Origin of the sequence: Propionispora sp. 2/2-37 (genome assembly GCF_001298735.1) — a bacterium.
Taxonomy (GTDB): Bacteria; Bacillota; Negativicutes; order Propionisporales; family Propionisporaceae; genus Propionispora.
Map to the genome: position 1 here is coordinate 1 of NZ_CYSP01000018.1, position 81,295 is coordinate 81,295.

Below are 81,295 nucleotides of genomic sequence, written 5' to 3' on the forward strand. Positions count from 1 at the left end.
GGAGGCATTACCTTGTCCAGAAAAAAAGTGCTGTTGCTGAGTGACTTTAACTGTGCCACCGGCCTGGCAACGTTAGCCCACAATATAGTGGATTTGCTGCTCCAAACGGACAATTATGATTTTGATGTCATTGGCATTAATCACACCGGCGAACCATATGATTTTAAAAAATGGCCCTTTCCCATCTATCCGGCCAGGGATTTTGCCAAGGCAGGCAAAAACCTATGGTACGATGACCCTTATGGACGCCCTCGTTTTCTAAACCTGCTGAGTTCCAAGGACTATGATATTGTATTCACTTTACCGGATCTGTTTATTATGGAATCCATAGCCAACCGAATTGTCCAAATAAGACAGACAAAGAAATTCAACTGGATCTATTATTACGCCGTTGACGGCACACTCAGGGAAAGTTGGATTAACAATAGCGTTGCCCTTGCTGATTATCCTATCGCCTATACTCAATTCGCGAAAAGGGAAACGCTTCATATAAATGGAGCGGTTAATCCCCAGGTGATCTACCTTGGCATAAATACAAAAGACTTTTTTCCCATCCCAGATATCGGCTCCTTCCGCAGGATGTATTTTCGGGAACACGCTGACAAATTCATCGTAACCAATATTAATCGTAATCAACCTCGTAAAGATATTCCGCATACCATTGCCGCTTTTGCAAAATTTAAACAGCAAAGGCCGCATTCACTGCTATATCTTCACATGAATCCCGCCGACGTAGGAGGGAATATTATTGAAATGGCTGAATTTTGGGGACTTAAACAGCATGTGGATTTTCTTGTTCCTGAAAAATATGATGATTACCACGGTTACCCTATAGACACATTGAATAAACTTTACAATGCTTCCGATGTGCTTATCTCCACGACGCTGGGCGAAGGCTGGGGATTAACCGTAACCGAAGCTATGGCAACAAAGACACCGGTCATTATCCCCGACCATACTTCCCTTAGTGAAATCGGCGCAGACGGAAGGGCCCGTCTGGTAAAATGCGGTGCCGATTATACCTGCCTCGGTGCGATAGACTTTAACCGCTACCGCCCGTTAACCGATACCACCGATCTGATATCTGCGCTGGTCGAATGCCACGACAACCGGGAATGCTATCGTGCTATGGCAGAACGGGCATACCACTGGGTCTTAAACCTTTCCTGGGATATAATCGGCAAACAGTGGCTCGACATTTTTGAAGCCGCATCACAAAAAAACTTATGTTAGTTTCTTTTCTTGATAAAGGTCCGGTTAGCCAGAGGCTGCCGGACCTTTTCAATATATCAGGATAAGTAACCAATACATTATGATAGGCATACTATGAAGTAGGAAACCAATAAAAAGAAAAAAGGAGAGATAGAAACTATGGGACTTCCTAAAGGCTTAGATTTTGCCGGTGGAGCAATCGTCACACTGGTTCTGGAAGATTTCCAGCAACTCACCGGACGATTTATCGGAGTCTTCGATGATAACCGTAAGCAGTACAAAGACCCTGGTTGTTATAAGTCCGATGATTCAAAATACGATCCGGACCATAAGTATGATGATTACGACAAACACAAACACGAACATGAACATGAAGACAAATGCAAACCAGAACCGCATGATAAATGCTGCAAACCGCCTCATGTCGATGTTGACGTTGACGTCGAAGATGAACGTGAATTTCTGCTGCTGCAGTTAAGCGAAGCAGCCGGTGCAGTAACTCTTACTTCTGCCACTCCCATAATCGTCGGCGGCGTAGTAACCGGTGTAACCCTCGGAGTGACCTCCACTTCATTCCCTGCAGGTTCCTTTGTTGCTGTCAATGTCGATCAAATTATCTATGCCGCAACAGGCGGTGTAACCACCACCTTCACCATACCTATTACTCTATAATAAATGATCATTAACAAGGGTTTCGGATAACTCCGCTATGGTAACAGCGGAGTTATTCTATGCATAACTGCGAAGGAACGCTTACATCTCTTACTGCATAGTATGTATTAGTCAAATCCGGTAAAAAAGGAGGATAAAAAATGAGAAAACTTCCGAAGGGTTTAGATTTTGCCGGCGGTACAATAGTCACTCTTGTTTTAGAAGATTGGCAGCAACTTACCGGAACCTTTATTGGAGTATTCGACAAGGATAAACCCTACTCAGGTCCTAAATCTGAATATTATAAGCCAAGGCTGACAATTGATGTAGATGTGGAAGACCCCCTGGAATTTTTAGTACTGCAATTAACCGAACCGGCCGGAATCGTATCCCTTACTTCAGCAGCACCGTTAGTCAGTGGCTTGATTACCACTGGAGTTGATCTTGGTATTACTTCAACAACCTTCGCTGCCGGTACATTTGTTTCCATAAATCTGGATCATGTTTTATTTGTATCAACAGGCGGCATCACTACAAGCTTCAGTTTTTCTGTTTAACGCGCGCTGTTAAAAAGAACGAAACCCTGATGTTATCAGGGTTTCGTTCTTTTTAACGACATATTATTTACCGCTTACCTCTTTCCGCACCCGTTCCAGATCAGCCTCGACCATCATTTGAATGAGGTCCTGCAACGAAGTTCGGGCTTGCCAGCCCAGTTTCCGTTTTGCTTTGTCCGGATTTCCCAAAAGCACTTCCACTTCCGCCGGCCGGTATAAGTTTGGATCAACGACTATAAAATCCTCATAATCCAGACCGACATGGGAAAATGCAATTTTGCACATGTCTCTTACTGTAGTTGTCCTGCCGGTAGCAATTACATAGTCATCCGGCTTCTCCTGCTGCAGCATAAGCCACATGGCTTCAACATAATCGCCGGCAAATCCCCAATCCCGTTTTGCTTCGATATTGCCTAATCTTAATTCTTTCTGAATCCCCAATTTGATTCTGGCTACCGCATCCGTGACTTTACGAGTGACAAACTCCATCCCGCGCAGCGGTGATTCATGGTTAAAAAGAATACCGCAGCAGGCAAACATATCGTAGCTTTCGCGGTAATTAACCGTCATCCAGTGCCCAAAAAGCTTGGCAACACCATACGGACTTCGCGGATAAAATAAAGTGCTTTCCGATTGAACAGGATCCTCGGTTAAACCGAACAACTCGCTGGTGGATGCCTGGTAAAACTTACTATTGCTATTTTCCAGACGAATGGCTTCCAATACATGCAGTACACCAAGACCGGTTGTTTGAGCGGTAAGTACGGGTTGCTGCCAGGAAGTACCGACATAGCTTTGGGCGCCAAGATTATATACTTCGTCAGGTTTGGCTAAAGCTACCGCCCGGCTGAGAGATGAAAAATCCGTCAAATCCCCGGCAATTAACCGCACTTCCTCCTGAATACCTAAAAACTGCAGCCGCCAAATACTGGGTGTTGATCTGCGGGGAAGCAAACCATAGACCTCATAATTCTTCTGCAGAAGAAGCTTAGCCAGATAGGCACCATCCTGACCCGTTATTCCCGTGATGAGAGCTGACTTCATTATTTTCCCTCCTGACATAGTAATGCTCCATACTATGCCGGAAGCCAGCAAGCTGCGCCTCTAAAGAAATAAAAAGCCGGCAACCTTTATATGTTTCAGTCCTACCTGCCGCTTTCTATCCCCTTTGGTCTTCCTAAAAGGGGATAAATTCTAAATAAATGGAAAATACTAAAAAGAATTTCGTTACCTGGTGAGCACGCGAGGTGAATGACAATTTACAAGAAACTGATAGGGCGGCTGCGTTTTTTGCAGTACCTCCAGGCGAAACAACATAGTGTCCGCCTGAGCCAAAGTAAAGAACCGGCCAATACTCATATACTCAGCACCAACATAAAAGATAATGAAACCTTTCTTAAAACCAGCTTGGGGAAAAGCAATGATGTTGTCTTCAGGGAGATTACCCTTGGCCTCAAAAGTAAAACCAAAGCCCTGATTTGCTTTATTGACGGTCTGGCCGATAAAGACAAAATTAATGAACATATTATAAAATCACTGACCATTGATGCCCATCTTGCAATAGAGGAAAACAATGTAGCACAGGATATTTTCCATGCCGTAAAAAACAGTTTATTGACCGCCTCCGAAATTAAGGAAACCCGGTCGTTAAACGAAGTTCTCCGAGGCATTTTAGCCGGTGATGTCCTCCTTATTATTAACGGCTATGATTCAGCGTTCATCATCGGTATGAAAGGCTGGGCAACAAGAGCCATTGCCGAACCTTATACCGAATCGACCATTCGCGGCCCCCGTGAAGGCTTTACCGAAACACTGCGTACCAATACTTCCATGCTGCGAAGAAAAATTAAAAATCCAAATTTGATATTTGAATCCTTAACCATTGGCCAGCAGACCCATACCGAAATCAATATCGTATATATCAAGGGAGTCGCCAGTGAAAGCATGGTAGCTGAAGTAAAGAAACGGTTAAGACACATTGATACAGATGCCATTTTGGAATCAGGCTATATCGAACAATATATTGAAGACAATCCTTTTTCTTTTTTTTCCACCATAGGAAATTCCGAGAAGCCGGATATTGTGGCAGCGAAACTGCTGGAAGGCAGAGTGGCTATTTTCTGCGACGGAACCCCCTTTGTCCTCACCGTTCCGCTTTTGTTTATCGAAACCCTCCAATCGGCTGAAGATTATTATTCCCGTCCCTATCTCGCTACCATTGTCCGCTGGATTCGCTTCTTCGCTTTTGTGATCACATTGACAGCCCCGGCTCTCTATGTGGCTTTGGAGACCTTCCATCAGGAATTGCTGCCCACCGTTCTCCTGATTACAGCTGCCGCGGCAAGAGAGGGTATTCCCTTTCCGGCTTTTTTAGAAGGGATGATCATCGGTGTTATTTTCGAAATCCTGCGGGAGTCGGGCATCAGAATGCCACAACCGGTTGGACAGGCAGTCAGTATTGTAGGTGCCCTGGTAGTGGGAGAAGCTGCCGTACGGGCAGGAATTATCAGCGCTCCCATGGTTATCATCGCTGCCCTAACGGCCATTACGGGATTCATCGTTACACCCCTAATGGATGCGGTCGTCCCCTTCCGTTTTTTCCTCTTAGGCCTGGCTGCCATGTTCGGTCTATATGGAATTACGATTGGGTTAATCCTAATGCTGGGGCACATGTGTTCCTTGCGTTCCTTCGGTACTCCTTACCTTTCTCCCTTCGCGCCTACGAATAAAGCAGGCCTGAAAGATGCTTTATTTCGCGCTCCGCTCTGGCTGATGCATACCCGTCCCCAAGTCATCACCTGGAAAACTTCCGCCAGGCAGTCCTCCTCCCTGCAGCCTGATCAGGATACCAAGGAAGGTGAGCACCAATGATCCGGGCAATAAGTATCGTCATAACCGCCATGTTTTGCACCACCCTTTTATCCGGCTGCTGGAGCCGGATAGAATTAAACGAACTTGGCATTGTGTTGGCTGTTGCGCTGGATAAGGATGCCGCTACCGGAGAAATCATCATGACTTCACAATTTGTAAGACCGGAAGCCTTAAAGGCGGAAGGCGGCGCTACACAAAAGGACCCGGTTGAGTTTATTACAACCAGGGGGGCAACCGTATCCGAAGCCGTACGGAATATTTCCAAAGAATTTGACCGAAAACCCTTCTATTCTCATAATAAAATACTGGTAATTGACGAACAGCTTGCCCGCGAGGGAGTACTGCCCATTTTAGATTTCTGGAAACGGTTTGCCGAAATCCGCCCGGTGCTTTCAGTGGTTATAGCCAAAGGTGTACCAGCACGGGAAATTATCGGCGAACGGAATGGAGTAGAAGGCATTCAAGCCATTTATCTGGACTCTATGATCAAACGGCAGGATATCCACTCCGAATCCAATACGTCAAACCTGCTGGATTTTTTAAAAGCATTGGGAAGTAACGAAATTAATCCTGTCACCGGAGCCATGGAAATCGTGGATACACCGCCTGTATCCAGTGAAGAAAAAAAGGTTGCAACTTATAAAGGCATCAAGCTTGCCGGTACGGCAGTATTTAAAAAAGACAAATTAGTGGGATTTCTGGATGGCCGCGAAACACGGGGCTTAAATTGGATAACCGGAAAAGTTAAAAACGGCATTATCCAGGTTCCTTCGCCCGGCGAAACAGACAAGCTGGCTGCTATTGAAATAAAAAGCGCCAATAGTACGGTAAAAGCAAAACTGCTGAATGGAAAATATGTCTTTGCGATTCAGGTAAAGGAAGTGGGCGACCTCATTGAACAGCAATCGCTTACCAACGTATCCAAACTGCCCAATTTGGAAGAACTTAATCTGGCGCAAAAAAAGGTTATTGAGTCGGAAATCGCAGACGTGATAGCCAAAGCGCAACAAGAATATGCTTCCGATATTCTGGGATTCGGTAATGCCCTGCACATTGCTTATCCCGACGAGTGGGAAAAAGTAAAAGATGACTGGGCCTATCTGTTTCCTTCTGCCGAATATACGGTCACCGTGAAAACCGAAATCAGAAGAACCGGGTTGCTGCAAAAAGCCGTCATCGAAAAAGAAAGGCCAGAACCTGAAATGAAAAACAGAAGCAGACCTTATGATATGCTAAAACCAGAAGAATAACGGGTGACTCCCGGATTTAAAAATAAGGAGAATTCCTTCCATATGAGAAAAAATATCCAAATAAGCAATTACCAATTATTTTGCCTGCTAGTCATGCACTCTTTGGGAAGCTCTACATTGTTTGCTCTCGGGATACGCGCGAAACAAGACGCCTGGCTGGTTGTTTTAAGCGGCCTTGTCCTCGGCTTTGGCATTTTGTGGCTTCATACGGAAATTCAAAAAAATTACCCACACAACAATTTAACGGAAATAAACACTATACTATTCGGCAAACTATTAGGGGGGTTCATAACAATCGCTTTTGCCGGATATTTCACTTGGGTCTCCATTTTGAATTTCAGTGAATTCGCCGAATTAATTGCCATTACCACGCTGCACGACACGCCCATCCTCGCCATCCAGATTACCTTTATGCTGGTCATCATCTATCTCACCTTGCAGGGCATCGAAGTCTTGGCACGCATGAGCGAATTGCTTATGCCTCTCGTTATGTTCTCGCTAATACTGATCTTTATATTAATCATTGTGTCGGGAAATGTGAATCTTAAGGAAATGCTGCCTATGCTGGCCAAAGGAATTATGCCTGTTTTCAAAGAAGTTTTTCCTACCTTTTCCACCTTTCCCTATGGGGAAGACGTCGTGTTTCTCATGTTTTACTGTTACGCCAACGAACCCCGTCTTATCCGCAAATACGCTTTTGCCGCCATTTTCATGCTGGGTACATCACTGGTCATTTCAACTATCCTCATTGTCTGTGTATTAGGCGTCAATCTAACTGCCGCTTCCACCATTCCCCTGATTGAAGTTGTCAAAATGATTAACATCGGCAGCATTATTACCAACATTGACGCCATCGCCGTCATTGTAATTTTTATTGGCGGACTTTATAAAGCCATGTTGTTTTTCTATGGAGCGGTGCTTGCCTTATCCACCTTATTCAAAGTCAAAAAAGAACTCTTAGTTATCGCAATGGGCATTTTTCTGGTGTGGCTTAATCTTACCATTATTCCTAACTTTGTATTTCACCGCTTCATCGGAATATCTTTTGGCAATAGTTATATTCATGAGATTTATACCATTTATCTTCCTGCTCTCATACTCATAACCACATGGTTAAGAAAGCTGAAGCAAAAACTAGAGCACTCTCCCTGTGTAAATAAGCAATAAATTTCCCATAAAAATATGTAACGCAAGGTGATTCCATGCCCATCACTGATTTACTGCAAGCTGTCGGAGTGTTTCCTGCAACCGTTTTTTTAAGCGGCTGGCTCTGTATTGCACTGGTAATTCTCTTTATCCTTCATAACCTGTTGGTGTGCCTCATCAGACTATTGCGCCGATAAATAAAACTCCTGCGGCAGCCCGTGGTATTAGCTGCGCAAGAGTTTTTATACTTTCTGCCTTATAAGGGAAAAGACCTGTTGATTTTTTTATGGGTAAATTGTTTGGTCCGTTTGGCATAATCTTCAACAATATGGCCGTTCCCTACTACCTTGTACTTATAGATAATCATACCGTCCAGGCCCACCGGTCCCCGGGCGTGAATCTTACTGGTACTAATGCCGACTTCAGCACCGAAACCATAGCGGAAACCATCACTGAAACGGGTCGAACAGTTCCACATTACATTACCGGAATCGGCATATTCCATAAACCGTGCCGCTTTTTCCCGATCCGTGGTGATGATACTGTCCGTATGGCCCGAACCATAGGTATTGATATGTTCGATCGCTTCATTAAGCCCGGATACTATTTTAATCGAAAGTTTATAATCCAGATATTCCGTTTTCCAGTCTTCTTCCGTAGCCGGATGTACCGGAATCAGTTTACAGGTATTGGAACACCCTACCAGCTCCACCTGTTTTTTATCCAGCTCCTGCTTGAGTTTTGGCAAAAATTCCGGGGCAATCCGCTCATCTACCAATAGGGTTTCCAGGGCATTACATACCGAAACATATTGAGTCTTTGAATCGTTGACAAGCTTAACCGCCATATCCAGGTCGGCATCTTCCGCCACGTAAGCATGACAAATACCGTCCGCATGTCCCATGACCGGGATCCGGGAATGGTCCATGATGTAGCGGACAAATTCATTCGATCCCCGGGGGATAATTAAATCAATATACTTATCCATTTTCAGCATGGCAGTAACATCTTCGCGGGTTTCCAAAAGAGCCAGCCAGCTTTCCGGAATGCCGGTCTGCCCGGTTGCCTCCGCAATAATATCGGCCAGGATACGATTGGTTTTTCTGGCCTCCGATCCGCCCTTTAGCAGGACACTGTTGCCACTTTTTAAACAAAGGGTGGAAATTTGCACCAACGCATCGGGCCGTGATTCAAAAATCATACCAATGACACCAATCGGGCAGGTCACCCGGTACAGTTCCAGTCCCTCGTCCAGTTCGGTAGCCAGCATGGTTTTGCCCACCGGATCTTCCAGTCCGATCAGACTCTGTATCCCGTCAACAACATCCTGTATTTTGCCTTCATCAAATTTTAAACGTTTCAATAAAGGCTCAGCCAGCTGTTCCTGCTCGCTGCGCAGTAAATCTTCCTTATTGGCGGCTATAATTTCGGCCTGATGCTTGATCAGCGCATCGGCAATCCGGGCCAAGGTCTCATTCTTCCGTTCCGTACCGGTTCCGGCAAGCTGTATCGAAGCCTCTTTTACACGGCGCGCCAAATCGTTCATATTCATACCACTACCCTCCAGTAAACATAGTACGGTTTATTCTCTTATTATATCCTCATATACCCGGTAAGGTACAGCAAAATCGCCGCTGCCAATCCCTAACTGCACCTCTTTGCGGTTTAATCCGTGAAAATCGGTTCCACCGGAAGGCAAAAGCTGATACTTTTCAATCAAATAATCGGCATACTCTGTTTCGTTACGGCTAAAAGAAGGATAATACCGTTCAATTCCGTCCAGTCCCATACTTTTCAAATAGCGGACATGTGCTTCCATTTCCGGCAGGGTATAACCGGCCAGACCAATGCGTTTCGTGTAATGCGCTAAAAAAGAGCGGCCGCCTGCTGCCCTGATAATTGCCAGGGCTTCCTCAACCGTCCACAATTCGTTCTCGCCATAAGGGACAGGGTCCATATACCGGTCCCAAACCTGCTGAATTTCCGGACACAGCTTATGATGCATAAAATACCGCAAAATAGCAAACCGGTCTAAATATTGACCGGCAATAAAAGGCATCAGCATATCGCGCTCAATATAAATATGTTGACTGGCTATGTATTTCAGTATCCCGGCTATGCTTGCATCCCGGTGTTTCCGCATTTTCCGATAAGCAGCCAAAAAGACAGGATGATGAATATCAATGCCCAACCCGAGTATATGTAACATTTTGCCGTCTTGATATCTGGCACTGACCTCAATACCCGGCAAAAACTCGACACCATAATCCCCGGCAGCCTGCCGGGCCTCGGCAATTCCCTCGATAATATCATGATCAGTCAAAGCCACTGCCCGGATATTGCTCTGGGCAGCCAGCTTGATTAACGTTCTTGGACTCAGCGTACCATCGGAAAAATGCGAATGCGTGTGTAAATCAATTAGTTCCATCATTCTGCATTCCTCCTATTGAATAGCACGATTATACTATATCAACAAAAAAAGAGTCAAGGAACTTTCCCTTGACTCTGCTGCCCGGATGTCTTTAATGGTAGTTATGCTTGTCACGTTTCCAGAAACACATGCTTAAAAATAAGGCTACAAAGGTTACATTTAACCCCAGGAAAAATATTTTCTGGGAAACTCCCAATATAGGCTGGATATATTGTCCGATAAATACATAAAAAATAAAAGAAGGGAGATAAGCCATACAGTAGAGAAGTCCCAGTCCAAATAAAATGACAAACAGGTTTTTCATTTTACCGACCTCCTTTACTACTCTCCTTACTATAAGTGTATGACTGTTTAGACAATTCTGTCAATAATACATAAGCATATTTTTATCAATATTTTCAAAAACATCCCCCTAATGCTATAGTAATCTTAACTTTTTCTAGGGAACGGCCGATACTGTATATAGGAGAACCTGTACAGTAAGTATGCCAAAACCAAGGAGGGAATCAGCATGAGCATTGACCAGGCCGGATTACATACTCTGTTATCCACACTGCAGCCCAAAACAAATCTAGCTGCTTTAAAGGAACGCCGGGATAATTTGTGGCAAAAGCTTAATCAACAGGCTACGAATCCCTCAGCGTCCCAATCCGATACCAAACAAATCGTAGCCGAATTATCTGCGGCAGACCAGCAGTTACAGCAGGCCACCTATAATGAAGTAAACCGGAAGCTTGAGATCGAAAGATGCAAACGGGAGGCGGAAGCTGCAAAAAAACTAAGGGAAAAAGAAAAAAAGCTGGCCAAACATGAACGGGTTCTTTATAATGCCAGCATGAATAAACTGTTTTCCGCTATCGGAAATTTATCGCAATACCAGGCACTGTCCGGTACGGGCGCCGTCGCCCCCGGAGCGCCGGGCAGCGGCTTGCCGGATAAAGCCAGTGAGATTGACCGGGATTTAAAAGAGTCTGTTCAATTTGGCATTGCCGCCGCCGAAGTAGCCCGGCGGCGCAAACACACGCAGCAGAAATTGGCCATAGAAGAAGCCCGCCAGAACCAGACTGCAGAAACACCACTTTATACAAAAACAAAAAAGAAGAAAAAAAGCCTGAATATAATAATATAATGATATCATTCACCAACTGCTCTTGGCCGTGCCAAACGAAAGAGGAAGTCTTCCATTGCCCGGAGCTTCTGCATTAAGCTGAAATACTCCTTCGGATTAAGCGACTGCGGTCCGTCACACAAAGCTTCCTCCGGATTCGGATGAACCTCTACCAGGATTCCGTCAGCACCGGCGGCCAGTCCGGCCAGCGCCATAGACTCCACCAGATCGCGCCGGCCGGTGCCGTGGCTGGGGTCTATGATAACCGGCAAATGACTGACCTGCTTGATGACCGGCACCACACTCATATCCAGCGTATTCCGGGTATGTGTCGTAAAGGTGCGTATTCCTCTCTCACAAAAAATCACTTGCTGATTGCCTTCGTATAAAATGTATTCCGCGGCCTGCAGCCATTCTTCCAGAGTCGCTGACAGGCCTCTTTTCAATAGAACCGGCTTATCCAGCCGCCCCACTGTCTTAAGCAGGGCAAAGTTCTGCATATTCCGGGCACCAATTTGCAAAATATCGGCATACTGCGCCACCACCGGCACAGCAGAGATATCCATAACTTCGGTAACGATCTTAAGCCCGGTAGCTTCCCGCGCTTCGGCCATATATTCCAGCCCTTTTTCCGCCAGTCCCTGAAAATCGTAAGGTGAAGTCCTTGGTTTAAAAGCCCCGCCACGCAGCATCTGTGCACCGCCCTGACGTACCAGTTTTGCCGTAGTCAACAGTTGCTCCCTGGACTCCACGGCACAGGGACCGGCCATATAAACCTTTGCCGAACCGCCGATCACAACTTCCCCCAAACGAATTATAGTATCTTCCTGCTTATGTTCCCGTGCTACCAATGTATATCCAGCCATTTTTTTGCCTCCATTCTGTCAAATTGTTCTGTTTCTTCATAAAAAAATGCCATTTCGCTCCGGTTAAGAGGCAAAATGACATTTGCGGTACCACTCTTATGCGGAAACTAAATTTTCAAAAAGGGAACAAAAAAACTATTTCCCCCATTAAGGGGCGAAACAGTTCGCGATACCACCCTTTTTTAGAAAACACAAGTTTCCCTCAATTCAGGTACGGGATAAAGGATCCGATACCCTAGCCGGATAACGCTGGCGCACGGCCCAGCCTACTGGCAAAAGTTTTCGGTGGGCAGCTCACGGGGCCATTCCATAACCTCTTTAGACCGGTCATCACACCTCCGGATAAACCCGGTCACCGGTTCGCTGGACTAAAGGCCAAGTCATGTACTCTTCCCGCTCAAGGCTGTTGTTTATTCATTTACTACTAATAATCCTATCGTGAAAGCCAAAAAATGTCAAGGATAAATCTTAAGATACCTTTTCCTAATTATAAGAATTGAAACAATTGCACCGTACATCCTAGCAGAGTAATGTTTATAAATGTGCTATGGATATCAGGGACCGGCCAACGGTATAAATTACTAAAAAAGCTGTAAACAACACAACCGGATGTTTACGCCATGGTGTATGATCCATTCCAACCACCTCTCTATTTCTATACTAAGGAGAGAATATGACAAACCAATGACAATGACTCAAGGTTTATGTTTATATTTCCCTTTTATTCCGCTTTCTAAACAAAAAGAAAAAAGACTCAGCGATGAAAATCCCTGAATCTTTCTTAAATGGCCTATCACCACTCCTGTACCCGGATCACCTTATCAGCCCGGTCACGGGTTCTTAAAATAAGCTTGGCATTGGGCATATCGGTTGAACTTACTTTTTTAGCTGCCTCTTCCTGTGTACGGCCGGAACGGAGATGCCGCTTCACAAGGCGCTGCTGTATAACCGGCAGCCGGGCATCAATAAACCAGGTTTCGTCAAAGAGACCCTCAAGCTGATTCCAGGGTTCTCTATCCAGCAGCAGGTAATTTCCCTCCACAATTACAATCCGGTGTTTTTTTTCCACCAAAATAGCATTAGCAACCGGATTATGAATTCTCCGGTCATAAGCCGGACAACCAATTTCACTTTCCCCGTCCAGCACAATACGTTGCAGCAGGCCAATAAAACCTAACGCATCAAAGGTCTCGGGAATACCCTTCCGGGCCAACAGATTCCGTTCTATCAACGAATCGTTGGTCAGGTGAAACCCATCCATCGGTACAACAATAGCAAGGTCCTGAGAACAAGCCCGGTTTACGCTGTTCATTAACTTTCCGGCAATGGTGCTTTTTCCGGCGCCGGGAATTCCTGTAAGGCCCAGTAAAAATCGTTTACCCGGATTTCTATGATAGGTCTTCAACAGCATCCCTGTTAAAAACCTCAAATTCACATTGTGAAACCTGTCCATGATTATTAACTCCCGTGTTTTCAAATTACAATAAGCAGGATTTATTTTTCCGGGTGATACACGGTTGTAACGCCGTATATCGTATCATAATGCCGTCCTCCCTGTATGCCTTCAGCCCGTACGGCAATCGTCCCATTCCCGTAGACAACCGGCATGGCAAACTGATATACCCAGACACTGTGTGGATTGCCAAGACCTTTTCGGCCAAACGGTTCCGTCACTTCTGCCCTGGGAATCAAATTCCCGTTTTGATAGAAAAAAATGCGTCCGGGGTTAGGATAGCCGGTAAAGCGTACAGCAATATAAAATTTCTGCCCATATAATGTTGGTTTCGGACTTAGGCCGGCCATGATCCAGCCGGTATCATCGGCTCCAATATGGGTAATTTCCACCCTGGTTAAGTTTGGTGCCGGCTTAGCGGCCGCAAACGGTGCTATTGACAGTAATAAACAAAGAATCAATAAAAACAGCCCTGATTTTTTCACAGATGATTGTCCACTCCTTATCCAAATGCTTTGACAGTACAGATTACTCATGGAGAACGATTCGCCCCGCACAAAAAAAACTCCTGCCGTATTCCCCAAGGAACTGGCAGAAGTACCAAGAATAATTACACATAAATTTTCACTTCACTGCATACATACATATTAGGAATAGTTGTACCTATTCCTAATACCTTGGAGGTGAGTCTTATGAAAATCAGCTTTGACTTAACCATCCAAGAAATTCTCTTTTTAATTTCTCTTATTGCAGTGTTTCTTGCTCGTCAGTCTAGCTGATTACTTGATTTACTTGCCTCAACCCGGCCGTTGAGGCATTTCTTTTGTATTTATATACAGTTATGAAGCTATATATGACTAGTCACTTAGAAAAATTGGGGCCTCCCGTATAATTTTTATCAGAGCTGCCATATTATATCCTGCATACCCTTCTATTCAGGATAACTTTGTCCCCAGCTTCAAACAAGGCGGCTTAAACAGCCGTCTTTGTCTTTGCCTCTCATGTCAAACAGTTTCAATGATGATACTAAATTGAACTGAAATCAGAATACTCTTTCATGAATGGAACGGCTTAAAAAAATTATACCACCGCTTTCGCTTTCCAGGCACCGCTTTTCCAGCGCCACAGCATACATAAACCGCGCAACCATTCATCCATAAGCATGACCGCCCAAATAGCGGGCAATCCAAGCCCCAGAATCACGCCCAAATAATATCCTAATCCGATCGTAACCGACCACATGGACAGCACTGCTATAATGACGGGGAAATTAACATCACCTGCTCCGCGCAGGCCATAGATAAAAACAATATTAAAAGTCCTGCCCGGCTCCAGAAAAGCATCAATCGTAAAAATCAAAGCACCAAGGCCAATGATCCAGGCATCCATCGTGAATATTTCCATGAAATAATACCGGAATAAAAACAATATACCGCCAATTAACCAGGCCGCCTTAAAGGCAATCCAAAAATTTTTCATCCCGGCTTTTTCCGCTTCGACAAATTTCCCGGCCCCCACTAATTGCCCAATCATAATAATATTGGCCTGCCCAATTGCCAGGGAAAACAAAAACGCCATCTTAATAACCGACCAGGCATAGGTCCTGGTAATATAGGCATCTGCTCCCAAATGCACGATAATGATCATCATCAGTACAGTCTGGCTTAAGTTGTAGGACATATTTTCCATTGCTGCCGGAAAACCAATTTTTAGCAGCTGTTTTAATTCGGTTACAGGAAATGAAAGCAACTGGCGCCAAATGTCAACTTTTATCATGTTAGTAAACAAGTATGTCCAGGCGGAACACACGGCAACCCCTTTACTGACAACCGCCGCAATGGCAACTCCCTGAACCCCCAAAGCCGGAACCATTCCGGCAAAACCCAGTCCCAGCACCGCCGAGCCGATCAGATTGAGTACATTCATAAACGCTGTAATCGCCAGGCATTGTTTCGTGCGCCCAAAGCCCTTTAAAACGGCATCGGCTGAAGATAATAAGGCATCAAAAAAAATAAAACCGCCAGCCAGCAGCAGATAGGTATGGGCATATCCTAACAAATCGTCGGCAATGCCCATGAACATTAAAAGTTCCTGACCGCCAAGCAGCAAAGTCATGCTGGCGGCCAGGCCTAAAATGGTATTAAAAAACAAAGAAACCGCTACCACCTTATTAATAGTCTCCGGCCTGGCGGCACCAACATTCTGTGCCACCAGGACTGAAGTTCCTAACGATATAATGGCAAAAACCAGCAAAAAGTTCCATAATATTTGATTTGTCGCCTCCACCGCGGCCGCCGCGACACTGTCATATTTACTTAATATAAAAACATTAACAAACCCCACCAGGGTAATAAGAAACAATTCTAAAAATATAGGCCAGGCAAGCCTAAATAACGAAAGCCTTTCCACTGTCATCCTCCATACTCCGCAGCGTCTCTCGCTGTGATCTTTTTGCCCATTCATCGTATCAAAGAAGCAGTCAGTTGTCAAAGAAATCCTCCGGCTTCTGTCTATTTCTCACCATCCCCCCCCCCCTATAAAATAACAGATACAGCCATCATGAAAATGACAGCTGTATCTGTTTGGTATTGCCCCTATCAAATAACACGCGGAACCGGCTGCATACTGTCTTCCTGCCGCATATCACCGGAAAGCGCTTCACCAAATAACGCTCCGATCAAATTGACGGTGGAACCGGCCGTAATCTGTCCCCTGTCCAATAACGGATTGACTTCCACAAACTCAGCCGATGTGATTTTGCCTGACTGAAACAGCCTTTGTACACCCAGCAGGCTGTCATGATAGCTGATTCCCCCGGCAACGGGAGTACCCACTCCGGGGATTTCCCTCGGGTCAATGCCATCCAAATCGAAACTGAGATGAATGCCGTCGCAGCGTTCCGACAAATATGCGATGGCTTCCTGCATGACAGTAACGATACCCCATTGTTTTACATCTTCCGGTGAATAGGTTTTCATATTGGTATTGGCAATCAGTGCCTTCTCACCCGGATCGATGTCTCTAACCCCGATAAGCACAATATTTTCCGCCTTAACCTTGGGGCAGTAGCCACCAATATTTTTTAGCAGAGCAGGCCCCAGTCCCATGCAGGCAGCCAGCGGCATACCATGAATATTGCCGCTGGGCGAGGTCTGCGGTGTATTCATATCGGCATGCGCATCATACCAGATAACCCCCAGATTCTGATAATGCCTGGCAATACCGGCAATTGTACCCATGGCAATACTGTGATCACCGCCGAGCACTAAGGGGAAGCTCCCGCTTTTTACTATATTTGAAACCTTTGCCGCCAATCGTTCGTTAGCGTTAACAACGGTTTTTGCATTTTTCATATTTTCGCCGGTTCGCTTACCCGGACCGGCAATACCAACGGAAATATTCCCCATATCCGCTACATCCAGCTTCAGTTTTTCCAACCGCTTAATCAAACCGGCGGATCGCAGCGCGTCCGGTCCCATGTTGGTGCCATAGCGTGTTTGCCCCAACCACATGGGCGCACCTAAAATAGAAATTTTCTGTTTCATCTCTACCAATATCACCGCCTCACTAAAATTCAACAGCGAAGTTTATTGTACATCTTTTGCAGACAAAGTACAATATCTGTTTTGATGTCGAGGACATTTTTTTTGATTTTTTCCTTCATCCGCCCATAGAAAAAAATAACCGCTGTTTCCCATAGTTTTCGCTTCGGAGAAACAGCGGTAAATAACACACCTGCATTCTGTTGTTTTGCTGTCCGGAACTGAAACAATTCCGCCTGACAAAGAGTCTCTTTTAAAAAGTAACCGTTCTGCTGCCCTTCATGTTGAAAAAACTAGCCTCGGCATTCTCAATATAAAACAGCTCAAAAACATTATCATCAACGCTGTACATATTTTTAAGAAACGGCGCTGCCTCCAAAGCAGCCTGCTTGGTCTGCGGATTTGTATCGAAGACGGCCTTGCCGTTCAGCCGCAGCCATTCTCCGTTTTTATCCGATGTTGAAACCTCAAAGTAGGGATTTTCCTGAAGTTGACGATACACCTTTTTTTGGTTATTCGTGCAAAAATACAATCTTTCCTTGTATTTCATAACAAAGCCGAAAGGACGTACTCTGGGAAACTTCCCTTCAACCGTGGCCAAATAAAACGTTGAGTTATCCGTAAGAAACCGAAGTACTTCGTCCATCATACCAATCTCCTTCACCTGTATTTTATATAGCTTACTTCTCTGCCAACCTGCCTATTCCTACTTTTATTAAAATAAAAATATCTAAGAATACATTACTGACTTTTCTAGGAGTAAAATACGCTCCGGCAGAATGTTTACTAAACCGTTATTTTCCTTAATCACCTCAACAAAAAAACCGCTTCACGCGGAAGCGGTGGAGGGAAACAACAGCTATTTCCCCCTAAAAAATTTTGCATACTGCATGTCTTTTTCTCTTATATGATGAATAAGCCACTGATAGGCGAAAAAAAACACATTAAAAGATAAAGCCTCTTCACCGGCCGCATAGCTTTCCCGCAAGCGAACCAATTCCTGGACAAAACGGGTATGTTCCTCCTGATGCGGCAAAAGGTCGGGATACTTCTTTTGCGTCAGTATTTCCTCTTCTTCCACAAAATGCTGTCTGGCATAATCTTGAAGCTCTTTGAGGAGTTCACCGGTAAGAATGCGCTCCTCATGGATCGACTCACAGGACTGGACCTTTTCATACATATCACGAAGAACATTAATCAGATGCTGGTGCTGCTCATCCACTTCCGTAATACCGATAAGCAAATCATCATCCCATTCTAAAAAATCCACGATCCGATCACCTCAATATAGTTATGGGTTATATAACAGAGACACGCGGCTAATAATTGAATCAGAAAATGTAATGCCTGACAGGCAACAGGTATTTATTTAATCATGACTTAAGGCTCAGTGAGGTTTCAGGAAAAAAGCAAAATAGCTGTCACGCTGTTACTGCAAATACGCATTCAAATTATATGCAATTATATGCTATGGGTTAATTCGCTAGCGGAACGTAGAAATCCTCCATTACAAACTTGTTTGTGCCTGTACCGCTGTAATTGCAACCACCCCAACGATATCCTCCGCTTTACAACCCCTGGACAAGTCATTGATCGGTTTGGCCAAGCCCTGAGTAACCGGTCCGTACGCCTGCGCTTTGGCCAAACGTTCCGTAAGCTTATAACCGATATTCCCGGCATTCAGATCAGGAAATATCAGTACATTGGCAGCCCCGGCCACACTGCTTTGCGGAGCCTTCAGCCTGGCGACACGCTCAACCAGGGCGGCATCCACCTGCAGTTCTCCGTCAAGTCGCAAACCGGGTGCCTTTTGTTTAGCCAGCGACGTTGCCTGGACCACTTTTTCGGTAAGAGCGCTTCTGGCACTGCCAAAGGTAGAATAAGACAGCATAGCCACAACCGGTGTAATCCCCAGTAACTGCTGCATCGTCTGTGCGGAAGCAATAGCAATTTCGGAAAGCTGCTCCGCATCGGGATTCTCATTTAAAGCACAATCGGAAAATAATAAAATCCCGTCTTGCCCATATTCGCAGTCGGGAATAACCATAACAAAAAAAGTGGAGACCAGCTTAGATGCCGGAGCAGTTTTAATAATCTGAAGAGCCGGGCGCAGGGTATCTGCGGTAGAATGAATCGCCCCCGAAACCAACCCGTCGGCATCGTTTTGCTTCATCATCATCATGCCATAATAAACCGGATCTTTGATCAATTGCCGGGCTTTTTCCAATGTCATTCCCTTGGATTTCCGCAATTCATAAAAGGCCATGCTGTATTCTTCATGCTTTTCTGCCGTTTCACTATCAATGATCGTAACTCCCGACAGATCAATATTGCCTGCTGCCCGCAGAATTTCAGACTTAGAGCCCACCAGAATCACATCGGCAATATCCTTTGCCGCCACTTCAGAGGCAGCTTTAAGTACACGCAGATCACCAGCCTCCGGTAAAACAATCTTCTGTTTATTCACTTTGGCCCTTTGCATCATCTGCTCCATGAAACTCATAATCGAATCACTCCTTTGCCTTCAAAATTGATAAGAAACAACACTTCTCATGCTTAAAGCAGTTCAAGTAAGTATATTTACCATAAAAATACAAAATCCTGCAGAAAATCTCTATTCTTTAATCCTCCACGAAAGCATCAATTCCGGGAATTAACTTGCTATTTTTATCCATAAGCCAACACCAGCAGTGTACTGACGCCAACCTGGGAAATAATTAACGGATTTAAATGAAATGCAGTGGAAACCGCTATTCCCAGGAAAATAGCTATAACTCATAGTCGGATTTCACTAACCTTTCTTTTTGCCTGCGGCTCATTTTTTTAATGGCCGCTTCCCGTTTGCGGGCAGCATTCTGTTCAGGAAACTCCTCATAATATACCAGCTCTACCGGCAACCGGCAACGCGTATAACGGGCCGCTTTTCCGGCGTTATGTGCGGCAAGCCGCATGTTTATATCCACTGTCCATCCGGTATAGAACGTGCCATCAGCACATCTGAGCATATAAGTAAATGCCATAAAATTCCTCCACCTGAGTCGTAGTACCAACGTATCAAACATCCCCCTGTCTGTCAAGGATTCCCTGTTTTTCATCAAATAAAATGTTTTGTCATTTAATTTAAGATAATTCAAATTTGTGGATTATCCTTATTTTTTAAATACTTATACCACTTTATCATACAATATATTGAGTTTTAATCGTTTGACAAGCACAATATATGGTAATATGATAAATAAAGAATACAGACAAAGGAGGCAAAGGGCGAAACAGACCGATACCGCGCCCTGTTGATTATGATCACAACAATAGTTAAAAGAGATGGACGGGAAGTCCCTTTCAATCTCGAAAAAATCAGCAATGCCATTAATAAATCGCTCTATGCGACAGGTACCAGGGACGAAAAACTGGCGCTGGATCTTGCCGCTAAAGTTGTAGCAGAAGTAGATCATGAAAACTTCGGTAAAAACGTGTCTCCCACGGTAGAAGAAATACAGGATATTGTTGAAAAGGTTTTAATTGATGCCGATCTTTCGAAAGCCGCCAAAGCATACATCCTCTATCGTGCCGAACGTACCAGGGCGCGTGAAATGAACACGCGGTTAATGAAAACCTATGAAGAAATTACCCACAGGGACTCGAAAGAAAGCAATTTGAAGCGTGACAATGCCAATATTGACGGCGATACGGCGATGGGCGCCATGCTTAAGTATGGCGCGGAAGGCGCAAAGATCTATAATGAAATGTATATCCTTAAAAGCGAACATGCCAAAGCTCATCGCGACGGTGATATACACATTCATGATTTTGACTTTTATACATTAACAACAACCTGCTGTCAGATTGATATCAAGAAATTATTTAAAAACGGATTTTCCACCGGCCACGGCTATCTGCGGGAGCCTAATGATATTGTCAGTTACTCCGCTCTTGCCTGTATTGCCATACAGTCCAATCAGAATGACCAGCATGGCGGCCAAAGCATCCCGAATTTTGATTATGGCCTCGCCGACGGGGTAAGAAAAACCTTTGCCCGGAAATACAGGGAAAACCTGATCCGCATCCTTGCCTTCTCCAGCAATAATTGGGACGAAGTTGCCGAAATAGTAAAAAGAACGGGCAAGGATATTGAAGAACGCCTGCACCTGACTCCAACGCTCGCCGACAGCAGTCCGTATCTTGCTGAAGAATGCCGGGTGTTATCCGACAGCTTTGCTGTGGATTTGGTAAAAAGGGCCCAAGCCTTTTCCCGTGAACAGGCACTGGAAGAAACCGACCGGGCAACGTATCAGGCCATGGAGGCATTAATCCACAACTTAAATACTATGCACAGCCGGGCTGGCGCGCAGGTTCCGTTCAGTTCCATCAATTACGGCACCGATACCTCACCGGAGGGGCGTATGGTAATGAAAAATATCATGCTCGCCACCGAAGCCGGCCTTGGTTACGGCGAAACGCCTATTTTTCCAATTCAAATTTTTAAAATTAAAGAAGGTATAAACTACAATCCCGGCGATCCTAACTACGATCTATTCAAGCTGGCCTGCCGGGTCAGTGCGAAACGTCTCTTCCCTAACTTTTCCTTTATCGACGCTCCTTTTAATTTGCAATACTATAAAGAGGGACAACCTGAAACGGAAATCGCCTATATGGGCTGCCGTACACGTGTTATCGGCAATATCCACGATCCGGAACGCCAAATTGTCTACAGTCGAGGCAATCTCAGCTTCACCTCCATCAATCTGCCCCGGCTGGGAATCCTGAGCAATGACATACCTGAGTTTTACAACAGGCTTGATAGTATGATCGATCTTTGCATTGACCAATTGCTGGACCGTTTTGAAATCCAATGCCGCAAAAAAGTCCGTAATTTCCCGTTCCTGATGGGAGACGGCGTATGGCTGGATTCCGAAAAGCTGGGTCCGGATGATGAAATCCGCGAAGTATTAAAACACGGAACACTGACAGTCGGCTTTATCGGCCTGGCCGAATGTCTGAAAGCCCTGACCGGCAAACACCATGGCGAATCGGAGGAAATGCAAAAACTGGGCCTGGAAATCGTCCGTCATATGCGTCGGCGCATGGATGAGGCGGCCGCTAAATATAAACTGAACTTTTCACTGCTCGCAACACCGGCGGAGGGTCTTTCCGGAAGATTCATTGAGATTGACCGCAAACGTTTTGGCAGCCTGACAGGTATAACAGACCGCGAATATTATACGAATTCATTCCATATACCGGTTTACTACCCTATCAGCGCCTATGATAAAATCCGTCTGGAAGCGCCTTATCATAATCTTACCAACGGCGGGCATATCACCTATATCGAACTCGACGGTGCCCCTACAGGAAATCTGGAAGCGTTTGAACGGGTCATACGCTGCATGAAGGAACAGGGAGTCGGCTATGGTTCCATCAATCATCCGGTTGACCGTGACCCGGTATGCGGCTATAACGGCATTATCGGCGATACGTGCCCGAAATGCGGCCGTAAAGAAACCGGTTCCGTCTCCTTTGAACGGATCCGCCGTATAACCGGCTACCTTGTCGGCACCCTCGACCGTTTCAACAACGCCAAACGGGCTGAAGTCCGTGACCGTTTTAAACATTTTAATGTGAAGTCCAATTAACACTACTGTAAATAAATCCGCGCCGGCATAAGCCGGCGCGGATTTATTTATAAACCCAAAACCGTTTTTTACAGCTGTTAAACCCGAACCGCGGTATCACTATTCTCAGGCGTTGCCTTGCCAGGATCCGCTCCTTTACCGGCACAGCCGCTTAGCAAAAAAAGCAGGCTAATAACAAAAAACAGGTCAACTATGACCCAAACGTTTCTTTTTCCGCATACACTCTCCTCCCAACAGTTAAATATCTCTACATGGAATAGTATTTCCCGAATTATACACACAAAACATCGCTTTGAATATATCGCAAAATGATAAGTAATTACAATAAGCAACAAAAAAACCAATAAAAGGTTTTTTGATGATTTTTGTAGAATACTCGTTTCATTAACGAACTTATCAGGAGATCTTATGGACATTATTCAATTATCAGTTGTTGGCTCCTCCATTGGAACCATTTCTATTATTTTAATATATATGTATTTATATGTGGTATATCACGAGCGTTACATGGGCATTTGGGCGGCAAGCTGGCTTATTCTCCTTTCACGATACCTTATTTTCGACACTGGTCTACTTCCCTGGAGACAATCAGATCTAGGCCTAGCCATCTATCAACTGATGATTTTTATCAGCGTTCTAATGTTTGTATGGGGTACTCATATATTTATTAACAAACCCTTCAGTAAATGGTGGATATATGGAACTATCGGCGTGATTGCTATAAGTACCGTATTAAATACATTTTTAATGTCTTTGACCTTTAAACTTTTGCTTCCAATTTATATATGCTGTTTTGTTGGTATATGGCTAGGCTTTATATTTTTACACCAAACTAACTTGCAGGGACTAGGAAGACATATTACCGGCTATTCATACATATCATGGAGCCTTCTTAATCTGACCGCCCCTTTTACCATAGGTGGGTTCTCCTTTCTTCCCCTTGCCTATTCATTGGGCGGAATACTGCGCCTGACAATTGCTGTTGGTACTTTATTACTTTATTTTGAAAAAACAAGAATAGATTTACTTAACAAAGAGATGCAATATCGGTTATTAGCAGAAAATGCCATTGATATAATTTACCACTATCAACTGCTCCCTAAACAACAATTGGAATATATAAGCCCTTCCGTATCATTAGTGACCGGATACACTCCAGAAGAATTCTACAGTAATAAATCACTAATTTCTAGTATTATACATCCCGATGACCGATCTCTCACGGATAGTTTTACCGCTAAATTACCAGATTCTACTACTTTACCATTAACATTTCGCTTACTCTGTAAAGATAGTTCCGTTCTTTGGGTTGAACAAAAGTGTGTCCCTATTTATGATGCCAAAGGTAATTTTGTAGCTTTGGAGGGCATCGTTCGTGATATCACCACACGCAAAAAACTGGAACAAATGTCTTCCTTGTTTGACCGGATGAATATGGTGGGCAGCATGGCAGCAGCCGTCGCCCATGAGATTAGAAACCCATTAACCACCGTTCGCGGTTATTTACAGATCCTAGCAAGAAAAGAAAAATATCGACCTGAGAAAGAAAAATTTGATTTAATGACAGAGGAAATTGATCGGGCCAACTCTATAATCCGAGAATACTTGTCTTTGTCCCGTGAAAAAATAATTGATTTAAAAACCAGCTCGCTAAATCATATTATTAACGCATTATATCCTTTAATCCAGGCTGATGCTACCTCCTTCAAAGTTAACGTTCTACTTGAACTAAATGAAATTCCCGACTTACTGCTGGATGAAAATGAAATTCGTCAGTTATTGCTGAATCTGGTTCGTAACGGAATCGAAGCCATGCCTTCCGGCGGCGACTTGGTACTTCGCACTTTTCGGGAGGACAACTACATTGTATTATCAATCAGAGATCATGGATCGGGAATTCCTTCCCATGTGCTCGACAACCTGGGAACGCCTTTTCTCACAACCAAGGACACCGGGACAGGCTTAGGCCTCCCTATTTGTTATCAAATAGCCCACAGACATCATGCTAGTATCCGAGTCTCTACCAATGACCAAGGAACAACTATGTCTGTATATTTTCCTTATACATTATAAAATTATAAAAAAACATTAAAACCCTTTTTCAAGGAAAACTCATTCCTTGAAAAAGGGTTTTTTATGTTTTTATAAGCTTTTATCAAATCTACATTTCTTTTCATTTTTCTACATTATTTTCGAGGATTTTCGTTATTCTCTCCGTATCCCCTAAAAAAAGGAGGTGCTAAAGATGAATTTATAGTTTCAAATTCTTTATTGTAAAAAACTACCTAAAGGAGAGACTATTATGACAAACTATGATGTAAAAACAAGCAGTGAAAAAGATGCAACACAGGTATTTATTGCCACTTCTCTGGCAGAAAAAAAAGCAATCTATCATTTTCGTTATCAAATCTATATCGAAGAAATGTCAAAAAATATCATGGATGCAGATTATGGTAGAAAGTTACTACAGGATGAACTGGATGAATGGGCTGTTCTGCTATACGCCCAAACTGGAACGGAAATTATAGGAACAGCACGGATCAATATTGGAACTTTACATACCTTCCCTAAAATCGTAACAGATTATTTATTTCTGTCTGCGTTTCAAAATTGCCCTAACGAGACCGACCAGCAATTTGCTTTCCTAACAAAATTAATGGTTGCTCCTGCCTACAGAAGTTCCCCTGTCTTATATCTTTTGGTTAGCAAATGCTATGAGTATTGCTGCGCCAATCAAGTACAGTTTGGATTTGGCATTTGCAATTTACACCTAGCCCGTCTTTATGAGCAAATGGGATTCCATCGTTACACAAAAAATTATTTTTTCCCAGGCTATGGCTTACAACTGCCACTTGTTATGCTTGCTGATGACATCCAACACTTCCGCAACGTACGTTCCCCGCTTTACCGTATAGCACGAAAAAGAAGCAATTTGAACAACCAGGCAATTGAATGGTTTCACAACAAATTCACCAGACAATCCGGCGTAATTAACAGTCAATTGATCACGGAAGAAGACCTATGGTCCATACTTTGCGAACGTCTACGCCGTTCTCCCAAAGAAGCAATTGCTTTATTAGGCGCTCTCTCGGATGCAGAGGCAAAAAAATTTCTGCACTCTTGCAGCAGCTATATCCATTGCGCTGCCGGTGATCTGATCACCACACAGGGAGAAATCAGCTACACCTATAATCTTCTGATTTCCGGCACCTTAAAATCGCAGACCTTTCAAAACCCGGCCAAAGAATATACTTTGCCCGGACAACATTTCGGCGCCAACGGTCTGACGGCACAAAACAAGCATACGGAAGACATCGTTGCCACCAAGCCCTCCGACATACTGGTATTATCGGGAATGGCTTTTCAACGCTTCTTCCATGCTTATCCGGAAATCGCCCACAAAATTGTCTATCATCTGACACAGTTAGCCCGTAACCGGTTGAGACAAAAAAAATAACCTTATGAAAACAGCCCCGTTTTTAAGCGATTAAGCTAAAAACGGGGCTGTTCCCTGGAAACCACTACGGCTTAACCGTAGCCTTATACATCTGTTTACCGTCTTTCATTTCAATGATAACAGCGCTTTTTACCGCATCATGAGTGCTGTTGAAGGTGGTCGACCCGGTAATTGCCGGGTAATCCTTCGTTGCTGCCAAGGCCTCGCGTATTTTAGCCGGCTCGGTGCTATTGGCCCGTTTGATGGCGTCAATCAGAATGTTGGCTGCATCATAACCAAGGACTGCGATAGCATCCGGTACCTGGCCATATTCCTTCTTATAGGCTTCCACAAAGGCCTGTGAAGCCGGGCTGGTATCTTCTACAGAGTAATGATTGGTAAAATACGTATTGTTTAACGCGGCAGGAGTTGCTACTTCCACCAGTTTGGGCGAATCCCAGCCGTCACCGCCGACAATGGGTACCGTAATGCCCAGTTCACGGGCTTGTTTCACGATCTTGCCGACTTCCTCATAATAACCGGGAACATAAATCACTTCCGGGTTCAATGCTTTGATCTTTGTTAAAATGGTTTTAAAATCCTGGTCTTTCTGCAGATAAGCTTCTTCCGCCAAAATACTGCCGCCACCTTTAGTGAACGCCTCCTTAAAGAACGCCGACAGTCCTTTGCTGTAATCACTGCTGCTGTCAACCAAAATGGCCGCCTGATGCAGCTTTAAGGTATTTAAAACAAAGTTGGCACCGACAGTCCCTTGAAAAGGATCAATAAAACAAACACGGAAAGTGTACTCCTTCACCTTTCCCGATTCTTCGTCAACAGTAACTTTGGGATTGGTCGCACCGACAGCCAGAAAAGGAATCTGGCTGGATTCAGCCACGCTGGAAGCGGCAATTGCATTTGAGCTGGCAAATATGCCGGTAACCGCAACCACCTGATCCTGGGTCGTCAACTTCGTCATGGCATTGGCCGACTCGGACGGCTCGCTCTTATTGTCGGCAATCACCGCCTGTATTTGTTTTCCAAGCACACCGCCTTTGGCATTGGCTTCTTTAATTGCCATGGCAGCTCCATTTGCCGCCGAAGTGCCCAGTGTCGCGTTGCCACCGGTCAGTTCATTTAATACCCCGATTTTGATATCATCGGATTTGGCACCGCCGCAGCCGGCAAAAGCACCTGCCAGAATAACTAATGCCAGCATTACAGCCAACAACCGCCAACCTTTGAAATTCATGTTAAACTCTCCCCTTTGTTCTTAAAAATTCTTTTATGATTCCCTGCTATGAATCATAAAATAAAAGAGTCAAATCATAGATTTGACTCTGAAGAACACCACAAGGCATCGAACCGGCGATAAAACCAAAATGCCTGCTCTGTCCTTTTGCCTGAGAGTTTCACCGGCTGACAACCGGTTTGCCCCTTCGGCGCCCTGTATCTGTTACAGGGGCTCTCCAGAGTTCCATCACTTTGCGATAATTACCGGAAAAATACAAACTGCATCTGGCAATGTTTCGCAAACTTCATATGGATACATATTAAATTACAATACAGTTATATATAATAATACCGATTCCAGGGTATTGTCAATACTTAATTCATATATTTTTTTATTCATCCGTTTTTAAATCATACTACCTTCAGTACATACCTGACACCATCCGCGCCAATAGCCAACACACATGCCTATGACCGGTTACTAAATAAAAAGCCTTCTTTAAAAATAATGGATAAAAATTGAAATTAATGTTTTTTCGTGATACGATACACTCAAAGGATAAAATCTTTACATACAAACGGCTAGTCTTAACTGGCAGCCAATCGTATATACCAGTGTCTTGACCATGTTGGACTTTAATTTTAAGACGAGGCAAAATAGTAAGGATAAGGAAGCGACGACGACGCATACGGAAAGGGTCTGCTAGGAGGCGCTGACGCAGTAATTTACCATTTTGACCGTCATCAAGCTTACATTATAATGTGGTTAAGGTACTAGGCAAAGGAGTTGATAGCATGGGCAGAGAGCGAAATGTAGACCCGGTCATCATTGTTATTTTTGGCGCATCCGGCGACTTAACCGCCCGTAAGGTTCTTCCGGCGCTGTATAACTTGTTTCTGGATGATTTTCTTCCATCCCAGTACGCCATTCTTGGTGTTTCCCGCACCGGCTTCAGCGACGAGGCCTTTCGTGACCATCTGCGTTCAGGAGTGGAAAAATACTCCCGCCGCGGCATGCCGAATGACGAACAGTGGAATGAATTTGCCGGTAACATACGCTATATGCAGGCCGAGTATGATGATCCGGCCCTCTACCATAAACTCATCGGTCTGCCGGATGAAACCTGGAGTACCCCGCCTAATATTATATTTTACCTGGCCACCCCGCCCAATCTGTTCCCCCTAATCATTAACCAGCTAGGCCAATTCTCCAATCTGCGCGGTGATGTCCGCTACCGGATTGTAATTGAAAAACCCTTTGGCCGCGACCTGCTGTCGGCCCGTAAACTCAACAACCAGTTGACACAGGCTTTTGAAGAACGGCAAATCTACCGCATCGACCATTACCTTGGCAAAGAAACGGTGCAGAACATTTTAGCCTTCCGGTTCGGCAACGCAGTATGGGAACCGATCTGGAACCGCAACTTCATCGACCATATTCAGATCACCGTAGCCGAACAAATCGGTATTGGCCGTCGCGGCGGCTACTACGAAACCGCCGGAGCCCTCCGGGATATGATGCAGAACCATCTTATGCAGCTATTGTGTTTTATGGCCATGGAACCGCCTACCTCTTTCCATGCAGACGAAATCCGCAACAAAAAAGTTGATGTCATGCATGCCATTCGCTTGATATCCCAGGAAGAAGTCCCACGCTACGCTGTCCGCGGACAATACGGCGAAGGGGTTCTGGACGGCAAAAGGGTTCCCTCTTACCGGATGGAAGTCGGCGTACGCGCCGCTTCCAACACCGAAACATTCGCCGCCTTGAAGCTGTTTATCGACAACTGGCGCTGGCAGGGCGTACCTTTTTACTTGCGTACAGGCAAACGGATGCCGGCCCGCGTCTCCGAAATATCGCTGCAATTCCGGCCGGTGCCGCACCATCCCTTTTCTCATCTCAATACACAGTTATTTCAGCCCAACCGTCTGGTTATCCAAATCGAGCCTAATGAGGGCATAGTACTGCGCACCCAGGCCAAAGAACCGGGCTTGGGCATGAAACTTAAACAGGTCGACATGCATTATTCCTATCGGGAAGTCTTCCATACCGAATCACCTGATGCCTACGAAACCCTGCTTGTTGATATTATGCGCAACGATCCTGCGCTGTTTATGCGCGCCGATCAGGTGGAAGCGGCCTGGGCGGTTCTCACACCCATACTGGAAGTCTGGCAAAACAATCAGGAGTTGAACTTTCCTAACTATCAACCCGGACAATGGGGACCGCCGGAAGCGGAACATTTGATCGCCCAGGACCGTCGCACCTGGCTGTCACCGGTCTGCCTGGAGCCCAAGAGAGGATGATGGACGATGATTAACGTTTACGCCGATCCCAGAGAGTTATGTTTAGCTGCTGCCGAGCTATTTACCAGTCAGGCCTTAACTGCCATCAGTAAAAGGGGGGATTTCCGGGTTGCGCTCTCCGGTGGTTCGACCCCGCGTCAATTATATGAAGAGCTGGCCAAACCGTTTTGGCGGGACCGGATCAACTGGGAGAAAGTTCTCATTTTCTGGGGGGATGAACGCCATGTCCCAGCCGGTGATGCGCTCAGCAATCAAAATATGACCCGGAAAGCCTTGCTCGATCATATCCCTATTCCGGCCGGCAATATTTTTCCCATTCCTTTTGCCGAGTCGGCTGATGCCGCCGCCAGACAATATGAAACTACCCTGCACAAACTTTTTCCTGACCTGCCCGTTTTTGATCTGGTGCTGCTGGGACTGGGTGAAGATGGGCATACAGCCTCCCTTTTCCCGGGAAATAAAGTCTTAAAGGAGCAAACCCGCTGGGTTTGCTCCGCCCGCCCACTAAGCGGCGGACCGGAACGGGTTACATTAACATACCCGGTTATCAACCAGGCAGCCAGCATCTGTTTTTTAGTAACAGGAAGCAACAAAGCCGGCATCGTCCGGCAAATTATGGAAGGAAACGGCTCGGCTGTCTCTTATCCGGCGCAAAAAATCTCCCCGGTTAACGGGCAGCTCACCTGGCTGCTTGATCAGGCGGCTGCCGCCTGTCTGGAATCACCAAAATAGTCCAAAACGATATTGTTCGGTAAGGAGGATTCATCATGTCAAAACACTATGCTATCGGTGTCATCGGCTTGGCTGTAATGGGGCAAAATCTGGTCCTGAACATGGCAGGTAAGGGATTTTCAGTTGCTGTTTATAACCGAACCATCAGCAAAGTAGATGATTTTCTCTCCAGCCAGCCGCCGGGAATCCCTGTCGGCGGAGCTCACTCAGCTGAACAATTGGTTGCCATGCTGTCAAAACCCCGGAAGATTATGTTGATGGTCAAGGCTGGAGAAGCGGTTGATGCCATGATTGACGAACTGCTGCCCTATCTGGAGCCAGGCGATATTTTGATTGACGGGGGCAACTCGTTCTTCGCCGACAGCCAGCGGCGTTTTACACAGTTGGCCAAAAAAGGTGTCCGTTTCGTCGGCATGGGTGTATCCGGCGGCGAAGAAGGCGCACTGCATGGCCCCAGTCTCATGCCCGGTGGCGACAGGTCCGCCTACCGTGAAATTGAACCCATTTTCACCACCATCGCCGCCCAGGTGGCGGATGGCCCCTGCTGCGCTTACGTGGGGCCGGACGGAGCCGGGCATTATGTAAAAATGGTGCATAACGGCATCGAATACGGTGATATGCAATTAATCAGCGAAGCCTACTATATCCTTAAAAAAGTGCTGAATCTAAAGGCTGAAAAATTGCATGAAGTATTTTCCATTTGGAATGAGGGGGACTTGAATTCCTATTTAATCGAAATCACCAGAGACATCTTTTTGCAAAAAGATGAACTCACCGGGAAACCGCTGATTGATCTGATACTCGATAAAGCCGGCCAAAAAGGAACCGGTAAATGGACTTCACAAAGCGCTCTGGAATTGGGGGTTGCCGTCCCCACCATCACCGAAGCCGTGTTTGCCCGCTGCATGTCGGCCTATAAAGAAGAGAGACAGGAAGCCGCTAAATTACTGCCAGGTCCGGAAATTCATTACCTTGGCGACCGACACGCCTTGCTTGATGCCATCCATGACGCCCTCTATGCATCCAAAATTTGTTCTTACGCCCAGGGTTTTGCCCTGCTGAAAGCAGCCAGTGAAACTTACGGCTGGAAGTTAAATTATGGGGATATAGCCCTGCTCTGGCGCGGCGGCTGCATTATCCGGGCACAATTTTTAGACCGGATCAAGGAAGCTTTTACTGCCAACCCCGCATTGCCAAATCTTCTCCTGTCACCGTACTTCCGTAACATCTTAGCCCGCGTTCAGGACAACTGGCGGCTGGTGATCAGCACCTGCAAAGAACTAGGCATCCCCACACCGGCTTTTAGCGCTTCATTAGACTATTATGACAGCTACCGCCAGACCGTATTGCCGGCCAATCTGCTGCAGGCGCAACGCGACTATTTCGGCGCCCATACCTACGAACGCATTGACCGGCCCGGCAGTTTTCACACCGAATGGCTGAAAACGGATAAAAACAAATAACATTCGGCACCAAAAAAGCTGACAGGCGGATTCATCCCCTGCCAGCTTTTTTTCGTGTCTATTGACCCACCTGAACAAGATTCAGAAACAGTTCTTCTTCCGACCGGATCTTTTGCTCACTGCCCAGTACGCAAAGGTAATTGGCCTGCATAGCCTTATCAATGACCTCTGCCAGATTGCAGATATCCTGAGCGGACACAGCAAGGATTTCGTCCCGTTCTTTTTGAATATCCGTCTGTGAAATCTTCCGCAGATAGTAAATAGTCGCCTGTTCGCCCTTTTGCGATACATGCAGCGGCGTATCCACCCGGCTGATGGTACCGATGATATATTTGGTCATTTCCCGGTCATCGGCACAAAAAGACTGCAAATACTGAGCTGTTTCGTCATACACCTTGACGGTTTCTCTCAGGTTGGGATCGCGGTAGGAACCAAAAACCATATTGCCGTTTCGCTCGAAACTGGCAAAACCACCATAAGCGCCCCCCTGAACACGCACCCGTGTCCACAGATAATCATACCGCAGGATGGTTTCCAGCACCTTAAAACTGCCCTTGTAATCATAACCCAGCTGACGGAAATTAGCTGCCTTGGCCACATATTGTACTTTACCGGCAGTCATAATTCCCTCATTCTGTTTATTAAGGGTAAATGTAAAAGCCTCACGTCTTGGCTTTTCAGCCGCCAGACAAGAATAGAATTCACCAAAAGCCTGCTGGAAAGCCGGATAGTCCTTTTCCTGGGCGGTTACGCTTACTAACAAATTATGCTTGTTGCATAACTGTTTGATAACAAACTCCAGATTTTCAGCGATTTCAGCCGCTTTATGAGAAAAGTTCCTTTCCAGATCGGTAATGAAATTATAAAAGCTTAACATACCGGCTTCGTTAAACTGAGCACTGGAGGAAAAATACGCTAATACCCGGCTGGCCACAATTTCCTGCCCGCGGCGAAACAGGTTATTATCCCATTTGGCTTTAATTTCTTTAATGAGTTCCTCCATCCGTTTTTGATCATCAAACTTGCTGGCCGTTGCAATTTGCGCCAGGAGGGAGAACATCTGCGGCAATTTCTTCACCAGCGACTTGCCCTTAATAATCAGTTTGGGCGAAAAGGCAGCCTCGTTATGCTGGTCGGAATAAGCAGCCGCCCGGTAGGTAATTCCCCCTGTCTGCAGATTGATTTCACTGGCCAGATCGGTGTAATCATACTGTGCAGTGGAGACCTTACCCAACAGTTCGGTCAACAGGTATACGTAGGGCAAGTGAGTTTGCGGCACACTGTGCACATCAAAGTACAAATTTACATAGCTGATGCCGTTAGTCGGCAGCGGATGAAATAATACCGGAACGCCCTGTTCACTCTTTTGAACCAGCGGCAGTTCTTCACTTTTCGCTTCAATATCCTTAATGGCCAACAGCGGGATAGTAGCCAGCGCTTCTGCCGAGTCCGTCGCTTGCTGAAGCTGTTTCAACTTCCCGGTCTGCTTAATCAGCACATCAATTTCATCCGGCGATAAGGAAGCTTTATATTGGGCCAATTCTTCACGCAATAGCCGGTCACGTTCAGCCGCCAGCCCCGGTTCCGGCCGCAGAACGATCAGGGCCTGATGTTTGTTTTGCAGAAGATAGGTTTGTATCATCTGCTCAAAATATTTACTGTGTAAAGCATCTTTTATTTTATTTAAAAGATCCGTATATTGAAAATGGATCAGCGGGTTTTTATCATACAGCCAGCTTTCCATGCATTTGATATTGTAGATCAGGCCTTTCGGACGCGAACCGAAATTGGCTTCCCGGTAAGTAAACTCAAAAATGCTGATTGCCGACTCGATCAGCTTTTTATCAATGCCTTCTGCGACCAGCCGCTTCAACTCCTGTTCCACGATCTGACGAAACCGTTCTTTTTCGCTTTCATTCGTGCCGCTTACAGTAATCCCCATTGTGGGCTGCAGCAGACTTCGTTCAAAGCTGCCGCTGACATCTTTGCCGATTCCGGCCGCTACCAAGACCTTTTTTAAGGGGGCGGCCGATGTTTCAAGAAGGATATAGGTAAGGATTTCAAAGGCCAGCGCCAGCTCGGCATCGGTCGTTTTGCCGACGACAAAATTCATACTCAGATAAGTTTTATCTTCTGTGCTTTCATCCGGCCCCACCGGATAAGGGAATACCTTTTCCACCTCGCTGGCAAACGGTTTCTGTAACGCAATATCCGAAGCTACCGTAATTTTATCAAAATGGCTTAAATATTCCTCGTGCAAAAATTGCAGCTGATCCAGAATATCCATATCGCCATATAAGAATATGTACGCATTGGACGGATGGTAGTATTGCCGGTGAAAGGCCAGGAATTTCTCCTGCGTCAGCTCCGGAATCACGTCCGGGTCACCGCCCGACTCAAAGCCATAGGCAGTATCCGGAAACAGCGTTGCCATCACTTTTCCATCCAAAATGGCATCCGGCGAGGAGAAAACCCCCTTCATTTCATTATAAACGACGCCTTTATAGATAATTTCACCGTCTTTATCCTCCAGTTCATAATGCCATCCCTCCTGCATCAGGGTTTCCGGCGACTTATAGATATTCGGGTAGAAAACGGCATCCAGATAAACATTCATCAGATTGCGAAAATCCTTCTGATTGCGGCTGGCCACCGGATACATCGTTTTATCGGGAAAGGTCATGGCATTCAAGTAAGTATTCAGGGAACCTTTCACCAATTCGACAAACGGCTCTTTCAGCGGAAACTGGCGCGATCCGCATAGGACGGAGTGTTCCACAATGTGGGCAACCCCGGTACTATCCGCCGGCGGAGTGCGAAAAGTAACCGAAAACACCTTATTGTCATCCTCATTTTCCAAATATAACAACCGGGCACCACTTTTTTCATGATAAAAAATCTTTGCAGCAGACTGTATATCAGGTACTTCTGTTTGTTCTTCCAAACGAAACCCATTATAAACTTTACCTATTTTCCATTGCATAGCTCTACCTCTTTTCCAGTTGATTTATTGCCAATATATGATATGGTAAATTATTTGGCTACGGACAAAGCGTTTATATTGTTTCCAAGAAAAGCGAAAAATTATTTCACTTTTTAACGCAGATATCCGCCGCCCCCTTTCCTCCCCAACGCCCTTAATGCTTTTAGCCGGATATTTGGTCATTAATACTAATTTATATTTTATCGCCGAAAATCCTTCTCCCAGCTTATATATTCCCTTTTCTGCAGCAAATAGCAGTACTGGCCCCTAAACTGTCCCCTGGCAAATTCATACATCGAAAATTATATCTCTTGTATCACCAAAACAGGCACCTTTGTCAGAAGCGAAAGAACCGTCCCCGCATTTTTAATTTTTGTTTAACTGCCTTACTTTAACTGTTTCTTCCCCAGGCAGCGCTGCAGGGTGCTGGGAGAAAAACCGGTGCGTTTCTTAAACAGCTTGCTAAAATAGTAGGGATCGGAATAGCCGACGCAGGCTGAAATTTCCGCAACAGAGCACTCTGTGCTGCACAGCAGTTCCCTGGCACGGCGAACCCGGCAGGTAATCAAATACTCATTGGGTCCCATGGCCGTGTACTTTTGAAACAGATAGGCAAACTGCTTGCTGGTCAAACCGTATTGAGCGGCAATTTGGGGTACAGTCAGCGGTTCCATGTAGTAGCTATTGATGTAAGCGACCGCCTGCTCTACAATTTTTTGGCCGCTGTCATTGCGACGGTTGCCGGCGCTCATCAGGATTTCATTCAGAATGGTAAAGAACAGGGATTTAGCCTTTAATTCCGGTATGCTCCCCGGCTTTGTGCAGCAATTGTGCAGCCGCTGCAACAGATCGTTAATATGCGTATTATAACCGGTCTCCAGTTGAAAATGAGCCAGGCCGTACGGCAAAACTCCCTTGTCCTCGCCGACAGCCCGGTAATGGATGACCATAAACTCCCACTCCGACTCCCCCATCACTTCTTTCTCCAGCGACATATTCGGACCGGCATAAAAAATTTTCCCGTATTCCATTTCATAGGAAACACCGTCAAAAACCATCCGGGCCCGTCCCCGCAAGGGAAAAATCAGTCCTGAAACCGGGGGAGTATGTGCGCCGAAATTTCTTCTTCCTGGAGGCATAACTACTCTGACAATATCAATAAAGGTAACATGTATGTTAGCGTAATAGCTAGCCAGTTCGTTGATATCCACATTGACATTCATCAGGAACCCTCCTCTTTCCTGTACTTTACTCGCACCTAAGTGTTGACTATAATATTTATATTGATAATCAGTATCAATATAAATATTATAGTTTTTGCAATCAATTCCTGTCAATCATCTTCCTTAAGTAAAGTTCGTAATATTTTCCACCAAAAAACCCCTTACAATTAAACCATTTGAAAAAAGTCTAGGCTTCTTCAGAAATATGTCCATTTACTCCGCTGCCTGCTCTTTGTTATTCTAATAAATAATAATTGATATTAATTCTCATTTACAATGATTAGCAATTATAACTATCCTGCCATGAGAGTTATTATCCATGATAAGACATGTAAAGGAGCCCAAACAGAATGAAGAGGAAAAAAATGTCCCCTACTAAAAAAAGACTGTTATATGCCCTGATTGGCAGCAGTCTTTTCTGGCATGCGCCTATACTCGGCTACGCCGAGGAAGCCAAGGAGCCTGCCGCTGCAGCCGGACAAACTGCCGAAGAGCAGGCCGCTGCCGCTGAAACAGCAACCGGCCAATACGACTTTACCCTGGAAGGGATCGAAGTGACCGCAAACCGTAACCGGGCAAGTTCTCTGCCCCCGGCCTACACCGGCGGCCAGGTGGCCCGCGGGGCTAATATTGGTGTCCTGGGCAATAAGGACTTTATGGATACACCGTTTAATGTGACCAGCTATACCGCCCAGACTATGGAAGACAAGCAGGCCGATACACTGTACGATGTGCTCATCAGCGACCCTTCCGTCCGGTATGCCACCTCTGCCGGTCACAGCAATGAAAACTATACGATCCGCGGTTTAGAGGTAAATTATCAGTATCTCTATTTCAACGGCATGCAGGGTTTGGCGCCGTACTACCATGTTCCGGTTGAATTTCTGGAACGGGTGGAGGTGCTTAAAGGTCCCACCTCCTTCCTTTACGGCGGTGTGAACACTTCGGTGGGTGGCGCCATCAACCTGGTGCCTAAACGCGCCGGCGAGGAGGACATCACTACTTTCTCCACTGACTACACTTCCTCCTCTCACTTGGGCGGCCATATTGATATCGGCCGCAGGTTTGGTGAAAATAAAGAATGGGGTGTCCGTTTCAACGGCGTCTATGCGGACGGTGACACCGAAGTCGACGGCTCGTCCAAAAAAAGGCTGCTGGGCGCCCTGGGTGTGGACTACAACAAGGACAAGTGGCGCCTATCCCTGGATGCCTATGGCTCACAAGAAAGTTATGACAACGGGTCGATTTCCAATTATTACCTCAAATCCGGTTACGTAAAAGCTCCAGACGGCTCAATCAATGCGTATAAAGGCACGTCAGGCACGATACGGAATAACGGTGTCCTGTTTAAGGGCGAATATGATATTCAGGATAATTTAACCGCCTATGCCGGCATCGGTACGTTGTCAGCCAGGGCCACCGGCTTCATCAACGGCAATCATGTTCAGCTCAACACCGATGGAACAGCCTATATCCGGAATCTCTTCAAGCAATACTTCTGGACCGACACCACGTCCTCCGATTTCGGGCTGCGCGGTACCTACCAGACCGGTACGGTAAAACATCAGCTTGTTTTAGGCGCAAGCTTCCAGGATACGGATTATTCCAATGCCTTTAATTCCTACCACCCCACCGCCAACTGGTACGGTCTTGCGACCGACCTTGATGACCCGATCTCACTTGCCAGCTACTATAATAGCGTATCGTCGCCGGCTAAGGGGAATAAAACACTCGTTACAAAGCTTTCCAGTTATCTTTTGGCCGATACGCTTTCCTTTGATGAAGATAAAGTACAGTTAACGTTAGGGGTAAGGCAGCAAAATGTGAAGCAGACAAGCTATAAATACGCTGCTAGCAACGCCACTGGAACACCGACTTCAACCACCACCTACGATTCCGATGCCACTACACCAATGGTCGGTCTTGTAGTCAAACCGTGGGGAGATTCAATTGCATTCTACGCCAATTATATTGAAGCACTTTCACCGGGAACTGTGGTTGACACAAAGTATGCCAACGCCAATGATGTATTAGCGCCCTATAAAACCAAACAGCAGGAAATCGGCGTTAAGTGGGATAAGGGAAATTTCTCCAATACACTGGCCCTCTTCCAAATCAAAATGCCAAGCGCTACGACTTCGGATGATAATTATTATTCCTATGACGGCGAACAGAAAAACCGCGGCGTTGAATGGAACACCTTCGGCAGCGTAGCGAAAAACCTCCGTCTGTTAGGCGGCATTGCCTATACACATGGCGAGCTGGTCCGTTCCGCTACAAGCGCCAATAATGGAAATACCCCGTTTGGCGTCCCCCGATGGACAATGAATGCCGGTGTAGAGTGGGACACGCCGTGGAATAAGGATTTAACCCTGTCTCTGCTGGCAGTATATACCGGTTCCCAGTATATTAATAATGCAAACACTGTAAAAATCCCAAGCTGGGTACGCTATGATATCGGCGCCCGCTACAAAACCGTCATTAATAAGACTCCGGTCACCTACCGGTTTAGTGTGGAAAATGTATTTGACAAGCATTACTGGGCAGGTAGCTTCAATGAGAATTATGTCACGCTGGGCGGGCCCCGCACCTTTAAATTATCGGCAACCATGCAGTTATAAGAGGTACTGCTCATGAATACTGCGCTGGATGCTGCCCGCCGTCTCAAGGAACTGTTAGCCGGAACCGATAAAACGACTCAAACGATCTTGCGCATAGCAGCCGCCGTCTTCGGCGGCTATGTGCTGACCTCCAGCTTTCTGGCGGCTTTGGCCCTGCTGCTGACCTGGCCGAAAGCCGAGGTCTTTTTTTTCAGTATGTTATTTCCTGCCCTCGTCTACCCGGCAGCAGTCCTCTGGGCTTTTGCCGCGCCTTCCGCCCAGCGCGCCTGGCGTGATCTGCTGGCCGCCTCGCTGCTCTTCAGCATGCTGGCACTGCTTGCTGCCTGGGTAAACTAAAGGAACTTCAAGGAGCATGATATGAAGCAATTGAAATTAAGCCATAACGTTAGCCGGACGATGAGTGAACTGCATACCTGGGGCGGACTGGTATTCGGCTGGCTGTTGTTTGTCATCTTCCTTACCGGGACATTATCCGTATTTGAACCGGAACTGACCCACTGGATGCAGCCTGCTGTCAGAAACAGCCCGGCAGAGCCGGTTCAGTCCGTAGACTCAGCCGACCGGAAATTACGCCAGATTGCAGCCCGGGCAGACCTCTGGATGATTGAGTTACCACTAAACCGGCATCAAGATCTGGAGATCATGTGGAAAAAAGGCCGAACTATGCTGGAAAGACATTTGGAACCGCAAACCGGAAATATCCTGAAAGTGCCTGCTACCGAAGGCGGTCACTTCTTTACCGAATTCCATTATGAATTGCATAGCGGCAAGGCCGGCTTATGGCTGGTCAGTTTAGCCTCCATAGTCATGCTCGTTACCTTGATAACCGGAATCGCCATCCGCAAACAGGTCTTTACTGAATTTTTCCGGCTGCGCTGGCGTAAAAGCTGGTTTTCTGCCCATATCATGACCGGAGTTCTCACGCTGCCGTTTGTCCTTTTGATTACCTATACCGGTCTGACCATTGTTTTCCTCATGCTGCTGCCAATCGTACCGCAGGTATTATACGGCAGTTCCTGGAAAGGGCCGGCCACAGTGGCTGCCGAAAATTTTGAACGTCCCCGGGCCAATCTGGCGGGAGAATTGGTGCCGCTGTCCCGTCTTTTACCGCTGGCCGAAGCCGAACTGGGCAAAGGCAGCATCTCCTTTATCCGGGTCAGCAATCCCGGCGACCTAAACTCGGTGGTTACTTTTTTCCGGACGGTTGACGATACCGTTGTCGCCATGAGTGCCCGGGCCTCGTTTGACGGAGTTACCGGCGAACAACTGGGCAGCCAGGCCTCCTGGAATCCCTACGTCACAATCTACCGTTCACTGGTTGGCCTGCACATTGCCAGATTTGGCGGCTATCCGCTATCCTGGCTGTATTTCACTGCCGGTCTGATCAGTTCCATCATGATTGCCGCCGGATTGATCTTTTTCACCGTCAAGCGGCGCCGCCGCTACGCCACCTGCAGCCAGCCGTTGCAAGCGCTGTACCGTGCTATCGAAGCCCTGAATGTTACGGCGGTTATGGGGGTTACTGTTGCCTGCATCGCTTATTTATGGGGCAACCGGCTGCTGCCGTTGTCTATTAAAGACCGGGCCGACGTCGAAATCGCTGTATTTTTCAGCGTCTGGCTGCTCATGCTGCTGCATGCTTTCCGGCGTACACCGCTGCGGGCCTGGGCGGAGCAAACAGGCCTGGCCGCCGTACTTTGTCTTGGCCTGCCGCTGCTTAACGCACTCACAACCACTGTCGGCCTGCTGCCGGCTATGGCCCGCAGCGACTGGATGACAGCCGGAGTCGATTTGACCGCGGCCCTGCTGGGCGTCGGACTGGCTATAACCTCCTGGCGCATTTATAAAAAAGCTATTGACACTAAGACTATCTATATTGCTATAAGGCAAAAATAAGGTAAGGCTGTCTCTACACCATGGAGACAGCCTTACCTTATATAGCTATATGCTTCCGGCTGCTTACTGAATGCGCAGCATTTGTAACTCGCCACTGAGTTCGACCGTCTCCAGACAGGCGGGCAGCAGGAGGGTATCTCCCGGTAGTACAGGCATAACCACACCACCGCCCGCCAGCCGGCCTTCCCCCGCTAAGATGCAATAGACCAGGAATCGCCCCTGGGGATGGTCCAGTGCCTTTTGCGTCACCTTCCATTTCCGGACAGTAAAATAAGGACAGCTAATGCTTTCTTTTGCAAACTGTAAAGCAGGCTGTTTACCGAAGTCAATCACCTCGAGTGCCTTCTCAATATGCAGCTCACGCGGTTTGCCGTCAGGTCCCGGACGGTTAAAATCGTGAATGCGGTAGGTTGCATCCGAACTTTGCTGAACTTCACAGACAACGACTCCTTTTAGTAACGAATGAACCGTACCGGCAGGAACCAAAATCAAATCTCCCTGCCGGACAGCAACGTATCTTACAACCTGTTCGATTCCACCCTCGGCAATGGCACGGGAAAATTGCTCTTTCGAAACGGTATCACGAAGCCCATATATGATTTGCGCCCCCTGCTCCGCATGTAAAACATACCAGGCTTCTGTTTTCCCCTGCTCATGTTCCGTATTCCAGGCATACCCGTCATCGGGATGCACTTGAATGGACAGATGATCATTAGCATCCAGATATTTAATCAGGAGTGGAAACTCTGCCAATTCCTTATACCCTGTTCCTAAAATTACCTGCGGCTGCCGTGCTATCACTTCGGCCAGTGTTTTTCCCTGCCAAACTCCGTTTACAATACTGCTCATACCATGCCGATGCGTGCAAATCTCCCAGCTCTCCCCCACCTTGGAAAAGGGCAGCTTTCGATTAAACAAACTCCCCAGCCTCTGTCCGCCCCAGATCATTTCTTTATAAACCGGTGCGAATTTCAACGGATACACCTTCTATCACCTCCTGCAACGGCAAATAGGTTCATCTTATCCTGGTTGCAACAAAAACGTATAACCTTTTCTTACGGTTCAGGATACGGATGCCCCGCATAAAGCAACGAAAGAACAGTCACATCGCATGGCTGTTCTTTCGGTTGTTTTACTCAGGCTCCTTGGAAACTACCTGTCAGACAGAAAGTATACCCAATCCGTAGCCTACAATGCCAATGGCGAACAAACCAAAGATAATCCAGATCGCATTAACCTTCTTTTTCAATAAATCCATGCAAATAAAAGTCATGATCAACGGAATTAAGCCCGGCATAAGCTGATTGAGAATATCCTGCACCGTAGTCGTTACCACCTTGCCGTCCTGCATGGTGATCGTGGAAACCACCAGCGGGATATTGACCGATGTCCATTTGCACACCAGCGCTCCCAATACAAACAATCCCAGGATGGCCGCAGCTTCCGTCAGTTTCTGCAAGCGGTTGCCCGCCACGTCCTTTACCACATCGGTTCCTTTTTTATAGCCATATTCAATCCCATACCAGCGAATGACCAGCCGGACTACATTAAACAGCAAGAAAAAGAGGATGGGCCCGGCGATGCTGCCGCCAAGCGCGAGCGAAGCTCCCAAAGCCGCCACCAATGGCCGTAAGGTTCCCCAGAAAATCGGATCACCGACGCCGGCCAGCGGCCCCATGAGTCCGACTTTTATTCCGTTAATGGCTCCATCGTCAATATCGGCGCCATTCGCTCTTTCTTCCTCCATAGCTGCCGTAATCCCCAAAATGGGTGCGGTAACAAAAGGCTGAGTATTAAAAAATTCAAGATGCCGTTTTAACGCTTTTACCCTGTCTTCCCCCTGATATAGCCGTTTAATGATCGGTACCATGCTGAAGCAGTATCCTAAAGCCTGCATACGTTCAAAATTCCAGGAACCCTGGTGAAAATTGGAACGGATAAACATATTGAAAAGATCACTCTTGGTTAGGCTTTTTTCCTGTTTGGCTGTATTCATCTTCCGATTCCTCCTCTTTCTTTAATCCAATTCGTCGTCTAAATCATTGGCCTTCGCTGATGCCGATTGTTGTGCCGCCAATCCGCCGGCCGTATATTTCGGATGCAGTTGAATATACAAAATAGCCAATACAATACCAATGACACCATAAGCCACCAAATTGAAAGTGGTAAATGCCGCTAAAACGAAGCCTAGAAAGAAAAAGGGCATTAAATATTTCGCTTCCATCATGTTAATGACCATGGCATAACCGACAACAACGATAAATCCGCCTGCGACCTGCAGACCGCCGGTTACAACCGGCGGGATGGCCGACAGCATGGCCTGGACGGCATGAGTACCAATAAACATAGCCACCAGTACTGACGGGATAGCCACCCGCAAAGCCTGTACAAATAAAGCTAAAATGTGGCAGACATCAATTCCCCTGAAGCTGCCTTTTTGTGCATACTGGTCAGCCTGGTGCTGAAAGAAAACGGTAATCGTTCTGGCAAAAATCGTCAATACCTGACCTGCTGCCGCCAAAGGCATAGCGACTGCAATCCCGGCACCGATGCTCTGTTTTCCGGCAATAACCAGAATCGTGGAGATGACCGACGCCAATGCCGCGTCCGGTGCCATGGCAGCGCCGATGTTCATCCAGCCCAGTGCAATCATTTCCAGAGTACCGCCAATGATAATTCCGGTTGTCACATCCCCCAGAATCAAGCCAATCAAAGTACAGGCAATAAGCGGCCTATGGGTCTGAAACTCATCCAGTACACTCCCCATGCCGCAAATGCAAGAAACGATAAAAATGAGAACAATTTGGATACCACTAAGTTCCATACAAACTCCTCCTTATTGTATTGGTCTTGCTCTATTTAATGTCCGCCGTTTAAAACAGACATTAAATCCACTTTGGAATCGGAAGTCACCTTTCTGATTTCCAGTTCCACCCCTCTGTTGTGCAGTTCCTGAAACGCTTTGACATCCTGTTCGTTAACCGAAACAACCTTGGTTATCTGCCTTTTCCCTTCCTTGAAGCTCATGCCGCCGATATTGACGCTTTTGATGCCAACACCTCCCTCGACCAGCCGCAATACATCAGTGGGATTTGTGAATAACAACAAAGCGCGTGTTTCGGCATATTTCGGATTATTATAAACCCGGATCGTCTTGTCGATATCCACTACACTGGCCGTAATCCCGGGCGGGGCTACCTGGGTAAGCAGTGTTTTACGAATGGTGTCCCGCGATATTTCATCATTGCAAACGATAATTCTTTCACACTTTGTTTCCTTAGCCCAGGTAGTCACCACCTGTCCATGAATTAATCTGTCGTCAATTCTCGCCAATACAATGTTCATATTATAATTCCTCCTTATCGCTATCATCTGTACTGATGGGCTCAAAAGCACGGATTCCCTCTTTACCGACTCTCTGCGCAACCTGTTTCGCGTCCTCCAGGGTAAGAGCCGGTGAACTTAAAATTTCCAAAAGCATCGGCATATTCAGTCCGGCCACGATACCGGCATTCTCCATTTCCAGGGAAAGCCGGCAGGCTGCATTATACGGACTTCCTGCAAACAAATCGGTAATAAAGATGACGCCATCCTTCAAATCCAGTCTCTTTAAAACTGCTCTATATTTATCCACTAAAGCATCCGCACTTTCACCGGCATCAAATGTTACGGCCGCAACATTTTCCCTGCCTCCGCAAACCATCTCACACGATTTTAGTATTTCCTGCGAAAAATGACCATGAGAACCTATCACAACAGCTATCATATCTACCCTCCTAAAACAAATGCATTTCTTCTTTCCGCCAATACTTTGTGCAAGCGGCATGCCAATAGCCTGTATTGAGAGCCGGCTTTCCAGTAATATCACGGTAAAATGCGCTAAAATCGTACATTTTGATACACTATTTATTTTTTTAATACACTTATTCAGAAAAAATGCAAAAAAGAATATCAGTTTTTTCAAAACTGTATCTAAAAGAGGTAAAAGAAAAATCCTGCATATTGAACAAAAAAGCGATTCTTCCTGCACCGGGCACGAAGAATCGCCAAAGTCCGTCATTTGATTTTTAATAACATTTATAACATTTCAGCAATAAACAGTATCTCATCTTCCGTCAATTCAATACCGATCGTATCTTTGAAGACTTGTACCGACCGCTTTACGCTTTGCACATAAGCAGGGTTTATACTGCCTTTATCGCCTTTATAAACCAGCCCGTCCTGAATGACCATCCGTTCCAGGGCACAGCCGCAATGGATCATCAGTTTGATTTCCATGGTGTTGGTAAATTCCCGCTTTAAGGATTTTTTTAATACACTTAAAAACTCTTCTAATACACTGATAATTTTAGCCGGATTTAAATAGGTTAAAAATTGTTTCAAACTGTCTTCACTAAGATTTTTTACAACAATATTCTGCTTTTTTTCCACTACGGAAAAGTGATTCCGGATAATATTTTTGAGTATTTTTTCCCCGCGGCTGTTGATCAAGGTCTCCAACGGCACAAACGGAGCATTGATCCCGGGATTGGCAATTCCCACCGATGCCAGGATTTTATGTTTCTGCTGAATTTTTTCCGCATTCTCCCTTACGTTTTTACTGCTTAATGGAATGACTTCAATATGTTCATCTACCATATTGTCCAGAATATCTTCTACCAATTCCTTCAATTTGATCGCCGTACCCTCGCCGGAGGCACAAATGGTTAAAATCACTCCTTCATTTTCATGCGGACGTTTCTTCTTCCGGCTGCCGTACCCCTGAAAATTCTGCAGTGAAGTATAAATATCATCCAAATCCTGGCCAAACTCATTCACCTTCCGGGCCGCTTCCAGCAACAGCGGCGTTGATACCATATCCAGAGTACGCACTTTAACATGGCACTTTTCTGCAATCACATCTTCAAAGTTGGTCAGGGAGCCCATATCCACAAGCAGCAATATCCCCTTGAGATCATGATTAATTTCCTGGACGGACTGGATGATCTTGTCCAATATATCCTTAGGGCTAACCTCCAGCGGCATATCCACCGCTACAATATTGTCATACCCAAGCAATTTTTGTACTACATTCACCATGGAGCTTGCCGTACTATTGCCATGGGCGGCCACAATGATGGAAATTTGTCCGCTTTGATCAATTTCATGGACCGAACTTAACAGCAGCGTGAAATACTCCAGTTCCTCCTTTGGTATCTCTACACTATAGTTGTCTTCAATGATGTCCTTTATTTCCAAAGCCACTTGATACTCATCGGGATACTCCCGGACAGCGCTTTCGATATTGGCATACTGCAGGGCCTGATTGCTTTCCAGCCTGCGCAGCAAAGCGCTCAAATGCAAACTTAACGCGTAGAGAAACCGGTCCTGATAATCCCGTTTTAGCCGCTGTTTGGCCAACAGTTGGATTTCCTCCGCCAGTTCCAGCAGCTTGCGGTCCACTATTTTTAATATTCTTTGCCGGGTACTCAAATGGGTATTGAACTTATTGTAGAATGATTTGATATGCAGATTGATATCGGCCATGATAAAATTTTTAATCAGTTCGTCCTGCACGCCCTCCGCTTTGAGCATGGCGGCCTTGCCTTCAATAATCTTATACAGATTAAACGGCGGTTCATATTGATCGTCCTCGACCAGCACCTTATATTCCTGATGGCTTATAATGATTTGCTCATCAATATACTTATCCAGTTCGATCATTTCCTGCCGCCTGGCTCCCAGTGTCAGCAGTCCGCTCTTAAAATGCTCCGGCAGCGATTTAAAATCAATCTCGATATAATTTTTATTGATCCCGTTTACAAACGCTTTGGCGCAAACCAGTTGAATGTTTGATTTTAACTGCCCGATATTACCGTAGGATACACTGGCAATTAACGCTTTAACCGCTTCGGACATGATCCTGATGGGTTTATTCACCCGGTGTGCTTCATTGGTAAGCAGGAATTTAAGGATGTCCACCTGCTCCTGTATAGGACGCTGCTGCAGGGGAGGAATGGTAATCACAATCGGTATGCGCCGGATAAAGGTCTTAATCAAGGACGAGGTATGCTCCTCCGTGGTTGCCCCGATGATGAGCACCCTGGCCCGGCGTTTGCGGTCCGTTTCCCCCAGTTTATTGAAAGTCCCGGTATCCATAAAGTAAAAGATCATTTCCTGGCCTTCCGGCGGCAGGCGATGGATTTCATCTAAAAATAAAATCCCGCCGTTTGCCTCTTCCACCAATCCCTGCTTGTCGGTGTCCGCTCCGGTAAAGGCTCCCTTGACGTGGCCAAAAATATGGGATACAAGTAGTTGCGGGTTATTATAATAATCGGCACAATTGAATACCTTGAAGGGGGCATTCTCCTTGAGTCTTTCACAAAATTTTCCGTAGTTGTACATCATATTGACGAACAGGGTTTTGCCTACGCCGGTCTGCCCGACAATTAAAGTATGCAGCCCGTTGGGAGGATATAAGATTGCCGCTTTGGCCTGCTCCACCTGGCCTTTCAAACTGCCATTTACTCCGATCAAATGCTTGAAAGGATTCTTATCGAAAAATACATCTTCATTATCACCAAAAATTTCTCTCAGACTGCCAACTTCCAGCGGCTCCGGCCCCAGCTTTTTTCCGCACAGCCTTTCCAGGGTTTCTTTATCAAAGTACAAAACCGGCCTGCCTTTAATTTTAATAATCTTACCCATCTTAAATAACACATTTAGTTCCATACTGACATTATTTCGCAAAATGCCCAGCCGTTCAGAAATACCGGAAGCATCCACTCCTGCCTCTCCTACCAGTTGTTCCAGGGTATACTCGTTCGACCGTTCGCAAATATAGTTATAAATTTTCTCAATTCGCTTCATACGGATTCACTTCCCTTCAAAAACAGACGGCCAATATTCTTTGAAAAACCCGATAGTATCGGTTATTAGCAGACTAAAGGCTGGTAAACAAAAACAGCGCTTACAAGTATTACAATATTTTCTATATTGTAATACTTGTAAGCAACCCCCCGCAAGATAAAACAAATAAAATCTATTTCCGCCTAAAAGCAGAGCGGCAAATTAACCCTCCGTTCCGCTTGGCTCCCAGGCATTATTCCGGCACCGCAACGAAGGGGTTCGGCAGGAAGCCGAAGAGCCGTTCATAATTTTTATGGAATTTAAAACCCATTTATGGTATATTAATGTTAATATCAGTCCGTTAATAAACAGCCAAATAATTGCATGTTCTTAGGAGGAGTCTGTCACCGCAGATTCCTCCTGTATTTTTGTAGGCACACTTTTGCCCAACAGGTGTCGGAAGGAGAAATTATGAAGACCGGCAATTCGTTTTTTAAACTCCATACGATGATTGCCATTTTTGTGTGTACTGTGGTGGCCATGTCCCTCCTGGTAACCGATATGCTGATTAGCAATAATGTCGGTAAACAAACACAGGATTCACTATCCGATCATGCCATGGAAATTGCCCGCATTACGGCGTACTCGCCAACCGTCGTTGATGCCCTAACCGGGAAAAGGCCGGCACAGGAAATTCAGGATTACGCGCAAAAGCTTTGCCAGATAAGTAATACCCGGTTTATTGTGGTTATGGATATGAACCGCCTGCGTAAATCCCATCCTACACTGGCCAAAATAGGAACTGTATATGAAGAACATGATGCCGATAAAGCATTCGCCGGTCAGGAAACGACTTCCATTGAAAAGGGCTCACTGGGAAAATCCCTACGGGCCTTTGTCCCTGTCTATAATGACAGCGGCCGGCAAATCGGTGTTGTTTTAGTCGGTATTATGCTGGATAGCGTGTATCAGGCTATCGCCAACAGCCGTTCCAGCATTTATGCCGGAATCGGTATCGGGTTGCTGGTGGGTCTGACCGGGGCGGTATTACTGGCCCGTCACATCAAAAAAATTATGTTTGGCCTGGAGCCATTTTCGATTGCCCGTCTGGTGGAAGAACGCAGCGCCATGCTGCAATCTACCCGTGAGGGGATGATAGCGGTTGACCAGGACGGCCGGATCACTCTTGTCAATGATGCCGCACTGCAAATCTTTGCTAAAGCGGGAATAACCGGTCCGTTTCTCGGACAGCTTGTCGACGAGTGCGTGCCAAATACCCGGCTGCAGAGCGTCTTTAAAACAGGAAAGCCGGAACTGGATCAGGAACAGGATATGAACGGCATTACCGTAATGACTAACCGTACGCCGGTAAGTATTGATGGAAAGATTATTGGAGCCATTGCCACTTTCCGGGATAAAACCGAACTTAGAAACTTAGCGGAACAGCTGACGGGCGTCAGAAATTATGCCGAATCCCTGCGGGCCCAGACCCACGAATTTATGAACAAACTGCACGTGATTCTGGGAATGATCCGCATGGGCGTCTATGACCAGTTGACGGATTACGTCAATCAGATTGCCCATCAGTACCAAGCCAAGGTCGGCAGTATTGTTAAAAAGATCAAAGATCCTGTTTTGGCCGGCTTTCTCCTGGGGAAACAAAGTCAGGCCAAAGAAGCCGGCGCCATCCTGGTATTGACGGAAGACTCCTTCCTTCCCGAATCAGCAAATCCGGAAACGGTACATGAAATGATTACGATTATCGGCAATCTGATTGATAATGCTTTGGATGCGGTGGAAAATACGCCGGACAAACTGATTCAAACCGGATTATATTATGAAAACGGCCAGCTTGTCATCGTCGTGAATGACAGCGGGTCAGGCTTAAGCGAACAAGACAAAGATCATATATTTCTCAAGGGCTATTCTACTAAAGGAGACTATCGCGGCCTGGGCTTGTATTTGGTTACCTGCAGCCTGGAACGGATTGGCGGCCGGATTACCGTAGCTTCCCAGCCGGGGCAGGGAACTCAGTTTACCGTTAGATCACCGTATACTGCTAAGGAGGATGTGGCATGGTAAAAGTTATGATCGTAGATGATGATCCAATGGTGGTAAAGTTTAACGGCCATTATTTAAACATGGTGGAGGGTTTTGAACTGGCAGCAACCGCCCATTCTGCCGCAGAATCGCTGAGGCTGCTGGAAGAATATGAGATTGATCTGGTATTATTGGATATTTTCATGCCCGGAATGGGCGGCCTGGATTTGCTGACACAGCTCCGCAGAATTGGCAAGGGTGTTGACGTAATGATTGTAAGCGCTGCCTGTGACAGCCAAAGCATAAAAACCGCCTTGCGTTTTGGTGCGGTGGATTATATCATTAAACCATTTGAATTCGAACGGCTAAATGCCGCTTTGTCAGCTTACCGGGAACTGACGGCTGTTATGGAGGAACAGGCGCAACTGAACCAGAATGAGCTGGATAGTTTTTTATTGTCCACGAAAAACCGCCCGGTAAGGGAGCCTTTGCCGAAAGGGATTGATCCCCACACGCTAACTACCGTCTGGGAAACCATACAAAGCTTGGACGGCAACGCCTTCTCCACGGAAGAATTAGCCCAACTGGTTGGAATTTCCCGGATTTCCATGCGTAAATACCTGGACTTTTTAAAACAGCGGGATTTGCTGATACTGCGGCTTATTTACGGAACCGTAGGACGTCCGGTGTATAAATACCGCTGCCTGCAGTCTTCCCCGGCACTAAAACGTTTTTTATTTTAAATAAAATATGCCTGGCAAATAACCCGCAGTCCGGGTTATTTTTTATGTAAAGATTTCCCTTACTTTAATTACAAAAAATAAAGAAAATTACAAAATATATGATTCCGGGCAAATTTTTTATACATTTAATATGGATAGAAAATCTATTAATGGGTTCGTTGGAGGTGATAGCTTGGGAGAAATAAAGGAAAAACTAACCGATTGGCAAAAACGCACAGCTAACATCATGAACGGAGGTGGAGAAAAATACATCAAAAAGCAACATGCCGCCGGAAAGTTAACGGCCCGTGAACGGTTGGACAGATTACTGGATTCCGGTACCTTTGTCGAGTTGGACCAGTTTGTAGCTCACCGCTGCACAGAGTTCGGCATGGATCAAAAAGATATTCCCGGCGAAGGCGTAGTCACTGGTTACGGTCTGATCGACGGACGGCTGGTATATGTATTCGCGCAGGACTTTACAGTAATCGGCGGTTCCCTGGGGGAAATGCATGCCCGAAAAATTGTAAAGGTGCAGGATCTTGCGCTCAAAATGGGCGCACCTTTGATCGGCCTGAACGATTCCGGCGGGGCCCGTATTCAGGAGGCGGTTGACGCATTGTCCGGTTATGGCCAGATCTTTTACCGCAATACGCTGTGCTCCGGTGTTATCCCGCAAATTTCGGCCATTATGGGTCCCTGTGCCGGCGGAGCGGTATATTCACCGGCTTTAACGGACTTTGTCTATATGGTAGAAAATACCGGCCAGATGTTTATTACCGGGCCGCAGGTCATTGCAGCAGTAACCGGCGAAACGGTGACAGCCGAACAGTTGGGAGGAGCGATGACCCACAACCAACTCTCCGGAGTTGCCCATTTTATCGCAGCGAACGATGAAGATTGCCTGGCACAAATTCGCCGTTTACTTAGTTTTCTGCCCAGCAACAATTTGGATGATCCGGCCCGTCCGGCGGAAGAACTGAATACTTTCATCCCCGATAATTCCAATCAGCCTTACGATATGAAAGATATTATCACCAACATTGTAGATGACGCCGATTTCTATGAAGTACAGCCTTATTACGCGACCAACCTGATCACAGCCTTTGCCCGGCTGAACGGAAAAACGGTTGGAATTATTGCCAACCAGCCAAAGGTAATGGCCGGTTGTTTGGACACAAACGCTTCGGATAAAGCGGCCCGTTTTATCCGTTTTTGTGATGCCTTTCACATTCCCCTGTTAAACCTGGTAGATGTTCCCGGTTTTCTGCCGGGCACCGACCAGGAATACAGCGGCATTATCCGGCACGGAGCCAAAATGCTGTTTGCCTACTCCGAAGCTACGGTGCCAAAAGTCACCCTGGTTATCCGCAAAGCCTATGGCGGCTCTTATCTGGCCATGTGTTCGCGCGATTTGGGAGCCGATCAGGTTATTGCCTGGCCTAGTGCCGAAATAGCCGTTATGGGGCCGGCAGGTGCAGCCAATATCATTTTTAAAGGGGATCCGGATTTGGCGAATAAAACGGCTGCCTATATCAAAAATTTTTCCACTCCTTACCAGGCGGCAAAACGGGGATTTGTCGATATGGTAATCCAGCCAAGCCAAACCCGCATAACCCTGATTAATGCCTTTGCCATGCTTGCCTCAAAACGGGAAAGCCGTCCGGCCAAACGGCACGGAAACATTCCGTTATAAATTCAGACAGGAGGTTTATCGTCAATGGGACAGCCTGTTACTTCCAATCCGTTATTAATAGCATTAATCAACATGACAGTAGTCTTTGGCGTTTTATACGGTCTTAGCTGGGTAATCCGGTTTATCAACATGATCGATCCGACCCGCAGCCGCAGGCAACCGGCTGCTGCCGCGGAATTGCCGGACTTATCCGCTGCCCTGGAACCGGAGATCCCGCAAGATAGCACCGACGAAGAAATGCTGGTGCTTTTCACAGCGGCAATTGCGGCCGCCGGTTATCCAAACTCACGAATTGTGGCCATCCGCCCCGCTGCCAAGAGCAATTGGACGGAAGCAGCCCGGTTAGAAATGATCACCAAATATCACAGATTTTATTGAATCAAGGAGGATTCCGGATATGAAAAAATTCCGTATAACCTTTAAAGGACAGGTCTACGAGCTGGATGTAGAAGAAATCGGCAGCGCCACTGCGGTCTCTCCTCAGCCGGCAGTGGCTGCTGCCGTGCCACCTGCAGCCACTAAAACTGCGGCTCCGGTAAAAAATACCCCGTCGGCAGCTTCCGCCGGCGGCAAAGTTCTGACTGCACCGATGCCCGGAAAAATTTTAGAAATCAAGGTCAAACCCGGTGCTGCTGTCAAACGCGGCGAGGTTGTGGGATTATTGGAAGCAATGAAAATGCAGAACGAACTGGTGGCGCCTCAGGATGCCCAGGTAGCGGAGATCCGGGTTTCAGCCGGTCAGACCGTATCGACCGGCGATGTTTTGTTCGTCTTTAAATAGACCGGATCTACCAAAACAGAAAGGAGCCTGTCATGGAAGCGTTTATTATTTCTCTGCAAGCGGTATGGGCGGAGAGCGGTTTTGCGGCCTTCACCTCCGGCCATGCCATTATGATTCTGGTCGGCATTGTTCTGTTATATTTAGCTTTTGCCAAAGGATTTGAACCATTGCTACTGGCCCCCATTGCCTTCGGCTGTATTTTGGCCAATTTCCCCAAAACCGGCTTCGAGGAAGATCCGGGCTTAATGCAGGTTATCGCCTGGGGAATCAAAAACGAAGTCTTCCCGCCGCTTATCTTTCTGGGCGTAGGCGCTATGACCGACTTCGGCCCGCTTATCGCCAATCCCTCCACCCTGCTGCTGGGAGCGGCAGCCCAGGTTGGTGTATTTATTTCTCTAATGGGAGCGATGGCTCTGGGCTTTAGTATCCAGGAAGCCGCTTCGATCGGAATCATCGGCGGCGCCGACGGTCCGACCGCCATTTACTTAGCGATTAAGATGGCGCCCCATTTACTGGGTGCCATTGCCGTAGCCGCCTATTCCTATATGTCACTGGTGCCGTTGATTCAGCCGCCGATTATGAAGCTCCTGACAACGCAAAAAGAACGGGAAATTGTCATGGATCAGTTGCGGCCGGTCTCCAAGTTTGAAAAACTGGCTTTCCCGGTTGTTACCACCATTGTAATCAGCCTGCTGCTCCCGCCGATCGCCTCGCTGATGGGCATGCTGATGCTGGGCAACCTGTTCCGGGAATCCGGCGTAACCGACCGCTTATCCGACACGGCCCAAAATGCCCTGATCAATATTGTCACCATCCTGCTGGCAACCGGCACCGGCCTCACCATGAAAGCGGAAAACTTTTTGACCTACCAGACGATTTTAATCATTGTTCTGGGGCTGATTGCTTTTGCCGGCGGAACAGTCGGCGGTGTGCTGTTTGGAAAAATTATGAATTACCTCAGCGGCGGCAAGGTAAATCCTTTAATCGGTTCGGCCGGGGTATCCGCCGTACCTATGGCCGCCCGTGTAAGCCAGATCGTCGGGCAAAAAGCCAATCCGGAGAACTTCCTGCTGATGCATGCCATGGGGCCGAATGTTGCCGGAGTCATCGGCACCGCAGTGGCCGCCGGCACCATGCTGGCCATGCTAAAATAATCGTATCGGATTCTAAACGGCTAAAGGAGGAAAAAAGATGACTCCATCGGTAATAACACTGTTAGTTTTGGGCGTAGTCGCTTTATTATTTGTTACCGAAATAGTCCCGCTGGCGATCACCGCCATGAGCGGGGCCATAGTCCTCGGCATTCTGGGGATTATTCCGATGTCCACGGTATTTTCCGGTTTGTCTAATTCCACGGTAGTCTTGTTTGCCGGGATGTTTGTTATCGGAGCAGCCATGTTTCATACCGGCCTGGCGCAAAAACTGGGAACAGCGGTTGTGCGCTTTGCCGGTACAGGAGAAAATAGTCTGATGTTCGGCACTATGCTGGTAGCTGCCGCAATTTCATCCGTATCGTCCAATACCGGCGCTACCGCCGCGTTAATGCCGGTGGTCATCGGCATCTGTTCCGTCGCCGGCATACCGGCTTCCCGCCAGTTGATGCCGCTCGCTTACGGTGCCGGACTGGGCGGCATGATTACTATGGTCGGGACACCGCCTAATATCATTACTGCCGGCGCACTAAAGGCCGCCGGTTTCGAACCCTTCGGTTTTTTTGAATTTGCCTGGATTGGAATCCCGCTTACCATTGCGGGCATTGCTTATATGATGTTTGTCGGAAAATATTTTCTGCCCAGAGAGCAGCTAATTCCGTCCGAGGTGATTATGGATACCGCCGCCAGCCAGGAAGCCGCAGCCGTCAGCCATGACCCGAAAAAAATGTGGATTACCGCAGCCACTCTGATCGGCGTTGTCATTGTGATGGCACTGGACTTGCCGCAATTGCCGCTGGAAGTAGCTGCCGTAATTGGCGCGATTATCCTGGTACTTACCAAATGCCTGACTGAAAAGCAGGCCTATTCCGGCATCGACTGGGTTACCATTTTTTTATTCGCAGGCATGATGCCGATCGCAACCGCCATGGATAAAAGCGGGGCCGGACAACTGATTGCCGATCATGTTGTTGGACTCTTAGGCGGTCACCCCCATCCTTTGATGGTTACTGCCGTGCTCTTTTTATTATCGGGCGGCTTGACCCAATTTATGTCCAACACTGCTTCTGCTGCCTTGCTGGCTCCTATCGGCATATCCATTGCCAAAATTCTGAACGCCAGCCCCTATGCCGTACTGATGGCCATAGCGATTGCCGCTTCCTGCGCTTTTATAACGCCGGTGGGAACACCGCCCAATACCTTGGTTCTGGGGCCCGGCCGCTACCGGTTTATGGATTACGTTAAGGCGGGCAGCGGGCTAACTCTGGTCTGTTTCATCCTCTCCATTATTATCATCCCCTTGGTTTGGCCGTTTTTCCCTAAATAACAGAGAAGTGTCCAACCCCGGTAAGCATAATAAATAAAAGGCTGCGATATAATGTCCGATCAAATACATGTTTTCAATATACTAATGGCTTTTGCCAGCGCCCTGTTGATTATTTATTTGACCGCTAAATGTATTGGCGAAGAAAAGAAGGCACGGTGGTTTAAAAAGAGGGAAAAAGCAGCGAATTCCCTTACCAGGCGCGGCTATCTTGGTGCAACCTGGCAATTCGGCGTCCCCCGCAGCTGGCAGGGCTTGCTGGTTGCCGTTTGCATGTATGTTCTTATTTTTAGCGTCGGTTATCTTCTCATATTCATTCTCTAGCAAATACTGGCTTAAGGGCCTGCTGTCCCTGATAAGAAAACCAACAGCTGAAGGCACTTCCCTTGGATAATCAAAACCAACGGAAGTGCCTTCTTGATATGCCCACCAATCTGAAATGAGTGTTTACTCCAATCGGTCACAAACAATGACCTTCTTAACAACCTAGGAAAACTATCAATCAATGGCCGGCAATTCTGTCGCAGGGAAAACCGTCATTTATGTGGAATTAATATAAGATTAATCCGAAAGTCAACAGGGGATAATATGGCGCTAAAAATAAAACTGCAGACAAAAATTATCAGCCTGGTTTGTATTGTGGTAGCCATCGTACTGCTAGTGACCAGCTTGCTGGTGTCCCGCAGCATCGCTACCCAGGTAAAGGACAGTCTGGGGCGCCAGGCCATGAGCGTCGCCCGGATGATCGCCCGTTCTCCGGTAATTATTGAAGGGTTAACCGGCTCTCGCCCGGCCGGTGATATACAAAAGTATGCCAATGAGAATAAGGATTTAACTAATGTTGCCTTTATTGTCGTACTCAATCCGGATAGCACCCGCCTGTCGCATCCCAATCCGTCCTTGCTGGGCAAACACTTGATGGGCGGTGATGAAAAGGCCGCCATGTCGGGAAAAGAATATCTATCGGAAGCCCGAGGTACCCTTGGTTACTCGCTGCGGGCCTTTACCCCCGTCTACGGGCCGGACGGCCGGCAGGTAGGGGCCGTGCTTGTCGGTATTTTGATGAACTATGTGCAGGATGCGGTACAACAGGCCCAAATGATCGTCATCGTTACCATGGGTATCGGCATGCTGCTGGGGGTTCTGGGGGCTATTTTGCTGGCAAGGGATATCAAGCGGACCTTATTCGGCTTAGAACCGGAAGTTATTGCCAAGCAAATGGAAGAACGCAGCGTCATGCTGCAATCGGTACGGGAAGCCATCATTGCCGTGGATGCAGCCGGCATCATCACCTTAGTTAATGAAGAGGGCCGGCGTTTGCTTAAGTTGAGCGGGTTAAGTTCCGACCCTGTCGGTAAGCCGGTCAATACCTTTGTGCCCAATACCCGGCTAAAGGAGGTTTTATATACCGGCAAAATGGAATTGGATCAGGAACAGGATTTATTCGGGGTGTCCGTGCTGGCCAACCGTGTGCCGCTGTTGGTAAACGGCAACATCGTCGGTGCTATTGCCACCTTCCGCGACAAAACCGAAGTCAAGCGCCTGGCGGAAGAACTGACCGGCGTGCAGGATTATGTCGATGCACTGCGTTCACAGGCCCATGAGTTTATGAACCAGCTGCACGTTATTTTAGGCATGGTCCAGCTGGAAAACTATGATTTGCTCTCCTCCTATATCTGCCGCATAGCATCCGAATCCCAGGCAGAAGTCACCTTTGTGGGACGGCGCATCCGCAATCCGGTGCTGGCCGGATTTATCCTGAGCAAGTTAAGTCTGGCCCGGGAAAAGCAAATCGGTATGTCCCTGTCGGAAACAAGCTTTCTGCCGGCTACACAAAGTGAGGACGTTACCCACGAAGCAGTCACCATTATCGGTAACCTGGTGGAAAATGCTTTCGATGCCGTGGAGGGGAAACCAAAACGCGAAGTGACGCTGGATATTAGCTACAAGAATGGTTGGGCAACCGTTAAAGTCCGGGATACCGGCAGCGGAATTGCCCCCGAACTGGGAGATCGTATTTTTGAAAAGGAAGTATCCACCAAGCCGGGAACACGCGGCTATGGTTTGTATCTCGTAAAGCTAAGTGTGGACAAGCTTGGCGGCTGGATTAAAACCATGCGCCAGGACGAACAAACGGTATTTTTAGTTTCTTTTCCTTATGAAAGTGCAGGTGAAACCGGATGATCAAAGTACTGATTGTCGAAGACGATCCGATGGTGGCCGAATTAAACCGCCGCTATCTGGAAAAACTGGAGGGCTTCGCACCGGCGGCAATTGTCCATACAGCCGACGAAGCCTTGCAATACCTCAAAAATCAGGTAGTTGATCTGGTTCTTCTCGATATCTTTATGCCCGGTATGAACGGTCTGGAGTTATTGTCGGCCATCCGCCGGCAGCAATACGGAGTGGACATCATTCTGGTAACGGCCGCTAAAGACACCCGTTCGGTGCAAACCGCACTCCGTCAGGGAGCCGTGGATTACCTGATTAAACCTTTTGAATTTAAACGGTTTCAAACTGCTTTACATGCTTTCAGGCAGCGAATGAACCTGATTAGAAACCAGGAACAATTTTGCCAGACACAGCTGGATGAACAGGTCTTCAGCCAGCATACCCGTCTAAACAAGACGGAACTGCCCAAAGGGCTGGATCAAAACACCCTTAAGCATGTCTGGTCTTGTATCGCCGCCGCGAAAGACAGTTTTACTGCTAAAGAAATGGCTCAACAGGTGGGTATTTCACAGGTATCTATCCGTAAATATTTAAAATACCTGGAGAGCCAGGAATTGCTGCAGGTTCACATTAACTACCAGGCGGTGGGACGCCCCATAACCATTTACCGGTGTACTGATCCAAACACCATACCCGATTTCATAGAGTAAGAGCCGGAGTTGCTTTTAAAAGCGCTTCCGGCTCTTACTTATTTTAATTAAAAAACCCCTGAATTAACTTATATAATCTATCACAAAAAATTATCTGAATTTATAATAAGCAATGGAATTTTTACTTAAGTTCCTCAAAAACTAACGTAAAAGGAGACAGATTTTATGCTTTTATTGCAAACTATCGTTGTACTTGGCTGTCTGCTGTTAGGTACCCGCTTTGGCGGCATGGGTCTTGGGCTCATCAGTGGTATTGGTCTTTTTATCCTTACTTTTGTCTTCGGAGTAGAACCGGGTAAGCCTCCGATTGATGTTATGCTCACCATCCTGGCGGTTATCGGCTGTGCCTCGGTACTGCAAACTGCAGGCGGTTTAAACGTTATGATGCGTTTTGCCGAACGGCTGCTGCGCCGTCATCCCGACTATATTACCATATTAGCTCCCATCACCACCTGGGGGCTGACCTTCCTCTGCGGTACCGGGCACGTGGTGTATACCATGTTCCCAATCATTTATGATATTGCGATTAAGAAGGGCATTCGTCCGGAGCGTCCGATGGCCGTGGCTTCCGTAGCTTCACAAATGGGCATCGGAGCCTCGCCTGTGTCCGTATCGGTGGTTTCCATGGTCTCTATTTTAGGTCAGGCCCATGGCGTGGGACAAGCTATCGGTATTCTACAGCTGCTGTCCATATCCATTCCTGCAACCTTTCTCGGGGTTGTAGCCGCCGCCCTTTGGAGTATGCACCGTGGCAAGGATTTGGACAAAGACGAAGAATTCCAGGCTAAGTTAAAAGACCCGTCACAACGAGAATTTATTTACGGAGACTCCGAATCTCTGCTCAACAAAGCCTTCCCGAAAGAAGCCTACTGGGCAACCTGGATTTTTTTTGCTGCCATCCTGGGCGTGGTTATATTCGGCGCATTTCCCAATCTAGTACCGTCTTTCGGTCCCCCGGACAAGTTAAAACCGATCTCTATGAATCTGATTATTCAGATGCTTATGCTAATCGCCGGAGCCGTTATTTTAATGACCTGCAAAGTAAACCAGCGGGAAATTGCCAACGGCCCGGTCTTTAAAGCCGGTATGGTGGCTATATTCTCCGTATTCGGCGTAGCCTGGATGGCCGACTCCTTCTTTCACGCTCACTTTACACTGCTGAAGAACTCTCTTGCCGGTGTTGTGGCCACATACCCCTGGATGTATGCTGTGGTATTATTGTTTGTTTCCAAGCTGGTAAACAGCCAGGCAGCAGCCGTCGTAGCCATCGCTCCGATCGGAGTCAGCCTGGGAGTCGATCCGAAAACGATTGTGGCTTTCTTCTCCGCCTCTTACGGCTACTTTATTTTGCCTACCTACCCAAGTGACTTGGCCTGTATTGGCTTTGACCGTTCCGGCACCACCGGTATCGGCAAATTTATTATCAACCACAGCTTTATCGTACCAGGCTTCATTGGTGTTATTACCGGCTGTATAGTCGGCTCCATCCTGGTACGAATTATACTATAGGCTTTACCATTCTTAAACCCTTCATCTTAAAAACCAAGGAGTCCGGATGCCTGAAAGGGCATTCCGGACTCCTTGGTTTTTAAGCCGTCTCCCCTGCCAAATATCTTCTGTTTGCAAGGACAGGCATTCTGCCATATAATGTAACTAGTTATCCTTATCGTTTTTAGGTTGACACTGTATTTGAGATCAAGGGGGAAACTTTCATGCTTTCACAAAATATTCATGATAAAATAAGCAAATCCTCGTGGATACGGGCCATGTTTGAACAGGGCGAGAAACTTCGCAAAATCCATGGACCGGAAAAGGTGTACGATTTCAGCCTGGGCAACCCTGACTACGAACCGCCGCAGGAAGTACAGGCATCGCTTGAGAAATACATAAACGGCCAAACGGCAGGGCTTCACAAATATATGAATAATGCCGGTTATCCTGATATCAGAGAAAAAATAGCGAAAAAAACAAGCGCAGAAACCGGACTGCCGGTAACGCTTAACCATATTATTATGACCTGCGGTGCAGCCGGAGGGCTCAATGTAGTGCTGAAAAGCATTTTAAATCCGGGAGATGAAGTCATCGTCCTGGCTCCGTACTTTGTAGAATACGGTTTTTATGCGGAAAACCATGGCGGTAAATTGGTGGTTGTCCCTACCGATCCTTCTACTTTCGAACCATCGCTCGTCGCGCTGGAAAAAGCCGTCACCCCGAAAACCAAAGCCTTGATTATCAATTCACCGAATAATCCCACCGGGGTTATCTACAGTGAAGAAATATTAAAACAGGTTGCCCGGCTGCTTTCCAACAAGGAAAGGGAGTTTCATACTCAAATTCTGGTTATTTCGGATGAGCCCTACAGCAAAATTATCTATGACGATGCCAAAGTGCCCAGCATTCTCGCTCTTTTCCCAAACTCGGCCATCGTCAACTCCTACAGTAAATCGCTGGCTTTACCCGGTGAACGCATTGGCTATATCGCGGTAAATCCCGGTATCGAAGACGTGGAGTTGTTAATTAGCGGCATGGTCTTCGCCAACCGTACCCTTGGCTTCGTAAACGCCCCTTCTCTCTTCCAAAGAGTTATCGGCGATTCCTTGGATGCCGCAGTCAATACCGATGAATATAAACGCAGGCGCGACTACTTATACAATCATCTGATCGAATTGGGCTTTACCTGCGTCAAGCCGGAAGGAGCCTTTTACCTCTTCCCTAAAGCCCTTATACCTGACGATGTGGAATTTGCGCAGCGGGCGCTGAAATACAATCTGTTAATCGTCCCCGGCAGCGGCTTTGGCTGCCCCGGCTATTTCCGCCTCGCTTACTGCGTCAGCATGGAAACCATCAAAAATTCCATTGGCGCCTTTAAAGCATTGGCGGAAGAGTTTAAAGGCTAAACAAAAAATATAGGGCGCATTCCATTTATTTTATCAACATAATGGAATGCGCCCTTAAACATACTAGGGGAAATCCTGTTATTTTCCTTCAGCCCCGCTGCATGACCTCGGTCACCTTCCACTTCTCATGGGGAATAGTGACATATGCCATCATTTCATTTGGAGCAATACTCCTTTCATCTTTAACCACCAAACAACCGACGATAGCCTCCCCCTCGGGCAGATAATTTGTCATCTCCTCAGTATACCCGACAAATCTGGCCACCTTTCCAGCAAGCACTTTTTCTAACCAATCACGTATCTCATGGGACGTAACATGTACATTATGCTCATGCAATACAACGATACCGTATTTTTGCCACATAATACTCACTCTCCCTTATAAAAGATTACGACCAACAAGCGTAAAACCCTGCCAGACAGTCAAATCCCGGCATCAAGTTTGCCGGGATTTTCATATTCTTTGCAGTAGAACACCGCCTAGACCTATTTTTAAGGGATATAAATATAACCTGCCAGTGAAGTATTGCCCTCTTTTAATAGATAAGCCTTAAGATTTTGCAATGCATTAACGATTTGTGTAAATTGAAGCCTCAGCCAGAAGCGAAAAAAGGTATGTTCCACCCCGCCAAAAACCGGAATCCGGTTTAAGGTATATAAGGTCGAGTTTTCTTTATCCCGTCCAAAATTAACGGTAAAGGCCGCCCGGTATCCTGCTTTTTTCGTCAATTCCACAATTCTCTGATCATAGTCTCCCCCTGGATACGCCAGATACTTCACTTCGCTGCCCAGCCGCCATTCCAAGGCCCGTTTTGACTGGACCAATTGTTTGATCACTTTTTCATCAGAAGCTTTGGACAGAGAGATATGACTCAACGTGTGACTTTCAAAATCGAATCCGTTATCTTTCATTTCTTTAATCTGCGCCCAAGTCAAATACCGGTCATACTTGTCTACAAAATCCGTAATGATAAAGATGGTTGCGCCAAAATGATATTTTTGCATAATCGGGTAAGCAACCTGGTAATTATCTTCATACCCGTCGTCAAACGTAATCAGCACCGGTTTATGGGGAAGTTCTTTCCCTTCTTGTATATAGTCGGTCAACTGATCCGGTGAAATGGCCGTGTAGCCGGCATCATGCAAATACTTCATTTGCGCTTCGAACTCCAAACTACTCAGAGTCAAAGCTGTATGAAACTTATCGTTAACTTGATGATAGTTCAAAACCGGGACTCCCTGAAAATAAGTCAAAGCAATATAGCTTACGCCTGCCGCCACTATAACCGCAATGACAATGCCCCACATAAACTTTTTCGGGGTAACCGCTTTCAAGAAATACAACTCCATTCTCTTCTCTATTGCGCGTAAATAACACTTCGTTTATGTACTGACACCCTACATTATGTGATGCTGAACTTTGCTTTGTCAAGACCTTACATATAAAAAATGGCATTAGCAGCTGGGACCACGCCAATCGTCTGCCAATATAAAAAAGGCTGCACTGATTTCAGTACAGCCTGTAAATCCATAGTCATTTTAAACCAGTCGAAGGTTATTTGCCCAACACTTGTATATAGATATTTCTGTTACGAACCCTGTTTTGATCCCAGTCCACAAAATAGATATATCCGACAGTGCCGGTCATGAGCTTGCCTTCCCTAATGACAAAGGTCGCGCTGGAACCAATGAGCGAAGCGCGAAGATGCGCATCCGTGTTAAGCAATGTACCGGGGTCAGGCGGATAATTCGGATCGTTAAGCCCCATGGCGAATTTCGTGTGCTCCGGTCCCGGACTGCGGTACTGGCCTTCGGTTACGCAGCGGGGGATAATTTTATCCATCACGTTATTCAAATCCACCTGAATAACTTCATCGCCGTTGTAATTTTTATCATGCATATACTCTTCGAAAAATATGGAACAGGTGGTATGGGGAGTGGCTACTACGACAATTCCGTCCTGAACCTTGCTTTCAGCAATCACCCGGCGAACCTCACTGGTAATTTCATGATAGGAAGGCCGGTTTCCATTCGATGTAACAACTAAGCTGTCTCCATAAACAATCATTTCTCTCATCCTTTCTTGGCTTTTTTTAATGCTTGCAGCATTTCAACTATTTTTCCTTTCCGGCTCGGCGCATTCAGTATGCCACTGGTTCCGCCACTGCCATGGGCGCCTTGTGTAATTACCCGGTATACATCATCCCCGGTACTGACTCCGGCCGCCTGAATAATCAAAATAGAAGGATCAATTGATTTCACGGCATCATTGGTTATACGGATATATTCATCATCACTGGTATTGCCTGTACCAATCAGACTGGTAGGTTCACAAATCATCACATCCGGTTTTAAATGAGCGATGGCTTTGCACTGCTGCACGGTATCCGCGCAAACCACCGTAATAATCCCTACCTCGTCAGCCCTTCGCATGGTCCTGTCTAAATCGCACAACGCCAAAGGTTTCTCCGCATGATTTAATATGACGGCCTCAACCCCCGCATGTTTTAATGCTTCCGGCAGGATGCGGCCCATCCCTCGCCCGGGAACAATGCCATCCATATGCTGAGCCGTGACAATAAGCTGCGAAGTGTTTTTTACGATAGCCGGAATATCCACCAATTGCGCCGTAAACATGATGTCCAGATCATATTCCTGGGCTAATTTATCCGTAGCCATTGCTAACTCCAGACTTTCTTCACCATAAATATAAGCTTTCGGATTGACAATAAGAAACGGTGTCTTTATCTGCTTCTTATTCATATTCTCCCTCCTCACTTGTATTAATTAATGGAAACTGTTCTGGTTTCAAAAACGGAATAATAGTGTTTAAGGCAATTCTGGGTACCGGTTTTGGCACTGCTTTTCACTTCCAGGTAATTGCCCGGTTTTTTCCGGTTGATTTCATCCATGGCTGCATTTAAAAAATCAGAAAAAATATTAATTTTTGCAATACCGTTTTGCGCGCATTTTTTTAAATTATTATCTCCGGAGGAAGATCCTCCATGCAAAACTAACGGAATGTCAATGGCTGCAGCAATTTCTTTCAGACGGTCAAAGCTGATTATCGGCCGCCCTGTATACATCCCATGCGCCGTACCAATGGAGATAGCCAACGAATCGACGTTTGTCGCTTCAATAAAATTTCGTGCTTCTTCTACTGTGGTATATATGGAATCACTTAATTCATGGTTTTCATAATTCTCACCCGAACCTACATGGCCGATTTCCGCTTCTACTACGACTCCTCTGGGATGAGCATAGTCGATAATTTCTTTTGTCCTTTCCACATTCGCTTGAAAATCGCACTGTGAAGCATCAATCATGACTGACGAAAATCCTAAGTCGATGCCTCTCTTGATGACGGCGGGAGTTGTCCCGTGATCCAAATGCAAAACTACCGGGACCTTGGCCGCTTCTGCGTACCTTTTACCCATAACGGCAGCTTCTTCAAGGGATATGCTCTCACCTAAATGGCTCTCTGCCAGTGCTGCAATAACAGGCAAATTCAGCTTTTCAGCCACTTCGATGTGCCATTTCAGCCAGTCAAGGTCAATAAAATTGGGAGCCGGAATGGCAAACCTTTCTTTTTGTGCGACCGCAAATAATTCTTTTGACGTAACTAGCATGGTTTATACCTCCCTATCTGCAAAGTGTGAAGTACGCCTTGAACTTTAGTTCATTATAATGAACATTTGTTCATTATAATGCGTAAGGCACCTATGTGCCTATTAATTAATTTTGTTCTTCTTGCTTTTAATTATATCCCTTATAAATCATTTGTCAAGTTTTTCGTGAATTTTCAGTTTTGCCTGATTGTTTGTTTCGATCCGGCTTTGACATGAAAAAATATTTAATATATACTGAAGCGGAAAAGGCAGTTAGAGGAGTTACTATAATGAATAATAATAAATATGAAAACTACTCTATGACGGATAAAATAGAGCTGGTTGCCAATTTATACTATATAAGTAAGCTGTCGCAAAAGGAAATCTCTGAGAAACTGGATATTTCACGGCCCTGGGTATCAAAACTGTTAACCCGCGCGGAAGAAATGAATATTGTCAAAATTGAAATCAACTCCCCTTCGGTAGGCAATCCCCAACTCGAAAGCCGGCTGATGGAACTCTACGGAATTGAAAAAGTTTGCGTTGTAAATTCGTCCTTTGGAAACACCAGAGAAAATACCGCTAAAGCTGCGGCACATTACTTTATTTCAAGAATCCGGCCTCATGATACCATCGGCATCGGCTGGGGCGAGTCGGTCTCAACCACGGTCAAGCACATCGTGCCGCTAAAACTGCCTGATATTAAAATTGTTCCTCTGGCAGGCAGCTTTGGCACCAGCCTTGGTTTCTGGGCAAATTACGGCGCCCACCAACTGGCTGAAACCATCCATGGGACTGCCTATTTACTGCACGCACCGGCATTTTGCCATAGCGCTGAGGAATATAATGCAATTATTTCCAATCCTCAGTCAAGCGAAATATTGAAGCTGGGAGAATCTGCCCATATTCACATCGTCGGTCTTGGAAGCATTGCCCACAGCAATTTAATTAAGCATAATATCATTCAGCCGGATGCGGCCCAGGAATTGCTCGAAGCCGGCTGCGTGGGCGATGTCGCTTTGCATTTTTTAGATAATAACGGCAACATTATCCATACCGACGTAACGGAACGGATTATTAAGGTTAATTTCCTTAAAATGAAAGAAAATGCCCGCGACATCATCGGTATTGCAACAGGTGAGCATAAAGCCGGCATTATCAAAGCCGCACTAAAGGGAAAATTGATAAACGCACTGTTTACCGATGAAGAAACTGCGTTGTTGTTATGTGAATCGTAATGTACATTACGTGGGAGACATGCTGCGGCAGCCCGACCGCATTACCGGCAATCTGCAAAAAAGTCCGGCGGGCCATAGCCAGCCGGAGACTGTAGCCTATTTGTATGCAATATCATAATTTTGTCCATAATACCGAAAGCAAAGGAAACCCCTTCACCTACGTCAAATAAAACAACATGTTCGTGAAAATTGAGCAGAAGGAGGCTAAATTATGCCCGTAATCACTGTGGAAGGTTCCCAGCTCAGCAAAGAACAAAAGCGCGGTCTGATACTGGATTTATCGCAAACCGCAAGTCGCATTATGCAGATACCCCAGGAAGCCTTTGTTGTTTTAATCAAGGAGAATCCTGCAGACAATATCGGCGTTGGCGGAACCATGTTGTCAGAAAGGCATCCTAAAAAGTAAAAAGGTTATAACGACAGAAACAGCAAAAGCCGGGAACAAAAAATCCTCGGCTTTTCCTTGTTTATAGAATTAAAAAAGAACAATCCATGTGAAGTTGTGTCTAAAACGAAACAACGGATAGATTCCTATCAGGAGCGTGCCTTCATGAAAGTGGCTATTATTTCGGATACACACCTCAAGAAAAACTCCGGACAATTGAATGCATTAACTGATACATTGCATAAAGCAGACCTGGTGGTCCATGCGGGTGATTACGGCAATATATGGGTTCTGAAGTATTTACAGGATCATTTCAACTTCACCGGTGTCTGGGGATTAGCACACAATGCCTAGATATTTTAGAGGATTTTCCTTTTTAAATAGTTTAGAATCCAACATGTTTTTAATTAAATCCCTAAATTGGATTAGTTGTTCAGGAGTAAAGTTTTCTTTAAAAAGAAATGCCCATTGCTCCCTGACATTTTCTTTTATCTTACTAAATTCATTCCACTGTAAATAAACTGTAACCATTCTGTAACAAAGAAAAACTATACTAAATCTTATGAATATATTTATAGTTTCTTATAAAACAGTAAACGAAAGGAATGATCAGATGAGAAAAAGTACTTTTAAACTATTCTTGATTTTCGTATTAGTATTATGCTTTTCTATAAATGCTTCAGCCCAGAACGCTCAAGAAATTTCCGAATGGGTTCTTCCTGAACAAGGAGAACCACCTTCCACTCAACCTCAAACAGAAACTAGTGCTTTATATACTCAAATCGGTACGACTGTAACTAAGACTAAACAGACAATTAATGCCCCAAATAAGAATGAATCCGGGATCAAAGTTGCCAAAAGTGGTGTTTTAAATCTGTCGAATTCAATAATTGTTACGACTGGCATTACTTCTTCTGAGGAAGAAAGTAACTTTTACGGCCTCAACGCTGCAATATTAGCAGAGTCGGGCAGCAAAATAAACTTGAAAGACAGTACAATAACAACAACCGGAGAAGGAGCCAACGCCATTTTCGCAACAGGTACGGGTTCAGAAATTAATGTCTCTGACGTCAATATTCATACCTCTGCAAACTCCTCTCGCGGTTTAGATGCAACACTAACCGGTACCGTAAATGCTACAAATGTTAATATTACTACAGAAGGAATGCATAGTGCAGCCATCGCAACGGATCGGGGCAACGGAACCATAAATGTGACAGGTGGTTCTATGAAAACATCCGGAGAAGGTTCACCCGGGATTTATTCAACAGGAGATATTGCCGTTACCAATGCACAACTTATTGCTACTGGATCAGAAGCAGCTGTAGTTGAAGGAAAAAACTCGATCACTTTAAAAAACACCACATTATCCGGTAAAAAAAATTGGGGAGTTATGATGTACCAGAGTTTCTCCGGTGACGCAGAAGTTGGTACAAGCCATTTTACAATGGACGGAGGGTCTCTCTCTGCAGAAACTGGTCCTCTATTTTACATTACCAATACTGAAGCAAATATCAGCCTAAAAAATGTGAAGCTTACTTCTACCACAGGAACCCTATTGTCAGTTGGAGCAGGCAAATGGGGAACACCTGGAGCCAATGGAGCAATGGCAACATTTACTGCCAACGATCAAACTCTTGATGGTAATATTATTTCTGATAAAATCAGTATGGTCAAACTTAACCTGCAAAATAATTCAACATGGAATGGTTCTATAAATGCGGATAATACTGCTAAATCAGTGGAACTAAAACTAGATAAGTCCAGTAAATGGAACGTAACTGGAACTTCTTATTTAACAACTTTAATCGATGATGACACCACCTTATCCAATATAGATGATAATGGTTTTACGATTTATTACAACGCATCCGAAGATTCCAATAAATGGCTAGGTCATAAGACCTTTACGTTAAAAGACGGTGGTAAATTAATGCCCAGAAATTGATCTAACTACCAACTTAAATGATCAAAATGAAAACCATCGTCAGAATAAGTTAAGCCTTTCCTCTTTGCAGTTGCTTTTATGATCACGAGCCTGTTTAGCAGGATTCGACGTTGACTTCGCAATACCTTGGGGTCAAGGGCACGGTGGAGATTACGACCTGAATGAACTCTTTGCCTGGATTGACAAGATCTGCGCCTCTCACCAAGTGAACTAACCACTAAAAACCAGAAAAAAGCGGACCAATCCTACAGTGATTTACCTTATTCATTAGAAGATTGGGATAAAACCTGAACAAAACACCGGGACGATGGTTGTTGCAACCACTGTCCCGGTGTTTTTGCAGCTATAATAGTGCCTGTTTCGTCTTTTCAAAGTCTTCCCGGTTGATTTCACCTTCGGCTGTTAAATTGCAAGGCTTGCTTGGGACAACGCTCGACACAGCGATCACATTTCAGGCAATCGCTATGTTGAAAGCCCCCGGCGCTGCCCTTTGCCGCATAAGGCGCCAGTTGCATCGGGCAGGCTTTTGTACAAAGCTTGCAACCAACACAAGAATTTTCCACCGCTAATGGAAATGGCTTTTTTCGCCGACTAATCCAACTGGCCAGTGTCCCCATCGGGCAAAAAGAACACCAGGCCCGCTGGTGATAAACCAGCCCTAAAACAATACCCACTATCGTCGTAATTAAAATGATCCACACAAACACCCTGCCCATGGCCGCCCAGTTTCCCCAGGCATAAACCATTTGCACTGTAAAGACGGAGATGATGAATAAAACCATAAACGCGCGAAAGGCAGTATGGGAAAAGAACGCGGGAATTTTCCGCTTAGGCGATAGCTTTGCCAGAACATGATCATAGAAGCTGCCCCGCGGGCAGTAATTGCCGCACCAGTACCGCCCCCGAAACGGCGCAACAGCAACAGGCGCAATCATACATGTTAAGGCAATGATGCCGACCGCGGGATAAACTAGCCCGACAGATAAAAATACTAATAAAATCCAAAATAAATAAGGCCGGAGGCGTTTACTCATGGCTGTTCCCCTTTCGTCATTTTCTGGATTGGTCCCCTATTTTTCTTTGTCGGCTATCACTGTATACATCTCGGCATTCACGGCCATCTGCTGAACATTGATAAATCCACACCGGCGCAATAAACCAGCCACATCTCCACTATCCACTCTGTGCTCCAATCAGCATAAACGAGAAAAAGCCTACTCTGAAAAAGAACTACGTCACTTCCATGCGGCCAACCCCTACCCGCAGGGGGGTGGTATCATTTATTATAAATCACCTCATTTTAAAAAGCAATAAGAAATATTGTATCAGAATATCCTCTCATTACTATGATCACATTAGTGAGTAATCTCCTTTTTAAGTCTCCACATTGCCAGGGCAAAGCTTCCACAACACATTACTGCAAATAGCGCAATGACAGGCAGAACATCCCAAAACAAGATCGTTTCTCCAAATATCAACCTGCGTAGAGCGTTGATAATATGTGTAAATGGATTGAGCATCAAGGCAATCTTCAATCCTCCAGACAAGCTTTCAAATGGAAAAAGAGCCGAACTCAAAAAGAAGACGGGTAGTATGATCGCGTTCATTATTGTCTCGTAAATTATTTCATTTGGCAAAAAGAGACTAATGGAATAGGTAAGTCCTGACACGAAAAACGCTGTCATAAAGATTAATAATATCATGAGCACGACCCCGGCAATACCCGACGCCACAGTCACCGAAAAAAAGAGGCTAACAGCGCATAAAATTGCTACCTCCAAAAAGGAAACAAGTATTGCTTCCAGCATTTGTCCTAACACGATAGAGCTTCTACTCACAGGGGCGATCAGTATTCTGTAAAAGCTGCCGTTGGATTTCATAATGAAATTAATCATACCTCCGCTACAACAGGCGGCAAGGGTAACGAGTACTATGATGCCGGGTAGAATAAAAGCAACGTAATTGCCGATTCCCATATTCTTCATTGCCTGTCCGGCAACAGCGCTGTATAAAACAAGCCAAATAAGCGGTTGCAATATTGTAATTGCAATGGAAACAGGGTTTTGAAAACGCCACTTTATATTTCGCCACAAAATATTCAGCACGTTCAATTCTCCCTTCTGTTTTCCTCAGAACCGGTTAATGTCAAAAAGACATCTTCCAGGCTGGGTTCTACAATTTCGATTGCGTCAAACTCTACCTGCTGATCCAAAAGCCACTTGTTTACAGCTGTAAAAGCTGTTCTGCTGTCATTTACGCCTGCAAAAGCAGCATTATCCCGCACACTGGTAAACTTAACAAGTCCGGTGTTGTCAAGGGCATCTTTGTATTTTCTTGCTTCTTCGACACTGGGAAATGCGATGCGAAGCATATTTTGCCTAGTGTAACTGCGTAAACTGCCGGGAGTCCCCTGGGCTAATTCTTTTCCGTCTTTCATGATGCAAATGGTATCGCTCAGTTGGTCCGCTTCCTCAAGATAATGGGTTGTCAGAAAAATAGTTGTTTCATATTCATCCCGAATTTTTTGAATAATTTTCCACATAGTATGTCGGGACTGAACATCCATACCTACTGTGGGTTCATCCAAAAACAAAATTTTAGGGGAAGAAACCATATTCATAGCAATATCCAGCCGGCGCTTCACTCCGCCCGAATAAGATGCCGTTGGGTACTTCACATATCCGGAAAGGTCAAAAGTTTCAATCAAAGCGGCTATTCGTTTTTTGGCTATTTGTGCATCTACTTTGTACAACCTACTTTGAAACAGCATATTTTCCATAAGCGTCAAGTGTGCATCAATGGATATATGTTGGGAAACACAAGCAATCTGTGTGCGGATCCAGGAAGGATCTTTGTATAGATCTCTTCCCAGCATAGTTACATTGCCAGATGTAGGTTTGTAATATGTCGTCAGAATATTAATTAAAGAAGACTTTCCCGCACCGTTCGGGCCCAGCAAAGAAAAAATCTCTCCCCTATTTACTTTAAGATTTAAATTGTCTAAAGCTCTGATGCCATTGTTATACTGTTTAACCAATTTTTCAATTTCAATTGCCAGCATTCTAGCACCCCTCTTTTAGCGGGAACTGGATTTCTGTAATATACTTATTGGGATTGCCTTTTATTTCAAACGTATAATTCATTTTTCCCCCTCTATAACTGTATTATTTTGCTTTCTTAACTGCAATCCAAACTTCGGAATGTCCGCTTCTTACATTTAGATCGTTTATAGGATAAACTTCTATATCCGGCAATTGAGCATATTCATAGCCAGAAAATGGAAGCCATTCTGTAAGAAATCGTTTAAATATTGTTTGAATGGATTCTTGAAAGTGTCCATCACCCTCAAAAATGACCCATGTAGCTGCTGGAATTTCATATGCCTGTAAATTCTCTGGAACAGCTTTATCGGTTGAAGCTGCAATGTAGTAATAAATTTCCTCTGGATTTTGATATACGGTAACACCTAAAATACCTTGCGGTTGTTTGTTTGCTAATTTGCAAATTTCTGAAACTACGTTGCTTTTGAGAGTTCTATCCCAGAACTTAGGAGCAATTTCAAAGTTTTGTTCTTGATCCTCTTGCAATTCAACTCTGACTCCAACAATTCTAATAGGGTCTTTTGTTTCAACTCGATACCTCATACTTTCACCTCCAGTGACTTTAATAGAGAAACTAAGGCGTGGATAAGCGTTTAATATTGTCCCCTCTATCCGTGCAACAATTGGGGCGACACCATGGACAGCTTGAAATGCACGATTAAATGATGTTGGTGAAGCATAACCGTACTTTGAGCCAATATCCATAATCTTAGCTTTGCTTATTTGTAACTCATAAGCAGCTTTTGTCATTCTCCTGCGACGAATATAATCTGATAAAGGAATACCGGCTACATAAGAAAACATTCGTTGAAAATAATAAGTTGAACAACAGGCGATTTTAGCAGCCTCATCATAAGAAATATCACCTGTTAAATTGCTTTCTATATAATCAATCGCTCGGCTTAGTTGCTTTAACCACTCCACACCATCACCTCCTTGCGATAAAGTTTAGCACAATAAAAAATACATATCTTCTCTTTTGGTGTCCAGTTTTGTAAATTCTACTGGAATGGGTTTACGTTGATGACGCGGGCATTTCTTTTCTTGACATTCACCGCACAGTATTATATTAATTATGAAATATATTTCATAAAATGATCCCAAAGGAGGTCTCCCCTGTATTCTGAAAAGGTAATTAAGCATTTCCTGTCGTCCCAAAACGCCTGGTATATGCCAGATGCGAAAGCCACTCTGAATACCTTACGCCCGTATATCAACAAAAATACGGTTGCATAAAGAAAATACCAGGCATATGATAAGTTGGTGCCATAGCCAAAACATTCCTGCCTTCGGACAAATCTCTTACAGCGATGCCTTTCGCAAGGCTATACAATCGGATAAGACCGTATTGAAACTAACGGAAAATCATGTTAACGAGGAGCTGCAAACACACTGGCAAGCCCTTGCCAGCCATTTAAACAATCAGGACGGAAATAACTTTCCGGCGGAATGAAGGCTATTTCACTAATTACATATTTAAAGGAGTCCAGGATGATGACCAAATATATCCCGCGCGGCGTGTGCTGCAAGGAGATTCACTTTGACATCGAAAACGGCCTTGTGAAAAATGTAAAATTTATTGGCGGTTGCCGGGGAAATCTAAATGCCATCAGTAAGTTAATCGAAGGAATGCCGGTGGAAGAAGTCATTGCCAAATTCAAAGGTAACCTCTGCCGCAATCAGACCTCTTGTACCGACCAACTGGCACGGGCATTGGAACGGATTGCCGGAAAAGATTAACCTGATAGTTAATATGAATTGCCATTCCTTTAGCCGGAGGAAAACTTTATACTTGCACGGCGAACTTGTCGACTCCGGCAACGCCTGCGACCATGACCATGACGATCACGGCCATGGTCATGGCTGCGGCGGGCACTAAATAAAATCAATAAGGCGCATCGGAAATGACTTTATATCATCCTGGATGCGCCTTCCCCATTCATGCAATGCAAACAATCCACAAAATAAAGAGGATGCTAGTATAACACTTTTATTACATCAGCTTGTCCCTTTAGCCTTTTTCATACGAAAATGGCCAGGCTACAACGCCGCCTTCCATAACCTTAACATTTTCAAAGCCTGCACCTTCCAAAATTCCTTCTGCCTCATAGCCCCGCAGACTGATTTTGCAAAACGCCACAATTTCATCGTCTTTGTTCAATTCCGCCAGCCGGCTGCGCAGTTGCCCTAGCGGGATATATTTGATATTCGGGCAGTCAGCCAGACGGATTTGCTTGCATTCGTCCGGAGTACGCACATCGAGGAAAATCGTTTGTTCCGCTGTCATTTTCTCCTTAGCCGCCAGAGAAGAAATACCTTTTAGCTTGCCGGCCAGTTTATTCATGACCGCATTGGCCGCTACCGCTACATTGTCAATCGGCGAGTTATAAGGCGGCGCATAGGATAGATCGATAGCAAACAAATCATCAATAGTCCCGCCGAGGGTCAGCACTGCCGCCACCACATCCACGCGTTTGGCTACTTCGCCTTCGCCGACGGCCTGAATTCCAAGAACTTTACCGGTTTTAGCCTCGGCAATTAGCTTTATAGTGATCAGTTTAGCGCCGGGCATATAGTGGGGCTTATCCGGACCGGCAACCATGGCGGTAATATACTCATAACCGAGTTGCTTGGCATCCCGTTCGCTCAGCCCGGTCTTTCCCACCGTAAGATCGTGTAATTTCACAACCACCGTATTGAGTGTCCCTCTAAATTTGACATGCCCGCCGCACAGATTTTCGCCGATGACCCGGCCGTGCTTATTGGCCGTAGATCCCATAGGGGCAAACACTTTTTGTCCCGAGATTATATTGATGTTTTCCACACAGTCGCCGCCTGCAAAAATATCCGGATCGCTGGTACGCATTTCGTCATCCACCACAATAGCTCCGGTTGCACCGATCGCCAGGCCTGCCGCCTTAGCCAGTTCTGCATTGGGGCGCGCTCCCATTGCCAGTACAACAAGATCGGCAGGAATCATGTGTTTATCCGTCGCAACCCCAGTTACGTTCGTCTCGCCAATAAACCGTTCGACTTTTTCGCCGGTCAACAGCTTGATTCCTTTTTCTGCCGCATACTTGGCGGCTATTCCCGCTATTTCCGGGTCAAGAAAGGCAGGGAATAGCTGTTCCTTCATTTCTACTACAGTCACTTCCAGTTGCCTTTTCGTCAACGCCTCGGCCATTTCCATCCCTACCAGGCCTGCTCCGATGATTACGGCATGCTTGAACGTTCCCTTTCCGAGTCCCTGCTGTATGGCTCTCGCATCATCAGGGTGCCAAAGCGTATAAATATTTCCCAGTTCCACTCCCGTTAGCGGCGGTTTGATGGCCGAAGCCCCTGTGGCGATCACCAATTGATCATACGGTATGCTATCGGTTTCGCCGGTGGCAAGCTTTTTCACTTTTACTGTTTTAGCTTGCCGGTCAATTGCAGTGGCTTCCGTTTGAGTCAATACCACAATGTCCTTCACATTTTTAAAGTATCCAGGGCTGCGCACAATTCCCACCGGCGTCTTCATTAAATCTTCAATGTCATGCACGTCGCCGCTTACGTAATAGGGCATGCCGCAGGCACCGTAAGAAATGATTTCGCCTCTTTCCAGCACGGTAATGCCAGCCTCAGGGTCGCACCTGCGCGCCTTTGCGGCAGCTTTCAACCCGGCTGCCACACCACCAATCACCACGATTTTTTTCACAATGATCCCTCCCGAATGATTACTAAAATTATTCACTTAAAAACTAAAGTTAGCTTGACTTTCTTACCATGCTAAGCATCATTTTAGTTAAATTCTCAATTCGCTGACGCACTTTGTCATCGGCGATTCGGGCTTCTTCCAGACATGCCTCTGTATAATTTTCAAGAATATGAGCACTTAGTTTGCTCACTGCGCCCGTGATAGCGCTTAATTGGAGAAGAATCTCCTCACAATTTTTGTTTTCATCCACCATTCTCTCAATACCGGCAACATGCCCCTTGATCGTACCTAAACGTTGCCGCACACTTTTCTTTAACTCTTCATTCGTCATAAATCCCACCTCCATACCCCTCCCATAAGGGGGAGGGTTTATTATTAATATAACCCAGTACCTGCCTAAAATCAATCCCCGCCATAAAATAAACTTTACTAATTTCTCTAAAGCCCTTTTGTTATGTTGAACTGTATTAAAAACAAGAAGCTTAGGGTAAGAGAAAAAGGATATTACTGTTAGTAGTATCCTTTTTCTCTTACCCTATTCCGTTATGTTCACATACTATAGATTGTTCCTTTCGTTTTCCCCAAGCATCGCCCGAATGCTATCTGAGGTAGCCGTTTTCGCTTAGAATCGTATTCATGGTCCTTTTTGCTTACATGACTAAAAATGTATGATTTTAAGAGACCTCTCTTTACCTCATCCGTTAGTGGTCATAATATGGTAAGCACAGTCCACATCCCGGGTGTTTTTTAATTGTTCCAGTTTTTCACCTCCGTCTTCCACAATTGATCCCGCCAAATTTGAGATAATCTCCATATGTTCATTGCCTACACCGGCTATGCCGATCAGGATATAGGCTGTTCCTTCGCCAAAGTCGATGCCGTCCGGGAATTGCAACAATACGATCCCGGATTTTTTGACCTTTTCCTTGGCACCATTGACACCGTGCGGAATGGCAATTCCCTTGCCTATATAGGTGGTTAAATCCTTTTCCCGCTGCAACATAGCTTCGATATACTCTTCTTCCACATAACCGCTTTGGACGAGAAGCCTTCCGGCCATCTTTATGGCTTCCCATTTGTCCACTGACTTTAATCCCAGCTTAATGTTCTTTTTCTCCAGAACTTTCGCCGTAATGGTAACTTCAGCAATTATTTTCCCGGCTGCGATTTCGGGTACCGCACTATTCTTTTCTGTTCCGGCCTGCTGCAACAGCTCAATCATGCCTTTGGCAATAGAATCATCTAAAAAGTCTTTCACCGATATATGCTGCGCCTGGGGCACCGTCTTTTTCGCCCTGGACGTCAGGCTTTCATGAGTAACAACCACTTCTACGTCTTGTGGTATCTGATCAACCGGATAATTTACCACTTCCAAATCAAATCCGGCATGCTTGAGTTTTCGTTCCAGCATTTTGGCTCCCATCGCCGAAGACCCCATACCCGCATCACAGGCAAAAACAATTTTGCTAATGCTCTTATGTAATTTGACATGCTTAAACGCCTGCATCTTCTCCCTGGCACTTTCCAAATCAGAATCGTCAACATGAACAGCAGCCCGTTTTACGAAATAAGCGGAAATGACAAAGGATACGACTGTAGCAATCAGTACACCGGCCAATACACCCAAATGCCCTCCTTTAGGCGTCATAGCCATTAAGGCAAAGATACTGCCGGGAGACGGCGTGGCTACCAGTCCTACATGAAACAGGGTAAATGTCAATATACCGCTGGCACCGCCGGCGATAACCGCCAAGACCAAAATGGGATTCATCAGCACATAGGGGAAATACAGTTCATGAATTCCACCTAAAAAATGAATAATAATGGCGCCGGGAGCCGATTCTTTGGATGCTCCTTTGGCAAAGGCCCAATAAGCCAGCAGCACACCAAGTCCCGGGCCCGGGTTGGTCACCAGTAAAAACAGGATGGACTTGCCTGCCTCTTTGGCTTGTTCAACTCCAAGCGGCCCCAAAACCCCATGATCGATCGCATTATTTAAGAATAATATTTTAGCCGGTTCAATAAATATGGCAGCAAAAGGAAGTATACCGGCACTGACTATGGACTCAACGCCTGTCTTCAATACAAGATTCAAGGATTGTACGACGGGTCCTACTCCCAGATAAGCCAATACCGCCATAACGGCTCCGATTATCCCTGCTGAAAAATTATTGACCAGCATTTCAAAACCCGCCGGAATTTTCCCCTCAATTGCCTGATCGAATTTCTTGATAATGAAACCGCCGAGCGGTCCCATCACCATAGCACCTAAAAACATCGGCATTTTGGCCCCTACAACAATCCCCATCGTAGCAATGACACCCAGAACAGCCCCCCGCGGACCGCCAACCAGTCTTCCTCCTGTATAACCAATCAATAAGGGCAATAAATAGAGGATCATCGGACCAACCAGCTTAGCCAGCTCTTCATTAGGTGTCCATCCGGTCGGAATGAATAATGTCGTAATTAATCCCCATGCAATAAAAGCACCGATGTTAGGAATAACCATACCGCTTAAAAAACTACCAAATTTTTGAATTCTTTCTTGCATTATGCTCACAACGATTCTCTCCTCCAGCTTCAATGAATGATTGCAGCTTTCTCTTTACACTACATTATGATCATAAAGCCACTCCTTTTTTGCATCTTTTTGATCAAACATGTTCATAACCACATGATAAAATGATTATAATTGATTGTCAATGATTAATTTTGTTCTTTTTAAAAAATTCTAAAAATACAGCTTTCTTTTTAATATAAGGATTGACAAGACTATCTGTTCGAAACTATAATGAAGTTACAATCAAAACCAATCATTTTTTTGCATCAATAATCAATAATTCTGATTAAGGATGGAATTTTACCATGTTTGTAGAAGAGAGAAAAAAAAGGATATTGGACATTCTGCAGGATCAACACCGGGTCACTGTCAACCAGCTTACGGAGTCTCTGCCGGTATCCGAAGCAACTATACGGCGGGATTTGCAGGATTTAGAGCAGCAAGGCTCTTTAAAAAGAACCCGCGGCGGGGCAATACTAAGCCATTCCAGCAATTTTGAGCCTCCCTTTCCCCAGAAAGAAGCCCTGGCTTCTGAAGAAAAAAAATATATCGGCAAATTGGCAGCCTCTTTTCTAAATGATGGCGATACGGTCATCATCGACTCGGGAACGACCACGTTGCAAACGATAGCCCACCTGAATCAAAAAGATCTAACCGTTATCACCAATTCGGTATGTGCCATAACCGCTTTGAGCCAAAAACCGGACATTCGCTTTATTGTTGCCGGCGGTTACAATCGTTGCCAAAGTCAAGCCTTGGTCGGAGATTGGACGTTAACTATGTTAAAACAGTTCCACGCAAATAAACTTTTTCTGGGAGTCGACGGTATTGATCTCATTTACGGTTTCACCACTCCTTCCATTGAAGAAGTCGCGATCAAGCAGCAAATGATTAAATGCGCTGATGAAGTTTTTGTAATCGCCGACTCTAATAAATTCAACCGGGTAACCTTAAATAAAGTCGCTGAAATCGAAGAGGTAGATTATATTATTACCGACCCTCAGCTTTCACCGGTCCTGGCCGAAAAATATACGAATAGAGGGGTAACTATTATTACCAAAAATGAGGCGGCAGCCAATTCACTTTAGCCTCGTAACACAGGAACAGGTATTGGAAAAACAAAAAGCAGGAAGTTAACTGTTAAACTGGAAAATAAAAGGGCATTTAACCTCCTGACAAATTCATCAGAATTTGGGTAAAACTGAACAAAACACCGGGATGGTGGCTGTCGTAGCCACTGCCCGGTGTTTTGCAGTTAATCCAGTTAAACATTAATCACAATGGAACCAACTTAAATGTGAAGAGTATTTCGTGTCCAATGGCGGTGTCTAGCAATGGAACTTAATTTCTCTACCCTGATAGTATTCCAGCACTTCCCGGATCTTACCGATCACCTCTTCCCCGGGTTCCGCCACCGGCAATCTGGCCGGCCCGACAGGGATGCCTGACAGTTGAACCGCTTTTTTCAGGATTGACGGAACTGTTCCCAGTTTGAGAACGGCGCGCAGCACTTCGATTTCCTGTTGTGCTTTTGCAGCCTTTTCCAGTTCCCCTTTTATAAAATACTCATATATCGAAACATCAATCTCCGGGATCAAGTTGGAAGTCGCGGCAATCGCCCCGGCAGCACCGATTTTCAGCGCAGGCAAAATCAGGGAATCCGATCCCGATAATACGGCAAACTCTTCCTCTGCTGTGACTTTAATATACTTTTCCATATTGTCAAGCTTGCCGCTGCTGTCTTTTATGGCTACAATATTTTTTATTTTTGCCAATTCCTTTACCGTTTCCGGCTCCAGGTTTATACCGGTATGCTTGGGGATGTTATATAAAACAACAGGAATGCTTACCGCTTCGGCGATAGCCGTATAGTGCTGTAGCACTTCACGTTGGGAAGGAACTAAGAAATAAGGAGTGATCACCGATAAGGCATCTGCGCCCAGTTCCTCCATCTTTTGGGACAGTGCAACGGCTTCTCTGGTACTGTTGCCCCCGGTCCCGACATAGACTGGTACCCGCTTGTTTACTTCGTCGATTACCACCTTGGCAAAGGCTACCTTCTCATCATTAGTTACCAAATGAAATTCGCCATTGGTACCAAGAATAAAAATGCCGCTTACACCCGAATTGATCAATTTATTAACTAACTGCCTGGTTGCATTGCCGTCAATGTTCTGATTGTTGTCAAACGGCGTAACCATGGCTGTGATAATTCCCTTTACTTCCATAACCAACCTCCCATTTTGTATCATTTTTCGCTAGAGGCAATGTTAAATAGCATCTAATAGGTTTAATAAATTATGAGTAGCCAAGGCAATGGTATTCATTTCCGCATTGACCGTTAAGGAAGCAATGTGCGAGGTCAGCAGGAAGTTATCAAGCTGCAATAGCTTTGCCCCCTTTGCCGGCGGCTCTATAGAGAATACATCCGCAGCAGCGCCTGCGATTGTCTTTTCCTGCAATGCCTCATACAGATCGTCTTCATTGACCAAACCGCCTCTCGCCGTATTTACTAAATAAGCCGTCGGTTTCATCAGCGACAAGGTGGTTTTATTCATGAGATATTCGGTGTCTTCCATCAACGGCATGTGCAGTGTGACAAAGTCACTTTCCCGCAAAACAGCCTCAAAAGACTTTACATCAATATGGTACTGTTTTTTACACTCCTCTTGATTGGCATAAGGATCATAACCAATCACTTTCATGCCAATGCCTTGGGCAATCCGGGTCACTTCCTTGCCGACGGCCCCCAGGCCGAGAACTCCCACCGTCTTGTCTTTCAGTTCCTGTCCGGATATCTTATTCCACTGCTGAGCTTTAACTTCATTTGCATTTTGGACAATATGGCGGGCTAAGGCAAAGAAGAAGCCCACTGCCAGCTCTGCCACCGAAGTGCAATTCGATCCGACTGCCCGGGCAATTTTAATTCCCAACCGGGTTGCCGCTTCCATGTCAATATTGTCAATTCCCACGCCAAAACGGGATATGGCTTTCAACTGCGTTGCTCTTGTTAACATCGGCCCGTCAACTCTGTCCACACCTAAAATGATGCCCTCCACGTCAGCGGCTAGCTCACAGAATTCCTGATACGTATAAGGATTCCCGGTGGTATTCACAATCACTTCATAGCCTTTTGCCTGCATAAGTGCAACGGCCTTATCCCCATACCGGGCAAAGGAGCGTGGTGTAATCAAAATCTTGGCCATCTAGGATTGTTCCTTTCGTTTTCCCAAAGAGCCGCCCGGATGCCATTTAAGGTATTGCCGCTGCGACAGTTCCTTTCTGCTTTGCAGTACCAGGCTTAACCCCTGCAGCACTAAGATCTCGGCAACAATCGAAGCCCGGGGAGCCATATTGAGAGAATCTCCTTCTTCTTCCACTCCGGCATAGAGAAACACGTCGCCGTGTTTAGCCAGCCAGGAATCCGGGTTACCGGATACCGCTATGATTCTTGCCCCATTGCTTTTTAATGTTTGGATCGTAGCTTTTAACTCTTCTGTTTCTCCGCTATTAGAGATGGCAATCACCACATCTCCGGGGACCACCTGTCCGGCAGAACCATGGACCGCCTCCGTACCATGCAGCACATAGGCCGGTGTCCCGGTTGACGATAAAAGGGACGCGATATAGCCGGCGACGTGCCCCGGTTTGCCAATACCGGTAATATGGACATGGCATTTATTTTGCTCCGCCTCTAGGATCAGCCTGACTGCCTCCTGATAAAACCGGCTGTCCAGCTTCCGGCGGATTTTCTCAAATTCCATCAGTGACGCGTTCAAAAAGTGCTCCAATTCTTGTTCATCTTTCTCACTTAGCATGGTTTAAT

71 protein-coding genes, 1 riboswitch and 1 other annotated feature are annotated in these 81,295 nt (G+C 45.9%); of the genes, 34 read left to right on the forward strand and 37 right to left on the reverse strand.

Annotation, left to right across the window (positions count from 1 at the left end; translation table 11 throughout):
• From P22_RS16735 to P22_RS16745, 3 genes are all read left to right on the forward strand, one after another.
• On the forward strand, window positions 1-1,233 hold a 1,233-nt coding region (locus P22_RS16735; RefSeq protein ID WP_054261379.1), incomplete at its 5' end, for a glycosyltransferase family 4 protein.
• Between the two features lie 138 nt (window positions 1,234-1,371).
• Window positions 1,372-1,884: a hypothetical protein gene (locus P22_RS16740; RefSeq protein ID WP_054261380.1), complete on the forward strand. Its 513-nt coding sequence runs from the start codon at window positions 1,372-1,374 to the stop codon at window positions 1,882-1,884.
• 140 nt (window positions 1,885-2,024) lie between these two features.
• Window positions 2,025-2,420: a hypothetical protein gene (locus P22_RS16745; RefSeq protein WP_054261381.1), complete on the forward strand. Its 396-nt coding sequence runs from the start codon at window positions 2,025-2,027 to the stop codon at window positions 2,418-2,420.
• A 63-nt stretch (window positions 2,421-2,483) separates the two neighbouring features.
• Here P22_RS16745 and gmd read toward each other — a convergent pair whose 3' ends face one another.
• Window positions 2,484-3,464 (reverse strand): GDP-mannose 4,6-dehydratase, encoded by a 981-nt coding sequence (gmd, locus tag P22_RS16750; protein ID WP_054261382.1) that lies wholly within the window; start codon window positions 3,462-3,464, stop codon window positions 2,484-2,486.
• Window positions 3,465-3,671: 207 nt separating this feature from the next.
• On the opposite strand from gmd, the gene P22_RS16755 reads away from it, so the two are divergent.
• Genes P22_RS16755 through P22_RS16765 form a run of 3 tightly spaced genes read left to right on the forward strand, consistent with a single transcriptional unit; the run spans window position 3,672 to window position 7,708 of the window.
• Window positions 3,672-5,291 carry a spore germination protein gene (locus P22_RS16755; protein WP_216598107.1) on the forward strand — a complete coding sequence of 540 codons (1,620 nt, stop codon included), beginning with the start codon at window positions 3,672-3,674 and terminating at the stop codon, window positions 5,289-5,291.
• Window positions 5,288-6,541 carry a Ger(x)C family spore germination protein gene (locus P22_RS16760; protein ID WP_054261383.1) on the forward strand — a complete coding sequence of 418 codons (1,254 nt, stop codon included), beginning with the start codon at window positions 5,288-5,290 and terminating at the stop codon, window positions 6,539-6,541. Before P22_RS16755 ends, P22_RS16760 begins: the two co-directional genes overlap by 4 nt.
• Window positions 6,542-6,583: 42 nt before the next feature.
• Window positions 6,584-7,708: a GerAB/ArcD/ProY family transporter gene (locus P22_RS16765; RefSeq protein WP_054261384.1), complete on the forward strand. Its 1,125-nt coding sequence runs from the start codon at window positions 6,584-6,586 to the stop codon at window positions 7,706-7,708.
• A gap of 235 nt (window positions 7,709-7,943) precedes the next feature.
• Here P22_RS16765 and P22_RS16770 read toward each other — a convergent pair whose 3' ends face one another.
• The 3 genes from P22_RS16770 to P22_RS16780 all read right to left on the reverse strand — a co-directional run bounded on the left by P22_RS16770 (window position 7,944) and on the right by P22_RS16780 (window position 10,422).
• The gene (locus P22_RS16770) at window positions 7,944-9,239 is read right to left on the reverse strand and encodes a glutamate-5-semialdehyde dehydrogenase (RefSeq protein WP_054261385.1); all 1,296 of its coding nucleotides are present in this window, start codon (window positions 9,237-9,239) and stop codon (window positions 7,944-7,946) included.
• A gap of 30 nt (window positions 9,240-9,269) precedes the next feature.
• Window positions 9,270-10,118, reverse strand: coding sequence for a PHP domain-containing protein (locus tag P22_RS16775; protein ID WP_054261386.1), 849 nt, complete (start codon window positions 10,116-10,118; stop codon window positions 9,270-9,272).
• A 91-nt stretch (window positions 10,119-10,209) separates the two neighbouring features.
• The gene (locus P22_RS16780) at window positions 10,210-10,422 is read right to left on the reverse strand and encodes a hypothetical protein (protein ID WP_054261387.1); all 213 of its coding nucleotides are present in this window, start codon (window positions 10,420-10,422) and stop codon (window positions 10,210-10,212) included.
• Window positions 10,423-10,629: 207 nt separating this feature from the next.
• Between P22_RS16780 and P22_RS16785 the strand changes: the two genes are divergently transcribed.
• Window positions 10,630-11,247, forward strand: coding sequence for a hypothetical protein (locus P22_RS16785; RefSeq protein WP_054261388.1), 618 nt, complete (start codon window positions 10,630-10,632; stop codon window positions 11,245-11,247).
• Window positions 11,248-11,252: 5 nt separating this feature from the next.
• Here P22_RS16785 and aroF read toward each other — a convergent pair whose 3' ends face one another.
• From aroF to P22_RS16835, 9 genes are all read right to left on the reverse strand, one after another.
• Complete coding sequence (gene aroF, locus P22_RS16790; protein ID WP_054261389.1) at window positions 11,253-12,092, reverse strand: 3-deoxy-7-phosphoheptulonate synthase; 840 nt, start codon at window positions 12,090-12,092, stop codon at window positions 11,253-11,255.
• Between the two features lie 147 nt (window positions 12,093-12,239).
• Window positions 12,240-12,502 (reverse strand) — a binding site (T-box leader).
• A gap of 383 nt (window positions 12,503-12,885) precedes the next feature.
• Window positions 12,886-13,545: a nucleoside triphosphate hydrolase gene (locus P22_RS16795; RefSeq protein WP_054261390.1), complete on the reverse strand. Its 660-nt coding sequence runs from the start codon at window positions 13,543-13,545 to the stop codon at window positions 12,886-12,888.
• A gap of 41 nt (window positions 13,546-13,586) precedes the next feature.
• A complete protein-coding gene (locus tag P22_RS16800) occupies window positions 13,587-14,030 on the reverse strand; it encodes a hypothetical protein (RefSeq protein WP_054261391.1) in 444 nt (147 codons plus the stop codon).
• A 595-nt stretch (window positions 14,031-14,625) separates the two neighbouring features.
• Window positions 14,626-16,035 carry an MATE family efflux transporter gene (locus P22_RS16805; protein ID WP_235814696.1) on the reverse strand — a complete coding sequence of 470 codons (1,410 nt, stop codon included), beginning with the start codon at window positions 16,033-16,035 and terminating at the stop codon, window positions 14,626-14,628.
• Window positions 16,036-16,142: 107 nt separating this feature from the next.
• Window positions 16,143-17,090 (reverse strand): arginase, encoded by a 948-nt coding sequence (rocF, locus tag P22_RS16810; protein ID WP_054261393.1) that lies wholly within the window; start codon window positions 17,088-17,090, stop codon window positions 16,143-16,145.
• A 250-nt stretch (window positions 17,091-17,340) separates the two neighbouring features.
• Window positions 17,341-17,736 (reverse strand): pyridoxamine 5'-phosphate oxidase family protein, encoded by a 396-nt coding sequence (locus tag P22_RS16820; protein WP_235814697.1) that lies wholly within the window; start codon window positions 17,734-17,736, stop codon window positions 17,341-17,343.
• A 210-nt stretch (window positions 17,737-17,946) separates the two neighbouring features.
• On the reverse strand, window positions 17,947-18,357 hold the full coding sequence (locus P22_RS16825; protein ID WP_054261396.1) for a bacteriohemerythrin: 411 nt from the start codon (window positions 18,355-18,357) through the stop codon (window positions 17,947-17,949).
• A 237-nt stretch (window positions 18,358-18,594) separates the two neighbouring features.
• Window positions 18,595-19,590, reverse strand: a complete 996-nt coding sequence (gene pta / locus P22_RS16830; protein WP_054261397.1) for a phosphate acetyltransferase — start codon at window positions 19,588-19,590, stop codon at window positions 18,595-18,597.
• A gap of 265 nt (window positions 19,591-19,855) precedes the next feature.
• Complete coding sequence (locus tag P22_RS16835; RefSeq protein ID WP_054261398.1) at window positions 19,856-20,107, reverse strand: GIY-YIG nuclease family protein; 252 nt, start codon at window positions 20,105-20,107, stop codon at window positions 19,856-19,858.
• A 276-nt stretch (window positions 20,108-20,383) separates the two neighbouring features.
• Between P22_RS16835 and P22_RS16840 the strand changes: the two genes are divergently transcribed.
• The 3 genes from P22_RS16840 to P22_RS16855 all read left to right on the forward strand — a co-directional run bounded on the left by P22_RS16840 (window position 20,384) and on the right by P22_RS16855 (window position 26,174).
• The gene (locus tag P22_RS16840) at window positions 20,384-22,717 is read left to right on the forward strand and encodes an anaerobic ribonucleoside triphosphate reductase (RefSeq protein WP_054261451.1); all 2,334 of its coding nucleotides are present in this window, start codon (window positions 20,384-20,386) and stop codon (window positions 22,715-22,717) included.
• Between the two features lie 408 nt (window positions 22,718-23,125).
• Entirely contained in the window at window positions 23,126-24,790 is a 1,665-nt protein-coding gene (locus P22_RS16850) for a PAS domain-containing sensor histidine kinase (RefSeq protein ID WP_054261400.1), read from the forward strand.
• Between the two features lie 229 nt (window positions 24,791-25,019).
• Window positions 25,020-26,174: an N-acyl amino acid synthase FeeM domain-containing protein gene (locus P22_RS16855; protein ID WP_054261401.1), complete on the forward strand. Its 1,155-nt coding sequence runs from the start codon at window positions 25,020-25,022 to the stop codon at window positions 26,172-26,174.
• A 64-nt stretch (window positions 26,175-26,238) separates the two neighbouring features.
• On the opposite strand, the gene P22_RS16860 is transcribed toward P22_RS16855, so the two are convergent.
• Window positions 26,239-27,405, reverse strand: coding sequence for an ABC transporter substrate-binding protein (locus P22_RS16860; RefSeq protein ID WP_054261402.1), 1,167 nt, complete (start codon window positions 27,403-27,405; stop codon window positions 26,239-26,241).
• Between the two features lie 129 nt (window positions 27,406-27,534).
• Window positions 27,535-27,636: riboswitch (glycine riboswitch) on the reverse strand.
• Between the two features lie 545 nt (window positions 27,637-28,181).
• Between P22_RS16860 and zwf the strand changes: the two genes are divergently transcribed.
• The 3 genes from zwf to gnd are packed head-to-tail and all read left to right on the forward strand — an operon-like array spanning window position 28,182 to window position 31,888.
• Window positions 28,182-29,693, forward strand: coding sequence for a glucose-6-phosphate dehydrogenase (zwf, locus tag P22_RS16865; RefSeq protein WP_054261403.1), 1,512 nt, complete (start codon window positions 28,182-28,184; stop codon window positions 29,691-29,693).
• A 6-nt stretch (window positions 29,694-29,699) separates the two neighbouring features.
• The gene (gene pgl / locus P22_RS16870) at window positions 29,700-30,425 is read left to right on the forward strand and encodes a 6-phosphogluconolactonase (RefSeq protein ID WP_054261404.1); all 726 of its coding nucleotides are present in this window, start codon (window positions 29,700-29,702) and stop codon (window positions 30,423-30,425) included.
• Window positions 30,426-30,460: 35 nt separating this feature from the next.
• Window positions 30,461-31,888 carry a decarboxylating NADP(+)-dependent phosphogluconate dehydrogenase gene (gnd, locus tag P22_RS16875; RefSeq protein WP_054261405.1) on the forward strand — a complete coding sequence of 476 codons (1,428 nt, stop codon included), beginning with the start codon at window positions 30,461-30,463 and terminating at the stop codon, window positions 31,886-31,888.
• A 58-nt stretch (window positions 31,889-31,946) separates the two neighbouring features.
• Here gnd and P22_RS16880 read toward each other — a convergent pair whose 3' ends face one another.
• Both P22_RS16880 and P22_RS16885 read right to left on the reverse strand, forming a co-directional pair.
• Window positions 31,947-34,871, reverse strand: coding sequence for an insulinase family protein (locus tag P22_RS16880; protein WP_054261406.1), 2,925 nt, complete (start codon window positions 34,869-34,871; stop codon window positions 31,947-31,949).
• 386 nt (window positions 34,872-35,257) lie between these two features.
• Window positions 35,258-36,094, reverse strand: a complete 837-nt coding sequence (locus P22_RS16885; RefSeq protein WP_054261407.1) for an AraC family transcriptional regulator — start codon at window positions 36,092-36,094, stop codon at window positions 35,258-35,260.
• A 350-nt stretch (window positions 36,095-36,444) separates the two neighbouring features.
• On the opposite strand from P22_RS16885, the gene P22_RS16890 reads away from it, so the two are divergent.
• Genes P22_RS16890 through P22_RS16900 form a run of 3 tightly spaced genes read left to right on the forward strand, consistent with a single transcriptional unit; the run spans window position 36,445 to window position 40,611 of the window.
• The gene (locus P22_RS16890) at window positions 36,445-38,715 is read left to right on the forward strand and encodes a TonB-dependent receptor (protein WP_054261408.1); all 2,271 of its coding nucleotides are present in this window, start codon (window positions 36,445-36,447) and stop codon (window positions 38,713-38,715) included.
• A gap of 12 nt (window positions 38,716-38,727) precedes the next feature.
• Window positions 38,728-39,051 (forward strand): hypothetical protein, encoded by a 324-nt coding sequence (locus P22_RS16895; RefSeq protein ID WP_054261409.1) that lies wholly within the window; start codon window positions 38,728-38,730, stop codon window positions 39,049-39,051.
• A gap of 21 nt (window positions 39,052-39,072) precedes the next feature.
• Window positions 39,073-40,611 (forward strand): PepSY-associated TM helix domain-containing protein, encoded by a 1,539-nt coding sequence (locus tag P22_RS16900; RefSeq protein WP_054261410.1) that lies wholly within the window; start codon window positions 39,073-39,075, stop codon window positions 40,609-40,611.
• A gap of 63 nt (window positions 40,612-40,674) precedes the next feature.
• Here P22_RS16900 and P22_RS16905 read toward each other — a convergent pair whose 3' ends face one another.
• The 6 genes from P22_RS16905 to P22_RS16935 all read right to left on the reverse strand — a co-directional run bounded on the left by P22_RS16905 (window position 40,675) and on the right by P22_RS16935 (window position 47,460).
• A complete protein-coding gene (locus P22_RS16905) occupies window positions 40,675-41,595 on the reverse strand; it encodes a type I phosphomannose isomerase catalytic subunit (protein ID WP_054261411.1) in 921 nt (306 codons plus the stop codon).
• Between the two features lie 175 nt (window positions 41,596-41,770).
• The gene (manZ, locus tag P22_RS16910) at window positions 41,771-42,607 is read right to left on the reverse strand and encodes a PTS mannose transporter subunit IID (RefSeq protein ID WP_054261412.1); all 837 of its coding nucleotides are present in this window, start codon (window positions 42,605-42,607) and stop codon (window positions 41,771-41,773) included.
• A gap of 21 nt (window positions 42,608-42,628) precedes the next feature.
• A complete protein-coding gene (locus P22_RS16915) occupies window positions 42,629-43,435 on the reverse strand; it encodes a PTS mannose/fructose/sorbose transporter subunit IIC (protein WP_054261413.1) in 807 nt (268 codons plus the stop codon).
• Window positions 43,436-43,470: 35 nt separating this feature from the next.
• Window positions 43,471-43,956 (reverse strand): mannose/fructose/sorbose PTS transporter subunit IIB, encoded by a 486-nt coding sequence (locus tag P22_RS16920; protein ID WP_054261414.1) that lies wholly within the window; start codon window positions 43,954-43,956, stop codon window positions 43,471-43,473.
• Between the two features lies 1 nt (window position 43,957).
• On the reverse strand, window positions 43,958-44,377 hold the full coding sequence (locus P22_RS16925; protein WP_054261415.1) for a PTS sugar transporter subunit IIA: 420 nt from the start codon (window positions 44,375-44,377) through the stop codon (window positions 43,958-43,960).
• A 311-nt stretch (window positions 44,378-44,688) separates the two neighbouring features.
• A complete protein-coding gene (locus P22_RS16935; protein WP_054261417.1) occupies window positions 44,689-47,460 on the reverse strand; it encodes a sigma-54-dependent transcriptional regulator in 2,772 nt (923 codons plus the stop codon).
• A 450-nt stretch (window positions 47,461-47,910) separates the two neighbouring features.
• Between P22_RS16935 and dcuS (P22_RS16940) the strand changes: the two genes are divergently transcribed.
• The 12 genes from dcuS (P22_RS16940) to P22_RS16995 all read left to right on the forward strand — a co-directional run bounded on the left by dcuS (P22_RS16940) (window position 47,911) and on the right by P22_RS16995 (window position 60,932).
• Complete coding sequence (gene dcuS / locus P22_RS16940; RefSeq protein WP_054261418.1) at window positions 47,911-49,521, forward strand: DcuS/MalK family sensor histidine kinase; 1,611 nt, start codon at window positions 47,911-47,913, stop codon at window positions 49,519-49,521.
• Window positions 49,515-50,222: a response regulator gene (locus P22_RS16945; RefSeq protein WP_054261419.1), complete on the forward strand. Its 708-nt coding sequence runs from the start codon at window positions 49,515-49,517 to the stop codon at window positions 50,220-50,222. The genes dcuS (P22_RS16940) and P22_RS16945 overlap by 7 nt, the downstream gene beginning before the upstream one ends.
• A 226-nt stretch (window positions 50,223-50,448) precedes the next feature.
• Window positions 50,449-51,897 (forward strand): methylmalonyl-CoA decarboxylase subunit alpha, encoded by a 1,449-nt coding sequence (locus P22_RS16950; RefSeq protein WP_235814699.1) that lies wholly within the window; start codon window positions 50,449-50,451, stop codon window positions 51,895-51,897.
• Between the two features lie 24 nt (window positions 51,898-51,921).
• Complete coding sequence (locus P22_RS16955; protein ID WP_054261421.1) at window positions 51,922-52,275, forward strand: OadG family protein; 354 nt, start codon at window positions 51,922-51,924, stop codon at window positions 52,273-52,275.
• A gap of 19 nt (window positions 52,276-52,294) precedes the next feature.
• Window positions 52,295-52,678, forward strand: a complete 384-nt coding sequence (locus tag P22_RS16960; RefSeq protein WP_054261422.1) for a biotin/lipoyl-containing protein — start codon at window positions 52,295-52,297, stop codon at window positions 52,676-52,678.
• 32 nt (window positions 52,679-52,710) lie between these two features.
• Window positions 52,711-53,832, forward strand: coding sequence for a sodium ion-translocating decarboxylase subunit beta (locus tag P22_RS16965; protein ID WP_054261423.1), 1,122 nt, complete (start codon window positions 52,711-52,713; stop codon window positions 53,830-53,832).
• A gap of 37 nt (window positions 53,833-53,869) precedes the next feature.
• On the forward strand, window positions 53,870-55,156 hold the full coding sequence (locus tag P22_RS16970; RefSeq protein WP_054261424.1) for an SLC13 family permease: 1,287 nt from the start codon (window positions 53,870-53,872) through the stop codon (window positions 55,154-55,156).
• A 51-nt stretch (window positions 55,157-55,207) separates the two neighbouring features.
• The gene (locus tag P22_RS16975) at window positions 55,208-55,477 is read left to right on the forward strand and encodes a hypothetical protein (RefSeq protein ID WP_054261425.1); all 270 of its coding nucleotides are present in this window, start codon (window positions 55,208-55,210) and stop codon (window positions 55,475-55,477) included.
• Between the two features lie 264 nt (window positions 55,478-55,741).
• Window positions 55,742-57,337 (forward strand): DcuS/MalK family sensor histidine kinase, encoded by a 1,596-nt coding sequence (gene dcuS, locus P22_RS16980; RefSeq protein ID WP_054261426.1) that lies wholly within the window; start codon window positions 55,742-55,744, stop codon window positions 57,335-57,337.
• Window positions 57,334-58,035, forward strand: a complete 702-nt coding sequence (locus P22_RS16985; RefSeq protein ID WP_054261427.1) for a response regulator — start codon at window positions 57,334-57,336, stop codon at window positions 58,033-58,035. Before dcuS (P22_RS16980) ends, P22_RS16985 begins: the two co-directional genes overlap by 4 nt.
• A 165-nt stretch (window positions 58,036-58,200) precedes the next feature.
• Complete coding sequence (locus P22_RS16990) at window positions 58,201-59,544, forward strand: anaerobic C4-dicarboxylate transporter (protein WP_054261428.1); 1,344 nt, start codon at window positions 58,201-58,203, stop codon at window positions 59,542-59,544.
• 203 nt (window positions 59,545-59,747) lie between these two features.
• Complete coding sequence (locus P22_RS16995; protein ID WP_054261429.1) at window positions 59,748-60,932, forward strand: pyridoxal phosphate-dependent aminotransferase; 1,185 nt, start codon at window positions 59,748-59,750, stop codon at window positions 60,930-60,932.
• Window positions 60,933-61,020: 88 nt separating this feature from the next.
• Here P22_RS16995 and P22_RS17000 read toward each other — a convergent pair whose 3' ends face one another.
• The 5 genes from P22_RS17000 to P22_RS17020 form a co-directional block, all read right to left on the reverse strand.
• Window positions 61,021-61,296 carry a hypothetical protein gene (locus P22_RS17000; protein ID WP_054261430.1) on the reverse strand — a complete coding sequence of 92 codons (276 nt, stop codon included), beginning with the start codon at window positions 61,294-61,296 and terminating at the stop codon, window positions 61,021-61,023.
• Window positions 61,297-61,424: 128 nt separating this feature from the next.
• Window positions 61,425-62,267 carry a polysaccharide deacetylase family protein gene (locus tag P22_RS17005; protein ID WP_082378543.1) on the reverse strand — a complete coding sequence of 281 codons (843 nt, stop codon included), beginning with the start codon at window positions 62,265-62,267 and terminating at the stop codon, window positions 61,425-61,427.
• A 220-nt stretch (window positions 62,268-62,487) separates the two neighbouring features.
• Entirely contained in the window at window positions 62,488-63,000 is a 513-nt protein-coding gene (locus P22_RS17010; RefSeq protein WP_054261431.1) for a YjbQ family protein, read from the reverse strand.
• A 5-nt stretch (window positions 63,001-63,005) separates the two neighbouring features.
• Entirely contained in the window at window positions 63,006-63,695 is a 690-nt protein-coding gene (locus P22_RS17015; RefSeq protein WP_054261432.1) for a triose-phosphate isomerase, read from the reverse strand.
• A 20-nt stretch (window positions 63,696-63,715) separates the two neighbouring features.
• Window positions 63,716-64,561, reverse strand: a complete 846-nt coding sequence (locus P22_RS17020) for a class II fructose-bisphosphate aldolase (protein ID WP_054261433.1) — start codon at window positions 64,559-64,561, stop codon at window positions 63,716-63,718.
• A gap of 269 nt (window positions 64,562-64,830) precedes the next feature.
• Here P22_RS17020 and P22_RS17025 point away from each other — a divergent pair, with 269 nt between their 5' ends.
• The 4 genes from P22_RS17025 to P22_RS17040 all read left to right on the forward strand — a co-directional run bounded on the left by P22_RS17025 (window position 64,831) and on the right by P22_RS17040 (window position 68,111).
• Window positions 64,831-65,778: a sugar-binding transcriptional regulator gene (locus P22_RS17025; RefSeq protein WP_054261434.1), complete on the forward strand. Its 948-nt coding sequence runs from the start codon at window positions 64,831-64,833 to the stop codon at window positions 65,776-65,778.
• A gap of 211 nt (window positions 65,779-65,989) precedes the next feature.
• Window positions 65,990-66,184: a 4-oxalocrotonate tautomerase DmpI gene (gene dmpI, locus P22_RS17030; protein ID WP_054261435.1), complete on the forward strand. Its 195-nt coding sequence runs from the start codon at window positions 65,990-65,992 to the stop codon at window positions 66,182-66,184.
• 144 nt (window positions 66,185-66,328) lie between these two features.
• Window positions 66,329-66,517 (forward strand): metallophosphoesterase family protein, encoded by a 189-nt coding sequence (locus tag P22_RS17035; protein ID WP_054261436.1) that lies wholly within the window; start codon window positions 66,329-66,331, stop codon window positions 66,515-66,517.
• 259 nt (window positions 66,518-66,776) lie between these two features.
• Window positions 66,777-68,111 (forward strand): hypothetical protein, encoded by a 1,335-nt coding sequence (locus P22_RS17040; RefSeq protein ID WP_054261437.1) that lies wholly within the window; start codon window positions 66,777-66,779, stop codon window positions 68,109-68,111.
• Between the two features lie 389 nt (window positions 68,112-68,500).
• On the opposite strand, the gene P22_RS17045 is transcribed toward P22_RS17040, so the two are convergent.
• The 4 genes from P22_RS17045 to P22_RS17060 form a co-directional block, all read right to left on the reverse strand.
• Window positions 68,501-69,145 (reverse strand): 4Fe-4S binding protein, encoded by a 645-nt coding sequence (locus P22_RS17045; protein WP_054261438.1) that lies wholly within the window; start codon window positions 69,143-69,145, stop codon window positions 68,501-68,503.
• A 321-nt stretch (window positions 69,146-69,466) separates the two neighbouring features.
• On the reverse strand, window positions 69,467-70,216 hold the full coding sequence (locus tag P22_RS17050; RefSeq protein WP_156319026.1) for an ABC transporter permease: 750 nt from the start codon (window positions 70,214-70,216) through the stop codon (window positions 69,467-69,469).
• A gap of 2 nt (window positions 70,217-70,218) precedes the next feature.
• The gene (locus P22_RS17055; protein ID WP_054261440.1) at window positions 70,219-71,172 is read right to left on the reverse strand and encodes an ABC transporter ATP-binding protein; all 954 of its coding nucleotides are present in this window, start codon (window positions 71,170-71,172) and stop codon (window positions 70,219-70,221) included.
• A 103-nt stretch (window positions 71,173-71,275) separates the two neighbouring features.
• Complete coding sequence (locus P22_RS17060; RefSeq protein WP_054261441.1) at window positions 71,276-72,136, reverse strand: AraC family transcriptional regulator; 861 nt, start codon at window positions 72,134-72,136, stop codon at window positions 71,276-71,278.
• Window positions 72,137-72,706: 570 nt separating this feature from the next.
• On the opposite strand from P22_RS17060, the gene P22_RS17070 reads away from it, so the two are divergent.
• Entirely contained in the window at window positions 72,707-72,952 is a 246-nt protein-coding gene (locus tag P22_RS17070; RefSeq protein WP_054261443.1) for a TIGR03905 family TSCPD domain-containing protein, read from the forward strand.
• Between the two features lie 271 nt (window positions 72,953-73,223).
• Here P22_RS17070 and P22_RS17075 read toward each other — a convergent pair whose 3' ends face one another.
• The 3 genes from P22_RS17075 to P22_RS17085 form a co-directional block, all read right to left on the reverse strand.
• The gene (locus P22_RS17075) at window positions 73,224-74,909 is read right to left on the reverse strand and encodes an FAD-dependent oxidoreductase (protein ID WP_054261444.1); all 1,686 of its coding nucleotides are present in this window, start codon (window positions 74,907-74,909) and stop codon (window positions 73,224-73,226) included.
• A 49-nt stretch (window positions 74,910-74,958) separates the two neighbouring features.
• Window positions 74,959-75,240 (reverse strand): metal-sensitive transcriptional regulator, encoded by a 282-nt coding sequence (locus tag P22_RS17080; protein WP_054261445.1) that lies wholly within the window; start codon window positions 75,238-75,240, stop codon window positions 74,959-74,961.
• A 363-nt stretch (window positions 75,241-75,603) separates the two neighbouring features.
• Window positions 75,604-77,460, reverse strand: coding sequence for a PTS mannitol transporter subunit IICBA (locus P22_RS17085; protein ID WP_054261453.1), 1,857 nt, complete (start codon window positions 77,458-77,460; stop codon window positions 75,604-75,606).
• Between the two features lie 314 nt (window positions 77,461-77,774).
• Here P22_RS17085 and P22_RS17090 point away from each other — a divergent pair, with 314 nt between their 5' ends.
• Window positions 77,775-78,557: a DeoR/GlpR family DNA-binding transcription regulator gene (locus tag P22_RS17090; protein WP_054261446.1), complete on the forward strand. Its 783-nt coding sequence runs from the start codon at window positions 77,775-77,777 to the stop codon at window positions 78,555-78,557.
• Between the two features lie 240 nt (window positions 78,558-78,797).
• Here P22_RS17090 and dapA read toward each other — a convergent pair whose 3' ends face one another.
• From dapA to P22_RS17105, 3 genes are read right to left on the reverse strand one after another with little or no spacing between them, the layout of a single operon-like run.
• Window positions 78,798-79,697, reverse strand: coding sequence for a 4-hydroxy-tetrahydrodipicolinate synthase (gene dapA, locus P22_RS17095; protein ID WP_054261447.1), 900 nt, complete (start codon window positions 79,695-79,697; stop codon window positions 78,798-78,800).
• 42 nt (window positions 79,698-79,739) lie between these two features.
• A complete protein-coding gene (locus P22_RS17100; RefSeq protein WP_054261448.1) occupies window positions 79,740-80,675 on the reverse strand; it encodes a phosphoglycerate dehydrogenase in 936 nt (311 codons plus the stop codon).
• The gene (locus P22_RS17105) at window positions 80,676-81,287 is read right to left on the reverse strand and encodes a KpsF/GutQ family sugar-phosphate isomerase (protein WP_054261449.1); all 612 of its coding nucleotides are present in this window, start codon (window positions 81,285-81,287) and stop codon (window positions 80,676-80,678) included.
• Between the last annotated feature and the right edge of the window lie 8 nt (window positions 81,288-81,295).

Bases quoted from the DNA above. Each gene is read 5' to 3' on its own strand.
- P22_RS16760 (WP_054261383.1), top strand. From the start codon at position 5,288: ATGATCCGGGCAATAAGTATCGTCATAACCGCCATGTTTTGCACCACC.
- P22_RS16960 (WP_054261422.1), top strand. From the start codon at position 52,295: ATGAAAAAATTCCGTATAACCTTTAAAGGACAGGTCTACGAGCTGGAT.
- P22_RS16965 (WP_054261423.1), top strand. From the start codon at position 52,711: ATGGAAGCGTTTATTATTTCTCTGCAAGCGGTATGGGCGGAGAGCGGT.
- P22_RS17070 (WP_054261443.1), top strand. From the start codon at position 72,707: ATGACCAAATATATCCCGCGCGGCGTGTGCTGCAAGGAGATTCACTTT.
- pta (WP_054261397.1), bottom strand. From the start codon at position 19,590: ATGAGTTTCATGGAGCAGATGATGCAAAGGGCCAAAGTGAATAAACAG.
- P22_RS17025 (WP_054261434.1), top strand. From the start codon at position 64,831: ATGAATAATAATAAATATGAAAACTACTCTATGACGGATAAAATAGAG.
- P22_RS17080 (WP_054261445.1), bottom strand. From the start codon at position 75,240: ATGACGAATGAAGAGTTAAAGAAAAGTGTGCGGCAACGTTTAGGTACG.
- gnd (WP_054261405.1), top strand. From the start codon at position 30,461: ATGTCAAAACACTATGCTATCGGTGTCATCGGCTTGGCTGTAATGGGG.
- aroF (WP_054261389.1), bottom strand. From the start codon at position 12,092: ATGGCTGGATATACATTGGTAGCACGGGAACATAAGCAGGAAGATACT.
- P22_RS17055 (WP_054261440.1), bottom strand. From the start codon at position 71,172: ATGCTGGCAATTGAAATTGAAAAATTGGTTAAACAGTATAACAATGGC.
- P22_RS17040 (WP_054261437.1), top strand. From the start codon at position 66,777: ATGAGAAAAAGTACTTTTAAACTATTCTTGATTTTCGTATTAGTATTA.
- P22_RS17015 (WP_054261432.1), bottom strand. From the start codon at position 63,695: ATGAATAAGAAGCAGATAAAGACACCGTTTCTTATTGTCAATCCGAAA.
- P22_RS16835 (WP_054261398.1), bottom strand. From the start codon at position 20,107: ATGGCATTTACTTATATGCTCAGATGTGCTGATGGCACGTTCTATACC.
- P22_RS16955 (WP_054261421.1), top strand. From the start codon at position 51,922: ATGGGACAGCCTGTTACTTCCAATCCGTTATTAATAGCATTAATCAAC.
- P22_RS16850 (WP_054261400.1), top strand. From the start codon at position 23,126: ATGGACATTATTCAATTATCAGTTGTTGGCTCCTCCATTGGAACCATT.
- pgl (WP_054261404.1), top strand. From the start codon at position 29,700: ATGATTAACGTTTACGCCGATCCCAGAGAGTTATGTTTAGCTGCTGCC.
- P22_RS16780 (WP_054261387.1), bottom strand. From the start codon at position 10,422: ATGAAAAACCTGTTTGTCATTTTATTTGGACTGGGACTTCTCTACTGT.
- P22_RS16895 (WP_054261409.1), top strand. From the start codon at position 38,728: ATGAATACTGCGCTGGATGCTGCCCGCCGTCTCAAGGAACTGTTAGCC.
- P22_RS16795 (WP_054261390.1), bottom strand. From the start codon at position 13,545: ATGGACAGGTTTCACAATGTGAATTTGAGGTTTTTAACAGGGATGCTG.
- P22_RS17035 (WP_054261436.1), top strand. From the start codon at position 66,329: ATGAAAGTGGCTATTATTTCGGATACACACCTCAAGAAAAACTCCGGA.
- P22_RS16755 (WP_216598107.1), top strand. From the start codon at position 3,672: ATGACAATTTACAAGAAACTGATAGGGCGGCTGCGTTTTTTGCAGTAC.
- P22_RS16925 (WP_054261415.1), bottom strand. From the start codon at position 44,377: ATGATAGCTGTTGTGATAGGTTCTCATGGTCATTTTTCGCAGGAAATA.
- P22_RS16820 (WP_235814697.1), bottom strand. From the start codon at position 17,736: ATGATGGACGAAGTACTTCGGTTTCTTACGGATAACTCAACGTTTTAT.
- P22_RS16975 (WP_054261425.1), top strand. From the start codon at position 55,208: ATGTCCGATCAAATACATGTTTTCAATATACTAATGGCTTTTGCCAGC.
- P22_RS16885 (WP_054261407.1), bottom strand. From the start codon at position 36,094: ATGAATGTCAATGTGGATATCAACGAACTGGCTAGCTATTACGCTAAC.
- P22_RS16860 (WP_054261402.1), bottom strand. From the start codon at position 27,405: ATGAATTTCAAAGGTTGGCGGTTGTTGGCTGTAATGCTGGCATTAGTT.
- P22_RS16785 (WP_054261388.1), top strand. From the start codon at position 10,630: ATGAGCATTGACCAGGCCGGATTACATACTCTGTTATCCACACTGCAG.
- P22_RS16945 (WP_054261419.1), top strand. From the start codon at position 49,515: ATGGTAAAAGTTATGATCGTAGATGATGATCCAATGGTGGTAAAGTTT.
- P22_RS17010 (WP_054261431.1), bottom strand. From the start codon at position 63,000: ATGATTGTTTATGGAGACAGCTTAGTTGTTACATCGAATGGAAACCGG.
- P22_RS17090 (WP_054261446.1), top strand. From the start codon at position 77,775: ATGTTTGTAGAAGAGAGAAAAAAAAGGATATTGGACATTCTGCAGGAT.
- P22_RS16970 (WP_054261424.1), top strand. From the start codon at position 53,870: ATGACTCCATCGGTAATAACACTGTTAGTTTTGGGCGTAGTCGCTTTA.
- P22_RS16775 (WP_054261386.1), bottom strand. From the start codon at position 10,118: ATGATGGAACTAATTGATTTACACACGCATTCGCATTTTTCCGATGGT.
- P22_RS16915 (WP_054261413.1), bottom strand. From the start codon at position 43,435: ATGGAACTTAGTGGTATCCAAATTGTTCTCATTTTTATCGTTTCTTGC.
- P22_RS16740 (WP_054261380.1), top strand. From the start codon at position 1,372: ATGGGACTTCCTAAAGGCTTAGATTTTGCCGGTGGAGCAATCGTCACA.
- P22_RS16890 (WP_054261408.1), top strand. From the start codon at position 36,445: ATGAAGAGGAAAAAAATGTCCCCTACTAAAAAAAGACTGTTATATGCC.
- P22_RS17100 (WP_054261448.1), bottom strand. From the start codon at position 80,675: ATGGCCAAGATTTTGATTACACCACGCTCCTTTGCCCGGTATGGGGAT.
- P22_RS17105 (WP_054261449.1), bottom strand. From the start codon at position 81,287: ATGCTAAGTGAGAAAGATGAACAAGAATTGGAGCACTTTTTGAACGCG.
- P22_RS16770 (WP_054261385.1), bottom strand. From the start codon at position 9,239: ATGAATATGAACGATTTGGCGCGCCGTGTAAAAGAGGCTTCGATACAG.
- P22_RS16900 (WP_054261410.1), top strand. From the start codon at position 39,073: ATGAAGCAATTGAAATTAAGCCATAACGTTAGCCGGACGATGAGTGAA.
- P22_RS16745 (WP_054261381.1), top strand. From the start codon at position 2,025: ATGAGAAAACTTCCGAAGGGTTTAGATTTTGCCGGCGGTACAATAGTC.
- dmpI (WP_054261435.1), top strand. From the start codon at position 65,990: ATGCCCGTAATCACTGTGGAAGGTTCCCAGCTCAGCAAAGAACAAAAG.
- rocF (WP_054261393.1), bottom strand. From the start codon at position 17,090: ATGAAACAGAAAATTTCTATTTTAGGTGCGCCCATGTGGTTGGGGCAA.
- zwf (WP_054261403.1), top strand. From the start codon at position 28,182: ATGGGCAGAGAGCGAAATGTAGACCCGGTCATCATTGTTATTTTTGGC.
- P22_RS16985 (WP_054261427.1), top strand. From the start codon at position 57,334: ATGATCAAAGTACTGATTGTCGAAGACGATCCGATGGTGGCCGAATTA.
- P22_RS16840 (WP_054261451.1), top strand. From the start codon at position 20,384: ATGATCACAACAATAGTTAAAAGAGATGGACGGGAAGTCCCTTTCAAT.
- P22_RS17020 (WP_054261433.1), bottom strand. From the start codon at position 64,561: ATGCTAGTTACGTCAAAAGAATTATTTGCGGTCGCACAAAAAGAAAGG.
- P22_RS17000 (WP_054261430.1), bottom strand. From the start codon at position 61,296: ATGTGGCAAAAATACGGTATCGTTGTATTGCATGAGCATAATGTACAT.
- P22_RS16765 (WP_054261384.1), top strand. From the start codon at position 6,584: ATGAGAAAAAATATCCAAATAAGCAATTACCAATTATTTTGCCTGCTA.
- P22_RS16950 (WP_235814699.1), top strand. From the start codon at position 50,449: ATGAACGGAGGTGGAGAAAAATACATCAAAAAGCAACATGCCGCCGGA.
- P22_RS16990 (WP_054261428.1), top strand. From the start codon at position 58,201: ATGCTTTTATTGCAAACTATCGTTGTACTTGGCTGTCTGCTGTTAGGT.
- P22_RS17045 (WP_054261438.1), bottom strand. From the start codon at position 69,145: ATGAGTAAACGCCTCCGGCCTTATTTATTTTGGATTTTATTAGTATTT.
- dapA (WP_054261447.1), bottom strand. From the start codon at position 79,697: ATGGAAGTAAAGGGAATTATCACAGCCATGGTTACGCCGTTTGACAAC.
- dcuS (WP_054261426.1), top strand. From the start codon at position 55,742: ATGGCGCTAAAAATAAAACTGCAGACAAAAATTATCAGCCTGGTTTGT.
- P22_RS16880 (WP_054261406.1), bottom strand. From the start codon at position 34,871: ATGCAATGGAAAATAGGTAAAGTTTATAATGGGTTTCGTTTGGAAGAA.
- gmd (WP_054261382.1), bottom strand. From the start codon at position 3,464: ATGAAGTCAGCTCTCATCACGGGAATAACGGGTCAGGATGGTGCCTAT.
- P22_RS17085 (WP_054261453.1), bottom strand. From the start codon at position 77,460: ATGCAAGAAAGAATTCAAAAATTTGGTAGTTTTTTAAGCGGTATGGTT.
- P22_RS16935 (WP_054261417.1), bottom strand. From the start codon at position 47,460: ATGAAGCGAATTGAGAAAATTTATAACTATATTTGCGAACGGTCGAAC.
- manZ (WP_054261412.1), bottom strand. From the start codon at position 42,607: ATGAATACAGCCAAACAGGAAAAAAGCCTAACCAAGAGTGATCTTTTC.
- P22_RS16920 (WP_054261414.1), bottom strand. From the start codon at position 43,956: ATGAACATTGTATTGGCGAGAATTGACGACAGATTAATTCATGGACAG.
- P22_RS16995 (WP_054261429.1), top strand. From the start codon at position 59,748: ATGCTTTCACAAAATATTCATGATAAAATAAGCAAATCCTCGTGGATA.
- P22_RS16855 (WP_054261401.1), top strand. From the start codon at position 25,020: ATGACAAACTATGATGTAAAAACAAGCAGTGAAAAAGATGCAACACAG.
- dcuS (WP_054261418.1), top strand. From the start codon at position 47,911: ATGAAGACCGGCAATTCGTTTTTTAAACTCCATACGATGATTGCCATT.